The organism is Sphingopyxis sp. (genome assembly GCF_016793825.1).
Classification (GTDB): Bacteria; Pseudomonadota; Alphaproteobacteria; order Sphingomonadales; family Sphingomonadaceae; genus Sphingopyxis.
In genome coordinates, this window is sequence record NZ_JAEULM010000019.1 from 165,203 (window position 1) to 278,944 (window position 113,742).

The window sequence follows — 113,742 nt, forward strand, 5'->3', positions numbered from 1 at the left end:
ATTCGTGGTTCTTGATTTCCCTGGGGGTGCCGATGATCATCTTCGCTCTCCATCGAAGCGGCCGCAGCCGGATGGCTGCGTCATATAGCAGAAATCATGCGCGAGGTGCTTGCATATCCTCGCTCCATAGTCGATATTCTTGCATATATCTTGCGCATATCATGTAGATTGCACACAATGTTTGATCGAATTGATACCGAATTGCTTGAGTTGCTGCAACGCCACGGCCCGCGACCAACCGCTGAACTTGGCGAAATCGTCGGCCTGTCGCCTTCGGCCTGTCACCGCCGCATCCGCGCGCTGGAGGCCGAAGGCTTCATCGCCGGCTATACCGCGAGACTGAGCCCCGCAAGGATCGGGCTGGAACTCGACGTCTTCGTCGATATCAGCCTCCACTCGCAGAGCGAGGAAGCGCTCACCGCCTTCGAAAGCGCGGTGAAGAGTTTCGACGAGATTCTGGAATGCCATCTCCTGTCGGGCGCATCGGATTATCGCCTGCGCGTGGCGGCGCGCAATGTTGCCGATTTCGACCGACTGCACCGGCACTGCCTGTCGCGCCTGCCCGGAGTTGCCGCCATGCACAGCGCCTTCGCGCTCCGCACGATCAAGGCATTCGAGGGCTATCCGATTCCACCTCGCGCCGACGTCGACAGGCAGCGCTGAGCACCAAAATTTCGCGGCCTGGTTAACACCGCTTTTACCATCTCCCCCGCATATCCGGCTGACAAGTTTCATGGACGACGGGGAACGGCAGATTCCGTGCGTTTGAGAGTGGGTCAGGGAAGCAGGGTCATGGTAAAGGAAAATCCGATTCATAAGCAGCAGATCGATCCCGTGCTGATGGCGGATCGCTTCCCTTATTACGACCTCGACGGACGCCTCGCCGCCGACGCCGCCGAAATCTATGGCATTGTCGCGGGACGCGAAGACCATATCGCGCGCGCCTATTGGGACGCCTTCAACGCACTGCCGAGTATCGACCGCAGGGTCGAAGGCGAGCTGCTCGAATCCTACGTCAAGGGGAGCGCACGCCACACCGAGACGAAATATCGCGACGCCGCCGGACAGGAGGTCGCGACGATCGCCTGCCAGAACACACACATGGCGCGTCGCGTGAAGTTGCCGCTTGCATCGGTGATGTCGTGCATCGCCGAAAGCCTTCGCCTGACCATCGAGTTCGTCATCGACGCCTGCGCTGGCGACACCGCCCGCCAGGCGCGCCTCACCGGTGCGATCAACCGGCTCGCGCTGCTCGAGTTCGACATCATGCAGCGTTACGCGACCAAGCTCGACCGCGCGCTCATCTCCACCGAGCGCCAGTCGCTTGCGGGTGATTTCGACCGTTCGATCGCCTCGCTGGTACAGGACACCGACTCCGCGCGGCAGCAACTCGCCAAGCAGGCCGCCTCGGCCGACCAGGCCGCAAAGGGCATGATCGCGAAGACGAGCGAAGTCGCCGCCGCGTCCGAACAATCGGCCATCGCGATGCGCGAGGCCGCTTCCACCGCCGCAGGCCTGATCCGCGCGATCGAGGATGCCCGCAGCGAAGTCGAAGCCTCGGCAAGCGTCGCAACCCGTGCCTCGGAACAGGCCGGCGAAGCCGTCGTCATGTCCGAAGCGCTGTCGCGTCACGCCGAATCGATCGAGTCGATATTGGGTCTGATCCGCGAAATCGCGGGCCAGACGAACCTCCTCGCGTTGAATGCGACCATCGAAGCGGCGCGCGCGGGCGAGTCGGGTCGTGGTTTCGCGGTCGTCGCCCAGGAAGTGAAGAGCCTCGCCAACGAAACCGCGCGCGCGACCGACGATATTGCGGGCAAGATTACCGCGATCCAGCAAGCGACGCGCGGCTCGGTCAGTGCCAACCAGTCGATCCAGCAGACGATCGTCGAAGTGCAGAACTCGGCGCAGCGTATCCGCGATGCGATGGACGCACAGGCACAGACCGTCACGTCGATCACCGCCGCCGTCGACGAAACCGCACTGGCTGCGGACTCGATGTCGTCGACCATCGCCAGCATCCGGAACGATTCAGGGATGGTCGCCGGTGAAATCAGCACATTGAGCGAGGAATTCGCCAAGATGGGCGACCGGCTCCAGTCGCTCGAGAAAGCAGCCAGCGAGTTCAGCCGGCGCGTCGCCTGATCTTGGCAAGCGTCACCCGCCTGCCCTAAGGCTGGGGGATGACGACCCATATCCTGATCACCGGCGCCAGCCGCGGTATTGGCGCGGCCATCGCCGATGCGCTGACGAGCGACACAACAAACGTCGTCGCGCTGTCGGGTGCGGACGGCGATCTTGCAGATCCCACCATTCCCGAAACGCTCTGGCGGACGAGCCTCGACCGGCTCGGCGGTCGTATCGACGTGCTGGTCAACAATGCCGGCGTCTTCGAAGCAAACCCGATCGATGCCAGCGATGCCGATTGGCTTGCGGGATGGAACCGCACGATGAAGGTCAACCTGACGGCCAGCGCCCAACTCTGTCGTTCCGCCGTCGGCACTGGCAGGATCGGGGCGAGGGCGGCCGTATCGTCAACATCGCGAGCCGCGCGGCCTATCGGGGCGACAGCCCGACGCACTGGCATTACGCGGCCTCGAAGGCCGGCATGGTCGCGATGACCAAGACCATTGCGCGGGCTTATGCAAAAGACGGGATTCTCGCTTTTGCGATCTGCCCCGGCTTCACCATGACCGGCATGGCGGACGAGTATCTGGCCAGCCGCGACGGGGACAAATTGCTCGCCGATATTCCCCTGGGACGTGTCGCGATGCCCGAGGAGGTAGGTGAAATGGCGCGATGGTGTGCGCTCGATGCGCCTGCGTCGATGACCGGCGCAGTCCTCGACGTCAACGGCGCGAGCTATGTACGCTGAATGAGCTGGCTCGTCTCCCTGCCCTGCACCCGCGACGAGGCCGAAGCGCTGTCGGGCGACGTCCCCGAACTCGACGCACTGGCCGACGCACCCGTCGTCGTGACGCGCGAGATCGACGAAGACAGCGGACGCTGGCAGCTCGACGCCTATATGGACGACAGGCCGGATGCCACGTTGCTGAAACTGCTTCAGTCCCTCATCCCGAGCGCAAAAGGCAAAAGGCCGTCGGTCGAGGAGCTTGCCGAGCAGGACTGGGTCACGGTGTCGCAGCAAGGGCTCGAGCCGGTGCAAGCCGGCCGTTTCTTTGTCCACACCAGCAGCTATGCCGACCGCGTACCTTCAGGCACCATCCCCTTCCTGATCGATGCGAGCCAGGCCTTCGGCACCGGCGGCCACGACACGACGGCGGGCTGCCTCGCGATGCTCGACCAACTCGCACGGCAGGGCATAAGCTCTCGCAATATTGCCGATATCGGTACCGGAACCGGCCTGCTCGCTTTCGCCGCGATGGCGCTCTGGCCTCGCGCCAAGACCATCGCGTCGGACATCGATCCCGCGAGCATTTTGGTCACACGCGACAATGCCGAGATCAACCGGGTACCGCTCGGCCGCGGCGGCGGGCGCCTCGCACTGGCGGTCGCGCCGGGGACCGATCATCCCGCGATCCGCCATCGCGCGCCCTATGATCTGGTCGTTGCCAATATCCTGGCCGGTCCGTTGATCACCCTCGCGCCCGATATCGCAAGCGCCACGGCGTCCGGCGGCCACGCGATCCTTGCCGGCCTGATCGCGCGCCAGATGGACCCTGTGCTCGCCGCATATCGCGCGCAAGGCTTTCGGTTGGCCGCGCGCGGCGGCAGCGCCGAATGGCCCTGCCTGTTACTGGTGAAACGGCGTCGCTATGGATATCGGCGCAAGGAACGCGCCTTCCATCGCGCCAGCCCATCGGACGCCAGTTTCGGAAGCTGGTGATTCCCCAGCGGGAGCAGCAGCCCGCTCAGGCTTTCGCCGTCGCATATTCCTGCGTGCCACATGTGATCACGTCGTCGTCGGACAGGATGTCGGCGATGGCAATCGGCGGCAGCGCATCGTTCGCGGCATAGAGTGGCGCAAAATCGGTGTTTACCGTCGTGTCGAGCAACTGTTCGAGGCTGTCGATCACGAAGTAATTCTGCTGGAAATCGTCGATCCGGTAATCGGTGCGCATGACCCGCGCCAGGTCAAAGCCGATGCGGTTCGGACTGTCGCTGTCCAGCGCGAAGACGCTCTCCGCATAACTGGACACGATCCCCGCGCCATAGATGCGCAGCCCCCCCGCTTCGCGGATCAGCCCGAATTCGACCGTGTACCAGTATAGCCGGGCGAGTTGCTTCAGCGCGTCGAACTTCAGGCTGCGCAGCCCACCCTCGCCATAGGCGACCATATAGTCGGCAAATACCGGGTCGGCGAGCATCGGGACATGGCCGAAGACGTCGTGAAAGACGTCGGGTTCCTGCAGATAGTCGAGCTGTTCCGGCGTACGGATGAAATTGCCGGCGGGAAAGCGCCGGTTCGCGAGATGATCGAAAAAGACATCGTCGGGAACGAGACCCGGCACGGCGACGACCTGCCACCCCGTCGCATCCGTCAACCGCGCATTGAGCTCGCGATAATCGGGAATTCCCGGCTTTTCGAGGCGCAGCACGTCGATTCCGCGCAGGAAGGCGTCCGACGCCCGGCCGGGCAACATCGCCGACTGGCGCGCAAACAGCCGGTCCCACATCGCATGCTCGTCGGCCGTGAAGGCATCCCAATTCTGCGCGATCGTCCAGTCGGCCGCGACGCCCTGCGGCGGAACTTCGTGAACATGAGTAAAGCCGTCTTTCATCGGCGAAGGCCTAACATGAAATAGTTGCAAATGAAACCTTCATGCGCGTGCGACTCCAAGCCAACGCGCCGTACGCGGAAGTCGCGGCAAGATGAGCCGATCGACGACCCACAGCAAGATCAGCGATGCCGCGAGCATCGGCAGCAGTGCGGCAAGCAGCAGGATGATTGCGGCGAGCCCCTTGAGCCGGGCCGGGTCGCGCGGCACCGGCGGCGCACCAAAACTATCGGCAGGCTTGCGGCGCCGCCACATCAGGAATCCCGAGATTGCGAGCGTGAACAACGCGAGGGCGGTGGCCACGCCGATCAACTGGTTCGCGAGCCCGAATAGCTGACCCTCGTGCCAGGCGATCCCATATTCGACGACCTTGTCGACCGGATGCTTGCCGGCGAAGCCGCTGCGCGCGACTTCTGTGCCCGTTTGCGCGTCATAGCTGACCTTGCGCACCAGCGGCCGGTTCTGGGTCTGGGTCGTCAGCGTCCAGACATCGCCGTTCGGCGGACCGAACATGTTGGGCGCGCCCGGTGCCTGAATGATCGCAGGCGCCGGCATATGCTCACCGCGCGCACGGATCAGGATATGTTCGAGGGGCACGCGCGGTCCCGGCTCCATCGGCATGGCGGCCATCATCGCATGGCCATGCGCCGGGCGCTGCTCAGCGCCGCCCTTCCAGTCCTGAACCCCCGCGACCCAACCCATTTCCGAACGCACGGCGCGAAAGCCGCTCGCCCAGACTTCGGTCCAGGGCAGCGCGGTAAAAAGCAGCACCAGCGCGAGACCCGATACCCAAAAGCCCGTCACGGCATGCAGATCGCGCAGCGCGGTCCGTCCGCCAAGCGAAAGACGCGGCCAGACCACACCCGCCAATCCCCGGCCGCGCGGCCACCAGAGATACAGTCCCGACAGGATCATCACGATCGCCCAACTCGCCGCCAGTTCGACGAACAGCTTGCCGCTTTGGCCGATCAGCAAGCTGCCGTGCAGCCGCGCGAGCCACGCCGTCCAGCGGGCTTCGGGGTCGGCCGATCCGATCACCCTGCCTTGGGGTGAAACGGCAACGTCGCGTTCGCCCCCTCCGCGCAGCCCGACGTGGACGACCGCCGCGTCGCCACGCGCGGCCGGTATCCGGTAGAAGTAGAAGCTGGCGCCCGGAAAGGCGGCGAGCGCGGCAACCACTTGCGCATCGGCGTCCACCGCTCCTTCGGTGGGTTGGCCGCGCCAGGCCCGCTCCTCCCATCGGTCGATCTGCGGTTTGAACAGATAGGCCGCCCCAGTCGCCGACAGGATCAGAACAAAGGGGATGACGAACAGCCCCGCATAGAAATGCCAGCGCCACAGCGTGCGATAGAGCGGAGCAGGACCGGTATCCGTCATCCCCCCTCTCCCTAGAAGCGAGCCCGAACGCCGGCCGAAATGGCGCGCCGTTCGACGGGGTAATAGTTCGCCGGGATCGAAGTCGGCGTCACGGCAGCGGTGATGGCCGCGCTGATGTCGCCGATCGCCTTTTTGCCCGTGATGTTGCGGACATCGACGAAGGCGTCGATCCCCTCGGCGATCCGGGCGCCGCCCGTCACGCCGACCAGGGCATATCCCGGTGTGCGTTGCTCGTTGCGATAATCGGCGAAGGGACCTTGCGGTACCCATTCGAGGCTCGGCGCGATATGGAGCGCGTCGGTCCCCAGCCGCAGTTCGGCGCGATAGACATGGCGCGGAACCACCGGCAGGCGTCCGTCCCCGAATTCGGCATCGCCGCGAAAGCGAAAGTTGCTGTAGGCATAGACCTGCCGCAGCCGCAGCCAGTCCGCCGGGCTCCATTCGAGGGCGGCTTCGATGCCCTCATGGCGCGTCCGTCCGGCGTTGAAGGTCGATGCGGGGACGTCAGGTCCGACAGTGAATTGCAGCATCTCGCCCTTGATGTCGGCGCGATAGAGGCTGATGTCCCAGCCGATCTGCCCCGTCCTGCCGCGCGTGCCGATTTCCGCCGTCCACGCCCGCTGCGAGGCGAGCGGGACGAACGTCGCGATCTGGGCCAGCTCGTTGAAGCCGGGGAATTCCACCGAGCGGCTGTAGTTGGCATAGACCTGCACGTCGGCGACCGGTTCGAACAACAGCCCGACCTTGGGCGAGAAGGCGTCGAAATCCCCCCGACCGACCGTGCCGGCCTGCGCCGGCGCCGCACTGTTGAAGGCGATGTTCTGCCGCCGCATCCCATCGGCATAGACTCCGCCCGCAACGAGCGTCAGCGTCTCGGCAGGTTTCAACCGCACCTCGCCGTATAGCGTCGCGGTGCGCGCATCCTGCTTTGCGTCGAACGTCTTGCTGCCGCGCTTGCCCGACACGTTGACGAAACGCTTCGAATTGATGTCGCCGATGCGCAGTTCGCCGCCGAAGGTCGCGGCGACCTTCTCGCCGTCATAATCGAAACGGAAGAACCCGCCCCGATCGACACTCTCCTGATCGACGACCTGAAAGATCGGGTGGTACAGCGTCTTGGCATTGACAAAACCGCCCACGTCCAGCGTCAGCGCCCCCCAGTCGAAACGTGTCCGGTTCTGGAGCCGCAGCGAATCGATGTCGCGTGCCTGATCGCCTGCGAGGCTCGCCGCCGCGGCCTTGCGCGGCGTCGTCAGAGCCTCGGTATAGGTCAGTGCGCCGGGCAATTGCTGATTGATATTGTTGATGCTCGCGTAAAAGCGGCTCGTCACGATATCGCCCAGCTTCAAGCCGACATTGCCCTGGAAGCGTACGCTGCGGCGCCTGGCATGATCGCGGTCGCCGTCCGATCGGTCGACGCTGATCGCACCCCATGCATCGACGCGGTCGCTGGCGACGCCGGCAGACACCAGGCCGCGTACCATGGCAAAGCTGCCTGCGTCGCCGCGGAGATAGATTCCGCCCGCAGTCCGCCCCGTCGGCGTGATGCCATTGACCGCGCCCCCCAGCGTTCCCGATCCGAAGCGCAAGGCATTGGCGCCCCGATACACCTCGAGATGATCAAAGAAGATCGGCTCGAGTTCCTGGAAGTCGCCATTGTCGTCGGCGAGGTTGATCGGCACGCCGTCCTGGAGAAGCGTCAACCCGCGCATGTGGAAACCGCGCGACAACCCCGAACCCCGGATCGAAATGCGAACCTCCTGCCCATAGCGCGGCTGGAGGTAGACGCCGGGCGAAAAAGCCAGGGTGTCGCGCAGGCTGACGACCGATTTGTCGGCATAGTCTGCATACGGCACGACGTCGGCACCCCCTGGCGTAGCGGCCGCTCGGTCTTCTGCGGCGGCGGTTGCGGTCTGGGCGGTCACGATGATCGTGGAATCGGCCTCGTCGGCTTGGACGGGCGCGGCGGCGAAACAGGCGGCGAGCGCCAGCACGGGCGCTGCCCCGTGAATACGGGTTTTCATGGTCTTTCCTTTGCTGAATGCAGTCACGGGCCACTCCGCACCGAAGTGCGGGCGACCGGTCGGTCTGGATCAGGCGAAGGAAGGGGGGCCGGTACTGGGCGGAAGTGGGGACGCGATACCCGGCGCGAAACCGAGCACCCACAAGCCGAGCGGAGCAGCTTCCGTCTCGACGATCCTCTGGAGCAACATGGGCAGGACGGGGACCACGGGTGTCGCAGCAAGCGCGCCCCACGGGCAATGTTGCTGCCCTTCGCCCGCCTCGTGGTCGGCGGCCTTGTCGCCCGACCTTTCGATGGGGATCGTCATGGTGCCGCCCGGATTGGCCGGGTCCGAACAGACGCGAACCGTGATCGTTCCTGCCGCGTCGCTTTCGATCATCCAGCCCGGCGCGACCAGTACCCGCGCGGCGAGCGCGAGAATCAGCGGCAGCAGCAGCAACAGACCGGGACGGCGAAAGGCGGCGAGAATGCCCACGAGCCGCGCCTTATGGCAGGGTCGTACGACTGACAAGCGGACATAATGTCCTATTCGGCTGGAGCTTCGTCGGTCTTCTTCCCCGTGCGGGTCCAGGGATAGAGGAACTGGCCCCAATATTTCTTCGGGACATCTTCGGGGATACCGTAATTCTGGGGCCACCGGTCTTTCGGCAGGTGGAACGTGCCGAAGATCTTGTCGATCCACGGAAAATGGATGGAGAAATTGACATCGAACGCCTCGCGCTCCAGCCCGTGATGCCAGTGGTGAAACCGCGGCGTCGCGACCCAATGACCCAGTCGGTTGAAATTGCCGCCGACATTGGCGTGGAGAAGCGACGACCAGACATAGACGAAGCCGATATAGGCCTGCATCACCGATGGGCTGAAGCCCAAGGTAAAAAGCGGCAGCGACGTGATGGCGCGCAGCAGGATGATCTCGACGAAGTGCATCCGCGACCCCGCCAGCCAGTCCATCGATTTCGCGCTGTGATGCACCGCATGAAAGCCCCAGAGGAACGGATAGCGGTGGAAGGTCCGGTGGAACCAATATTGGACGAGGTCCGACGCGACGAGCACGATCAGGAACTGGACGATCCAGGGCAGCGATGCGACCCCGGCGCGGAACGCATCCCAGCTATTGGTGTGCGCATTGACGAACTGTTGCGGTGCGAGCGCGAGGAAACCCAGCACCTGCACGAACATCGTGCTGACCAGATAGTAGAATAGATCCTCGCGCCATTCGGTCCGAAACAGCCGTTGTGTCCGCCGGTGCGGAAAGGCCCGCTCAAGCGGGGCGAACATGAACCCCGTGACGAGCAGGTTCACGACGAAGAAGTCGAGCCCGAAGAAGATGCCCCAGTCCCGCGTTTCCTGCGGTTGCACGTTCGATCCGCCCACCAGGATCGCGGCCAGCCCGATCATCAGCGCGGTCAGCCCCAGTACCTTTCGCGGCCGCAGCAACAGGCTCAGCAGCGACAGGCCGTAGCTGATCAGCAGCACGACGTGCACCGCGCCCCGAAAGCCGCCCCAGTCTTTCAGGATTTCCAGTTCGGGCGTCGCAAACCAATCGGGAAAGCGCAGCGCGATCACCATGAAAAAGCCAGCGATGGCGAACAGCAGCCCGAAAAAGCCAGACAGCCACCCACTCCCAAACCGCCGCACCTCGGTGTGCGATTCGAGATCGTGCATCAGCGTCTTGAGATAATCACCTCTTGCCATTCGCCCCCCTCACAGCATTTTGTCCGTGCCGCCTGTGACGATACGCACGGCTTGTCCTAGCTCGCCGCGGCAACGATCGCGGCCCATTCGGCCTCGTCGATCACGCGGATATCGAGCGCCGACGCCTGTTTGAGCTTCGACCCCGCACCCGGTCCGGCGACCACCAGGTCGGTTTTTGCGCTCACCGATCCTGCCGCCTTGGCGCCAAGCGCTTCGGCCTGAGCCTTCGCCTCATCGCGACTCATCGTCTCCAACTTGCCGGTAAAGACGACCGTCATTCCCGACACCTCGCTATCGCGCGTCTCCAGCACATATGGTGGCGGGGACACTTCGGACAGCAGGTCGTCCCAGAGGTCGCGATTGTGCGGTTCGTGGAAAAAATCGCCGAGAGCCTCGGCGACGGCGGGACCGATCCCGTCGGCGCGTACTTCGAGGATGGATTTGATCGCATCCATCTTCCGCGCGGTAAACTTTCCGTCGGATTCGCCCTCCGCTTGTGGATTAGTGTCGAGATACGCCTGAATTCCCGTCGCCTTCGCAGGTAGCAGGGCAAGATCGCCAAGCCCTTTCAGCAAATCGCGCGCCGTCACCGCGCCGACATGCCGGATACCCAGCCCGAAGAGCAGCCGCGCCGCGTCGGGCGACCGTTTCGCCTCGATCGCCGCAAGGAGATTGTCGACCGACTTTTCCTTCCACCCCTCGCGCCCGATCAGTTCGTGGCGATGATTTTTCAGCCGGAAGATATCCGCGGGGCCCCGGTCGAGCCAGCCGAGATCGAGAAACTCCTGGATGCTCTTCTCACCCAACCCCTCGATATCGAGCGCACCGCGGCTGACGAAGTGCCGCAGGCGCTCGAACTTCTGGGCGTTGCAGATGAGTCCGCCGGTGCAGCGGACATCGACTTCGCCTTCCTCCGCGACCGCCTCGCTGTTGCAGACGGGGCAATGATCGGGGAAAGCATAAGCGGGCCGAACTTCCTCGCGGGTCAGGTTCTCGACCACCTGCGGGATCACGTCGCCCGCGCGCTGGATCACGACACGGTCGCCGGGGCGGACGCCGAGCCGCCCGATCTCGTCCCGATTGTGAAGCGTCACGTTCGATACGACGACACCGCCGACCGTCACGGGAGTCAGCCGTCCGACCGGCGTCAGCTTGCCAGTGCGGCCGACCTGAATGTCGATGGCTTCGAGTGTCGTCTGCGCCCGTTCGGCTGGAAATTTGTGCGCGATGGCCCAGCGCGGCGCCTTGGCGACGAACCCGAGCCGCTGTTGCCAGTCGAGCCGGTCGACCTTGTAGACGACGCCGTCGATGTCATAAGCCATTTCGGCGCGCCGACGTTCGATCTCCGCATAATGGGCAAGGACTTCGGTGACACTGTCGCAGCGTACCAGCAGCGGCGACACCGGAACGCCCCAGCCCGCAATCGCTTTCATCACGCCGAACTGCGTGTCGGCGGGAAGCCCGCTGACATCGCCCCAGCCATGCGCGAGAAAGCGGAGCGGACGCGACGCGGTGACATTTGCGTCCTTCTGCCGCAGCGACCCTGCCGCGGCATTGCGCGGGTTAGCGAACTGGCGCGCCTTCGCAGGGTCGTCAGCCTCGCTCATCAACCGCTCATTGAGCGCGGTAAAATCGGCCTTTGCCATATAGACTTCGCCGCGAATCTCGAAGACGGCCGGCGCCTCGCCCGCAAGTTGTTGCGGGATATCGGCAATGTGATGGACGTTGGCGGTCACATCTTCGCCGACACGGCCGTCGCCTCGCGTCGCGGCCTGGACGAGCAAGCCGTTTTCGTAGCGGAGCGAACAGGAAAGGCCATCGATCTTGTCCTCGGCGGTCATCGCGATCGCGGCATCGTCCGCAAGGTTCAGAAAGCGCCGCACGCGCGCTGCGAACTCTTCGACATCCTCGCCCGAAAAGGCGTTGTCGAGGCTCATCATCCGCTGCGCGTGAGTGACCTTGGCGAGCGGCGACGCCTCGATGGTGGCACCGACGGATTGATTCGGGCTGTCACTGCGGATCAGATCGGGAAAGGCCGCCTCGATCGCATCGTTGCGGCGAACCAGTGCATCATATTCGGCGTCCGAAATCTCGGGCGAGTCTTCGGCATGATAGCGCTTGCCATGGTATGCGATCTGCTTCGCCAGCCGCATCAACTCATTGGCCGCCTCGGCTTGGGTCAGCGATTCAATCTCGGTCATGTTCCGGCTTTTGCCACCGGCTTGAACTCGGCGCGAGTGCCAAATCCGGCGATCAGCGGACGCCCCTTGCGGATCGCCTCCTGCACCACAGGAAGCTGGAGCGACGCCGCATGAGCTTCCCGGTTTTCCCACAACTCGACGATCCAGATGGCGTCGGCGTTGGCGCTGTCCTCGCCGATCAGATAGGCGAAATTGCCGGGCATCGATCCCGTGCCTTCGGTCAAAATCTCGATCAGTGCATCGCGCTGGCCCGGCTGCGCCAACATCTGACCTATAAGACCGTACTCGGGGACCAATTCTTCCATTCGCGCCTCCAGCGCCTTCAGCTTCGCGGCCGGCAGCAGCGCAGCCGCCACGGCCAACATCGCGGCGAGGTGCTCCCGCCGATTCATCATTTCGCGATTACCAGCACATGAACCTGGCGCCGGATTCGAAAGCCGAGCGATTCATAGAGCGCGATCGCGCCGGCATTATCGGCATAGCTGTGCAGGAACGGCTGCTCGCCACGGGCCGCCATCGAACGCATGACATGCCCGATCAGGGCCCGCGCATAGCCGCGACCGCGACAATCCTCCCAGGTCGCGACACCGCTGACTTCGGCCATGCCCGGCATCAACATGCGTTGTCCGGCCATGGCCAACAAGCGGCCGTCTTCACGGATTCCAAAGAAGGGGCCATAGCGATGCGTTGTCGCTGCCCACGGCCCCGGCTGCGCATGCGCCGCCAGTGCCGCCATTTCGGGAGCATCGGCGTCACCAAGCGCGACCATCGCCGGTTCGCTGACGCGAGCAGGCGGCGGAGCACCCTCAGCCACCATCTGCGCGAGCACCGCGCGCTTTACCTCGCGCGTCCCCGGCGGCAACGGCCAGCATTCACCTTCCACCAACCACAACTCGCCATTCGGGGGAATCAGCGCCGCAAGCTCGGCCTGCGCGGCCGAGCCGCTGTCCGCCGCCGCACCGAAAGGTCCGTAACGCCGGTCGATCCGCACGGCGTGCGCGTCGCCTTCGGCCAGATGCCTCTGCCGTCCAGTCAGCATACTCCAGATCGGTCGGTCGAGCGGATGGGCACGCATCATCGTCACCCTCGTTCCATCGCCAGTGCTTCGGTCGGTGGAATTTTCATGCCTTCGAAAGCCTGATCGGCATAGCGACCATCGATATCGACCCAGTGCAGGAAAAGATGCGCCGACCAGCGGTTGGGATTGGGCATCAAGCGCCCGTGCGCGCGGTGAACACCCTGATAGAGAACTGCATCGCCCGGCAACATCGGTACCGAGCCATATGCCTCGTTGCCGAAATCCTCGTCAGCGCGTTCGCGGGGCGTTTCAATATGCTGCGATCCCACTTCGAGCGGCCATGCCTTGCCGTCGCTCGCGGCGAGCAGCAACGACAGGCTGTGTTCGCAGGCATAACGGTCAGAATGGATGCGGCAGATATCACCCGCGCGATACATGCGAAAATAGCAATAGGTCGGACGCAGTTCGCGCCCGACGAGATTTTTCACGGCCGACGTCATTCCCCACAGGAAGGTGATCATCGGCATATATTGCATACCGTAAACCTCGACCGCCTCGGTCTTCAACAGGTTCGATCCGCGTTTCAGCCGGTCGAACGATACGCCGGCACGCGCGAGATCGGATTTCAGCGTCCCAAGAAATGCGTGTGTGACGTCGGTCGGCAAAAAGCCGGGCAATGCGAGGTAACCATCGTCCCAATAATTGCCGTTGCTCATACGCTCTCCAGCAGTCTTTCCGCCTGCGCGCGGGCTTCTTCGGTGACCTCGCTCCCCGAGAGCATGCGCGCGATTTCTTCCCTGCGACCTCGGCTGTCGAGCGCCCGGACGCCGGTGCGCGTTACCGTTCCCTCGCTCGATTTGGCGATGACGAAATGCGACCCGCCCTTGGCGGCGACCTGCGGGCTGTGAGTGACCGCCAGCAATTGCTTGCCGGCTCCGGCAAGCCTCGCCAGCCGCTCGCCGATCGCGCTCGCCACCGCGCCGCCGACGCCGCGATCGATCTCGTCGAAGATGATCGTGTCGGCGCCGCCCTCTTCGGCGAGCGCAACCTTCAGCGCGAGGATGAAGCGCGACAATTCGCCGCCGCTCGCTATCTTCGCGAGCGGAGCGAACGGCGCGCCGGGATTGGTCGAGATCAGGAATTCGACACGGTCGATCCCGCTTTCACCCCAGCGGTCGGCCGGCAGGCGCTCGACGAGCGTCTGGAACCGGGCGGCGTCAAGCTTGAGCGGCACAAGTTCGCCCGCGACCGCCGCATCGAGCCGCACCGCCGCCTTCGCACGAAGCCCCGAGAGCGCCGTCGCGGCGTGAGTATAAGCGGCGGCGGTTTCCGCGACGGCAGCCTCCAGCTTGACGATGCCCGCGCTACCGCCCTCGATCGCATCGAGCCGCGATGCGAGATCCGCCGCCAGTTCCGCAAGATCATCGGGCTGGACGCCATGCTTGCGTGCCATAGCCCGCAGCTCGAACAGCCGTGTCTCCGCCGCCTCCAGTCGCCCGGGGTCATATTCCATGGCCCGCGCGGCTTCGTGGAGCCGCATCTCGGCTTCGTCGGCTTCGATGATCGCCCGATCGAGGCTTGCCAACGCCTCGGCGAGCAGGGGATGGTCGCCGGCCAGTTGATCGAGCCGCCGCGCCGCACCACGCAACAGCGCCGGGCCGCCCGCGCTGCCATCAAAGGCTTCCATGATCGTGCCGAGATCGCCCGCGATCTTCTCACCCTTCCGCATCGCCGCCCGCGCCGCGGCGAGTTCGGCTTCCTCGCCCGGCGCCGGATCCAGGGCCCGAAGCTCGGCAACGCAATGCTCCAGCCATTCGCGGTCGCGCTCAGCTTCGGCGATCGCGGCCTTCGCGGCCGCCAGCTTCTCGTCCGCTGCGCGCCAGGCCCGATGCGTCGCCGCTACGACGTCCGTGTCGGCGCGGGCATAGGCGTCGAGCAGCGCGCGATGTCCGGCCGGCGCGAGCAGCCCGCGATCGTCATGCTGGCCATGGATTTCGACAAGATGGGTCCCAACCTCACGGAGCAGCGCAGCCGAGCAGGGTTGGTCGTTCAGGAAGGCGCGGCTCCCGCCATCGGCCTTCATGCTGCGACGGATCAGCAACGGCTCACCCGGTTCCAGGCCAATCTCGTTTTCCGTAAGCAGCGCAGCAAGCGGCGTACCGGATGCGGGCGGCGTGAAACTTGCCGTCACCTGCGCCTGGTCGGCGCCCTGCCGGACCAGCCCGCTGTCGGCACGCATGCCCAGCGCGAGCCCCAGCGCGTCGAGCAGGATCGACTTGCCGGCGCCCGTCTCACCCGTCAGCACACCAAGCCCCGCGTCGAAATCGAGGTCGAGCCGTTCGATCAGAACGATATTGGCAATGGACAAGGCGGTCAGCACCGAGCGTCCTTACCGCAGAACAAAATGCGAATCTATTCCTGCGAACAGGGTGCGGACGCTCAGGCGCTCGGCGCGTGTTTCCGCATCAGGTCATACGCGCGGCTGTACCATTTGCTGCCCGGATAGTTGGCACCAAGGACGGCCGCCGACTTCTTCGCTTCTTCCGGGATGCCGAGCGCCAGATAGCATTCGGTCAGGCGATAGAGCGCCTCGGGCGTATGGCTCGTCGTCTGAAACTTCTCGGTGACTTCGCGAAAACGGATCGAAGCCGCCAGCCAGTTCGAGCTGCGCTGGTAAAACCGACCGATTTCCATCTCCTTGCCCGCGAGATGGTCCTGCACCAGATCCACCTTGAGCCGCGCGTCGGCCGCATAGCGCGTGTCGGGATACCGGCGGATCACTTCGCCAAGCGCATTCTGCGCCTGTTCGGTGATCTTCTGGTCCCGGGTCACGTCACTGATCTGCTCATAATAGCTGAGCGCAATCAGATAATAGGCATAGGGCGCATCCTTGTTGCCCGGATGGATCGCGAGAAAGCGCTGCGCGGCTTCGATCGCCGGCGTATATTCGCGGTCCATATAATAGCTGAACGAACTCATCAGCTGGGCGCGGCGTGCCCATGGTGAATAGGGATGTTGGCGTTCGACTTCGTCGAACAGCGCCGCCGCGATCTTGTACTGCTTGCGGTCGAGGCGATCCTGCGCCGCGCGATACAGCGTATTGACGTCGCGAGCGACGTAACGGGTATCCTTCTTGACGCCCGAACCGCCGGCGCAAGCCGCCAGCATCGGCGAAATCACAAGAGCGGCGGCGAGCAAGCGCATCGAGGCGCGAAGGGAGGGGCGCTGAGTCATGCGCGCGGTATAGCCACAGCGCGCATGAACGCAAAATAAATGATAAGGGCTTCGGCGCGTCTTTACGGCGCCTTGACCACACAGCCTTTCGGGACATCGACGGGAGCCGGAACGCGGCGCGCCGACAGGATCGTGAACTGCGGTTCAAGCATCTGACCGACCATGACGCCCTGGCCCGCGGTCGGCGAAACCGGCGCGTCATAGATTTTCTGGACGACGTCGGTGCCGCCGACCAATTCGCCAAAAACGGCAAAGCCCGCATTGTCGCCCTCACGCTTCGGATCGGCGTTGAAGCCGGGGATGTCGGACAACAACAAGAAGAAGTCGCTCGTCGCATCGCCCGGGGCCAGACGCGCCATCAGAACGGCGCCCTTGCAGGCGGTCAGCCCGGTGACGTTCGTCGGTTCGTGCGCGATCGGTGGATAATTCCGGCGCGCGTCGCCGCGATTGCCCCCCTGAACCAGCGCGCTCGCGCCGCCCCAGCTTTTCGTCGAGCGATAGAATTTGAACCCGTCCATGCGCTTTGTATCGACATAATGCAGGAAATTGGCGGCGGTAACCGGCGCACGCTTGTCCTCCAGCCGGACCGTGATCGTGCCGGCGTCGGTGACAAGCGCGACATAAGGTCGCGTGTCGGGCGCGTCCGCCCTTGGCGGAACGGGCAAAGGTGGCGGCGGGGGTGGCGGTGCCATCATTTTGGGCCTCGGTGGCGGGGCCGGTATCGGGTTTGTCGCCGGCGCAACAGCCGCCACGGCAAGCGTCAGGGTCAGGGTCTGTAAAATCATGGACTCGCTCTGCACCGGGGAAAGAAAGGATTCAGGCTATACGCTGGCGTCGGGCGCGCCAAGCCGTCGCGACAATCGCCCCCAAATCGGCCGTCATCCGCTTATCCTCGCGCACAAGGAAAAAGGGGCCGCCTTGCGGCAGCCCCTCTCTGTTCCGTTACCGGAAAGACTTAGTCCTTCAGGAAGTCGGGCACATGGCCCTGATCTTCGGGACCTTCGCTGCGTTCGCGGCGCGGGCCGCGGTCGCCGCGATCCCCGCCGTCACGACGCGGACCACGATCGCGTCCGCCCCGTCCGCGGTCGCCGCCGTCACGGCCACGATCGCCTCTGGGGCCACGATCGCCGCGCGGTTCGCGGGGTTCGCGGGCCGGGCGGGTATCTTCCAGTTCTTCGCCGGTTTCCTGATCGACGACACGCATCGACAGGCGAACCTTGCCGCGCGGATCGATCTCGAGGACCTTGACCTTGACTTCCTGGCCTTCGCTCAGGACGTCGGCGACCTTTTCGACGCGCTCGTTCTTGATTTCGCTGACGTGGACGAGACCGTCCTTGCCGCCCATGAAATTCACGAACGCCCCGAAATCGACGAGATTGACGACCTTGCCGTCATAGATCTTGCCGACTTCGGCTTCCTCGACGATGCCGGCGATCCACTTGCGGGCCGCTTCGATCTGGTTGAGGTCGCTCGACGAGATCTTGATCAGACCTTCGTCGTCGATATCGACCTTGGCGCCGGTGGTCGCGACGATTTCGCGGATCACCTTGCCGCCGGTGCCGATGATGTCGCGGATCTTCGACTTGTCGATCTGCATCGTTTCGATACGCGGGGCATAATCCGACAATTCGCTGCGGGTTTCGCCGAGCGCCTTGTTCATTTCACCGAGGATGTGCGCGCGGCCTTCCTTGGCCTGGGTCAACGCCGCTTCGAAGATCTCGCGCGTGATGCCCGCGATCTTGATGTCCATCTGCATCGTGGTGATGCCTTCGGACGTGCCCGCGACCTTGAAATCCATGTCGCCGAGGTGATCCTCGTCGCCCAGGATGTCCGACAGGATCGCATAGTCCTTGCCTTCGAGGATCAGGCCCATCGCGATGCCCGATACCGGGCGCTTGATCGGCACGCCGGCGTCCATCATCGCAAGGCTGCCGCCGCAGACCGACGCCATCGACGACGAGCCGTTCGACTCGGTGATGTCGCTGGTGAGGCGGATCGTGTAGGGGAACTCGTCCTTCGTCGGCAGCACGGGGTGCAGCGCGCGCCATGCCAGCTTGCCATGACCGACTTCGCGGCGGCCCGGCGCGCCGAAGCGGCCGACTTCGCCGACCGAATAGGGCGGGAAGTTATAGTGGAGCATGAAGTTCTGGTACGACAGGCCATTCAGCCCATCGACCATCTGTTCGCTTTCCTTGGTGCCGAGCGTCGCGGTGGCGATCGTCTGCGTCTCGCCGCGGGTGAACAGTGCCGAGCCATGCGCGCGGGGCAGGAAGTGCGTTTCGGCGACGATCGGACGAATCTGCGTCGTCGTGCGGCCGTCGATACGCTTGCCGTCCTTCAGGATGGCGCCGCGAACGATCTCGGCTTCCAGCTTCTTGACGAGCTTGATGCCGGCCATGACTTCCTGCGGCGACAGGCCGTCGGCAGCGAAGCTTTCCTTCGCCTTCGCGCGCGCTTCGTTCAGCGCGTTCGAGCGGGCCGACTTGTCGGTCAGCTTGTAGGCGGCGGTGATGTCCTTGCCGATCAGCTTCTTCAGCTTGTCCTTGATCGCGGCATTGTCGTCGCCGGCGGCGACTTCCCACGGATCCTTGGCAGCCTGCTCGGCAAGCTTCACGATCGCCTTCACGACTTCCTTGCACGCATCGTGCGCGAACAGGACGGCGCCCAGCATGACTTCTTCCGACAGCTCGTTCGCTTCGGATTCGACCATCATCACCGCGTCGTAGGTGGCGGCAACAACGAGGTCGAGGTCGCCTTCCGCAACCTGCTCGTCGGTCGGGTTGAGGATATATTCGCCGTTCAGGTAACCGACGCGCGCGGCGCCGATCGGGCCCATGAAGGGCACGCCCGAAATGGTGAGCGCGGCCGACGCGGCGACCATCGCGAGGATGTCGGGCTCGTTGTGGCCATCGTAGCTCAAGACCTGAGCGATAGCATTGATTTCGTTATAGAAACCTTCGGGGAACAACGGGCGGATCGGGCGGTCGATCAGGCGGCTGACCAGAGTTTCCTTTTCGGTCGCGCCGCGTTCGCGCTTGAAGAAGCCGCCCGGGATGCGGCCGGCGGCCGAGTATTTTTCCTGATAATGGACGGTGAGCGGGAAGAAGTCCTGCCCGTCCTTCACCGACTTGGCGGCGGTCACGGCACACAGGACGACCGTTTCGCCCAGCGTCGCCATCACGGCGCCGTCGGCCTGGCGGGCAACCTTGCCCGTTTCGAGGGTCAGCGTTTCACCGCCCCACTCGATCGATACTTTTTTCACGTCAAACATGGGATTTCCTTCGCCCGCCGAGCCCTATGCCGGGCGGGGCCTCTGATTCCGGGCAATCCGGCCCGGGGCGGTACGGGGCGTCTGTCTGCCCCAATGGCGGCTCCGCCGGATGCGGGAGCGGCCGATGCGGTTCGCGAATTCGACGCGAACCAAAATGAAAGCGGCCCCGAACCCGGAGCCGCCCTCGCAGTCTTATTTACGAAGACCCAGCTTCGCGATGAGTGCCTGATAGCGGCCCTCGTCCTTCTTGCGAAGATAGTCGAGGAGGCTGCGACGCTTGTTGACCATCATCAGAAGGCCACGGCGGCTGTGGTTGTCCTTGTGGTGCGACTTGAAGTGACCGGTCAGGGTGTTGATACGGTCGGTCAGGATCGCGACCTGGACTTCCGGCGAACCGGTATCACCCTTTTCACGGGCGTTGTCGGCAATGACTTCGGCTTTGCGCTCGGCGGTAATCGACATATTCTTTTTCCTTCGAACATCGCATTACAGATTGAAGCCCCGCACGACCTTCAGCGTTCCCGCCAAAACCTCTATCAACGCAACGGGTCGCATGTCGCTGTCCCGTCCCCAATAGAGCCCGTCGTGCGTGCTTTCCCCGGTCCAGACACGACCCTGTCGGATCGCCCCTGCCGCTTCCGGGGAAAGGTTCAGAGCCGGGATGTCGACCAGCCCTGCCTCGAGCGGCAGAAATATCTCTGATTGGGCGGCCCCTTGGCCGAAAGCGTTCAATTTGTCCAGCGAAATCGCCTGTGACAGGTCGAACGGCCCCGCCCTGGTACGACGAAGCATGGTGACATGCCCGACGCTGCCCACGGCATGCGCGATATCGCGCGCGAGGCTGCGGATATAGGTTCCCTTCGAGACGTGCGCGGTAAGGGTGATTTCTTCCAGTTCCTCCCCGGCACGGGGAGGGGGACCATCCGAAGGATAGTGGAGGACGCGCGCGTCCTGATCCGGTATCGCGTGAGGACGCGAGCCCCCTCCGTCAGCCCTACGGGCTGCCACCTCACCGCAAGCGGGGAGGATTTGAAGAGAGAAGATCGTCACCCCCCGCGCCTTCATCTCGATCTCTTCGCCCTTGCGCGCACGATCATAGGCCCGCTGGCCATCGATCTTGATCGCCGAATAGGCTGGCGGAACCTGCTCGATCGACCCGGTAAACCGCGGCAGCACCGCCTCGACTTCAGCGAGGGTCGGCCGCACGTCGCTCGTCGCGACAACCTCGCCTTCCGCATCAAGGCCGGCGGTCTCGGTCCCGAAGGCGACGGTGAAATCATAGATCTTGCTCGCGTCGAGCATCCGCCCGCACAGCTTTGTCGCTTCGCCGAGCGCGATCGGCAGCACCCCCGACGCCAACGGATCGAGCGTTCCGCCATGACCGACCTTGACCTTGCCGAGCCCCGCCTCGCGGCAGACGCGCTTCACCGCGCCCACCGCCTGCGTCGAGCCGAGCCCCACGGGCTTGTCGAGGATGATCCAGCCGTTCATCCGCGCGCCCTGCTGGCGCGCGGAGCACTTGTCAATTCGACTTAGCGGCCTTTTCGGCTTCTCTCGCGGCTTTCAGCTCCGCCTTGGTCGGCGGCGGCAGCGACGTCACGAAAGATGTGAGCGGACACCGTTGGCGCCGGACAAGAATGGTCGAGAATCGGTCAAGCTGCGACGATCCGCGATTGTCGATGCCGATCCCTTGCGCAAAATTGAGATCGCGGCAGATCGTCGCAAATTTCCCATAGTACCAGCCGCCTTGCCGGCTCTGGATCCAGATGCCGTCTTCGCCGTCGGCCTGCCATGTCTTGATCGTCGTATCATTGGGGAAGCTGATGCTTGCTTCGACGCCCAAGGATGGTGGCCGGGGCTCGTTGGCCGCCGCTGCCGAAAGGGATAGCAGCATGGCGGCCAGGGAGAGTGCGAGTTTCTGTTTCATGTCGAGTCTTTCAGACCAATCGGCCCTGCCCGACTTGTGCGATAGCAGACCGAGTCTGAACCGCCACTGACTTCCCTCGCGCCGTCAGCCGGACGGCACATTCTGCTCACCCGCGAGCAGCGACCAGAGGCCGGTGTCGCGCAGATAGCCCGTCCAGGTGATCCGTTCCGAACGGAGCACACCCTCCTTGGTGCAGCCAAGCTTTGCGACGGCGCCCTGCGACCGCAGGTTCCGCTCATCGATACGGAACTCGATGCGGCGGATGCCGACCGCAAAGGCATGGTCGATCATCAATCGCTTCACCCGCCCGTTGAAGCCCGTGCCCCGCGCGTCGGGGTGAATATAGCTGTTGCCGATCTCGATCGTCTGCGCCGTCCAGTCGGGGCGCAGCCATGCGGTCATGCCGACCAGCCGCTCGCCGTCGACGATCGCATAGGGCATCCGGCTTTCATGGCCGATCAGCGTCGTGAAGCTCGCGTCGAAATGCGAGGGATCAAAGCTCGACGAATAGATGGTCCAGATGTCGGCGTCGGCCGCGCAGGCCGCGCGCAGCGCTTCCCGATGCGCCTCGACCAGCTTGACGAGTTGCAAACCGCCATCGGCGAGCTCGACGTACAGCCGATCACGCATGGGTCAGCGCCGCCGAGGCTTCACGCCGCTTCTCCATGAAATGCCGGCGGCACATCGCAACATAACGGTCGTTGCCGCCAATCTCGGTCTGCGCGCCCGCGACGACTGCGCGGCCGCGCTCGTCGACACGCAGGTTCATTGTCGCCTTGCGCCCGCATTCGCACACCGCCTTCAACTCGACGAGTGCGTCCGCGATCCCGAGCAGCGCCGCCGAACCCGGAAACAGTTCGGCCGAAAAATCGGTACGCAGGCCATAGCAGAGGACCGGAATGCCAGCCTCGTCAGCCAGCCGCGCCAGTTGGAACACCTGCGCCTTCGACAGGAACTGCGCCTCGTCGACAAGTACGCAGGACAAGGGTCGCTCGGCATTCTCCGCGCCGATCGCGGCCCACAGATCGCTGTCGGGATCGAACTTGTGCGCCTCGGCCATCAGCCCGATCCGGCTTGTCACCTGCCCCGCGCCGTACCTGTCGTCGAGCGCCGCGGTCCACAGCATCGTCTCCATCCCGCGTTCGCGATAGTTGAAATCCGCCTGGAGCAGCGTCGTCGATTTGCCGGCGTTCATGCTGGCATAGTAGAAATAGAGCTTGGCCATCTTCGCTGCGATACCGTCCTTGTCGCGCTTCGCAATGGGGAATCGGGTGTCAGGCGGTGCCGAGCAACGCACGGAACCGCGCGGGCTGCGGCAGAAGGTCGGCCAGCGTATAATCGTCGAGATAGCGGACGAAAGCGCCCAGCGCGCCGCTCAGCACGCCCTGCAATCCGCACGCACCGCGTACCGGACAAGTCGAAGTTACGGGGTCCATGCATTCGACGATTGCATCGAGATTCTCGAACTGGCGAACGACGGCTCCGACATTGATGTCGCCAGCCTCTTTCGCAAGCCGCATCCCACCGCCGCGACCGCGCTGCGTGGCGACATAGCCAAGCCCCTGCAATCGCTGCGCGATCTTGGCGAGATGATTGCGCGAAATATCATACCGGCCGGCGATCTCGTCCACCGACATTTTTTCGCCGGTGGCACCGAGCGCCATCAGGATGCGCAGGGCATAATCGCTGTGCAGGCTCAATCGCATAAAATATGCATATCAGATATTGCTTTTGGTCTCAATCCCGAATAAAAGGTATTTCAAATACCAATTATTGAGTCGAGACCATGAAACGGACCGTCCCCGCCCACCCCCATGCGATCGCCGCCCGCGAGGAGCGCCGCGCCGAAGCGCTTGCCATGGGAATCGACGAAGACTTCATCGCGGTGCTGGTCGATCGCTTCTACACCACCATCCGCGCCGACGCCGAACTCGGCCCGATCTTCAACGAACGCGTTCGGGACTGGCCGGCGCATCTCCAACAGATGAACCGCTTCTGGCAGTCGATCCTGCTCGGCGCCGGAAACTTCACGGGCAATCCGATGATGAAGCATCTGGCGATCCCGACGATCGGCCAGGAGCATTTCCAGCGCTGGCTGGGCCTTTTCTACGAAACGCTGCGCGACGTCGCGCCGACGCCGGAGGCGACCGCACAGGTCGGCTCGCGCGCGCGGATGATCGCCGAAAGCCTGCTCACCGGAATATGGGTCCATCGCGACCGGAACCAGGATTTGTCGAAGAAAGTGGAGCTCCCCCATGTTTGACTATCTCACATCGGACCATGACAAGGCCGCCGTCCATCTGTCCAACGACCCGCATGAAGTGAACGGGATGCAGGCGGGTTTCCAGCTACCGCGCGGAATCTGGCACGGCATGTTCGCGTTCTACGCCATCTTCTTCATGGGGATCGCCGCCGCGACCGGGCGCGACGCCGCGACGGTGTTCATGCTTGTCGTCTCGCTGCTCTACATGCTGATGTTCTTCGGCATGGCTGGCATCCTCAATGCCCAGAAGGGCACCGAACATGCCTCGCCGCTCGATCGCAGCGACGGCGTCCTCCAGACGTGGACGGGACCGATGGACCGTCACACGGTGGCCGCGCAAATCCTCACCGTGCCGGCCGGATTCGCGTTCCTCGGCGTGACATTTTTCGTCATTCGCGCGACTGCGGGCTTCTGACGATGGCAACGGCGCCGATCGCTGACCGCGAGCCCGCCCTTCCCGCCGAGGCGCAGCCCTATCGCCACCTCGGCCCGTTCGATGCCGACGCCATTCCCAAGGGGCTGTGGGGTCGGCACGCGCTCAAGGATGGAGTGTGGGGCATGCTTTCGATCGAGGCCGGGTCGATCGGTTTCCAATGGGACGATGCGCAGGGCGGCGGACGCCTTCTGTCGGCCGGCGACGTCCTGCTGATCCCACCGACCGTCCCGCACCATCTCGACCATCGGGGTCCGGTCACCATCACCCTTGCCTTCTGTGCCATTCCGGAAACCGCCGCCGCTTGACTCATTCGGAGCCGCTGCCATGCTGCGCAGCATAAAGTCGCAGCATAACAGTGGGGAGAGCGACCATGCGGCTGATGCCGGTGACCGACGCGATGTTCCTGGTCGCAGAGACGCGCGAAACGCCGATGCATGTCGGGGGCGTCAATCTCTATACCTTGCCCGACAAGGTCGACGAGACCGAATGGCTCAACGAAATGCTCGCGCTCCTGCGTCAGCAGGAGGGGCTGCGGCGACCGTTCAGCGAAGTGCTGAAGCTGACCCCGTTCGGCCAATATGGACCGATCCGCCTTGTCCCCGACAAGGACATCGACATGCACTATCATGTCCGGGCCGCGGCGCTTCCCAAGCCGGGGCGCTATCGCGAGATGTTCGAACTCGCCTCGCGCCTTCACGGCACCCTGCTCGACCGCACCCGACCCATGTGGGAAATCACGCTGATCTCGGGACTGCCCAACCGCCAGATCGCGACCTATTTCAAGATCCATCACGCCTTCATGGACGGCGCCAGTTCGATGCATTTCACCAATGCGATGCTGAGCAACGACAAGAATTACAAGCCCACCGCGTCGCCGATGTCGGTCGAGGTCTATGAGGCCTACAAGCGCAAGTTCCCGACCGCCAGGAAGGCGCCGACCCCCAGCATCACCGACATCAAGGCGATCGGCGCCTTTTTGAAGGAGCAATGGGGCAACAGCGTCGGAGTGACCAAGGCGCTCAACCAATATGCCGCCGCGATGTTCGGTCTCGGCGGCGGCGACCTCACGACGCCCTGGGCTGGGCTGCCGCGCACCAGCTTCAACCGCAACATCACCGGCGCGCGGCGCTTCGTCGCGCAAAGCTGGTCGCTCGAGCGCGTGCGCGCGATGGGCAAGGCATATGACGGCACGATCAACGATGCGGTGCTGGCCATGTGTTCGGGCGCGATGCGCAAATATCTGCAGTCGCTGAACGAACTGCCCGACAAACCGCTGAAAGCGATGGCGCCGGTGTCGATCCGCGCCAAGGACGATATCGATTCGGGCAATTCGGTTGCGGCGGTGACCGCCAATCTCGCGACGCATATCGACGATCCGGCCGAGCGCATGCGGACGATCCAGGCGTCGATGAATGCAGCCAAGGCGCAACTGCGCGAAATGACCGCGCAGCAGATCCAGATCTATACAGCCATCACGCAAATGCCGCAGATGCTGACCGCGCTGACACGGACCGCCGACCGATTCCCGGCGTACAGCGTCACCATCTCGAACGTACCCGGCCCGCGCGAGCAGCTTTACTGGAACGGCGCCCGCCTCGACGGCATGTATCCGGCAAGCATTCCCGTCGACGGCATGGCGATGAACATCACACAGGTGTCGAACAACAAGAATATCGATTTTGGCATCACCGCCTGCCGCCGCAGCGTCCCGCATGTCCAGCGGCTAATCGATTATCTGGAGGACGCGCTGGTCGAGCTGGAGGAAGCGGCGGGGATCAAAGGGAAATAGTCCTATCAGCGTCGTCATTGCGAGGAACCTAGCGACGAAGCAATTCCCAGCTGTCGGAAATGCGGGACCATAGCTGGCGGTTGCTTCGCTTCGCTCGCAATGACGTAGGAAATGAACGACGCTATTCGCCCGCGCCACCCTCCAAATCCCGCGCCACCTTGGGGTCGCGCAGCAGCTTTTCAATGTGGCTCGCCTCGTCGAAGCTTTCGTCGGGCAGGAATTTGAGTTTCGCCGCATATTTCATGCGAACGCGGTGCGCGACCTCGCGCTGGAGATAGGCGGTGTTGGTGCGCAGCGCCTTGATCACCGCCTCCTCGTCGCGACCGAGCAAGGGTTTCACGAAGACCGTCGCATGGCGCAGGTCGGGCGACATGCGCACTTCGGTGATGCTCACCGGGTGCTTGGCAAGCACATCGTCGTGAACGTCGCCGCGCTGCAGGATTTCGCTCAGCACATGGCGCACCTGTTCGCCCACGCGCAGGACGCGGACCGAAGGGCCTTCGGATTTTTCGTTATGACGCATTTCGATTCAATTCCATGATCCGCGCGCTCGACGTGGCACGCGCCAGAAGCTCGCCGCTTTCGTCGAACAATTCGGCTTCGAGAAAGGCGACCGACCGGCCGCGCCCAACGACGCGCCCCTTGCCGATGACCCGCCCGGGCATGACGGGTTTCAGGAAGCTGACGTTGATGTCGATCGACGCCGGAACCTCCGCGCCGCCGGTCATGCTGACCAGCGCGGGTCCCATCGTGTCGTCGAGCATCGCAGCGACAAACCCGCCCTGCACGGTTCCCCGCGGATTGAGCATCTGTGCGGTCGGATGAAAGGCAATCTCGATCCGGCCCTCGTCAGGATATTCGGCGATCAATTCCCACCCCAGCAGCTGGGCACAGGGCGGGGCCGGAAACCGGCTGAAAAAACTCTCAGCCATATTCCTGCCCTCCCGTTACAGCGTGCGTTCGCGTAGTTCGACCTCGAAGACCTCAAGGTGGTCGCCCGGCTTGATGTCGTTGGTGTCCGCCAGCACGACACCGCATTCCAGGCCCGCGCGCACTTCGGCGACGTCGTCCTTGAAGCGGCGGAGCGAGGCGATGGTCGTCGCCGAGACGATGACGTCCTCGCGCGTAAGGCGCGCATGGAGCCCCTTGCGGATGACGCCTTCGAGCACCAGCAGACCCGCCGCCTTGTCGCGCTTGCCGGCCGGGAACACTTCCTTGACCTCGGCGCGGCCGACGACGTTTTCGATACGCTCCGGCCCCAGTTCGCCCGCCATCTCCTTCGCGACTTCTTCGGTCAGGTGATAGATGACATCATAGTACATGAAGCGCACTTTTTCGCGGTTCGCGATCTCGCGGGCCTTGGCATTCGGGCGGACGTTGAAGCCGATGATCGGCGCGCCCGAAGCGGCCGCCAGCGTCACATCGCTCTCGGTGATCGCGCCGGCGCCCGACTGAAGCACGCGAACGCGGATCTCGTCGGTCGACAGACGGTTGAGCGCATTGACGATCGCTTCGACCGAACCCTGCACATCGCCCTTGATGACCACGGGATATTCGATGACCTTCGCCTTGTCGGCAAGGGCCGAGAACATGCCTTCGAGGCTGACCGGTGCCTGCGCCGTCCGCTTGCGAAGCGCCTGCTCCTGACGATAGGCCGCCACTTCGCGCGCACGCGCTTCATTCTCCACGACGGTCAGCGTGTCGCCGGCCATCGGGACGCCGCCAAGGCCCAGGACCTCGACCGGCATCGATGGCCCCGCCTGCTTGACCTGCCGGCCCTGATCGTCGACCAGCGCGCGAACACGGCCGCTTTCGGCACCGCAAACAAAGATGTCTCCAACCTTGAGCGTACCGCGACGGACGAGGATCGTCGCGACCGGACCGCGCCCCTTGTCGAGCTTCGCTTCGACCACCGTGCCTTCGGCGGCGCGGTCGGGATTGGCCTTGAGCTCCATGATCTCGGCCTGGACCGCGATCGCGTCCAGCAGCTTGTCGAGACCGGTCTTCTTGAGCGCCGACACTTCGACATTCTGAACGTCGCCGCCCATTTCCTCGACCACCAGCTCATGCTCGAGCAGGCGTTCGCGGACGCGCTGCGGGTTCGCGCCTTCCTTGTCGACCTTGTTGATCGCGACGATGATCGGCACGCCGGCCGCCTTCGCGTGGTTGATCGCCTCGATCGATTGCGGCTTCAGCCCATCGTCGGCCGCCACCACCAGAATAACGATGTCGGTGACGTTGGCGCCGCGCTGACGCATTTCGGTAAAGGCTTCGTGACCCGGCGTGTCGAGGAACGTGACCAGCGACCCGTCGGGCGTCTTCACCTGATAGGCGCCGATATGCTGCGTGATGCCACCGGCCTCGCCCGCCTGCACATTCGCGCCGCGGAGGGCGTCGAGAAGGCTGGTCTTGCCGTGATCGACATGGCCCATGATCGTGACAACCGGCGCGCGCGGCTTCAGTGCCTCCGGCGCATCGACATCTTCGTCATGGCGAATGTCGATGTCGGCTTCGCTGACGCGCTTGATCTCGTGCCCGAACTCGGTGACGAGCAGTTCTGCGGTATCCTGATCGATCGTCTGGTTGACGGTGACCGGCATACCCATCTTGAACAGCGCCTTCACCAGATCCGCGCCCTTTTCGGCCATGCGGTTGGCAAGGTCCTGAACCGTGATGCTGTCAGGAACGACGACTTCGCGAACCTGCTTTTCGCGCGGACCCGAAGAGACCTGGTGCGATCTCTTTTCCTTTTCGCGCGCGCGCTTCAGCGCCGCAAGGCTGCGCGCGCGCGCGCCTTCGTCATCATTGAGCGCGCGCGTGACGGTCAGCTTGCCCGACTGGCGGCGATTGTCGGCGCCGCGGGTCGCCTTGGGCTCGGGGCGCTTGGGTTCAGGGCGCTTCGGGGCTTCGACGGGCGTAAAGCGGCGCGGTGCCGGTGCGGCGCTGGTCGTCGACCGCGGCGCAGCTTCGCCCTGCGGCTCGGCAGCAGCGGGGGCCTCGACCGCCGGGGCCGGCGTCGCGACCTCAGGGGCGGGCGCGGATACGGCTTCGGCCGCCTTCACGGCCTTGCCTTCACGCGCTTCGTTGGCGCGCGCCTTTTCCTCTTCGGCGGCGCGCGCACGCGCGGCCTCGTCCCGGCGACGGTTTTCCTCAAGCGAGGCCATCCGCGCTTCTTCGGCTTCACGCAGCAGTTGTGCCTGCCGCTCCTGGCGCGACATCAGGCTGTCGACCTTCGGCGCAGCCGGCGGAGGTGTCGGGGCGGGAGCCGGCGCCGGAGCGGGTGCCGGAGCCGCCTGGACTTCTTCGATCTCGGGCGCGGGCGCCGCCTCTCCCGGGCGGCCGAGCACGCGGCGGCGCTTCACCTCGACCACCACCGTATTGCGGCGGCCGTGGCTGAATTGCTGCTGTACCTGGCCGGCCTCAACCGTCCGCTTCAGCCCCAGTGGCTTGCGGGTAAGGGTCGGCTTGTCCTGTTCGTCGCTCATTTAGACTTCTTGTTCCTTCAATACGCGCCCGAAGCGTCGGAAACCGTACCGGAATCCGTGGACGCCATCCCATTACCCGCTTTGCGGGAATCCTCAGGTGAAACGCGGTTGGCCGCGTCCCTACTCCATCCGGCGAAAAACTGCCAGCGGCTCAAATGCGCCAGCACCCGATCGGCGGCGCGGGCGTCGGTCACGCCCAGATGCACCGCATTCTCGCGCCCCAATGCCATAGATAGGGACTGCCGGTCCACCGGCAAGATCGTCCCTTCACGGCCGGACCCTTCATCCCCTTCGCCGACCCGCCAGGCCTGCGCGAGCTTCTTGCGGCCGTCCTCGCCCGCGTCGCTTGCGTGCAGCAGCAGGCGAACCTGCCCTTTGCGCGCGGCCTGTTCGATCTTTTCGTTGCCCGAAATCAGCGTGCCGGACCGCGACTCAAGCCCCAACCGGTCGAGCGTCGCGCGCCGAAGCTGCGTTTCGATCCGTTCGCCGAGATCGTCCGGGATGGTCAGCCCATTTTCGTGCAGCGCCCGCGCGAGTCCGCCCTTCAGCTTGCCCTTTACCCGCGCCGCCTCCAGCGTGGCGCGATCGACGCCGATCCACGCCCCGCGCCCCGGTGCCTTTCCCAGAACATCGGGCCCGATCACGCCGTCGGGCCCGAGCGCCAGGCGCACGAGCCGTTCGGCCGGCGCGACATCGCCGGTCACCACACAGCGCCGCTCGGGCACGTGTTCTCCGCGCTTGCCCGCGCGGTCGGTTTGGCTCAGTTGATCATTGCGCGGGGTCCGCATCGGCGGCCTCCCCGTTTTGCGGCTCGGCCGCGGGTGCGGCTTGCGGCTCATCGTCGAACCAGTGCGCACGCGCCGCCATGATGATCTCGTTGCCCTGCTCTTCGGACAGGCCATATTCGCCCAGCACGCCGCCCTTGTCCTCGGCGCGCTCGCTCCGCTCGCTGCGCGCGGGACCCCGGCGATTGTCCTGGCGCTTCTTGGCGATCAGTTCGTCGGTGGCGAGGTCGGCCAGGTCGTCGAGCGTCTTGATGCCAGCCTTGCCGAGCACGACCAGCATCGCTTCGGTCAGGTGCGGGATGTCGGCCAGATCGTCTTCGACGCCAAGTTCGCGGCGTTCGACGCGCGATGCTTCCTCGCGGCGCTCGAGCGCTTCGGTCGCGCGGCTCTGCAGTTCCTGCGCCAGTTCGTCGTCGAAACCTTCGATGCTCGCAAGTTCGTCGATGCCGACATAGGCGACCTCTTCAAGCTCGCCGAACCCTTCGGCAACCAGCAACTGGGCGAGCGTCTCGTCGACGTCCAGTTCTTCCTGGAACATCGTCGAACGTTCGACGAATTCGCGCTGACGCTTCTCGCTCGCGTCGGCCTCGGTCATGATGTCGATCTGGCTGCCGGTAAGCTGGCTGGCGAGACGGACGTTCTGACCACGGCGACCGATGGCAAGCGACAGCTGGTCGTCGGGAACGACGACTTCGATGCGGCTGTCATCCTCGTCGATGACAACGCGCTGCACCGTCGCGGGCTGAAGCGCGTTGACGACGAAGGTCGCGGTATCTTCGGACCACGGGATGATGTCGATCTTCTCGCCCTGCATTTCCTGGACGACCGCCTGGACGCGGCTACCCTTCATGCCGACGCAGGCGCCAACGGGGTCGATCGAACCGTCGTAGCTGATCACGCCGATCTTGGCGCGGCTACCCGGATCGCGCGCGGCGGCCTTGATCTCGATGATGCCGTCATAGATTTCGGGCACTTCCTGCGCGAACAGCTTCTTCATGAAATCGGGGTGCGCGCGGCTGAGGAAAATCTGCGGACCGCGGTTCTCGCGGCGCACCGACAGGATCAGCGCGCGGACACGGTCGCCGACGCGCATCAATTCGCGCGGGATCTGCTGGTCGCGGCGGATCACGCCTTCGGCACGGCCGAGGTTGACGACGATGTGACCGAATTCGACCGACTTCACGACGCCGGTGATGATCTCGCTCGCGCGGTCCTTGAACTCTTCATACTGGCGCTCGCGATCGGCTTCGCGCACCTTCTGGAAGATGACCTGCTTCGCCGACTGTGCGTCGATGCGGCCCAGATCGACCGCAGGCAGCGGGTCGACGATGAAGTCGCCGAGCTTCGCATCCTTTTGCAGCTTCTGACCGGCGGCGAGGTCGACCTGCTTGAAATAATCCTCGACCTGCTCGACGACCTCGACGACGCGCCACAGGCGCAGGTCGCCAGTCTGCGCGTCAAGCTTGGCGCGGATGTCGTTCTCCGCGCCGTAGCGCGCGCGCGCGGCACGCTGGATCGCTTCCTCGATGGCCTCGATGACGATGGCCTTGTCGATCATCTTCTCACTGGCGACCGAATTGGCGATCGCGAGCAGTTCGGCCTTGTTCGCGGAAATGGCAGTGGCCATCAGTCCTGTCCTTCTTCTTCCATTTCGTCGGCGCCTTCGACTGAAAGCGGGACGGTTGCGGCAATCAATTTGTCGGTGAGAAACAGCTTCGCCGTCTCGATCGCATCGAACGGCAGCTTGTGCTCCACCTCTTCTTTATCCGAAATCGTAACGACATCGCCGTCGATGCCGACCAGCGTACCGTTGAAACGCTGACGCCCGTTCAGCTTTTCCTTCAGCGCGATCTTCGCCTCATGCCCCGCCCAGTCGGCGAAGTCGGCAGGGCGCGTCAGCGGCCGGTCGATGCCCGGCGACGACACCTCGAGCCGGTAGGCGCCGTCGATCGGATCCTTGCCCGCTTCCTCGAGCGCGTCGAGCTGCTCCGAGATGCGGCGCGACAGATCGGCGCAATCGTCGATGGTGAGCTGGCGCGTGTCGGGCCGCTCAGCCATCACCTGCAACGTCGGATCGCTCTCCCCGCCAAAGAAGGCGACGCGCACGAGTGCAAGGCCCAATGCCTCGGCTTCGGGCGCGATGATCGCGTTGAGGGCGTCGAAATCGACCAAATCAGTTTCCCAAATCGGATGACCGGAAAACCATGCGGAAACAGCCGCCGCGGCCCGCGGCCCCGACGTCCCAACTGGCTAACCATGTCAAGAAGTACGGCGCATATAGGCCGGGATGGCTGAGTCGGCAAGGGGGAATGGCGTCAGGGGTCGAGCAGCCACCCAGCCCCGCCGGCCGCAATCACCAGCAGCGGCGCCAACCATTTCCCCCTGAGCCCCGTCACGGCGGCGACCGCGCTGCCGAAGATCGCGAGACCCGCGGCCGGACTCGACACACGAAGTGCCGTCGCCCAGCCAAGTTGAAGCAATGTCGCACCGATCACGCCGACGACCGCAGCGGCGACTCCGGCCAGCGCGCGGTGCAACGCCGGATTCTCCACCGCCGCCTCCAGCCGCTCGAAGAAGATCATGGAAAAGGCGAAAGCGGGCAGGAACATGCCGGCCGTGATCGCGAGCGCACCCGGCATCCCGGCCACGACATAGCCTGCAAACGTCGCGAATATGACGAGCGGTGCCGGCAACATTCCGGAGATTGCGACGCCGTCGAGAAAGCTCGCATCGGACAGCCAGCCACGGCCGACGGTGTCGGTGCGCACATAGGGAATTGCCGTATAGGCACCGCCGAACGTCAGGAGTCCGCCCTTCAGCCCAGTTGCGAACAGCGCGATGATTCCCACTTCGCTCGCCGCGACCGTCGGCGTCCCGGCAGGGCCGGCGCCCGGCATCAGCATAGCCAACCCGATAGCTGCTGCCAGCACGGCCACAACGGCGGCAGGCCGCGCCGCAAAACCATAGACGAGCCCTGCCGCTGTCAGCGGAATCCAGAACGGCGCGTCAGCCAGCGTAGCCGTCATGGACATCGCAGCGAGAAGCCACAACAACCTGTCTTCGAGGATGTGGGTGCCGATCCGCTGCACCGCACGCAAGATGATTGCAAGCACCGCGATCTGCACGCCCAGGAAAATGGAAATCATCGCCGGATTGCCGACGATCCAGTCCTTGTAGAGCCACGCCGCGCCCAGCATCAGCGCAAAGCCCGGCAGCATGAAGCCCAGCCCGGCAAGCAGCCCACCCATCCGTCCGCGCGCGACCATCCCAAGGTGGACACACAGTTCATGCGCCTCCGGCCCCGGCAATATCTGCATCACCGCGAGCAGCCGGTTGAAGCGCTCGGGCGAAATCCACCGCTCCTCCTCGACAAGCGCCTGCTTCACCATTGCTATCTGCGCGACCGGACCGCCGAATGCGAAAAAGCCAAAGCGCAGAAAACGCCAGGAGAGCTGCAAAAGGGAAAGTCGGGGGGGCGAAGGGTCCGGGATCGACATGGCAAGCGCGCTCCTTTCCGCAAAAGCGGACGATGGAGCGGAACTTGGACAGCGAGCCGTCTCAACGGGCGTCCGCGTGGCCCGTCCCGTCGAGATAGCATATTGCGGACACGGCAAAAGATAGTTTGCCTTCTATCCCGATTGCCCGATCTATTCTTATAGGATAGGGGGGTATCCTATGTCGCACTTACGCTCCGACAAGAACCAGCTTCTGGCACGCACCCGGCGCATAGCGGGACAACTTGCAGCGATCGAACGTGCGATCGAAGGCGACGCCGAATGCGCCGCGATCCTGCATCAGGTCGCAGGAGTGCGCGGGGCGGTGGCTGGACTGATGGACGAGCTTGTCGCCGATCATCTGAAATCGCACGTCGTCGCGCCTGGCCTCTCCGACGCCGAACGAGCAGAGGGCGGCAACGAGCTGCTCGCCGCGATCCGCCGCTATGGGAAATAGGGGGAAAAATGTCGCTCGACAGTGAAATCGATGCGCTGACGCACCGTCATGTCTATCTGGGCGCGCGGCATGACGAGAATGCGCGCCGTACCCTGTGGGTCGTGCTGTTGACGGCCGTCATGATGGTGGGCGAGATCGCCGCCGGCATCGTCTTCAACTCGATGGCGCTGCTCGCCGACGGCTTTCACATGGCGACGCATGCCGGCGCGCTTGGCATCGCGGCGCTCGCCTATCGCTATGCCAAACGCCATGCGGAAAGCGGCCGATACACGTTCGGGACCGGCAAGGTCGGCGATCTGGCGGGCTTCGCTTCGGCGCTGGTGCTCGGAATCGTCGCGCTTGGCATTGCCTGGGAATCGGCGATCCGCCTCGTCAATCCCAGCCCCGTCGCGTTCGGCGAGGCGACGGTGATCGCGGTGATCGGCCTTGGCGTGAATATCGTCAGCGCCCTCCTCCTCGGTCACGGACACGAGCACGGGCATGATCACAGCCATCATCACGACCATGCGGAGGATCATGATCATGATCACGCTCATGACCATGGGCACGAGAAGGACAACAACCTTCGTTCCGCCTATTTCCACGTGATCGCCGACGCGCTGACCTCGGTTCTGGCTATCGCGGCGCTGCTCGGCGGTCGGTATCTGGGCTGGGTGTGGCTCGATCCCGCAATGGGTATCGTCGGCGCGATCGTCATCGCGGTCTGGTCGGCCACGCTGATGCGCGACACCGGTGCGGTACTGCTCGACGCCACGGACACCGCGCTGGAAAGCGAAATCCGTTCACGGGTCGAGGGGCCGGGCGACGCGACGATCACCGACCTTCACGTCTGGCGCGTAGGCCCCGGCGCGCACGCCGCGATCGTCAGCGTGGTTGGCGCGCCACGCAGCACGATCTGCCAGCGGCTGCGACCGATACGCGAAATCGAGCATCTGACCGTGGAGACGCGATAGAACTGGACCCTCTAGGGTCAGGACCCTAGTCGATAACCTCGACCTCGATATGCGGCGCCAGCTTCGCAAGCTTGCCTGCCCAGCGCTCATAAGGCCAGGGGATCACCTCCTGATCGAACCAGAACTGCCGATTCCCGTCGATGTCATACAGATGGACCTCATCGTCGCCTTCGTCCCTGCGGACGATACGAAGCTTGCCGATCCGCGACGGGTGGATCCGCCCTTCATCGCCGCCGGCCCTGCCGATACGCCCCTGCCACCAGACGAGGTCGCCCGTTGCAGGGTCCAGCAAGCTGCCGCGGCGGGGATTGGCCAGCATGTTCAGGCCGGCACCCAGAGCGACCAGCGCGCCGAGCGCCTGCGCCAACGGTACCAGCCATGGCGCGCACTCGCGCCCGTCCTCGCTGCAATTCTCCTCGGGGCGGATCGTCGACCCGGCCCAGAAGAACATCGCACCGACCGCCAGCAACAGCCACATGCGGGCATCACTCCGCGCGCTGCGGCGATAAGTCGGGAGGCCTGTATCGGTCACGGCGGGAAGTTAGCGCAGCAGCCTCAACAGGACGCTAACATGGCAAGGCACCCTTCACGCGAGGAAACGCCGTTCCGCCGGGCAAGGATGTCTCCGGCGGACAGCAACAGAAACGCGCCGCTCCGGTCGCTCGATCGATCCTGCAACCCATTGATTTCGTGGATAGCGGGAAGACGATTTCGACCTTTTCGGCGGTATCCCGGCGATATCGCGGACGGTCGGGGCGGATCATTCCACGCCAAATGAAGCCTACGCTTTGCGAGCAATCGCCCTTCATGCCCGGCGGCGCGCTTGTCCCCCTCCGGTACATCGCGCAGAGAGCGAAACATTTTATTGGCGATTCAGGGCATAAGGCAGGGTGACGGCGGTTCGGGCGAATCGGCCGCGGAGATTTTGACGCGACATATGAAACCCGAACTGACCCTTTCCGCCCGCTCGACGTGGCGCGATCCGGTGCCGCAAAGGCCGGCGGGGCCGGGCCGCGAATATTGGGGATTGCTGGTCGCGGTCGTGGTCGTCGCCTGCCTCGCGCTCACGCTGTCGAGCGGTCAATATCGCCCGCGCGGCTTCGGGCCGTACAGCGTTACCGTACCGCTGAACTTCAAGACCTATGACCCGGCCCGCTGGGCGGTGATGAACGCGGACACCTACGAGGACGCGCTGAAGATCGATCCGACGCTGCCGAACCCCGACAGCGTCGGCTATGCCGATGCAACCGCCAACGCACCGCTGACCGCGGCGCAACTGCAACAGGAAGCCCTAGTCGGGCCGCCCGCCACGCCTTATGTCTTTCGCGGGCTCACCGCGCTTGACCGCGAGCGCGCGCATTATTGCCTGACCTCCGCGATCTACTACGAGGCCGCGTCCGAAAGCGACGACGGAATGCGCGGGGTCGCACAGGTTATCGTCAACCGCGCCCGGCATCCCAGCTTCCCGAACACGATCTGCGGAGTCGTCTTCCAGGGATCGCAGCGCGCAGGCGTCTGTCAGTTCACTTTCTCGTGCGACGGCGCGATGGCGCGCGCGCCCGAACGGCGCAACTGGCTCCGCGCAAGCCGCATCGCCGCCGCCGCGCTCAACGGATATGTGTTTCCGGGCGTCGGCCTCGCGACCCATTATCACACGACTGCAATCTGGCCGCGCTGGGGTAAGAGCCTCGTCATGACGAATATCGTCGGAGCGCACATCTTCCACCGTTGGCGCGGCCGCTGGGGCATGCCCGACGCCTTCCGTGCACCCTATACCGGCCGCGAGCCGGTGCCGGGCCCCTATATGCCCGTGGCGCAGCAGCTTGCGATCCTGAAGGGCCAGGGTATCGCGCCGGGCGCGGGACCGGTCCCCGCACTGGCCGGCACCGCCGCACCGCTGCCCGATGTTGCGCCGGCACCGATGCCGGGCACGATGTCGGCCCCCAGCGCGCCCCTGCCCGCAGCACCCCCCGCGCCGCCTACGCCGACCTACGCCGATCCGCGACTGAACCAGTCCGGGCAGATCAGGGAAGAGTTCAGCAAGAGCGGGGAGTGGATTCGCTGACCGAAGCCGCCTAGTCTCGTGGCATCACCATCAGGGAGGATGTCATGGGACATGTGAAAGGCATCGGCGGCCTCTTCTTCCGTTCGAAGGACCCGGAGAAACTCGGCACCTGGTATCGCGAACGGCTGGGCGTCGGCGGCGGCTGCAGCGCCGACGAGAGCGTGCCGCCCAATCAGTGGGTGTGGAACGTTACCGCCGGCCCACTCGTCTTCGCGCCTTTCAAGGCCGACACCGACTATTTTCCTGCTGACCGGCAACACATGCTGAACCTGCGGGTCGACGACCTCGACGCCGTACTGGTGCCGTTTCACGAAGCGGGCGACGAAGTGATCACCAAACCCGAATGGGACGACCCCAGCGTGGGCCGCTTCGCGCGCGTCCATGACCCCGAAGGCAATCCGATCGAACTTTGGGAGCCGCCGAAGAGCTGAGGCCGAGCGAAACCGGGCGGGTGTCTCTTTACCGGCCCTGGCTACGCCACCGCTTGACGACGCGCTCGAGGATTTCCGCCTCGCCGCCGGTTTCGCGCCACAGCTTGGAAAACAGCGGATCGCTCGACGCCGGCCGCTTGTCCTCTTCGAGCGTGTCGAGATAGACGCGGATCGGGATCGAAACGCCTTCGCCGCAGACAATGCACTCGCGGTTGCGAAGCGCTGGGATCGAATCGATGAAGCCGCGCGCGCCTTCGGGCATCGCCGCCTTCACGAAATGCTGGTCGCGTTCGTTGTTGAGGCGCATCGAGATGATCGTACCGCACTGCGACAGCACGCCTTCGGCGAGATCGGACGGCCGCTGCGTGATCAGACCCAGCGACACGCCGTACTTACGGCCTTCCTTGGCGATACGTTCCAGGATCTTGCGGACCGACTGGCCTTTGCCGATGTCCTTTGACGGAATGTAGCGATGCGCCTCCTCGCAGACGAGCAGGATGGGACGTTGCGGTTCGCCGCGCGACCAGATCGCATAGTCGAAGGTCAGGCGCGACAGCACCGCGACGACGACGCCGGTGATATCCGACGGCACGCCCGACACGTCGATGATCGAGATCGGCCGACCGTCGGACGGCAGGCGGAAGATCTTGCCGAGGAAGTTTGCCATCGTGTCCGCGACGAGCATGCCCGAGAACATGAAATTATACCGCGGGTCGGCGCGCATTTCCTCGATCTTGCCCTTGATGCGCATGAACGGCGCGCTTGACGTCGCCTTGTCGAGCTTGCCCATCTCGTTCTGAAGGATGTTGAGCAGGTCGGAGAGGAGGTAGGGAATCGGGGAGTCGACCGTGATCTTGGTCATCCCTTCGGCAAGCCGGTTCTTCATGCGGGCCTGCAGCAGGCAACGCGCCAGAACGTCGCAGTCGGCCTGGCGATCACGGCCTTCGGCCGTCACGAATACCTCGCAATGCTCCTCGAAGTTCATCAGCCAATAGGGCATGGCCAGATTGTCGACGTCGAACAGAGCGCCGGTGCCTTTGAAGGCCGCCGAATATTCGCCGTGCGGATCGATCATCACGATATGACCCTGCGGCGCGAGCTCGCAGATCTTGTGGAGGATCAGCGCGGCGCTGGTCGATTTACCCGTACCGGTCGATCCCAGCAGCGCGAAATGCTTGCCGAGCATCGCGTCGACATACAGCGAACCGCGGATATCCTTCGTCGGATAGACAGTGCCGATCTCGACATGCGCGCGCTCGTCGGCGGCATAGATCTGCTTCAGGTCGTGGCTGGTCGCCGCATAGACCTGGCTTCCCGGAATCGGATAGCGCGTGACACCGCGGCGGAAATTGTGAATGCGACCGGTGATCTTTTCTTCATCGCCTTCGCCGAGGAAATCGACCGTCGCGACAATCAGCCCTTCGCCGCGTTCGTGCAGTTGCTGGTCGCGGATACTGGCGAGCAGCCAGACATTGCCCACCCGAATCTTGATCTGCGCGCCGACCTGACCCGCCATCGCGACCGCGGCATCGGGCGACGATGTGAGCTGACCGATCGTCGTGGCGTCAAGCAGAATGCGCGAAGCCGAACCCGAAATATCAATGACTTCGCCGATCAACAACTCGTCGCGATGGTGCGTCACGACCGGCGCGACGGCCGCGGCAGTACCGCCGCCCGCCAACCGGACGTGCTGCGCAGCCGTCGAATCTCCGGCGGGAAACCCACCGCTCTGCATATCCATATTCAGCCCCGCCATTGTTGTCCCGATGCCGGTATCGCAGGTGGGGGTAAACAAAGCGCTTACATTAAAGCGCAGCCGGTCAGCGGCGGCGGAAAATGGCCGATGCCCCATAGCCGAGCAGCAGCGACAGCGCGACCGCGCTGAGGCCATAGAGAAAGCCATGGCGCTGCGCCGCCAATGCAACAAAGCGTTCGAACCCCGCCTTGCGGATCTGGACATCGCGCGACGCCACCGCCAGCACACGCCCCTGGCTGATAAGGTAGGTTTCGGCGCGATAGGTTCCCACGGGCACGCGCGCCGGCACCGGAATACGCGCGCGATAGAGCACGCCTTCGGTGATCTCGACCGCCGCGGCATTTTCATAGAACAGGCCGATCCGCCGATACAGGTCGATCAGCCCACCCTCGAAACGCTCCAGCTTTCGCGCTTCCGAAAATCCCGTGGGGGACATCGAGAGGTTCGTCAGGCCAAGTTCGAAGATTGCGGCGGTACGTTCATCGACCAGCTTGTCGATTGGCCGCGACGATCCGATGGCATAGAATCCGGGCGACGAACGGAGGCGAATACTGCTCGCATTGACCCAGATACCGGCTACGCGCCGCTTTTCCCGCAGCACGATCGGGCGCACCGGGCCTTTGAGCACCACCACGATATCGGCGCGATCCTCGGGCAGGCGCTGCCCCGGGTAAAGAATCGCCCCGAACAGCAGCAACTCTTCGCCGGTAAAGCTGTACTGGATGTCGATCGCGCGGCTCGATACATCGGGAACAAGCCGCGGGTCGGCGGCCCGCGCCGTCGAAGCCGAAAACAGCATCGCCAGAATGACGATCAGGGCGCGGGAAACACTCATTGCACGGTATAGATTTCATCGGGACGGATGAAGAGCCCGACCGCCATCCGCGCGGCAACAAGCAACACGATCACGGCGAGCGCCATGCGCAGATATTCGGGCTTTACCTTCTGCGCAAAGCGCGCGCCGAACTGCGCGCCGACGACACTGCCAAGCAACAGCAGCCCCGCAAGAACGATATCCACCGCCCCCGTCGTCATCGCGTGGACCATCGTCGCCGCAATCGTGACAAACAATATCTGGAAGAGCGAGGTACCCACCACGACCTGCGTCCCCATGCCGAGCAGATAGATCATCGCGGGCACCATGATGAACCCGCCGCCGACCCCGAGCAACATCGTCAAGACACCGACGATCGTCCCGAGCAGCAGCGGCGCGAGCGGCGATATATACAGGCCCGAACGATAGAAACGCCAACGCAGGGGCAGGTTGGCGACCATCGGATGATGCCGCCGCTTGCGCGCCGGCGCCGGTAGCCCCGCGCGTACGGCGCGGAGCGTCGTCCACGCCTCACGCGCCATCAACCCGCCGACCGAACCGAGAAGAACGACGTAGAGGATGTTGATCGCGGTATCGATCTGGCCCCAGGCCGTGAGCAACTCGAACAGCCCCGCACCGATCAGCGAACCGAGCAGGCCGCCGCAGATCAGCACCAGCCCCATGCGGACATCGACACCATCGCGTTCGAAATGGGCAAGCGCGCCCGATACGCTGGCGCCGGTCACCTGCGTCGCCGCCGACGCGGCAGCGACCGTCGGGGGTATGCCGTAAAAGATCAGCAACGGTGTCGTCAGAAACCCTCCGCCGACGCCGAACATTCCCGACAGGAAACCGACACCGCCACCGAGCAGGATAATCACCAGCGCGTTGACCGACAGATTGGCGACGGGAAGATAAAGGTCCACAGGATCAGCGCTTCCGGACGATGGATACGAGGTGCCGCAGGCTGATCGGCGGCGTCGCGGCTCGGCCTTCGTTCCTGTGCATTTGCGCCCCCGCTCTCTCGCCTTGAACAACCCGGTTCGAAACCCGCGCGCGCCGCCTGAAACAGCGCCGAGTCCCGAAACCCTAGAGCATTTTTGCGGGCCGGGGAATCGGCGGCGGCAGGTAAATTTGATGCCGTGTCAGAAGTCGGTCGCAAGCGTCAGCGCGGCCCCGCTCTCGGGCCTTGCATCGCCCGCGATCCGCTGACGCCAGTCGATCGCGATCCGGCTGCCATGACCGACGTCGGGAAGCTTGAGCGTCAGCCGGGGACCGATGTCGACCCGTCCGGTGCCGGGCTGGATCGCCGCGGCGGCGAGGGCGCCCAGTCGCAACGGCGCGGTTTCGTGAGCGCCCAGGCGGTGGTCGATCACCACGGCGCCGTCGGCGAAACCGTCGCGTTGCCGGGCCCCGACGACACCGGCCTGCGCATAGGCGTCGAGCTGGAACCCTGCGGGCAGCGCCACATTACTGACTCCCCCCGCGGCGTACGCCGCAAGCGCGGTGCGCCCCTGCCTGCCGGCCGCGACGCGCTGCTCGATCGCGATATCGACCGGAAGGCGCTTGACGGGCGCAAAAGCGAAGCCGGCGGCAAGGTCGCGCTGCGCCGGACGCTCCACCGCAATGGTCGCACGGCCGTACGCGCGAAGACGGCCGCTGCCGCCAAAACCATAAGAGAGGCGCACGCCGGCCTGCGAGCCGCCCAATTGCCCCTCGGCGGCGATGGCGCCTGACGTCCCGCCCGAGCCGTCGCGCAGATAAATCCAACCTCCGATCGACCAACCCGCAAGTTGCCTTTGCATCCAGAAGGGTTGACCGAGCCCCGGCGGCACGGGCGCGATGGCCGGCGCCGAGCCCCAACCTGCTCCGCGCGCTGGAATGGCTGCAATGCCTGCAGACGGCTGGATGAAGCGGGTCATCATCGCGAAACGGAGACGGTGAAGATCGACGTCGAGCCCTCCCGCGCCGCTGCCGCGCGCCGCGGGCTGACCGGGGCTCGCCACGGAGGGTCGGACCGATCGCGACAGATGCGGTGTCCGCGACGCCGGCAACGCCCGGACCGCGGCCGAAACCGAAGAGGCCGCCGGACCTCCGACCACCGCGGCGATCCGAGCCGCGGAAGGTGGCGGCCAGGGCGGGCGAACGACCTCGGGGACAAAGGGCGCCGCCGGATTGGACGTGACGAGAATCCGAATCAGGACCCACCCAATCAGGCAGATCAACAGAAAACGCAGCGCGCGTGCTTCGCCGCTTATCCTTATGCCGGCCACGAGCCCCATCAGGGCGCCGCCACACCGGGCGTCACATGATCGGGGTTGGGGTGGTGTTCGGTCTTGTCCCAAACGACCTTCCCCGACCGCAACATGCGGTAATAGAGTCCGACTGCGCGCCGCGCCGCGAGAATGGCAATGACATTGGCCACAAAGGCGCGCGGCAAGGCCATCAGCGCCTGACGACCGCCATACCATTGCGCCGTGAAATGGCCGCGCATCCCCAGGCGCCAGACGAGTATCGCCGCGTCGATCGCCATGAGGGTCCGTAGCGCCTCACTCGAATGCGGCGGTGCCCATCCCGCAAGAATTTGCCCGGCCTTGCCGAGCGCTGTCACGACAAGCGCGACATAGGCGGTCAACAAGACGAGCGCCGCGAGCGGGGCGCGGCGGTCGCGCCACAGCATCCACCGCGTCAGCCAGATGTCGCGGCGCGGCCTCGCGGCTCCGCGGCGCCCGGGTCCGATCCAGCCGAGCGAATCCCATCCCGCCAGAGCAATGCCGGCAATCCAGCGCGCCTTCTGGCGGACCGCCGTTTCGACGGTGCCGGGAAAGGAACCTCGCGACACGATGCGATCACCGGCAGGCCCGAAGATATCGACAAAGCGGGCGCTGAGCCCATAGGCGCCGATCAGCATGCCCAGTTCATAATCTTCGGTCAGGCTTTCGGCCCGGAACGGCAGCCCGCCGCGCTCGAGGGCCAACAGCGTCACGGTGTTGCGCGACAGCGCACAACCCACACCGGCCGAAGGTACCGGCAGGCCGAGCTGCGAACGAAGCGCGACCTCCTTGCCGTGCGCCTCCGCAAATTCGTCACAATAATGACCGCCGATCCAGATCGATCCCCGATCGACGAACGGTACCACCGGGATCTGGATCATGGCGTGATCACGAAGCCCGCGGCGATAAACCGACAATTCTGCCGGATGCACATAATCCTCGGCATCGTGCAGGACGATTCCGGCAAAGCGAAAGCCCTCGGCGCGTTCGTCTTCGCCGAGCGCGGCCCACAGCGCGTTAAGATTGTCGCCCTTCGTCGTCGGACCGTCGCTCTGACCGATAACCAGGCGCAGCCGCTGGTCGCGGGCGACCAACGGCGACACCGCGAGCAGCGTCGCACTGTCATTGGGGTAGCAGCCAATATAAATGCGAAAATCTTCGCCCGCCCACGCCATGAGCGCGCGCTCCAGTGTCGCCGGCAGAACCGCATCTTCGCGCCAGGCCGGTATGAAGATCGCCAGCCTCTCATCGCGCACCTCCGCCGGCGGAAGCGCCGCAGGACGAGCAACGATCTGCGACCGGTCTCGCATCCGAAGCCACAGAAGGTCGAACAACAGGTCGTCGATTCCGATCAACAGAATGCCGACCGACGCAAACAGCATCAGTTCGCCGCCGGTTCTCTGCACCAGCCATTCCAGCCATGCGGACGCCGGTTCCACCGCTTGCCCCGCTCCCCGATCGCGTGATTACGCTGACCCGATATTGGGTAATCGGGACGCAATTTTTGTAAAGGGTGGCGGGATTGCGCATAGACGATAGAAAAGAATGACACCCTCTTCCGAAAACAGGCTGCATCTCACCCTATGTCCAGCATTTCCGCCAATCGCTCAGCTTTGTCTGCCTCTCTGAAAAGTGAAAGTGCGGGCGGAATCTTGCTGATTTTCTCGGCCATAATGGCGATGATTGTTGCGAATTCATCCTTCAGCGAAAGTTACGCCCATCTCGTGCATGCGGTGATCGGTCCGACATTGACCGACAAGCTCGGCCCGATGACGGTTCATCTCTGGATCAACGACGGACTGATGGCGATTTTCTTCCTGCTCGTCGGGCTGGAGATCAAGCGCGAGTTCGTCGATGGCAGGCTCGCGAGCCCGGATCGGCGGCGCCTTCCGTTTATCGCCGCGGCGGCGGGAATGGCGGTTCCCGCAATCCTCTATATGCTGTTTGCCGGCGGCAGCGATGGACTCGCGCGCGGATGGGCGATCCCCGCCGCGACCGACATCGCCTTCGCGATGGGTGTACTCGCGCTGCTCGGCAAACGCGCGCCGACGTCGCTGAAGCTTTTCCTCGTAACCGTCGCGATCGTCGATGACATGGGTGCGGTCGCAATCATCGCGATCTTCTACACTGCGGCGATCAATATTGTGGCACTGGCGGCCGCCGCCGGACTTCTGGGCATCATGGTCGCCTGCAATCGCGGCGGCGTGAAGCATCTCGCGATCTATATGCTGCTCTTTGCGCTGCTGTGGTACGCGATGCTGCTTTCGGGGGTGCATGCGACGATCGCGGGCGTTTTGGCGGCGACCACCATTCCGCTCGAGCGCACGCCGGGCGCTCCCGACAGCAAGACCTCGCCCCTTCACCGGCTTGAACATGCGCTGCATCCCTGGGTCGCCTTCGCGATCGTGCCGGTCTTCGGCTTTGCCAACGCGGGCGTCGATGTCCGCGGCCTGGGTGTCGACCAGATTCTGGCCCCGCTGCCTCTCGGGATTGCCGCGGGCCTGTTCTTCGGCAAGCAAATCGGCATTTTCGGCAGCGTCTGGCTGTCGGTCCGGTTCGGGATCGCGGGCAAGCTGCGTGGTGCCACCTGGCTGCAAATCTACGCGGTTGCGATGTTGTGCGGGATCGGCTTTACGATGAGCCTGTTCATCGGCGGCCTTGCCTTTCCTGACAGGCCGGCACTGATCGACGAAGCGAAGATAGGGGTTTTGATGGGATCGCTGGCCGCAGCGCTGACCGGCTACGTCGTTTTGCGGCTGGCCCCGCTGCATCCGGATCACGCCGCGATCGAAGCCGAAACCGACGACGAAATCGTCGCGGATGGCGATGTACGCGATATGTCCGAGGCACAGGAATGAAGGCCGCCACCTTCGCCTTTTCTGCTGCGGTCGGCCTGGCGCTGACAGGGTGCGCCACCACCGAAACCCCGCAGGCTGACCCTGCCGCAAGGGTCGCGTCGATCGACGTGCGCCGCGCTCCGGTTTCATCACAGGCCATGAACGATATCGCCACCGCTTATGTCCGGCTCAGCCTCGAGATCGGAACGCACGAGGACGGCTATATCGATGCCTATTATGGCCCGTCCGAAATCAAGGCGGCGGCCGAGGCGGCACCGCGCGACAAGACCGCGTTGCTGACCGCGACGCGGGCGCTGAGCCTGCAGCTCGAGACCGCAGCGCGGCGCCTGTCCGACGCGGCGGATCGCCGCCGCGCCACCTTCCTTCATGCCCAGCTTCGCGCCGCCGAAACCCGGTTGCTGATGATGCAAGGAACGCGCTTCACGTTCGCCGACGAGGCCGAGCGGTTGTTCGGCATTCGTCCGCGACTGAAGCCGCTCGCAAGCTATGACGCCGATCTCGCGCGGGTCGACGCACTAGCCCCCGGCGACGGGCCGCTCTGGCAGCGTGTCGAGGCCTATCTCGACCGCTTCACTATCCCGAAGCACCGGCTGCAGAAGGTATTCGACGCGGCGATCGCGCGCTGCCGGGGCCGCAGCGCCGCGCAGATCGCGATGCCCGAAGGCGAAAGCTTTCGCCTGGAGTTCGTCACCGGCAAGAGCTGGAGCGGCTATAATTACTATCAGGGCGGCTACCACAGCCTGATCCAGGTCAACACCGACCTGCCGATCCGCCTGTCGCGCGCGCTCGATCTGGGGTGCCACGAAGGCTATCCCGGACATCACCTCCTCAACATGAAGCTCGAAGAACAGTTGAGCAGGGGACGCGGCTGGTCGGAGTTCAACGTCTATCCGCTCTACAGTCCGCAAAGCCTGATCGCGGAAGGCAGCGCCAATTACGGCATCGACCTTGCTTTCCCTGGCGAGAGCCGCGCCGACACCGAACGCGACGTGCTGATGCCGATCGCCGAGATCGCTATCCCGACGGACGACCGCTATTGGCAGCTTCTGAAAGCGATCAAGCGCGTATCGGGTGCCCGGCTGACGATCGCCCAGCAATATCTCGACGGTGAGATCGATCGCGCCGAAGCCGTACGGCTGACCCAGAAATATATGCTGGTCTCGCCCGATCGGGCCGACCAGTCGGTGCGCTTCACCGAACAATATCGCAGTTACGTGATCAATTACGGGCTCGGCGAGCAGCTTGTTCAGGCCTATGTCGAGCGTGGGAAGCCGAGCCGTGAGGTCATGTGGCGCCGGATGGCGAAGATAATCAGCGAACCGACGCTGCCGAAGGATCTGCTGGGCCGATGACAGCGGACAGCGCCCTCCTGTGGCTCGGCCAGGCGGGATCGCCGCGGCGCCCGCCCGCAGGCGTGATGCCGCGCGGTTGACGTCCGGGGCGCCTCGGCGCTCTCCGTCACCTGTGCCACACCTGTCCAAAGGAGCAGACCATGCTCGACAAAACCGACCTTCACCGCCGCATCGAAACGCCCGACATGAAAGACTATGGCGTCTATCTGGCGGTCGATCGCCTGCTCGACTGCCAAAAGCCGCTTTCCGACCTCTGCACGCCCGACGAACTCCAGTTCCAGATCGTCCATCAGGTCGAGGAATTATGGATGAAGCTGATCGCCTTCACCCTCGGCGAAATCGGCGATCATATGGCGGCGCGCGAAACGATGCGCATTCTCACTCTCTTCGACCGCGTGAACCGTATCATGCGCTTGATGACCAGCCAGCTTGCGCTGCTCGAGACGATGAGCCCGTTCGACTATCAGTCGATCCGCCTCCAGCTCGGCAACGGGTCGGGACAGGAAAGCCCCGGCTTCCAGACGTTGCTGACGATTCCGCAGCCGCTGTGGGTCCAGTATAAGGCGGCCTATCTGGAACCCGCCGGCCGCACCGTCGCCGACGTCTATGACATCGGGTACAAGCATGACGACGCCTATATGGTCGCCGAGGCCCTCGTCGAATTCGACGAACAGTTCCAGATATTCCGAGCGGTTCACATCTATCTGATCCACCGTTCGATCGGGATGGGATCAAAGTCGCTGAAGGGGCGACCGGTCGAACTGCTCAATGCGGGCACGCGGCACCGCTTCTTCCCCGAGCTTTGGGATATCCGATGGGAGATGACCGACCGCTGGGGCGCCGAATATGGCGTGAAGCGCGACAGCATCAGTAGCCCGTCGGCCGCCGGACACGGCAGCGGGCTGTGAACGCTACGCTGCTGCCGGAAGCGGTCGCCGACCGCTTCCACCTGCCGCCCGGCGCCATTTACCTCAAAAGCCACAGCGTCGGTTGCCAACCGCGTGCGGCCGAGGCGGCGCTCCGCGACAGGCTGTTGGCGCCGTGGCGCGAAGCCGGCGAGGCGTGGCCCCACTGGCTCAGCGCGATCGACGAATGGCGCGCGGCGCTCGGCCGGCTGATCGAGGTCGAGGCACGCGACATCTGTCCCGCGACCAACGTCAGCGCGGCGCTTTCACGCTACATCTCGGCGCTGGGACAGGCGACCGAACGCCGCACGATCCTGCTCGCGCCGAGTGCGTTTCCGACGATCGGCTATGTCGCGAGCGGGCTCGCCGCGGCGGGCTGGACGACACGCTATCTGCCGGACGACGCCGACGTTCGCGACGCCGCGAGCTGGCGCGCGGCGCTGGCGGAAGACGTCGCGCTTGTCGTCGCGATGCATGTCAGTTCGAACAGCGGCGCGCTGGCCGACCTTGCCGCGGTTTCCGCCGTGGCGAGGGCAGCGGGCGCACGCTGTATTGCCGACTGCGCGCAATCGGTCGGAGTGGTGCCCGTGACGCCCGCCGAATGGGGCGTCGATGCCGTGCTTGGTACCAGCGTCAAATGGCTGTGCGGCGGTCCGGGCGCGGCGTGGATATGGGTCGCGCCGCATGACCGCGTTGCCCTGGCCCCGATGGAGCGCGGCTGGTGGAGCCACGAATATCCCTTCGAAATGAACATCCGAGACTTCCGCTATGCCCCCGACGCCCGGCGCTGGTGGGGTGGCACCCCCGACGTCGCGCCGTTCATCCTGTCCGCGGCCGGGATTGGCGAAATAGCCGCGATCGGGATCGACCGAATTCAGGCCCACAACCGGACGTTGCAGGCGATGCTGCGCGATGCGCTCGAACCCCTGACGCCGCAATGGCGCTGGCCGCAGGGTGCGATCGGCGGAACATTATGCATCGACACCGGTACCGACCAGCCGCGCGTTGCTGCCGCGTTCGCGGCGCGCGACATCGGTGTCGATTTCCGCGGACCCATCGTTCGCCTCTCGTTCCACGCTTACAACGGCGTGGCCGATGTCGAGGCGGCGGTGGCCGCCTTCGCCTAGGGTCAGGACCCTAAAGCATCGGCCGCCGGTCGAACCATGGCTGCGCGATTTCGAGCTGCGTCGCGAGCTGAAGCAACAGCGCTTCCTCGCCGAAGCGGCCAACGAACTGCGTCCCCATCGGCAGGCCTTCGGGCGTCCACCACAGCGGCAGGCTGACTGCGGGCTGGCCGGTGGCATTCTGGATCGCCGTGAAAGGGACATAATTGGTCATGGCGCCGAACCCGACCGCGACATCGTCGCTGTCGAGCGGAAAGCTGCCGTTGCGCGGCGGCGGCGCACCCAGCGTCGGCGTGATCCAGACGTCATAATTGGCGTGCCAGGCGGCAACCGCACGCGCCATCTGCTGAAGCTGGAAGATCGCGCCCCAAAGCTGCGGTGCGCTGATCCCCTTCCCCATCATATAGAGACCGCGGGTCAGCCCTTCGAGATTGTCCGGGCCAGGCGTCTGCCCGGTCATCATCGCGATGCCGTCGATCTGCATCGCCGCGCCGCTCGACCAGATGGCCATGAACGCCGGAACCATCGCCGCGTTATCGACCGGCGGCGAGGCCTCCTCGACATGATGGCCTAGGCTTTCGCAAAGCTTCGCGGCATGGTCTACCGCAGCAACCGCCTGCGGATCGAGCGCAGCGCCACCCGGCGCGGTGCGGGCAAAGGCGATCCGCAACGTCGGGCACGCCGCCTCGGCGGCGCGGCGCCAGCTTGGCGGAGCGGGTGGCGCCGCATAAGGATCGCCCGGTTCGGCGCCCGCCGTCACGTCGAGCATCGCCGCCGTGTCGCGCACGGTCCGGCTGACGACATGTTCGGCGGCAAGCCCGCCCATCACGTCGCCGAGCATCGGGCCCAGCGGGTTGCGCCCGCGGGTCGGCTTCAATCCGACCAGCCCGTTGCAACTCGCCGGGATGCGTATCGACCCGCCGCCGTCGTTCGCATGCGCAACCGGGACCATCCCGCCGGCCACCGCCGCACCCGACCCGCCGGACGACCCGCCGGTCGAATGATCGCGGTTCCAGGGATTGCACGCCGGCCCGTAAAGCTTGCTCTCGGTCGTCGCGACGACGCCGAATTCGGGGACATTGGTCTTGCCGAGCGGTATCAGCCCACCGGCGAGAAAACGCTGCACCAGCGTCGCGGTAAAGGGCATCGGCACCGGCGGCGAAATGCGCGACCCGTTCCGCGTCGGCCAGCCGGCCAGATCGCCCAATATGTCCTTGAGCAGAAAGGGCACGCCCTTGAACGGCCCGTCGGGCAGGCCCCCTTTCGCCCGTTCGCGCGCGCCGTCGAAGTCGGTGAAGATCACCGCGTTCAGGCACGGATTGAGCGCCTCGACCCGCTCGATCGCGGTATCGACGAGCTCCAGCGGCGACACGTCACCCTTTGCGACAAGACCCGCCAGACCAAGCGCGTCGTAACGATCATATTCGGCGAAGCTCATGACACTTTCCCTAGATATCGACGACGATCTTGCCGAAATGCGCATTCGCGATCTGGTGCCGGAACGCATCGGTCAGGCGTTCGAGCGGGAAATGGTCGCTGATCACCGGCCGGATGCCGTTCGCCTCGATCCCGGCGATCATCGCCAATTGCTGTTGCCGGCTCCCGACCGTCAGCCCCTGCACGCGCAGATTCTTCGCCATCAACAGCGCGGTCTGTACCGGCCCGGCAAAACCCGCGAGCACGCCGATCAGCGCGACATGGCCGCCGACCCGCGCCGCGACCATCGACTGATCAAGCGTACCGGCGCCACCGATCTCGACCACCGTATCGACCCCGCGTCCATCGGTCAGAGCCATCGCCTTCGCGCCCCACGCCGGCTCTGCCTTGTAATTCACCAGTTCGTCGGCGCCGAGCGCCTTCAGGCGTTCCAGTTTCTCGTCCGACGAACTGGTCGCGATCACCCGGGCGCCGGCGGCCTTGGCGAACTGCAAGGCAAAGACCGAAACGCCGCCGCTGCCCTGCACCAGCACGGTCGACCCCGGTTCGGTCCGGCCGTCGACGAACAGCGCGCGCCATGCCGTCAGCCCGGCACAGGTCAGCGTCGCCGCTTCGGCCGCCGAATAACCCATCGGCACGCGGGTAAACCAATGCTGCGGCGTCACGACCGCCGAGCGTGCATAGCCGTCGATCCCGTCGCCGGGCACCCCGGTGAAGGCGCTCGTCGGCGGGGCGCCATCGTTCCATTCGGGAAAGAATGTCGACACGACCAGATCGCCGGGGATGAATTGGGTGACGCCCTCGCCGACCGCTTCCACTGTTCCGGCACCGTCGGACATCGGGATGCGGCCGTCGGCGCTGGGGATCAGCCCGGCCACGACGGCATAATCGTGAAAGTTGAGCGACGACGCCGCCAGCCGGACCCGAATCTCGCCCGGCCCCGGCGAACCGGGGTCGGCGAGATCGGTCGAGATCAGATTGTCGAGGGAGGCCGGTGCGCGGAGCCTGATCGCCCGCATCATTCGGCCGCCATTGCCATTTCGACCCGCTGCGGACCGCGAATGACGCCGCCCGGCGTCGGGCCCTGCATCGCGCCATCCCGGAAGGTGACGACGCCCGACTTCACCGTCGCGACATAGCCATCCGCCTTTTGAAGCAGCCGCTTGCCGCCCGCCGGCAAGTCGAACGCGAGCCACGGTTTACCGAGCTTCAGCGCTTCCATGTCGATGACGTTCAGGTCGGCGAGATAGCCGGGCGCAAGGACGCCGCGATCTTCGAGTCCATAAAGGATCGCCGTATCGCGGCACTGGCGCTTGATCGCATGTTCCAGCGCGACGCGGGCACCCGCGCGGTCGCGGACCCAGTGCTGGAGCATGAAGGTGGGCGACGCCGCGTCACAAATCGTCCCGCAATGCGCGCCACCATCCGACAGGCTGTTTACCGTGTCGTCCGCCGCCTGCAGGTCCTCAAGGAAATTGAGGTTCCCGTCGCGGTAGTTGAGGATCGGGAAATAGATGAAGCCCTTGCCATCGTCTTTCATCAGCAGGTCATAGGCATATTCGGCAGGCGAAACGCCCGCCGCCGCGGCGCGTGCCATGATGCTTTCATCCATGCGCGGTTCGTAATTGAAGTCCGGATCCATCTCGAAGTGAACCGGCCAGCCTTCGGCGACGACTTTCAGGAAGTCGAGAATGTCGCTTTCCGGCCAGACATTGCCCTCCTCGACCATCCGCTTCTTGAAGGCCGGATCCTTGAGCTTCGCGAGTTGCGTTTCCCAAGGCAGGTCGATGATCTCGTTCCATGCGGGCTTGAACCGGAAGGGGTGGACGGTGCCCTGCCACGCCATGATGATACCATTGCCGCGCAGCGCGATCTGCGCGACGATGTTGGCGCCGGTCGCATTCTGGCTCCGCATTTCCTCTATCTGCTCCTCAAGCGGCAGCTCCTTGGCGATCGATTGCAGCGCGGCAAAGGTTACCGGCAGGCCAGTTTCGCGGCTGAGGTCGCCCATCCACTGAAACTCGTTCCATTCGCGTTTCAGGTCGCTCGCCATTTCGAACACGCCATAGCCGACGCGGCCCATCGCGCGGCCGATCGCGATCAGTTCCTCGGCCGTCGCGGTGGTGCCGGGGACGAGCTCGCCATCGATCGATTTGTGCAGGACGGTGCGGCTGGTCGAAAAGCCGAGCGCGCCGGCGCGCACGCCTTCCTCGACGATCCGCGACATCTCGGCGATGTCGGCGTCGGTCGGGATCGCGCCGGGCTTTTCGCGGTCGCCCAGCACATAGGCACGCACGGCGCCGTGCGGCACATGACAGGCGACATCGACGGTGCGCGGCAACTTTTCGAGCGCGTCCATATATTCGGGAAAGGTTTCCCAATCCCACGACATGCCTTCGGCAAGCGCGGTGCCGGGGATATCCTCCACCCCTTCCATCAACGAGATCAACCATTCGTGGCGATCGGGCTTGGCGGGAGCGAAACCGACGCCGCAATTGCCCATGACGACGGTGGTTACGCCGTGCCAGCTTGACGGCGCCATTTCGGCATCCCACGTCGCCTGCCCGTCATAATGGGTGTGAACATCGACGAACCCCGGCGTGACGATCTTGCCGCCCGCATCGATCTCCTCGCGCCCGGCGCCAAGATTCTGGCCCACCGCGACGATGCGATCGCCAGCGACCGCGACGTCCGCGACAAAGGGCGTTCCGCCCGAACCGTCGACGACCGTGCCGCCGCGAATCACCAGATCATGCATGTCCGCTCTCCCAATTTTTGGTTTCAGGAGAAAACCTATCACGGATTGGCGAGATGCCAAGCGCTTTGGCCAGGTGCTTAAAGCGACAAAAGACACGCATCGGCGCATCGTTTCTGTCTCCTTTGTCGCTTTAGCGGCGGACAGCCCATGGCCGGCGCCTCCTCGTTGAGTCGCGAAAGCGTCTGCACGGAGCGGTACGGAACATCGACCGGATGCTCGCATGGCGGAACGATGTAGGAAAGCGCCAGTACGCGACCCGCGCAAGAATAGGCGCGCGAAGCGGACCGCAAGCCGCTATCGTGCCGCAACGAACGAAAGGGAGTCGCTACCATGATCCGTCCGCTTACCCTCGCCCTCCTGCTTGCGGTCGCCGCGCCGCCAGTCGTCGCGAAGCAGGCACCCGCCCCGGACTATAAGGCGGCGCTCGCCGATCCCGCGCGCCCCGCCGCCGACCGCGACCGCGATGCGGCACGCAAGCCGGCGGAGCTGCTGGCCTTTGCCGGGGTCAAACCGGGACAGAGCGTCGGCGATTTCGTGATGGGCGGCGGCTATGTAACCCGTCTCCTCGCCGCCGCGGTGGGGTCCTCGGGCAAGGTCTATGCCTTCCAGCCCGCCGAGTTCATCGCGTTCAAGAAACAATATGGTGACGATCAGGCCGCAGTCGATGCCGCCTATGCCAATGTCGACGCCGTCGGCGGCCCCTTTGCGGCCCCCGCTTTCCCCGCGCCCCTAGACGTCATCATTACCGTCCAGAATTTCCACGACCTCTATCTGAAGCCCTTTCCCGAAGGCACCGGCGACAAGGCGAGCGCGGCGCTGTTCGCAGCGCTGAAACCCGGCGGCGCGCTGATCGTCGTTGACCACAGCGCCGCCGACGGCAGCGGCACCACATTGTCGGACAGCCTTCACCGCATCGACAAGGCGGCGGTCGTCGCCGCGCTGACCAAGGCGGGTTTCAAGCTGGAGGCGGAGAGCGATCTTTATGCGCGCGCCGATGATCCGCGCACCGCGAACGTCTTTGATCCCGCCATTCGCGGCAAGACCGACCAGTTCACGCTGCGCTTTCGCAAACCGGGATGATGGTATGACCAGCGACGACGAAGACTATGTCTATGACGAGGCGAGCGGCGAATGGCTGTCTGCGAGCGATGCGCGCGAACGGGCGGCCGCCGCCAATGCGTTACCCGAAGCCAAGGACGCGGTCGGCAATGTGCTGAACGATGGCGACTCGGTCGTCCTGATCAAGGATCTGCCGGTGAAGGGCGCGGGGCAGACGCTGAAGGTCGGCACCGTGATCAAGTCGATCCGGCTGACCGCCGATCCCGAAGAGGTCGACTGTCGCTACGAGGGGATCAAGGGGCTGGTGCTGCGAACGGAATTCGTGCGCAAGCGTTAGGCGATCGCGCATTTGATCGGGATCGTCCCCGACCGTTCGTGTGGAGCAGGAATATAGTCCGGGCTTAACGCGCATCGGTTTGGAACGTGATCATAATTGATGGAATCGTCATCCCGGCCTTCGCCGGGATGACGAGATGAAAACCGCGTTTCAGTCCGCCCCAATCAAGCCCTAAGCCCGCGCCGAAGGCGGCCGTTCCTTGTCCCAGCGGGGCCGCGCGGCGTCCATTCCCGCGACGACCTTGTCCCAATAGGCCTCGGTTCGTCCCTGGAACTTCATGTCGAAATGCTCGACGGTGCGGAATTCCAGCACTTCGACGCCATCGGGTCCGGGCTTGTACGTATAGGGCACGTCGCTGCCGACGAAGAAGCCATCACCAGGTCCCAGCTCCTCGGTGCCAAGCTTCAGCGATCCCGCGATGATGTAATAGAGGCAGTCGGCGTCGTGACTGTGCAGCGGCAGGGCGAATCCGCTTTTGAACCAGGCATAGGTCAGGCTCATGTGCGGCAGTGCGAACAGCACCTTGGTCACATTCCCCTCGCCCACGCCCGCTCCGACCCAGCGGGCGATGCCAGCTTCGACGATCGGCGTCAGCCCGGCGAGCGTCATCTTGTCGGTTTCGTCGAGGCCGGGCGCTTCGGCGCCCCGGAAAACCCGGAACGACGGCTGCGCTCCGGCCTTGTGGGCGGCTTCGGTCATGATCCTCTCCCTTCCGTCAAATCTTTCCGATCGTCTCCCTGCGCGGGCCAAGATAACCGAACAGATAGGCCCCGACCTTGCGCATCTGGATTTCTTCCGCCCCCTCGGTGATCCGGTAGCGGCGGTGGTGGCGATAGATATGCTCGAACGGCTTGTGCCGCGAATAGCCGATGCCGCCATGGACCTGCATCGCACGGTCGGCCGCTTCGCAGCATAGGCGGTTCGCCCAGTAATTGCACATGCTGACCTTGTCGGACAGCGTCCGCTCGATCTCCTTGTGCGGGGTGTTGTCCATGTCCCACGCGGTCTTGCGGATCAACAGGCGCAGCATTTCGGCCTGCGTCGCGAGCTCGACCAGCGGGAACTGGATCGCCTGATTCCTGGCCAGCGCCTCGCCGAACGGCTTGCGTGTCCGGGCATATCGGACGCTTTCCTCGATGCAGAAAACGGCCGCGCCGAGCGACGATGCGGCCTGGCGGATACGGTTCTGGTGAACGAAGCTCTGCGCGATCGACAGCCCGCCGCCCTCCGGGCCCAGCCGCGCGTTGTCGGGCACCCACACGTCGGTGAACGTCATGCGCGGATGATCGGTCGGCATGTTGAAGGTCCACATATATTCATCGACCGTCATACCCGGCGTCCCCGTCGGCACGAGCAGGCAGGTGATGCCCTTCGCATCGCCGTCCTCGCCGGCGGTGCGGCAGAAGGTTGCGCAATGCGTCGCGACATGCATGCCGGTGATCCACATCTTGCGGCCATTGATGAGCCAGCCGTCGACGCCGTCGCGCGTCTCGCGCACCGCGCGCGTTTCCATGTGCGTGGCGTCCGATCCGTGATCGGGTTCGGTCAAGCCAAAGGCGGTCCGGCGCTTGCCCTCGAACCCGCCGAGGATGAATTCCTGCTTCTGCTCCTCGCTCGTCGCGAATTGCTCGAACATCTCGACGAAGGGGAAATTGCCGACGATGCTGTGTTCGTTCTGCAGGTCGTTGTGGAGGCCAAGTCCCTTGGCGGCGAAATGTTCGCGGATCACCGCCATCCACAGGTTCGATCCGTCCTTGCCGCCATATTTCTTCGGCGCAGAGAAACGCCAATGGCCCGCCGCATCGGCCTTGCGCGTCGCCTGCCGCAGCAATTGTTCCCACTCGTGGCGCGGCAGGCCCTGATTGTCCCAGTCGGTGCGCGCATGTTCGCGGCGATGGTCAAAGAAGCGGATGTTGTCGTCGGCCAGCTCCAGCGGCTTGATCTCGGCTTCGATGAAAGCATCGAGTTCCTCCAGATAGGCCTGCAAGTCGGCCGGCATCGCAAAATCCATCGTCTCTCTCCCGTTATTCTCTATCCGTTCCAGGCCGCACGCGCCGCGGCGAGCGCGGCATATTTGGGGCTGTCGATCGCGCATTTGTCGAGCGCGGCGCGGCGCAGCCTCGCCAGCAGGCCGGGTTCGGCCAACGTCGTCTCGCCCGCCAGCAACGCGGTCGCCAATGCCTTGTCCTCGGCGCACACACCGGCATCCAGGTCGCGCAGCACGATGCCCAGCGCGTTCATCGCGACCACCGCCTCGAACTTCGCATGTCCTTCGGCGGTCTGCTTGATCGCGCCTTCGATCCAGTCGCGCACCGCCTGCACCATCTCGCGGTTGGTCGGCTCGCCAACCGGAGCGGAGGGCAAGGCGGGAGGCGCCGACAGTGCCCTCGCCTGCTCTTCCGCCGGCGCTTCTTCACCCAGGAGCCCGATCAGGTCGAGTTCCTGCTCGGCGGTTCGCCGCCCGACAACGACGCGCTCGACCGTCGCATCCGCGCCGCTGCGCCACGCCTGCCCCATCTGCAAGCAGCCAAGCGCCCACCAGAGGGTGCGATAGACGAGCCAGAACCGGAAGCGGGTGCGATCGACCTTGCCGCCGCCTGCCGCCTCATAGGCCGCAAAATAATCCTCGAGACTGCCGACCCCGAATGCAGGCCGGTCGAGCTGGCCAAAGCGCCACACCGTCATGCAGCCAAAGGCGATATCCTCGTGCGCGTCGCCGAGATGCGCCAGTTCCCAGTCAAGCACCGCGGCGAGTCCATCTGCACCCACCATCACATTGCCCATCCGGTAATCGCCATGGACCAGCACGGGTTCGGCGGCCGCGGGCAGATGATCCTCGCACCAGCGGATCGCCAGCGCGATGGCCGGACGGTCGCCGCCATAAGACAGAAAACGTGCCTTGAGCTCGGCGAGTGCGTCGGCCGTGTCCATCACCGGGATCGCATCGGGAATCGTCGCGCGCGGGATCGCATGGATGCGCGCCAGTTCGCGTCCGAGATCGGCCAGCAGCGACGGCGGAGGTGCGGCCAATATCCTCGCAGGGTTCACCTCGGCGACGACGCGCCGCATCACATAGCCGGTGCCGAGCCCATCGCCATCGGTCAGGACGCCGACGACCTCGGGCGCCTTCACCCCCGCCTCATGCGCCGCGGCGACCAGCGCCGCTTCGTCCGCATGGCTATAGGGCCGGCCCTCCATATATTCTGCCGAGGGGGCGCGGCGCAGCACATAGCCGTTCGAGCCATCGGGGCCCGCCCAGTCGAACGCCCAGCTTTCCATGTTCGCGCCGCCCGACAGGCGACCAAGACCGGCAAGCGCGCCCGGGCCGGCGATGCGGGTCATGACGGCGGACAGGGGCAGGCTAAGCTCGGTCATGGGGGCATAGTGCTTGCAGTTTACGTAAGCGGCAAGTGGCCAATTGCACCTTGTCGTGTGTCGGCACGGCGGGACGTCACTGATGCGGCGCAATTCGCGCGGCTTTTGAAGGGGAAGGCCGACCGGTCGGAGATCGGCAAGTCAGGAAAGTGACAATCTTGCCGCAACCGGCGGCAAGCGCCTCAGCGACGCAAATTCCGCATATGGCCGTCGTACCATTTGCCGGCGAAATGCAGCCCCCAGGCCAGCGGCACGATCAGCACCATCCAGCCCCACCAGTCGATTCGCTCGATCAGCCGATCATCGGCGTGCGAAAAGAAAGCCATAAGGATGACCGGTGCGACCAGCGCGACCGATCCGATCTGGAACCAATTCCGCCCGCTGCCCAGACGAACCGGATCGATCGGCAGCGGCGCGCGCGTCCGCACGGCATTTTCGATGGCGTCGCGGCGGCGACGCCACCCTCCCAGATAGTCCCACGCCTCGATCCCCAGCAGCCCGACCTCGACCACGAAGACGCCGATTCCGATCGCCGGTCCGTGAAACCGCTGCGGAATCGCCGTAAGGTCGAGCAACCAGCCGCCGCCAAAGACGAGGACCAGCAACGCCCCGACACCCCACGCCGCCTGCACCGGGATCGACGCGATCATCGCGTCGACATGGGCCTCGACGTCGGCGCGCCATCGCGCGACCTCGTCCGCGCGGACCCCGCGCGCGCGGCCGTCGCGCGCGCGATAGGCCGGTCCCATCGCGGTGTCGACGAACCAGCGATCATATCGCCGTAGCTCGGTCTCCCGGATCTGCCGTTTCTGATAGTCGCTGACGAAGGCCATGCTACTCCCCTCCCGCGGCCCTCTCCCGCAGCCCACGGCAGCCTATGTCTGCAAGATTACCATCCGAATAATCCAGCGGACTTGACGCTCCCACTCTCCCGTGCAGAACGTATCGCAATGGCTCGCACATATTCCATGTCCTTCGTCGTACTTTTCCTGGCCGCTACGTCACTCGCCGCAACCTCTCTCAGAGCTTCCGAAGCTCCTGTGCTGACGCCATCGACGCCGTGGAAGGTCGATTATGCGGACGAAGAGTGCCGGCTACTGCGCACCTTCGGAACCGGCGACGACGCGGTCACGATGCGCCTCGCGCGTGGATCGGGCCTACAAAGCTTTGACATGGTAATCGCCGGAGCACATGTCCCGCGCCTCGGCAGAGACGTGAAGGTCAGGATGCAGTTGGACCCACAGCAAGCGTCCGCCGAATTTGACGGCTATTCAATGGGAGTACCCAAGCGTCCGGAACGATTCATTCGCTGGTACGACGGGGACCCGCAAATTCTGGCAGGAATCACCAACAACCAGAAGATACGTCTTACCGCCGACAACAAGCTCGACATCACGATGCTTTGGTCGGACGGAAAGGCGGCGCTTGCAGCCCTGCAGACCTGCCACGACGACCTGCTGAAAGGATGGGGTGTGGATATCGACGCGGTTCACGCGTTGAAGGAACAACCCATGCCGGATGGATCGCCGGCGCGATGGGTGGCCACCGACGACTACCCGCTCGAAGAGCTGCGCCGCGATATCCAAGGGACAGTGGCATTCCAGCTCAAGATCGACAGCAAGGGCGCAGTGGAGAATTGCCTGATTCTGCACAGCAGCAAGTCGGCGGTTCTCGACCAGCTTGCATGCAAGCTGCTGCGCGAACGGGCGAAGTTCAAGCCAGCGCGCGATGCGAACGACCAGCCCGTGGCCAGTTTTTATGTCAACCGCGTGCGCTGGCAGATTCCTCAATAATCGGGCCGGCCGGGATCAACCCGCGCGCTCACGACCGCGCTGCATGACCGCGACGCGCCTTGCCTCGACATCAGCGGCGCTGACCTGGCGGTTGGCCGCCGACGTCGTTCGATGCTCGAACGCCAGCGCCTCGCCCAAGGACAGGCCGTAGCCATCGTCGATCAGCCGCTTGTACGGCCGTATCATCGCCGGATCGATGCCCGCGATGTCGCGCGCAATCGCATGCGCCGCGGGCAACAGCGCTTCGGGCGCGACCACGCGGTTGACCAGACCCCAGTCGCAAGCCGCCTGCGCATCGAGGAAATTCCCGGTCAGCGACAGTTCCTTGGCGCGGCCGATGCCGATGATGCGCGACAGTTTCTGCGACAGGCCCCATCCGGGGAGGATGCCCACGCGCGCATGCGTATCGGCGAAGCGCGCGTTGGTCGAGGCGATCAATATGTCGCACGCCAGCGCCACCTCGAATCCGCCCGTGATCGCGACGCCGTTGATCGCGCCGATGACCGGTTGCGGGCACAGCTCGATCGCCTTGACCGGGTTTTCGTCGGCCCCATCGGCATTGGCTGCGCCAAGATTGGTCGTATCGGCGCCGAGTTCCTTGAGGTCGAGCCCGGCGGTAAACGCCCGCTCGCCGGCGCCGGTCAGCACGATCGCACGCACCGCCTCGTCACCGGCCAGTTCGCGCATCGCCGCCGCGAGATCGGCACGCAGCGCCCGCGACAAAGCATTCATCGCCTCGGGTCGGTTGAGCGTGACGGTCGCGATGCCTTCGTCGCGGGTGACAAGAACCAAAGCCATCGTGCGCGTCGCCCCTATATATGGAATGTAACCGAATTCAGCCAATAGGATGGCATTGGTCGTCCGTCGGCGTCGAGCGCGGGCTCGAACTTCGCGCGGCGCATGATCGCCGCGCACACGGCGTCGTCGAATTGCTTGGGTCGGGTCGATTGCTGAATATGGCATGCTGTCGGCGCACCCGCGGCATCGACATTCAGACGAAACTGTACGATCGCGCGTTTTCCCATCGCCAACATCGAGGATGGATAATCCCCCGGCGTCACCCAATTGCGCGGGTCGCTCTTCGGCGTGACCGGCCGGGTCGATCCCGCATGCCGGGCAACGTCGATACCCCAGTGGGTCAGCAATTCGTTCGTGCATGTGCGAAGCGCCGCGAGCGGACCGCCGAGCGGCCCGGTCTCGAGAATGAAAGGTTCGCGGATCGAGCGCCTGACCGAGATGAAGGTAATTGCCTCTTCCTGCTCGGGTGTGACCTCCGACCAGCGGAACTGGAACTCGCCGGCTTTCAGTGCCGCTTCATAGGCGGCCATCTCCTGCGGTGACCGCGCCACGACGCGAACATTGCCGCGCAGGATCAGGGCCGGCTGCTTGTCGGCGGCGGTCGCGGGGTAGAATTCGACCTCCTGCTCGGTCTCGGACGGACCGAACAGGATGCGCACGACACCCTGATTGAGGCTGGTTCCCGCCGGTTTTCCAATGAAGCTGATGCGCAGCGCATCGCCCGGCCGATAGCGTTCGGCGATGAAAGCGACCTGTTGATCGCCCTCACCGAAGACCCGGCTCATGCGGCAACTGTCGTCGGCATAATGGACATTCCATTTGGAGACTGGTTGCAAACGCAGCGGCTCTTTCGGCGCGCTCGCGGCCCCGACCGGCAACAGCAAGGCAGCGGCACCGGCAGCGCAGGACAATCGATAAGCTCTTTTCGTCATGCGACAAACTTGCCGCCCGATGCACCGAAGTGCAAGCGCGGGACAAAGAAAAGGGGCAGTCCCGCCGGGACCGCCCCTCTTTTCGAACCATGGTGCGATCGCTTAGATCTTGCCGGTCAGCTCCGGAACGGCGTTGAACAGATCGGCGACGAGGCCGAAGTCGGCGACCTGGAAGATCGGGGCGTCCTCGTCCTTGTTGATCGCGACGATCGTCTTCGAATCCTTCATGCCGGCGAGGTGCTGGATCGCGCCCGAGATGCCGATCGCGAAATACACTTCCGGCGCGACGATCTTGCCGGTCTGGCCGACCTGATAGTCGTTGGGAACATAGCCCGCGTCGACCGCGGCGCGGCTGGCGCCGAGCGCGGCGCCGAGCTTGTCGGCGAGCGGGACGATCACTTCCTGATATTTCTCGCTCGACCCCAGCGCGCGGCCACCCGACACGATGATCTTGGCCGAGGTCAGCTCGGGACGGTCCTGCTTGGCGATTTCGGCACCAACGAAGCTCGAGATGCCGGCGTCGCCGCCAGCCGAAACGGCTTCAACAGTGCCCGAACCGCCGGTGCTGGCAGCCTTTTCGAAGGCGGTGCCGCGAATGGTCAGGACCAGCTTCGCATCCGAGCTTTCGACGGTCGCAATCGCGTTGCCGGCGTAGATCGGGCGGGTGAAGGTCTTCGGACCCTCGACCGACAGGATTTCGCTGATCTGCATCACGTCGAGCAGGGCAGCGACGCGCGGCGCGATATTCTTGCCGGTGGTGGTCGCAGGCGCAACGAACGCATCGTGGCTCGCCATCAGCTCGGCGACGAGCGGCGCGATATTCTCGGGCAGGTTGTGACCGAAGGCGGCGTTGTCGGCGACATGCACCTTCTGCACACCGGCGATCCCGGCGGCAGCCTTCGCAACGCCATCGACGCCGGAACCGGCAACGAGCAGATGGACTTCGCCGAGCTTCGAGGCGGCGGTCACCGCGGCGAGCGTGGCATCCTTGACGGCGCTGCCGTCATGTTCGACCCAAACGAGCGTTTTCATGAATGCACTCCCATCGCCTTCAGCTTGGCAACCAGTTCATCGACATCGGCGACCTTGACGCCGGCCGAGCGGACGGGCGGTTCCGAGACCTTGACCGTCTTGACGCGCGGGGCCGTGTCGACGCCGTAGTCGGCGGGCGACTTGGTATCGAGCGGCTTCGACTTCGCCTTCATGATGTTCGGCAGCGAGGCATAGCGCGGCTCGTTCAGGCGAAGGTCGGTGGTGACGATCGCGGGAAGCTTCAGCTTCACCGTTTCGAGACCGCCGTCGACTTCGCGGGTCACGCTGACATGGTCGCCCTCCACGTTCACCGCGCTGGCAAAAGTGCCCTGCGGCCAGCCGGTCAGCGCAGCGAGCATCTGGCCGGTCTGGTTGTTGTCGCCGTCGATCGCCTGCTTGCCGAGGATCACGAGACCCGGCGCTTCGGCGTCGGCAATCGCCTTGAAGATCTTGGCGAGCGCCAGCGGCTCGACCTCATCGTCGGTCTGCACCAGGATCGCACGGTCGGCGCCCATCGCGAGCGCGGTGCGCAGCGCTTCCTGCGCCTTCGCCGGGCCGACGGACACGGCAACGATCTCGGTCGCGACGCCCTTTTCCTTCAGGCGGATCGCTTCTTCGATACCGATCTCGTCGAACGGGTTCATCGACATCTTCACATTGGCCAGGTCAACGCCCGTGCCGTCGGACTTCACCCGAGGCTTCACGTTGTAATCGAGCACCCGCTTCACGGGGACGAGGATTTTCATGGCTTTAAAAGCTCCTCTCAACAAATTGTGCACTGCGTCATAGTTGCGGTTTACGTAAACGTCAACTAGCAGTCCCTCCCCTCCCTCACGGGGAGGGGATGTGGATTATCAGGCCGCCTTGGCAACCTCGGCGACGATCTTCCTTGCCGCGTCACCCAGGTCGTTGGCCGCCACGATCGGCAGGCCCGAATTGGCGAGAATGTCCTTGCCCTGCTGGACGTTCGTGCCCTCCAGACGGACGACGAGCGGGACCGACAGGTTCACTTCCTTCGCCGCGGCAACGATGCCCTCGGCGATGATGTCGCACTTCATGATGCCGCCGAAGATATTGACGAGGATGCCCTCGACCGCCGGGTCCTTCAGGATGATCTTGAACGCCGCCGTCACCTTTTCCTTCGAGGCGCCGCCGCCGACGTCAAGGAAGTTGGCCGGGAAGGCTCCGTTCAATTTGATGATATCCATCGTCGCCATCGCGAGGCCGGCGCCGTTGACCATGCAGCCGATATTGCCGTCGAGCTTGATGTAGGCGAGGTCATATTCCGATGCCTCGACCTCGGCCGGGTCTTCCTCGGTCAGGTCGCGCAGCTCGGCGATATCCTTGTGGCGGAACATCGCATTGCCGTCGAAGCCCAATTTGGCGTCGAGGACGAGCAGTTCGTCGCCGTTCGCGCCTTCGCAGACCGCGAGCGGGTTGATCTCGATCTGTTCGGCATCGGTCGCGAGGAAGGCGTTGTAGAGGCCGGCGAGAACCTTGGCCGCCTGCTTGGCGAGGTCGCCGTCGAGTTCGAGCGCCGCGGCAACGCTGCGGCCGTGGTGCGGCTGCAGGCCCGTCGCGGGGTCGATGGTGATCGTGTGGATCTTGTCGGGCGTGTTGTGCGCGACGGTTTCGATGTCCATCCCGCCTTCGGTCGAGGCGACCACCGCGATGCGGCTGGTGGCGCGGTCGACGAGGAGCGCGAGATAATATTCCTTTTTGATGTCGGCGCCGTCGGTGATGTAAAGGCGGTTCACCTGCTTGCCGGCTTCGCCGGTCTGGATCGTCACCAGCGTGTTGCCCAGCATGTCCTTCGCGTGCGCTTCGACTTCCTCGAGCGTCTTGGCGAGGCGAACGCCGCCCTTTGCGTCGGGGCCGAGTTCCTTGAACTTGCCCTTCCCGCGGCCGCCGGCGTGGATCTGCGACTTCACGACATAGAGCGGCCCGGGGAGCTGCTTCGCCGCCGCGACGGCTTCTTCTACGCTCATCGCCGCAATGCCCTTGGGGATGGCGACGCCAAATTTCGCGAGCAGTTCTTTCGCCTGATATTCGTGGATGTTCATCGGATCTGCCGGACCTTTCGACTCTGTAAAGGGGGAGAGGATTGGCGCCGCATAAGCACAAGTTGCACGGCAAGGCTACCCCTGCGGCAACAAGAGATTCTATCGATCCTCATTCCTCCGTCATCCCGGCGAAAGCCGGAATCTCGCCAGTGCACTGAAACGCAAGGGTGAGATCCCGGCCTTCGCCGGGATGACAATGGCAGGCTATATGGGTCGGTGGGTCAGCGCAGGGCGCAGAGCGCTGCCGAGCTCGTCGTCACCGTCAAAATCTCCGGATCCTTGAGCGCGCGTACCTTGCGCAGAAACTGATCGAGCGACAGGTCGGTGAGTTGTTTGTCCTTGAGACTGCCCAGCGCCGAGAGGCGGCGAAGCTGCACCAGCGACAGCCGGTCGACCATGCGTTCGGCCATGCATGCCGACATCGCCTTCGACAGGCCGGCGTTGTTGAGCCCGGTGCGCAGCCGCGTTTCGGGCGTCGCACAGCCGCCGAGCATCAGCGAGGCGGCGAGCAAGGGAAATATTGCCAGTTTCATCCGCCCTATCTTCCGTGAAATTCGGCAACGGCGCCCGACACCGCCTGCATCAGCGCCATGCGCGCCGGGATCGACGAGGTCGTGCTGCCCATCATCACGACGATCGCATAGCGTGTGCCGTCGGGCGCCGTCGCAATACCGATGTCATTATACCCTGCCGTCATCCCGTTCAGGTCCTGTCCGGTGCCGGTCTTGTGCACAAAGGTCCAGCCCGGCGGCAAGCCCGCCTTGAGCCGCTTCGGGCCGCTCTTGGTCCGGCTCATCACGCCGAGCAGATAGTCGGTCGACTCCGGCGACAGAAGCGTCCCCCGGGCAAGCCGCGTCAGCGCGCCCGCAATCGCCGAAGGACTTGCGCCGTCGACGGGATTCGCAAGATAATTGTCCATCGCCGACTTGCGCGTCGCGGGCGGCAACGCAGCGCGGGCGGTCTGGAAATTGCGGCCGATCGAATAGCTTTGCTGCCAGGTCAGCCCCGCCGTCCCGGCCTGTAGCAGGCGTTCGCCCGGACCAAAGCGGATCGAACCCAGATCCTTTTTCGAGATGAAGCCGCGCACGGCATTCGGACCGCCGACTGTGCGCAGCAGGCTGTCGTTCGCAAGATTGTCGCTCTGCGTGATCGCCGTTTCGATCAGATCGCGGACGGTCATGCTGATCGCCCCCTCGGCCTGGACGCGGCTCGCGAGCGGTTGGTGAAACACCACCAGATCTTCGGGTCCGATGCGGACTTTCTGATCCAGCCGGACCCGGCCATTGTCGACTGCGTCGAGGATCGACATCGTGACCCACAGCTTCGACACGCTCTGTTGCGGGAACAGGTCGCCGCCGCGTTGAGCGATCGCCCATTCCCCATCGATACGCTGCACCGCGATGCCGGTCTTGCCCGGGAAAGCACGCCACAAACCGGCTATGCGCTCACTGAGGCCGGCGGCGGGACGGCGAAAGCCGGGATCGAGCGTGCCGCGCGGCGGCGGCGTCGCGGCCGAAGCCCGGACGGGGGCACCGATCGCCACCGTCACCGGTCCGCCGAGCGCCGCCTGCGGCTTCTGCGGCGCCGGAACGAACGCCGCGCTGCTCACACAGCCGGCGAGAAAAACGGCACCAATGGCAATACCGAGCAGCGGCCTGCCCGAAAACCTGAACGTCATTTCCACCCCGCGGCTGCGCCCGTCTTTTGTTGCGACCCCATGGTCGAAACCCTCGTCCCGCAGGTGCGCGGGTCGGGCCAGCAAATTGCGACGAATGATTCAAATGCCGCGATAAGCGGCGGAACCCCTCAACCTAAGGAGCGGGCCTCGCACGCACGAGTTCGGGAAACAGCCGCTTGAAGGCCGCCAGCTTGGGTGCGTCCCAGGAGGCGATATATCCGTTCTTCGGATTGCGCTGCATGAAGTTCTGGTGATTGGCCTCGGCGGGATAAAAGGTCTTGTAAGCCTCGACCGGCACAACGATCGGCTTGGGGAAATAGCGTCCCTTCGCGATCTGCGCCAGATAGGCGGTCGCGACCTGCCGCTGCACGGCGTCGAGCGGAACGATCGCGGCACGATATTGCGGACCGCTGTCGGGGCCCTGACGATTCTTGAGCGTCGGGTCGGCAATCACCGAAAAAAGGACGCGCAGCAGCGTCCCGTAACTGACCTGCGACGGATCATAGACAATGCGAACCGCCTCGGCATGGCCGGAAGTGCCATCATGGGTCAGTTCGTATCTCGCCGTTGCCTTGCTGCCGCCGTGATAGCCCGATTCGACCGAGATGACCCCCTTCACATTCGAAAACACGCCCTCGACGCCCCAGAAACAGCCCCCGGCGAGCACCGCGGTTGCGCGCTTTGCCTGCACGGACGGATCGACGGCGGCGGCGGGAAGCTTGACGACGCTTTCCGCTTGCGCGGGCAGCACATGGGTAAAGATCGCAACGCCTGCGAGCGCCACGATCCCGTGCCGCGCGAAGGTCATCCTGAACTTTGTCATGCGGAAAGCCTTATAGCGGCATCGCCAGCGCGGGTTGCTGCATGGCGACGATCACGGCGCCAATGGCAAAGCCGGCGAGCATGGTCAGAAACCAGTCGGAGCGGAGCATGGACAGCATATAAGCCTCTTCTCATATCATGTCGATTCGCGGACAGAGCCGCGTTGATCACACCGACGATATGGAGCGCCCCGACCAGACGTGCAGTGATGGCGGTCACGTTTAAACCAGAGTGCTTACCATCCGGTGAACCGGATCGTTGCGTACCGTTCAGCTTCGCGGATGGGACGCCGCGCTGCGATACGGGATCAGGACAGCGCCGCGCACGCCTGCTGGATGCGCACGCACGCCTCCTTCAGCACGGCCTCCGACGTCGCATAGGAGACGCGGAATGCCGGCGACAGGCCAAAGGCACCGCCATGCACCGCCGCAACGCGCGCGCTGTCGAGGAAATAGTCGATCAGCGCCTCGTCGCTGTCGATCAGCTTGCCGTCGGGCGTCTTCTTGCCGATGCAGCCGCTCGCGTCGGGGTAGACATAGAAGGCGCCATCGGGCGTTGGGCAATTGAGACCGGGAGCGTCGTTGAGCATCGCGACGACCATGTCGCGGCGCTTCCTGAACGCGGCGTTACGATCGTCGAGGAACTGCTGCGGCCCGCCGAGCGCCGCCGCCGCCGCCGCCTGCGCGATCGAGCAGGGGTTCGACGTCGACTGTGACTGCAGCTTGGCCATCGCCTTGACGATCCACGCCGGCCCGCCCGCGTACCCGATGCGCCAGCCGGTCATCGCATAGGCTTTCGAACAGCCGTTCACCGTCAGGATGCGGTCGATCAGGTCGGGGCAACGCTGCGCGATGGTCGTGAACTCGAAATCGGCGTACCAGACATGCTCGTACATGTCGTCGGTCATCACCATCACATGCGGATGACGACGAATGACGTCGCCGATCGCATCGAGTTCCTGCGGCGAATAGGCCGCGCCCGACGGGTTCGACGGCGAGTTGAACATCACCCAGCGGGTCTTCGCCGTGATCGCGGCATCGAGCTGTGCCGGCGTGATCTTGTAATTCTGCGCCGCGGTCCCTTCGATAACCACAGGAGTTCCGCCGGCAAAAGCGACGATGTCGGGATAGCTCACCCAATAGGGTGCCGGGATGATCACCTCGTCGCCCGCATCGACCGTCGCGACCAGGGCATTGAACAGCGTATGCTTGCCGCCGACATTCACGCTGATCTGATCGAGCCCATAATCGAGCCCGTTGTCACGGCGAAACTTGCCGCGGATCGCCTCCTTGAGGGCGATCGTGCCATCGACCAGCGTGTACTTGGTCTGGCCGTTCCGGATCGCCTCGATCGCGGCTTCCTTGACGAAATCGGGCGTATCGAAATCGGGTTCGCCCGCCGACAGGCCGATCACATCGACACCGTCCGCTTTCAGCTTCGCCACGCGCGCGGTCATCGCGAGTGTCGCCGAAGGCTGGATGCGGTTCAACGCGGCGGAGGTATGCGGCTTCAGCGACATGAGAGGCGTCCCCTGTTCGATAAGGAAATTGCGCGCGCCGCGCATAGCCGCGACCTTGGATTGCCGCAACCGCCCCTCTGGAAAAAACAGAATTACGCACCCTCCGAATACGTAGGCGCCTGTCTCTGCGGCGCGGCGGCACGGCAAGGTGCGTTTCCGCGGCTGCCGCCGCCCTATTCCTGCCCCAGCCGCGCCGGGATCAGCCCGCGCAGCGAATTGCCGATGAAAAACCCGTCTTTCAAGTCGGCGAGGCGCAGGTGCGATTCGACCGCGCGCCCCTTTTCGATCAGTTCGGCGCGCAAGACCCCAGGAAGCAGGCCGAGCGACAGCGGCGGCGTCAACAACAGCCCGTCGCGCTCGACAAAAATATTGCTCCAGCTTCCCTCGGTCACGAAGCCCGGCTCGTCGACGAACACGACCTCGGGCAGTCCGCTCGCCTTGCGGACCTCGTCATATGTGGCCCGCAGGCTGGTCTTGTGCGCAAGGCGAAAATCGTCCGCGGCCATCGGCGCCGGATGCACTGCGACGCTGACGGGCAATTCGGCAAGGCGCGGCAACGGCGAAACCTCGACCGCGAGCGCGCCGGATGCCGCGAGCCGCATCCGTACCCGCGCCGCATGGCGAAGGCGGAACGTCGCCGATTGCAGGCTGTTGCGCGCGCCGTGCCGATCGAACGCAAAGCCAAGCGTTCCCGCGCTCGCCTTCATCCGCGCCAGATGGCCCTCCAGTCGCTGAACACCCTCGACCGGATCGAAAAACATCGTTTCTATAAGGTCGAAGCTTTCGCCCGCTGCGCCCACAAATTCCCCCTTGGCCAGACATTCGCGCCATTCCTCGGCCGGCTGGCTGTCGGCGACGATTCCCGAACCGAGCCCCAGCGTGGCGCAAGCCCTGCCTTCCTGCAAGAGGGCCGCCGGTGGAAAGACCAGCGTGCGGATCGCTACATTGAACGCTGCGTCCCCGCCGGACTCGATAAACCCGATCGATCCCGTGTAAAGACCGCGCCCGTCGGCTTCCAGCGCATCGATGATCTCCATCGCCCGCACCTTGGGGGCCCCCGTGATCGATCCGCAGGGAAAGGCCGCCCGCAGGACATCGACCGCGCCCGCCGAATCGGGAAGCGTTGCCGACACGTCGGAGACGAGCTGATGGATCGTCGGGAAGCTTTCGACCCGGAACAGATCGGGCACCGCGACCGTACCGGGCGTCGCCACGCGCGACAGGTCGTTGCGGATAAGATCGACGATCATCAGATTTTCGGCGCGTTGCTTGGGATCGTCCGCAAGCGCTAAGGCCACGGTAGCATCGGCGCCAGCGTCGGTGAGCCGGGCAGCGGTTCCCTTCATCGGGCGGGCCATCACCCGCCGGCCGCGCAATGCGAAGAAAAGCTCGGGCGACAGCGACGCGACCGCCTGCGCGCCGGTCCAGATAAAGCCGCCATAGCCCGCGCGCGCGGTCTGGCGGAGGCGCGCATAGACCGCCAGCGGATTGCCCGCGACGGGCACATCGGCGCGGAAGGTATAATTGGCCTGATAGATATCGCCGTCCCGGATCAGACCGAGAACCGCCTCGACCGCAGCCAGATAGTCGGCGCGCGAAACGCGGGGGCGCACGGCCCCCACCCATCCGCTCGCGGGGTCGGGAAGCCTATCCGGCACGGCGTCGACCGCGATCCGTTCGACCTGCTCGAACAGTCCGAACCAGCCGAGCGGCGATGCCACAACCGACTTCGCGCCTCCCGAATCCACGGTACCGCGCCACGCCGGCGGCAATCCTTTTCCGGCTTCATAGGCAAGGTAGCCCGCCACATGCAGCCCGCGACGAGGCGCCGCTTCAAGCGTTGCAAGCAAGGCGGGAAGCTCGGACGCCGAATGCGCCGTCGCAATCTCGACGGGGTTCCGGAAAAGCCGGGCGGGCGCGGCGCCATCGACGCGCGCATCGTCCAGCAGCACGAACGGCGGGCAGTCCGGGCCCGGAACCGGCAGCGCCGCAGCACTTGTCATAATCCCTCCCGCAGCCGGCCGGCCGCGGTCAGCGGTCGCGCTTCAGACGGATCGCGCGGCCACCCTCGATCGTCGCGAAATAACTGCCCATCGTCGCGGTCTTGATATGGATCTTTTGCCCCGGCTTGGGCTGGCGCGGCAGCTTGGTGGTGTCGATCTGCATCCACACCGCATCATCTTCCATCACCAGCGTATATTTGCCCGACCTGTCGATGCTCACCGACCGGATGACGGTGTCGATCTCCCTGATTTCGTCTTCGTCACCGCCAAAAATTCCACCGAGCTTGGGGAAGGAAAAGCCGAACAGGCCGCGCCGCGTCTTTTTCGCGGTTTCCTTGTCGGTAAAGACGATCTCGCGCGCCTGATCGGCGTTCGCCAGTTCGCCGACCTCGCGATCGAAGCAGGCAAGCCGTCCTGCCGGATCGGCGATGTCGCGGCAGGCATAAAGTTCCTGAATCTGGGCCGGTCGCGGCGGCGGCGCCTTGTCCTTCGCAACCGCAGGCGTCGTCACGGCCAGAGCAAGAAGAACGAGCGGCGCGGCAAAACGCGAAAATGGCTGCAGCATGGAAAACCCCTGTCGAGAAAGACGGCCCCTGACTAGCGGGCGCATTCCCCCGCCGCAAGATTGCGGTCGCGTCCCGGCTTGCTTAGAGTGATGTCAATAACCAGCACAAAGGGTCCCCGCCTTGATGAACAGCCTCCATGACTGGTCGCACGACTACCGCCATCCGACGCCGTGGGATCATCCGTTCGAGCCGCTGTCGCTTCCCGAAATGCTCGCCGCGAGCGTCCGGAAAAATGACACAGCGCCCATGCTCGACTTCATGGGGCGGCGCTTTTCCTATGCCGAAGTATCCGACGCGGTCGCCCGCGTGGCGCGGGGCCTTCAATTGCGGGGGATCGGCAAGGGAAGTCGGGTCGGGTTGTTCCTGCCGAATGTCCCGCATTATGTCGCTGCCTATTATGGAGCACTCGCCGCGGGGGCGACGGTCGTCAATTTCTCCCCGCTCTATACCATCGCCGAGCTGGAGGCGCAGGTCGAGGATTCGGGGACCGATACGCTGGTGACGATCAGCGCGTCGGCGCTGCTGCCGACCGCGCTCGCGGTACTCGAGGGTTCGAGCCTCCGGCAATTGATCGTCGGCTCGATCGCGGGCGGCCTGCCGGCCGCCAAATCGGTGCTCTATCGCCTGTTCAAGAAGGCGGAGGTCGCCGCGCTTCCAGACGATCCCCGCGTCATCCGCTTCTCGGCGCTTGTCGAAAACGACGGCCGGCCCGAACCGGTGGCGATCTCCCCCCAGACCGACGTCGCGCTGATCCAGTACACGGGCGGCACCACCGGCACGCCCAAGGGCGCGGAGCTGACGCACCAGAATCTGACCGCCAACGCCCGTCAGGTGAACGCGATCGACCCCGACCATGACGCGGGCGACCGCATCCTGGGCGTGCTGCCCTTCTTCCATGTCTTTGCGAACACCTGCGTTCTCAACCGCACGATACTCAACGGCGGAATGATCGCGATGCTGCCGCGCTTCGATGCGAAAGCGGCGCTTCAGACGATCACCCGGACCAGGGCGACGGCTCTTCCCGGCGTACCGACGATGTATCAGGCCTTGCTCGACCATCCCGATCTGGCGAAGACCGATTTCTCCAGCCTGCGCGTCTGCATTTCGGGAGGCGCGCCGATGCCTGCCGAGCTTCGCGAGAAATTCATCGCGGCAACCGGTGCGTCGCTCGTCGAAGGCTATGGCCTCACCGAAAGCTCGGGCGTCGTCGCGACCAATCCCTACGACGGACCGGTCAAGCCCGGTACGATCGGGCAGCCGCTTCCCGCAACGCGCATTCGCCTGCTGGACAAGGAAGACCCGGCAAAGGACGCACCCGAGGACGAGCCGGGCGAACTCGCAGTCAAGGGACCGCAGATCATGCGGGGCTATTGGAACCGGCCCGACGCCGACGCCGACAGCTTCACCAGCGACGGCTGGCTGCGCACCGGCGACGTCGCGACGATCGATGACGACGGCTATATCCGCATCGTCGACCGGCTGAAGGACATGATCGCTGTCGGCGGTTTCAAGGTCTATCCCAGCGTGATCGAGGCGCATCTCTACGAGCATCCCGCGGTCAAGGAAGCGATCGTCCTCGGTGTCCCCGACGCCTATCGTGGCGAGGTCCCCAAGGCCTTCGTGACGCTGGAGGAGGGTTTCGACGTCTCGGGCGACGCCCTGGCCGCCTGGCTCAATTCCCGGCTCGGCAAGCATGAGCGGGTCAGCGCGATCGAGGTGCGCGCAAGCCTGCCCAAGACGATGATCGGCAAGCTCGACCGAAAGGCCTTGCGGGCGGAAGCCGACGCCTGAATCGCCCGCCGCCTTCCCGACGCCCGAGGCCAGGCAAAATATTGCAATGAGATGTTGTAACCTTTGGCATGTTATGCCATATCAACGCTCGCAGTTGGACCAACGGAGAATCGGGTGACCCATGTCGCCAATCACAGCCATTACTGGCCGCGCTTCGGCGCGCTGGTTCGGGCTGCGCGCGATTCGCGGCCGCTGACCTCCCTCACCGGCGACCAGCTTGCGATGGGGCTGTCGGGCCTTTGCCTCGTCCATTGCCTCGCCAGCACGATCTTTTTCGCGTCACTGGCCTCGGTCGGCGGAGCGCTGCTCAATCCCGCATTTCACGAAATCGGGTTGGTCATCGCAATCGGATTCGCGCTGGTGACGCTGGTTTCGGGTGTGCTCAGCCATGGCTATATGATGCCCTTTGCGGTTGGCTGTTTCGGGCTCGGCATGATGGCGGGCGCCCTGTCGCGGCCGCACGACGGCAGCGAAATCCTCGCGACGATGATCGGCGTGGCCGTCGTCGCGCTTGGCCACGACCTCAACCGTCGGGCGCGGAGTTAACGCGCCGCTAGGTAGCGCCCCCAGCTTGCGGGCGCCCTCCAAACAACATACATTGTCTGCGTCAGAGGCAGAACGCGCGCAGTTTCGCGCATAAGGAAGCGCCAATGGGCAAGCATGAACATCCGCATGTCGAGGCGACCGGCGCCTCGCTCGCCAAGGCGGCGCAGGACGCGCTCGAAAAGGGCGGCGAAGCGTGGACCGACATGCGCGCGCAGATTTTCGACGCTGTCGCCGAAATCGGCAAGCCCGCCAGCGCTTATGAAATCGCGGATATCGTTTCGCAAAAGCGCGGCAAGCGTGTGGCGCCCAACAGCGTTTATCGCATCCTCGACCTGTTCGTTGCGAACAACCTCGTCCGCCGCGTCGAGAGCGCCAACGCCTTCGTTGCGAACAGTCACCCGGGTTGCCTGCACGACTGCATCTTCCTGATCTGCGACACCTGCGGCACGGCGGTGCACGTCGACAACGACAAGCTGTCCGACGGCGTCCGCGCCGCGGCCGAGGCAACCGGCTTCGCCGCCGAACGCCCGGTTATCGAGGTGCGCGGCAAATGCGCCGAGTGCCAATAAGTTGACCGCACACGCGCTGCCGGCGGCGCGCTGGTGGTTCGCGACCTTCCTGTTCGGCGTCGCCGTCCTGCTGTTCGGCGCTTCGCTCAGCGGCATCTTTCCTGCCTCGGGCCATGCGGTCGAGCCCGGCTATGGTTCGCCCGTCCTCGCCTTTGAGTTCGCACGCAGCCAGGACGACCTCGTCGCGATCTTCGGTGCCGACACCGATCCGTTGCAGGTCTCACGTCTTGCAACCATGCGCAGCGGCAACGAACGCGACTATACCTATATGCTGCTTTATGCCGGCTTCCTCGCGTGCGGGCTGGTGGCGCTCTCTCGCGAACTGGGGCAGCGCCGGCTTCTTGCCGTCGTGGGCCTGCCGATCCTCGCCGCGCTTTGCGACGCTCATGAAAACTGGTTGCTCTTCGACATCCAGACAGCCTTCACGGCCGGAGATTATTCGCCGTCGATGGCCAGCCTGCCGTATCCCGTGGCGGCGAAATTCCTGTTGCTCGCGCTCACCAACGTCGCGATCGGCGCCGCGATGGCGCGCATCGGCCGTTGGTCGATGCTGGCGGGAACACTGGTCGTCGTCGCCACCGTGCCGACGGTCATGGCCGTCACCGCGCCCGAAAGCTTCGGCTGGACGCTGCTCGCCGCCATCGGCAGCGGCTGGATCGTTCTGCTCGGAACCGCCATGATCGGAACGTGGCGGGCACTGGTCCGAAAACGGCCGCTGGCCGATGCCGGCACCACGGCGCGGCAACCGCCCGCGCCGCCGATCACGGCCGCACCGCCGCGAAGGATGTTCGGTCGCCGCAAAGGCTAAACCCCTTTTCGTCGGGGGCCCCGAGGTCTAGGGAGGCGCGAATCCTGAAACAGGGCAAAAGGGGGCTGCACCCATGAACACCGTGATCATCCGCGAGGACGACCTCGTCGAAACCATCGCCGACGCGCTCCAGTACATCAGCTATTTCCATCCGATGGATTATATCCGCGCGCTGGCCGCCGCCTATGAGCGCGAGGTGTCGCCCGCCGCGAAGGACGCTATGGCGCAGATCCTGTCGAACAGCCGCATGTGCGCCGAGGGGCACCGCCCGATCTGCCAGGACACGGGCATCGTCACCGTCTTCATCAAATGGGGCATGGACTGCCGCCTCGACAGCGTCCGCAGCTTGCAGCAGGTCGTCGACGAGGGGGTGCGCAAGGCGTATCTCCACCCCGACAACAAGCTGCGCGCCTCGATCCTCGCCGACCCGGCGTTCAGCCGCGTGAACACGAAGGACAACACACCCTCGGTCCTCAACGTCGAAATGGTGCCCGGCAACAAGGTCGTGATCGACGTTGCGGCAAAAGGCGGCGGCAGCGAAAACAAGTCGAAGTTCAAGATGATGAATCCGTCGGATTCGATCGTCGACTGGGTGCTGGAAATGGTCCCGCAGATGGGTGCCGGCTGGTGTCCGCCGGGGATGCTCGGCATCGGCATCGGCGGGACCGCCGAAAAGGCGATGCTGCTGGCGAAGCAGTCGTTGATGGACCCGATCGACATGACCGAACTGCTCGCGCGCGGTCCGTCGTCGCCGATCGAAGAGCTGCGGATCGAGCTGTATGAAAAGGTCAATGCGCTCGGCATCGGGGCGCAGGGCCTCGGCGGTCTCGCCACCGTGCTCGACATCAAGATCGCCGACTGGCCGACCCATGCCGCGTCGAAACCCGTTGCGATGATCCCGAACTGCGCCGCGACGCGCCACGCCCACGTCACGCTCGACGGCAGCGGCCCGGCCTTCCTCGAACCGCCGGTGCTCGCCGACTATCCGCAGATCGACTGGAAGCCCGACCAGGCCGCCATCCGCGTCGATCTCGACAGCCTGACCCCCGACATGGTCGCGAGCTGGAAACAGGGCGACCGCATCCTCTTGAACGGCAAGATGCTCACCGGCCGCGACGCCGCGCACAAGCGTATTGCCGACATGCTGGCGAAGGGCGAGGAACTGCCTGTCGAATTCAAGGGCCGCGTTATCTATTATGTCGGCCCGGTCGATCCGGTCGGCGAGGAAATCGTCGGCCCCGCCGGCCCGACGACCGCCACGCGCATGGACAAGTTCATGGACATGATGCTGGACCAGGGCCTGCTCGCCTGCGTCGGCAAGGCCGAGCGCGGCCCCGCCGCGACGCAGGCAATCGCGAAGCACAAGAGCGCCTATCTGATGGCGGTCGGCGGCGCCGCGTACCTCGTCGCGCGGGCGATCAAGGGCAGCAAGGTCGTCGGTTTCGCCGACCTTGGCATGGAGGCGATCTACGAATTCGAGGTCAAGGACTTCCCCGTCACCGTCGCCGTCGACAGCGAAGGCCAGAACGTCCACGTCAACGCGCCAAAGCTGTGGCAAAAACGGATCGCCGACGAGGGGTTGCTGGAAAAGGCGTGAACCCCGCGGGCCGTGCCCAACTCGATCGCACACTTCGCTTCCAACTAAACCCGTCACCCCGGCGAAGGCCGGGGCCCCGCCCTCTCGACCAGGTGCATCCGGAACGGCGAGATCCCGGCCTCCGCCGGGATGACGATGCGGGATAGGGTTACGCCATGCGCCAACCCTGCACCTATATTCTTACGAATCGCAGCAATCAGCTCTTCTACATCGGTGTCACCAGCGACATCGCGGCGCGCATAACGCAGCATCGCGCTGGCGAAGGCTCTTCACATTGCCGCCGCTATAATATCTACAAGCTCGTCCATGCCGAGTTTCACGCGACCATGCACGAAGCCATCGCCCGCGAAAAGGCGCTGAAGGAATGGCATCGCGAGTGGAAGAGACGACTAATCACCGAGAGCAATCCGGAGTGGGAGGATTTGTTCGACAAGCTGTTGGGTTGATGCATAACTGGCGAGATCCCGGCGTTCGCCGGGATGACGGTGGAGGGGGCCGGGCAATGGCGAAGATCGGAAAAATCGACCTCTACTCCCCCCTCCCGCCCGAAGAGATCGCGCGCAAGCTGAAGGCGATCATGGACGATCCGATGACGGGCGCAAAGGCGCGCGTCTATGGCAATGGCAGCCAGTATGACATGACGCTGCGCTATGCGCGGCGGAACGTGCAGAATGTGATGGCGCCGCAGCTCGATGCGACGATGGAGCCCCGTGGCGGGGGCACCCGGATCAGCGGTACGATCGGGCGGACGACCGCCGGGCGGTTGTTTCCGGTCTTCTGGTTCGGATTTCTGTCGCTGTTCGTGATCGTCGGCGTGGTGGTCGCCTGGTTCGTTCCCGACGCTATTCTGTTCGGCGCCATCTTTGCCGGCATTCCGATCCTGATGATGATATTGGGCGGCGTCGCCTTTCGGGCCGGCGGCGAGGGAGAGGATGACAAGGCCGAAATCCTCGCCTTCCTCCGCCGCGAACTCGGCGCGACACCGGCCGTCTAGCCCCCGGCGCGCATCCGTTCGACGAACAGCGCGACGTCCATCGCATCGTCACCCGGTTCGCGCGGCGCAAAGCGGGCATAGGCCGCATAGGCCTCGGCCCAGCGCTCCTCCATCCGCACGACATTATAGGGGTGGCTGACGAGGTAGAACTGCCCCGCTTCCATCTGCGGCACGATACGGTCCGCGAAAGCGTCGGCTTCCATCGCGGGGGCGGCATGCCGCGTCATCTCGGATTTGACCCAGCCGGGGATGATCACACCGACCTCCACGTTCGGCGACGCCTCGTTGCGCAGCGTGTCCATCAGGCCGACGACGGCGTGCTTGCTGGCGACATAGATGCCGCCGTTCCGGCGCACCGCGTTGAACAAGCCGTTCTCCGACGCGGTGGCATAGATCGCCGACGGCAGGCCGTCGTCGCGGAAGCGCCGGCCGAAGGTGCGAACGCTGTTCCACACGCCCCAGAAATTGACCTCCATCAGCGCGCGAGCAGCGGCAGCGTCGGTATCGAGTATCTCCGTCCGCACCCCGCCGACCCCGGCGTTGGCGATGATCGCATCGGCGCGGCCATGTTCAGCCCAGGCGAAGTCGGCGAGCGCCTCGATCGCCGCTGCGTCGGTGACATCGCCCGCGAACGCGCGTGCATCGACTCCGCACGCGCCAAGCGCGTCGACGGCCTCGGCCAGCTTGTCCTCACGCGGTTCGAACAGGATGATCCGCGCCCCCGCGCCGCCGATCCGTTTCGCCAGCGCAAAACCGATACCCGTCGCACCCCCTGTGATCACGACGCTTTTGCCCGTAAAGTCCATGGCGCCTCTCCTTCCTTGCAAGGCTAGGCGCGCTGCGCCATCACCGTCAATCGCAGCAGCAGGGAGCGGCCGTTGACCTATACCCTTGTCCCCATCGGTCACGTCCGTGGCGGCCGAGCCGAAGCGATCGACGACGACTGGGGCGCCAGCCGCGCCCGGATCGAACTGGATTCCGATCGCTTTGCGCCTGACGCGCTGGCCGGGCTTGGCGACTTCAGCCACGCCGAAGTCATCTTTCTCTTCGACAAGGTGCCCGACGAAAAGATCGAAAGCGGCGCGCGCCATCCGCGCAGTCGCACCGACTGGCCGCTCGTCGGGATCTTCGCGCAGCGCGGCAAGAATCGCCCCAATCGCATCGGCCTCACGACCTGCCGGATTGTCGCGGTAGACGGGCGGAGCGTTGACGTCGAAGGTCTCGATGCAATCGACGGCACGCCGGTACTCGACATCAAGCCGGTGATGGTGGAGTTTCTTCCGCGTGGGGATGTGCGACAGCCCGACTGGTCGCATGAATTGATGCAGGGATATTGGGTCAAACCGTAACGACAGCGAAAAGGGGTTCATCATGCGCGACGACGATCAGGCTTTCCAGACGATGTTCGAACGGCGCGGCCTGTTGCGCGGGGCGGCGATGCTCGGCGCCGGCGCCGCCGTGATGAGCCCGCTTCCCGCACTCGCCGCAAGCAGCCAGACCGCGGCCATCCGCAAGGCGGCCGAGGCCGGCAAGGAGGCTTCGGTCAAGCGGCTGCGCGACTGGATCGCCTTCCCCTCGATCGCGGCCGAAAACCGCAACATGCCCGAAGGCGCCGCCTATATGGCCGAGCTGGCGAAGGATGCGGGCTTCACCAATGTCGAAATCGTCCCGACCGACGGCCATCCCGGCGTGTTCGGAACGATCGACGTCGGCGCGAAGCGAACGCTCGGCATCTATTTCATGTATGATGTGAAGCAGTTCGACCCGGCCGAATGGTCGTCGCCCCCGCTGGAAGGAAAGATGGTCGACAAACCGGGTTTCGGCATGTCGATCGTCGGTCGCGGCGCGGTGAACCAGAAGGGGCCGGAGGCGACCTTCCTTGCCGCGCTTCACGCGATCCGCGCGGCCAAGGCGAAGCTGCCCGTGAACATCGTGCTCGTGTGCGAAGGCGAAGAGGAGATCGGCTCGCCGCACTTCCGCCAGGTCGCGACCAAGCCCAACGTCCTCGCCGCGCTGAAGAAATGCGACGGCATCTTCATCCCCTTCGCCTCGCAGGACAAGACCGGCGCGGTCGATGTCAATCTGGGGTCGAAGGGCATCATCGAGCTCGAACTGATCGCAAGCGGAGAAAAATGGGGTCGCGGGCCGAAGGGTGATGTCCACTCCAGCCTCAAGGCGATGATCGACTCGCCCGCCTGGCGGCTGGTGCAGGCGCTCCAGACGCTCGTCACCCCCGACGGCAACACGCCGGCGATCGAAGGCTGGTTCGAAAATGTCCGCCCGCTCACCGACCGTGAGAAGGCGCTGATCCGCGAAGCCGCGAAAGGCGCCGACGAAGCGGCCGACAAGGCGGCGCTCGGCGTCAACGTCTGGATCGACAATCTCCAATACGACGACGCGCTGATCCGCCTCGCACAGGAGCCGACCGTCAATATCGAGGGTCTGGTCGCGGGCTATACCGGTCCCGGCGGCAAGACCGTCCTCCCCGGCCGCGCGGTGGCGAAACTCGACCTTCGCCTCGTCCCCAACCAGACGCGCGCCGAGGCCGAGAGAAAGCTCCGCGCGCATCTCGACAAACATGGGTTCACCGATGTCGAGATGAATGTGTCGGGCGGATACGACCCGACCGAAGTGGCCGAGGACAGCCGGCTCGTCCGCACCGAGCTCGCGACGTACAAGACGCTGGGCGTGAAGGCGAACCTCAACGCGCGGCTGGCGGGCAGTTGGCCCGGCGCGACCTTCACCGCGCCGCCGGTTTCGATCCCCGCGGCGCATTTCGGAATCGGGCACGGATCGGGGGCGCATGCGCCGAACGAATATTATCTGATCGATTCGACCAATCCGAAGGTCGCGGGAATGGTCGATGCCACGATGGGCTTTGTCGAGTTTCTCTATACGCTCGCCGCGATCAAGTGAGCGACGAAGAGAGGTATGCCATGATGAAGAAATTTCGAGGCATCGCCTTGGTCGCAGCCTTCGGCCTGCTCGCAGCCGCGCCATCGGGAGCATTCGCCGGCGATTCGTTGTCGGATATGCTCAGCGGAAAATCGGCGATGAAGGGGAAGAAGCTGCAGAAGGCGATCGAGGAGGCCGACGCACATCCACTCGGCAGCGAACAGAATCCGGTACGCGTCGAAATGCCGCCGGGCCAGATCGCCTATCTGAGATCGCTTCGTTGCAGCGACGGCAAGCCACCCCGGTTCGGCCGCGTCGGCAATTTCGGCATCGGCATCTTCGGCAGTATCGTCGATGGCTATGATGTGCGCTGCGAGGGCAGCGAGCCCGCGCAGACTATGGTCTATATGGACATGTATCACGCCGGCCATATCGAGAGCCGACCGGTGCCCGGTTTTACGATCGGCACCGACTGATGACGAGCGGGCTGAACGGCGTCGCGCATGTGATCCTGACGGCGGGCGACTTTGCTCGCTCGACGGCCTTCTGGCGCGATGTCATCGGCTATCTCGGGCTCAAGACGGTCCTGGACAGCGAACATATGCTCTATGGCGTCGGCGGCCGCACCGCCATTGGCATCCGCACGCCCAGCCCCGAACATGCCGGCAAGCGCTTCGATCAGGGCGCGCCCGGATTGCATCATGCGTGCTTTCGGATGCGCGACCGCGCGGCAGTCGACGCGATCCATGACTTCCTGAAGGACCGGGGCGACATCCATATCATCCACGGCCCGCAGGAAGAACCCTGGGCGCCCGGTTATTATTCGATCCTGTTCGAGGATCCCGACGGCATCCGCATGGAATTAAACCATGTCCCCGGTGCGGGCCTGCTCGTCGACGGCGAAGAGATCGGCGGTGCCGACGCCTTCGACGGCAGCTAGAATCCATACACGAGCGTGAAGCGCGTCAGCGTGTCGACCTTCTCGATCCCCGGTGGCGGGTTGCTGTCGATCTCGGCCGAATAGGCGATGCGCGCCGACAGCGCGCCGGTCAGCTTGGCATTGAGCGCGGTGAGCGAACTCGCTGTCGTGTTGCGTTCGCCGACGATCGTCGAGGCGACCTGCGTCAGCCGGATCGTCGGCGACAATTGCCAGCCGAAGTCGAGCCCCGCGAGCGCGTTTATCTCGCTCTCGTTCCGCCCGCTCGTGAAATCGGTCTGGCGCCACGTCGGGCCACCCTTCAGGCTGAGCGACAGGGTCTCGCTGTCGATCATCTTGTAGCCAAGGCCGGCGGAGAGATTCCAGCGCGCATCATAGCCGAGAATACGGTCCTGTTCCCAGCGGCCGAGTCCGTAGGCGAAACCGCGGTCGCTGAACTTGTACTGCGGTTCGGCCTCGACCACGAAACGCTCGACCGAGGTCCGGCCGTTGGTGCGCTGATAATCGGCCTGCGCGCGAACCTTGTAATCCCATTCGAGGCCCTTGCGCGCCAGCGCAAGTCCGGCGCTGAGGCCCTTTGAGCGTGTATTGCCCGTGGCGAGCGATGCACCGATCTGCCCCTCGCCCTTCCAGTTCTGCCAGATCTTCGCCGCCGCCAGCTTCGCCCGCGCCGCAGCCGCCGCCTCGTCCCGGATCCGTTGCCGTTCGGCGCGATAGGCGACCACCCGCGCCTCGATCTCGGCCGCCTGATCGGGATTCGTTTCCTTGGCCAGCTTGGCCACCGCCTCGACATCGCCATCCTTGCCGCTGGCGATGGCGGCGGCGAGCATCTCGCCCACCGGGTCGGGCGGTGCGGCCAGGGGGCTCGCGCTCCGGTGATAGGCTATCAGCGCGTCAAGCTCGCCAAGGCTCGCCGGATTGGCCATCCGCGCATATTTGACCACCGCTTCGACATCGGCATCCTCGCCGCTCGCGAAGGCGGCGTCGATCATCGCGCGCACCGCGTCGGGCAAGGGCGGATCGGCCGGCACGAGCATTGTCGGAATCGGACCCATCAGCACCGGATCGACAAGCGCCGGGTTCGGCTGGGTCGGATTGATCGGCTCCTGCGCCGCATGAACCGGCCCGGCGGCGAGCACAAACAGGCCGAGAGCGGCGAGGCGTGGGACAAAGGTCATCGAAGGTTCCTTCTTCGGGGGACCGGATTCGTTCGATCGGGGTCGGCGCGCCCCACGCCACATCCCCGCCGCCCATAGCCCGAAAGACGCTGGCATTTCCACCCCGACTGCCCCATCTGCAGACCCATGCTGATCGCGATCATCGCCATTTTCTGCGCCGGTGTCGGCAATTTTGCGATGCACCGTGCGTTCATGGAGAGCGATGATCCGCTGGTGCAGCAGATGGTCAGGCCGCTCGCCGACAAGGTTGGGCCGCACATTACCTATATCTTCGAATTCCTGTTGCTCGTCGGGGCAATGGCGATTGCGACGCGCAACTGGTTCACCGCGCTGTTGCTCTATGGCCTTTATACCGTCTTCAACGCGATGGCGTTCAGCTGGGTCATGCACCGGCCGCGCTGACGTCGCCGCAGCGCTGCTACCACGCGGGCCCCGTGATCGACAGGCCTTGCCCCGCAAGCTGATCAAGCACCCCGTCGCGTTCGGCAAGGACGCGCAGCGGCACCACTGCAAGCGTGACGCCCGGCTTTGCCGTCGCCTCCCGAATCGCGGTCACCCATTGTCGGCGCAGCTCGGGGCCGAACGCATCGTTCGTCCATGGCCAGCATCGCCCAAGCGCTTCCTCCAGCGGGTTGGCCATCACCGCAGGGACGTCGAATTCGGTCCAGGCTTTCCCCCGCGCGGCGACGATATCCGGTCCGGCCTCGGTCGCGGCCATCGCGGCATCGAGGCACGCGATGTGCGTTTCCGGCGCCGCGGCGAAGAGGTTGTCGAGCATGTCTTCGCCGCGAACCTCGCCCACCGGCTGCATCGGAATCTTCGCGCCGCGCGCGGCCCTGCGCACGACGTCCGACGCATCGTCGGCGGTATCGCGATTGAACGACAGCCGTTTCGAGAGAAGGTCGAACGCCGTCATCAGAAAATTCTGGCGCGAATAATCCTGGTCGAAACGGCTTTCGAGCGCTTGCAACCGCGCCATCCGGCCGGAATCCAGATAGTCGGCGGCAATCCGGCCTTTCGGTAGCCGGGTGAGCCCCCCGCCCTTGAAGATCAGGCGCAGGATGTCCCCCGGCGACACTTTCGCCTTCGTGCCCAGAATGATGCGCTGCGCCCGTTCGGTCGCGCCTTCGAGGCGCTCCGGGCGCCAGGGCGTCGCCTTGGGGACGGCGGCGATTTCACCGACGAGGATGACGGTGCCGGCACCCGTCCGGATCGTCCACATCGGAGCCCCCGACCGACGCGCGACCACGACGATGTCTTCGCTCTCCGCGGACGCCGCCTCCGGCGATTCCATTGCGGCAAAGCATGCGGGGGCCGCGAGGGCGGCCAGCAAAAATGCGATCGGCAGCGTCTTCACGCGACCCCGTGATACCACCAGACGCCGTCGCGATCCTCGCGCTGCACGCGACCTTCGACTTCCAGCCGCTTCAGATGGGCGAACGCCTCGCCCGTCGCGAGGTTCTGGTTGTGGCCGCCGATCGGCCGGTTGAAGAGCAGCGGAAAGCTGTCGACCGCGCGCATCGGCTTTTCCGCGATCGCCTCGGCCAGCTTGTAGAGCCGCATCCGATGCTCGTCGCGAAGCGCCATCAGGCGGACGTGCAGGCCCCTGAAAGGTTCGCCGTGCGCCGGACAGGTCACCACGTCGCCCGGCACCGTCGCAATCAGCTTGTCGATCGAGGCGAGCCATTCGCCGAGCGGATCGGCGTCGGGTTCGGTGATGTTGACCGAGACGTTGGAACTGATCCGCGGCAATACCTGGTCACCCGAGACGAGGACGCCCTCGCGCTCGTTCCAAAGGCAGGCATGTTCGGGGCTGTGACCCGACCCGGTGACGACGCGCCACCGATGTTTGCCGAAGTCGAGCCGTTCGCCGTCGGTGATCCGCACATAACTGCGCGGCAGGGTGAAGATCATCCGCTGGAACATGTTCCAGCCCCGCGCCCGCTGCTCCGCGATCGTATCTTCGTCCCAACCGGCGGCGCGCGACTGCGCGACCACCTCGTCCGGGGCAGTATCGCTCGAATCGGCGACGATCGCGCGCGCGGTCAGCATTTCGCCGCGGGTCATCCACAGCTTGACGTCGTGCTTCTTCGCGATCCAGCCGGCAAGGCCGATATGGTCGGGATGCAGATGCGTCCCGATCACGCGCGTGATGCGCCGATCCTTCAGCGCGCCGGCGTAGAGCGCTTTCCAAGCATCCGAGCAGATGGTCAGGCAGATGCCGGTATCGACCACCGCGACCCCGTCATGATCGTCGAGCAGCCAACTGTTGATATGGCCGAGCGAGCCCGGCATCGGGATGCGCGCCCAGTTGATTCCGTCGGCGATCCGGATCGTTTCGCCGGCGCCCGGCACGGCGTCGCCCCAGGGGTAGGTCAGCCCGGCATGACTGGTCGCCGTGAAACTGTCGTCCTGGGTCAGCGAGGCATCCGGCGAGCCGCTGGCCGCCGGGATATTGTCGTCGTCGCCCGCGTCCGGCGATTTCGGCACGCCTCAGGCCTGCTCTTCGCTGGCTTCCTCGGCGGCACGCGCCTCGTTCGCGGCCGTACGCTCGGCGCGCAGTTCCTCGAGCAGCGCTTCGCGGTCGCCTTCGAGGCGATTGTCCTCGGGTGCCTTGATGCCCGCCTTTTTCGCGGCCTTGGCGACAAGGGCATCGAGTTCGCGCTGCGAACAGAGGCCCAGCGTGACGGGGTCCTTGGGAACGATGTTCGCGCTGTTCCAGTGGCTGCGATCGCGGATCGCACCGATGGTATTGCGCGTCGTGCCGATCAGCTTGCCGATCGCGCCGTCCGACACTTCGGGATGATTCTTCAGGATCCAGGCGATGCCGTCGGGCTTGTCCTGCCGCTTGCTGACCGGCGTATAGCGCGGACCGCGGGTGCGGCGGATCGTGTCCTGCGCCTGCTTGGTCATCTTGAGCTTGTAATTGGGGTCTTCCTGACCCTTTTCGATTTCTTCCATCGACAGCTCGTGCGCGCGAACCGGATCACGGCCGGTATATTTCGTCGCTGCGGTCTCGTCGGCGATCGCCTGCACTTCCAGAATGTGGATGCCGCAATATTCGGCGATCTGGGCGAAAGTGAGCCCGGTGTTGTCGACCAGCCAGGCGGCGGTCGCGTGCGGCATCAGCGGGGTTGCATCGGCATTGGCCATGGCTGGTTCTCCAAGCGGAAATAATAAGGGCCGCCCCTCGCGGGGCGGCCGGACATTGGCGGCGGCTATATGCCGGTTTGACGAAAGGAGCAAGGCCCGCAGTCCGGCACCCCCGACCGCGCGACATTATTTCCGATCTTCCGCTATGCCGACATCGCGGCAAATCCCGGCTCAGCCTCGATCCGCGCGATCCAGCGCTCCACCGCGGGCGTTTCGGAAAGGACAAACAGCCCGCTGTCCTCGGCGACGTGCGTATAGGCATAGAGCGCGACGTCGGCGAGCGACAGGGCGTGCCCCGCAAGCCAGTCCTGTTTGGCCAGATGCTCGTCCATCAACGCGAGCGCCGCCCTGCCCGCTTCCTGTTTCGCCGGGATCTGCGCGCGCTGGAGGTCGGTGAGATTCCTCTCGCCCACCCAGCCCATCCAGAAACGCAGGGTCGCGATATTGGGTTCGTGATTATATTGTTCGAAGAACATCCAGCGCAGCATGTCGGCCCGGTCGAACCGATCGTGCGGGACAAGGTGCGTGCCTTCGGCCAGCCAGAAGCAGGCGGCATTGCTTTCGGGCAAAAAGCGTTCGCCGACCTGCAGCACCGGGATTCGTCCGTTCGCGTTGACATGCGCCAGAAAGTCGGCGGTCCGCGTCTCGCCTTTCATGATGTCATATTCGCGCCGTTCGATCGGCAGGTCGAGGAAGGCCGCAGTCAGTCGGATCTTGTAGCAGTTTCCGCTCGCCGCATATTCGTGAAGGATCGGCCAGTCGGTCACGGAGCATCCGTTCGCGAAGCAAGCAGCGTCCTGACGACGCTGAGGACGCATGTCGCCGCGACGACCAGCGCGATGCCGGTGAACAGACCGATTGCGCCCCACGGATAAAAGGCGAACGGGTCGGTGGCGGGCCGAGTCAACCAGCCGACGGAAAGCAGCGCCAGCGGCGCGCCGCACAACAGCGCCCACAGAAGATGGCGCCGGGTGAGTACAGCAGCGACACAACAAGTGGCCCAGGCGACGAATACCAGCATCGCGCCATGCTATGCTGCGGCGGCTGTTCTGGCAATCGCAACGCCCGCGCGTCAGTCGGCGATCGTCAGCACGATCTTTCCGACATGCGCGCCGGCCTGCATGCGTGCATGGGCAGCGCTCGCTTCGGCAAGCGGAAAGCTCCGGTCCATCGCCGGCTTCCATCCGCCATTGGACAGGCGCGGCCACAGGGTGCGGTGGATCTCGTCGGCCAGCAGCGCCTTGAATTCGGCGCTTCGCGCGCGCAGCGTCGATCCGGTCAGCGTCAGGCGGCGGCGCATCACCTGCGAAATATCGATCTCGACCTTCGCGCCGCGCTGGAACGCGATCGTCACATGCCGCCCGTCGTCGGCAAGGCATTCAAGGTTGCGCGGTACATAGTCGCCGCCGACCATGTCCAGTACGACGTTCACGCCCTTGCCGCCGGTGAACGCCTTGACCGCTTCGACATAGTCCTGGCCGGAATAATCGACGGCAAGGTCGGCGCCCAGCGCGGTCGCCGCGGCGCATTTGTCGCCGCTGCCGCAGGTGACGATCGTCCTGATCCCGAACAGCTTGCAGAGGCCGATCGCGGTGGTCCCGATGCCGCTGGTGCCGCCATGGATCAGCACCGTCTCGCCCTCGCGGACATAGGCGCGCTCGAACAGATTATGCCAGACGGTGAATACCGTCTCGGGCAGCGCCGCCGCTTCGGCCATCGAAAAGCCGGCAGGTACCGGAAGACAGCTTCCGACCGGCGCGAGGCAATATTCGGCATAGCCGCCACCCGCGACCAGCGCGCAGACCGCCTGCCCCGAAAGCTCGGGATCGCCACCCGGACCGACCGCGACCACGGTGCCCGCGACCTCGAGTCCCGGCAGGTCGGACGCGCCCGGCGGCGGCGGATAAAAGCCCATGCGCTGCAGCACGTCGGGGCGGTTGACCCCGGCCGCGGCGACACGGATCAGCACCTCGCCCGGCCCCGGCTGCGGCACCGGCCGCGCCTCGGGCACCAGCACATCGGGGCCGCCTGGTTCGCGGATCGCGATGGCAGTCATGCTCGCAGGCAGGCTAGTCACTGATATTCCCCCACTTTGGCCGACCGTCCCCACAACGCGGCTGCGCCGCCTTATTGACAGAGGTGCGACACGGGTCAACAGTCGCGCGCCGTAATTCCCGAGCCGCGAGAGAGGAAACGCCATGGACGATGACGACCTTCCCCGCCGCCGCGACGATGTCCTCGCCGCGCTGACGAAGCAATCGCTGGACCCGTTGTCGATCGAGGAACTCGACGATCGCGTCGCCGTTCTGGAAGCCGAGATTGCTCGCACGAAGAACCACAAGGCGGCCGCGGGCGGTTTCAAGGCGAACGCGGAAGCATTGTTCCGGAAGGGCTGAAAGCGGGGGACCCACCTCGATACTGCCAATCTGGTTCCAAATCGATTTTATTCCTAAGATTTTCTTGACCAGATTTTGCTCTCATGCCTTCGGAGGGGAGAGCGCAGGGGTGCGATGTCCGGATAGATCAAGCGACGAGCCTGGACGGCTTCAGGCGCTCGCCGAATATCGTATCGACGAAGAGGCGGGCCTGCCGAGCCTCGATCCTATCGTCGATATGGCGGTGCGCATTTTCGACTGCCCTGCCGCCGCGGTAAACATGATCGGCGACGATCATGTCTTTCTGGCCGCCAACTATGGTATCGACGACTATGAAGCCGGCCGCGACGTCAGCTTCTGCGCCCACGCGATCAACCAGAACGATGTCATGGTTGTCGAGGACACGGCGCTCGATCCCCGCTTTCACGATAACCCCGCCGTATTATCGGGAGCGATACGCTTTTATGCCGGCATCGCCTTGAAGGCGCCGTCGGGACACGCCTTGGGGGCCTTGTGCCTCCTCGACCATCAGCCGCACGCAACCTTCCCCGAAGAAGACCGCGCCCGGCTGAAACAGCTTGCCGGGATGGTCTCGGACAAACTCGAACTCCGGCGGCTGGAAGCCATCGCCGAAGCGCATCCGAGCCGCTTCGAAGCCAGCGCGGAGACATCCCCGAACGCCATCATCTGTTTCGATGGCAACGCCCGAATCAGCGCGTGGAACGGGGCCGCGACGCAAATGTTCGATCGCACGGCCGATGAAATGATCGGCCAGTCAGTGGACGTGCTGATCGCCGAAGAGGATCGCGGCCTCGTCCATGGCGCGATCGCCGACGTGCTGGATGGAGCCGCGCCATGCGCCGCCGCGACCCCGCTGACTGGACTGCGCCGGTCTGGCGAGAGGTTCGCAGGCGAACTGCACTGGTCGCGCTGGCACGAAGGCGACGCCATGCATTTCGGCGCGATCATCCGGGACATGACCGAAAAGCTGCGCGAACATGACGCGCTCTATCGCCTCGCCAATTACGACAGCCTGACCGGCCTGCCCAACCGCAACCTCCTGCACAGGCGATTGTCGGAAGCCCTGGTCGAAGGCGCGCCCACGGTAATCGTGACCGACCTCGGCGGCTTTGCGGACATCAACAACACGCTTGGCCACGATGCGGGCGACAATGTCCTCTGCACCGTCGCAGAGCGCATCCGTGCGGCGGTCGCTGAGCCGGGGCTGGTAGCCCGGATCGGGGGGACGGTATTTGCGATCCTCCTCGACGAGCGGAATCCGGTCGGGCTTCATCGGCTGACCGACGCCGTCCTGGCCGCGATCGCGCAGCCAATCGTCGTCGACGGACAAGAGGTTCGCCTGGCCGGCAATTGCGGCGTTGCCATCGCTCCCGGGCACGGGGAAAGCCACGACGAACTGATCACCAGCGCTCAGCTCGCTTTGTTTCAGGCTCGCAGCAGCGGCCGGGGCAGCAGCAGCCTCTTCACCTCGCACCTTCGCGCCGAAGCGGTTGCCCGCCGCATGTACGACGCAGAGTTGCATCGTGCACTGGAACGCCATCAGTTCACGCTTTTCTATCAGCCGCAAGTCCGGCTTGCCGACGGCGCGCTTGTCGGGGCGGAAGCGCTCATCCGCTGGCACCACCCCGAACGCGGGCTGCTCTTGCCCGCGGCATTTCTGCCGGCACTCGACGGCGGCGTCCTCGCCGAGCCGGTCGGACGATGGGTTCTCGACGCCGCCTGCGCGCAGGCCGCCGCCTGGCAAGCCTTCGATCCCGAATTCCGGATGAGCATCAACCTGTCGGCCGCGCAGTTTCGGTCGGGAGACCTCGAAAGACAGGTTCGGGACGCACTCGACCGCCATGGTCTTCGCCCGCAGACGCTCGAGCTCGAAATCACCGAAAACATCCTTCTCCACGGACAAGCCAATATCCTCGAACAGCTCGGGGCCATCCGCGATCGCGGCATTCGCCTGTCATTCGATGATTTTGGAACGGGCTTCGCCTCGCTCAACCTGCTGCGCGACTATCCGGTCAGCCACATCAAGATCGACAAGAGCTTTACGCGGCTGGCGCGCGGTTCCGGGCGCGACCGGGTGATCGTCACGAGCCTGATCGACATGGCTCGTCAACTGGGAATCGGAGTCATTGCCGAAGGGATCGAGCTGATCGAGGATGCCGAATTCCTGCGCGAAAACGGTTGCGACGAGGGACAAGGCCACTATTTCGGCAAGGCAGTCCCGCCCGCGGTCTTTGCCGAGCAACAGCTTCGCGCGACGCCGCGCCGCGCTAACGGCTGAGCGCTCCGGTCGCCCGCTTTTCGCAACCTCCCGTTAACCATGAATCAATCCGGTCATCGTAATTTCACGCTGGCCTCCGCTTTTCCCTTGCGGTGGGGCGGCGGCATCGCCACGTTATGTTTCCAAGGGGGCCGCCATCTCCCCGGCCTGGTCCCCGCAAGGAGATGAATGACCATGCCGTCCTTTTCGGAAAGCCTCGAAAAGACCCTCCACAACGCTCTGAAGGCCGCTTCGGAACGTCACCATGAATATGCGACGCTCGAACATCTGCTCTACGCACTGATCGACGACGATCATGCCGCAGAAGTGATGCGCGCCTGCGGCGTCGCGCTCGACGACCTGCAATCGGCGGTCGTCCATTATCTCGACACCGAACTCGACAGCCTGAAGGTCGAGGGGCATAGCGATCCGTCGCCGACGTCGGGCTTCCAGCGCGTCGTCCAGCGCGCGATCCTGCACGTCCAGTCGTCGGGCAAGGATGAGGTGACGGGCGCCAACGTCCTCGTCGCGCTCTTCTCCGAACGCGAAAGCTATGCCGTCTATTTCCTGCAACAGCAGGATTTGACCCGCCTCGACGCGGTCTCCTACCTCAGCCACGGCGTCGGCAAGGGCGGCAAGCCCTCGCCCACCGCCGAACCCGAGGAAAAGGAAGAGGCGAAGGACAAGAACGAAGGCAAGTCCAAGAAGGAAACCGCGCTCGACCAGTTCACCGTCAATCTCAACGAAAAGGCGAAGGGCGGCAAGGTCGACCCGCTGATCGGCCGCAGCGCCGAGGTCGATCGCACGATCCAGATCCTCTGCCGCCGCAGCAAGAACAACCCGCTCTATGTCGGCGATCCCGGCGTCGGCAAGACCGCGATCGCCGAGGGCCTCGCGCGCAAGATCGTCGAGGGCGACGTGCCCGAGGTGCTGCTGCCCGCCGTCATCTATTCGCTCGACATGGGCGCGCTGCTTGCCGGCACGCGCTATCGCGGCGATTTCGAGGAACGGCTGAAACAGGTCGTCTCCGAACTCGAAGGCCTGCCGCACGCGATCCTGTTCATCGACGAGATCCACACGGTGATCGGTGCCGGCGCCACCAGCGGCGGCGCGATGGATGCGTCGAACCTGCTGAAACCTGCGCTGTCGGGCGGTGTCATCCGCTGCATCGGATCGACGACCTACAAGGAATTCCGCAATCATTTCGAAAAGGATCGGGCACTGCTGCGCCGGTTCCAGAAGATCGACGTGATCGAGCCGACGCTGGAAGACACGAAAAAGATCCTCGCCGGGCTGCGCGAAGCGTTCGAGAGCCATCACAATGTGAAATACACCAGCGACGCGATCAACGCGGCGGTGGAACTGTCGGCGCGGTACATCAACGACCGCAAGCTGCCCGACAAGGCGATCGACGTGATCGACGAGGTCGGCGCGATGCAGATGCTGGTGCCGCCGTCGAAGCGCCGCAAGACGATCACCGCGAAAGAGATCGAGGCGGTCATCGCGACGATGGCGCGGATCCCGCCCAAATCGGTGTCGAGCGACGACAAGAAGGTGCTGGAAGGGCTGGAGACCGACCTGAAGCGCGTCGTCTTTGGCCAGAACACCGCCATCGAGGTGCTGTCGTCGGCGATCAAGCTGTCGCGCGCGGGCCTGCGCGATCCCGAAAAGCCGATCGGCAACTATCTCTTCTCGGGTCCGACCGGCGTCGGCAAGACCGAGGTTGCGAAGCAGCTCGCGTCGATCATGGGCATCCCGCTCCAGCGGTTCGACATGTCCGAATATATGGAACGCCATTCGGTCAGCCGCCTGATTGGCGCCCCGCCGGGCTATGTCGGTTACGATCAGGGCGGTCTGCTGACCGATGCGATCGACCAGAATCCGCATTGCGTGCTGTTGCTCGACGAGATCGAAAAGGCGCATCCCGACCTGTTCAACATCCTGCTTCAGGTGATGGACAACGGCCGCCTGACCGACCACCACGGCAAGACGGTCGACTTCCGCAACGTCATCCTGATCATGACGACCAATGCGGGCGCCAGCGACATGGCGCGCGAGTCGATCGGCTTTGGCAAATCGACGCGCGAGGATGTGCAGGAAGAGGCGGTGAAACGCATGTTCACCCCCGAATTCCGCAACCGCCTCGATGCGATCGTTCCCTTCGGCTATCTGCCGCCCGAGGTGGTGACCCGCGTCGTCGACAAGTTCATCCTGCAACTGGAATTGCAGCTTGCCGACCGCAACGTCCACATCCAGCTCGACGACGGTGCCCGCGAATGGCTCACGTCGAAGGGCTATGACAAGCTGTATGGCGCGCGTCCGATGGGCCGCCTGATCCAGGAAAAGATCAAGCAGCCACTCGCCGAGGAACTGCTCTTCGGCAAGCTGGTCCACGGCGGCGAGGTCAAGGTGAAGCTGAAGGAAGGCGAAGATGCCAAGGTGGGCAACCCGCTGACTTTTGAAATCACGCCGGCGGCGCCGAAGGCGGGCAAGGGCAAGGCGAAGGCCAAGCCGGAGAAAGCGGCGGAGTAAGCGACCTGATAATCACGTCATCCCGGCGAAGGCCGGGATCTCGACACCGCGTTTCGACGCCTGCTTGAGATCCCGGCCTTCGCCGGGATGACGAGTTACGCTTACGGCCCTCGCATTTCGGCGCCATATCGCCTATATCCTTCGCCATGTACGATTATGTCTCTGTAACCGCCGACGATGCGGCCGCCCCTGCCCGCGTCCGCGACGGCACGATCAAGCTGCATGACGAGGCGGGCTTTGCCGGGATGCGCAAGGCGGGCCGGCTGTCGGCGGAAATCCTCGACGCACTTGTGCCCTTCGTCCAGCCCGGGGTGACGACGGCGGCGATCGACGACCTCGTCCGGCAGATGATGCTCGACGGCGGCGGCATTCCGGCGACGCTCGGCTATCGCGGTTTCACGCATAGCTGCTGTACCAGCATCAACCATGTCGTCTGCCACGGCATCCCCGACGACCGGCCCGTGCGTGAAGGCGATATCGTCAACATCGACGTCACGACGATCATCGACGGCTGGCACGGCGACACCAGCCGGATGTACCTGGTCGGCGACGTGCCGATCAAGGCGAAGCGGCTGGTCGAGGTTACGTACGAATGCCTGATGCTCGGTATCGAGCAGGCGAAGCCGGGCAATCGCATGGGCGACGTCGCGCACGCGATCCAGAACCACGCAGAGCGTCACCGCTATTCGGTCGTTCGCGATTTCTGCGGCCACGGCCTTGGCCAGATGTTCCACGACGCGCCGGAAGTCGTCCATGCCGGCCGCCCCGGCACCGGGCCCGAACTGCGGCCCGGCATGTTCTTCACGATCGAACCGATGATCAACACCGGCAAATATGCGGTGAAAATGCTTGCCGACGGCTGGACCGCGGTGACCCGCGACCGCAGCCTCTCGGCGCAGTTTGAACATAGCATCGGCATCACCGAGACGGGATGCGAGATTTTCACCGCCAGCCCCAAGGGCCTGAACGCGCCGCCTTGGAACTGATCCCCGCCAATTCGTCATCCCGGCGAAGGCCGGGTGACTATTGCGCGATGCAAGCGATCTAACCTCTCGCCGCTCCCCCCATTTTCCCGCTTGCACCGCGCTCTCTTCGGGCGCAGTCTTGACGTTAACGTCAAGCATAGGCGTGGGAGAGAATGGGATGGCGAAACGGGTCTTTTCGGTCGCGCTCTTGGGCTGCGCGGCACTGGCACTGGCGGCGTGCAACGCATCGAAGAATGACAGCATCTCGGGGGGCGGATCGCTCGACGAGGCGGAAAAGGCCAGCGAGGCCCTGCTCAAGACCGGCGGCAACGGCGATAACTGGGCCGGCATCGGCTACAGCTATGACGAACAGCGCTTCAGCCCGCTCACCGATATCAACGACAAGAATGTGGGCCAGCTTGGCCTCGCCTGGTTCGCCGATCTCGAGGATGCGCGAGGGCAGGAGGCGACGCCCGTCGTCGTCGACGGCACGCTCTATGTCAGCCACGCCTGGTCGAAGGTCGACGCATGGGACGCCGCGACCGGCAAGAAGCTCTGGAGCTTCGATCCCAAGGTGCCCGGCGAGCGTGCGGTCAGCGCCTGCTGCGACGTCGTCAACCGCGGCGTTGCGGTGTGGGGCGACAAGGTCTTCGTCGGCGCGCTCGACGGCCGGCTGATCGCCCTCGACCGCAAGACCGGCAAGGAATTGTGGTCAACGCAGACCTTCGACACCTCGAAACCCTACACGATCACCGGCGCCCCGCGCGTGGTGAAGGACATGGTGCTGATCGGCAATGGCGGCGCCGAGTTCGGCGTGCGCGGCTATGTCACCGCGTACGACGCCGACACCGGCAAGGAGCGCTGGCGCTTCTACACCGCCCCGAACCCGGAAAAGCGGAAGGACGGTGCGGCCAGCGACGATATCTTCGCGTCGAAGGGCAACGCGACATGGTCCGACAAGGGCGAATGGAAGGTATCGGGCGGCGGCGGCACCGTGTGGGACGCCATCGTCTACGACAAGGATCTCGACCAGATCTACCTTGGCGTCGGCAACGGCAATCCATGGAACCATGGCGAACGCTCGAACGGCGAAGGCGACAACTGGTTCCTCTCCTCGGTGGTCGCGCTCGATGCGACGACCGGAAAATACAAGTGGCACTATCAGGAAACCCCTGGCGAGACGTGGGATTATACCGCGACCCAGCCGATCATCCTCGCCGAGCAGGCGGTGAACGGCAAACCGACCAAGGTGCTGTACCATGCGCCGAAGAACGGCTTCTTCTTCACCCTCGATCGCACCAACGGCAAGCTGATCGACGCGAAGCCGTTCGTCGACGGGATCAACTGGGCGACCGGCTACGACATGGCGACGGGCCGCCCGATCGAAAATCCCGAATCGCGCTTCTACAAGACCGGCAAGCCGTTCATTGCGATCCCCGGCGCGCTCGGCGCGCATAACTGGCATCCGATGAGCTACAATCCCGCGACGGGCCTCCTCTATATTCCCGCGCAGCAGATACCGCAGGGCTATCTTCAGGACATGAGCGAGCTCGACAAGCGCAAGGTGCTGGGCTTCAACGTCGGCACGTCGCTCGACAAGACGATGCTCCCCGACGACAAGGCGGCGTTCAAGGCCGCGATCGCCGCGACCACGGGCCGCCTCGTCGCCTTCGATCCGCGCACGGGCAAGGTCGCGTGGGGCATCGACTATCCCGCCGCGTGGAACGGCGGCACGATGACGACGGCGGGCAATCTCGTCTTTCAGGGAACGAGCACCGGCCGCTTCCGCGCCTATGCCGCCGACACCGGCAAGCAATTGCTCGACCTCGACATGCAGTCGGGGATCGTCAGCGCACCCTCGACCTTCCGCGTCGGCGGGGTCCAGTATGTCGCCTTCCAGACGGGCAAGGGCGGTGCCTTCCCGCTGGTCGCCGGGGTCGCGGGCGGGGTGACGCGCAAGCTGCCCAACCTGCCGCGCCTCGTTGTGCTCAAGGTCGGCGGAACGGCGAAGCTTCCTGCCCCCCCGGCGACGACCACGCTGGCGTGGAACCCGCCGCCGCAGTTCGGCACGCCGCAACAGATTGCCGCCGGCAAGGCGCATTTCGGACGCTATTGCATCGTCTGTCATGGCGACAGCGCGATCGGCAACGGCTTCACCCCCGACCTTCGCGTCTCCGGCGCGCTCACCAGCGCCGACGCATGGAAGGCGGTGATCCTGGACGGCGCGCTCAAGGATCGCGGTATGGTGAGCTTCGCGCGCGTCCTCACCCCCGCCGATGTCGAGGCCGTCCGCGCCTATGTCATCGACCGGTCGAACTGGACCAAGGCCAACCTCGCCGACACCGCGCCGCCGGTTGGGCGGTAGGACCAGTCCCGCCCCTCTCCGCAACCGATGAAAATTGCGGAGGGGATTGGACAGGATTTTGTCACGCAAAGGCACGAACAAGATCGCGCCTTCGCGCCCTTGCCCACCGCAAGATGGAATGACCCTCGCCGTTCATGCCCATAATTTAGGCAGAGAAACCACCTCGTTGCCTACCCCTTGAGCAAGCCCGTCCTGCCCCGCCTCGAATCTTCGCGAAAGCACGCGATTCGCCAATTGGCACGGGTCTTGATTGGTGCAAGATGACGACGCCTCGCAGCGACTCATGAGGAGCGAACCGGACCAGGCTGGCCTGATCCGGCTTTCCCTGCGAGCACAGAGACAGACCCAGTGGGGGACAAGGCGCGTGAAGAAGATTGAGGCGATCATCAAGCCGTTCAAACTCGACGAAGTGAAGGAAGCCCTGCACGAAGTCGGCGTCAGCGGCATCACCGTGACTGAGGCCAAGGGCTTCGGTCGGCAAAAAGGCCACACCGAACTGTATCGTGGCGCCGAATATGTCGTCGATTTCCTGCCCAAGGTGAAGCTGGAAGTCATCGTCGAGGATTCGATGGCCGAACGTGTGGTCGAGGCGATCGCGGCGGCGGCCCAGACCGGCCGAATCGGCGACGGCAAGATTTTCGTGATCCCGGTCGAAACGGCCCTCCGCATCCGCACCGGCGAACGCAACGAGGACGCCCTGTAAGCGCGTCCGCTCTCCATCCTGTTCAACCAGACCCCGGCGCGAGCCGGTCATCATCGCAAGAAGGAAGTCTCTGCCATGGCTACGAAGCCCAAGGATATCATCGCGCGGATCAAGGAAAACGACATCGAGTGGGTCGATCTGCGTTTCACCGACCCCAAGGGCAAGTGGCAGCACCTGACCATGGTGGCCTCGATCCTCGGTGAGGACGAACTCGAGGACGGTCTGATGTTCGACGGCTCGTCGATCGAAGGCTGGAAGGCGATCAACGAGTCGGACATGATCCTGAAGCCCGACCTCGACGCCGTCTATGACGATCCTTTCTCGGCGACCCCGATGCTCGTGATCTTCTGCGACATCGTCGAACCGTCGACCGGCGAAGGCTACGCCCGCGACCCGCGCACGACAGCCAAGCGCGCCGAGGCCTATGTCGCCTCGACCGGCATCGGCGACACCGTCTATGTCGGCCCCGAAGCCGAATTCTTCATGTTCGACGACGCGCGGTTCGAAACCGGCTACAACAAGTCGGGCTTCGAGATCGACGACATCGAGCTGCCGACCAACACCGGCCGCGCCTATGAAGGCGGCAACCTCGCCCACCGTCCGCGCGCCAAGGGCGGCTACTTCCCCGTCGCCCCGGTCGACAGCGCCGTCGACATCCGCGCCGAGATGGTTTCGACCATGCTCGAAATGGGCCTGCCCTGCGACAAGCATCACCATGAGGTCGCCGCCGCGCAGCACGAACTCGGCCTGACCTTCGGCACGCTGACCGAAACCGCAGACCGCATGCAGATCTACAAATATGTCGTGCACCAGGTCGCGCATGCCTATGGCAAGACCGCGACCTTCATGCCGAAACCGATCAAGGACGACAACGGCAGCGGTATGCACACCCACATCTCGATATGGGAAAAGGGCAAGCCGCTGTTCGCCGGCAACGGCTATGCCGGCCTTTCGGACATGTGCCTCTATTTCATCGGCGGCGTCGTCAAGCATGCCAAGGCGCTGAACGCCTTCACCAACCCGACGACGAACAGCTACAAGCGTCTTGTCCCCGGCTTCGAAGCGCCGGTGCTCCTCGCTTACTCAAGCCGCAACCGTTCGGCCTCGTGCCGCATCCCTTATGGCGCGGGCGCCAAGGCAAAGCGTGTCGAGTTCCGTTTCCCCGACGCGATGGCAAACCCCTATCTCTGCTATTCGGCGCTGCTGATGGCGGGCCTCGACGGCATCCAGAACAAGATCCACCCCGGCGACGCGATGGACAAGAATCTGTACGATCTGCCGCCCGAGGAACTGGCCGAAGTCCCGACCGTTTGCGGCAGCTTGCGCGAAGCGCTCGACTCGCTGCTCGCGGACCATGACTTCCTGCTCAAGGGCGACGTTTTCTCGAAAGACCAGATCGAAGCCTATGTCGAACTGAAGTGGGACGAAGTCTATCGCTTTGAACAGACGCCGAGCCCGGTCGAATTCGATATGTACTACAGCGCCTGACCACTGGAAGGCGCTACAAGGGGGGCGTCCGGTCTGGGGGGATCGGACGCCTTTTCACGTTCAACGCTGAAGCATCCCCCGCCGCCCGATCGCCAGGAAGGACCCGGCAAGCATCAGCGCGGAGAGCGCGGTGACAACGTCGATCGGCGTCAGCACCAGCCCGAAACCGAGGAAATCGGCCGCCGCCCAGATCGTCAGCCCGACCCAGCTCAGGGTGAAGGACCACAGACATCCTTCCAGCGCCAGTTGCCAGTTCAGTTCGTCGAACCGGCCGCGCCAGCGCCAGCTCGCGATCACGCCCCCTGCGATCACCAGCACCAACACCGCCATCGCGCCGGCCGCGGGTATGAGGCCCGCTGCGAAATCCGGCGTACGCGCCAGCGCGAGAAGGATCAGCACGATCCCGATCCCGCCCATGGTCACGACCGACAGCAGCATGCCCGACCGTTCCTCGCGCAACTCATCGGCGTCGGCGACGTTGAGCAACTGCGCGCCGGCGCGTGGCGCCGCCAACCCGAACCCGACCAGCGCCGCCATCAGGCAATAGATGAGCCCAACCGCCGCAAGCGCGACCCGCGATGGCCCCATCGCGTCGATCAATCCGCCGCCCATCAGGCCCAGCATCGCGGCGGCGGCGGCCATTCCGACCACGCCGCCCGCGATCATGCGGATCAAGGATTGTTTCCATTTCGTGGTGTTGTCCTGCGTCATCACGGTCATCCTTCGCCCTCCGGCAGCCAATGGTCGATAAACAGCTCACGCACCTCCAGCCCGAACAATTGCGCCATGCGGAGCGCGAGCGGGAGGCTGGGGTCATATTTGTCGGTTTCGACGGCGTTGATCGTCTGGCGCGAAACACCGAGCCGGCGCGCCAGTTCGCCCTGGCTCCAGCCCGCCCGCTCGCGGTGATCGCGCACCCGATTTTCCAACGACCGCTCTCCATCCTGTAAAACATTCTTTACAGGCATGACGCTGCCCTGTCAAATACTCTTTACAGGTCGGCAGGCGCGATGCAGGCGCAACATTGACGCTTTGGTAAACCGCCTGCCCTAGAATGGCGCGACCATTGCGGGGGATTGTCATGCTGCGGAACCTGTTTGTGATCGTTGCCGCCTTCTTCTTCGGCGGCTGCGGCGACATGGTCGAACTGGTGAGCCAGACAAAGACCGTCGCGGCGCCGCGCGAGGAGGTGTTCAAGAAAATGTTCGGGACCGACGGCGCGATGTTCCGTGACATCCCGCTCGTCACGAACGGCGGCTCGAACCGGCTGTACGAACTGGTCCTCGAACGAAACGATCCGCGCTGGAACCTGCTGGCCCCGAAGGAGCGCCCCGAAGCGCAGAAGATCAAGCTTGCGGTGACGATGGAAATCCCCCGCGAAACGCACATCGTCTACAGCGTCGACGACGGCGCCTTGCAAACCGGGCTGAAATTCACCTTCGAGGAACTGGAACCGGACAAGACGCGCGTCGCCTTCACGATCGACGATCTGACCGGCCACGATGCCGAAGGGATGGCCGTGAACACCGTCAAACTGCACGCGCTGGCCCGCGACGCCCTGAACAAGCTCGACGACTTCAAGGAGGTTAAGGAATCCACCTAGGGTCAGAACCCTAGGGACATAGGCGGTTCCGGGTTACAGGCTCCTGCCGAGGCTATATTCGCTGACTTCGTTTCGGACCTATCGGGCGGCGCCCTCCTCCCGCTTCGCACGGCGCAACGAGGATTTCGCGCCCGATGTCGGAACGCTGAGCTCGATCGCGTCCTTTGGCGAGGACAGCGCCGGCAATCTTTTTCTTGTCAGCATCAATGGCGATATCTTCATGGTGCGGGCCGGCTGACCGCTTGCCCCCGCGCGTCCCACGCGCCACAAGGGAGCGTCCAGAGGAGTTCCCCCATGAAATCGTTGCCGTTTGCCGCCCTGATCGCCTTTCAGCTCGCGCTTGCGCCCGCCGCGGCCGCGAAGCTCAGTCCCGCCGAGGCGAAAATGGCGAAAACGGTCGATGCCGAGCAGGGCCGCAGCCTCGCCCTCCTCGAACGGCTGGTCAACCAGAACAGCGGCTCGCTCAACCTCGCGGGCGTGGAAAAGGTCGGCCAGATGATGCGTGCCGAACTTGAACCGCTGGGTTTCAAGGTCGAATGGAAGCCGATGACCGATACCGGCCGCGCCGGTCATCTGATCGCGACCCACAGCGGAAAACCCGGCGCCAAGCGCCTGCTCCTGATCGCCCATCTCGATACGGTGTTCGAACCCGACTCGCCGTTCCAGACGTTCACGCGAAAAGGCGACATGGGCGAAGGGCCCGGTGCCGGGGACGACAAGGGCGGAATGGTCGTGATCGTTGCCGCCCTGCGCGCGATGCAGGCTGCGGGAACGCTCAAGGGGGCAAACATCGAAATCCACATGACCGGCGACGAGGAAGATTCGGGTACGCCGATTGAAAAGGCGCGTGCCGACCTGATCGCCGCTGGCAGGCGCAGCGACGTCGCGCTCGATTTCGAGGGACTGGTGCGCGATGCGGGGGCTGACATGGGGTCAATCGCGCGGCGTTCGTCGGATAGCTGGACCGTCACCGCGACAGGCAAGGCCAGCCACAGCTCGGGCATCTTCAGCGCGGCTGCGGGCGAAGGCGCGATCTATGAACTGACGCGCATCATCCACCAGTTCCGAACCGAGCTTCCCGAACCCAATCTCACCTTCAACGTTGGCCTGATCGCTGGCGGCCAGCAGGCCGAACTCGACGCGGGCGGCATTCGCGCCACCGCGAACGGCAAGACGAATATCATCCCCGCGATCGCCATCGCGCGCGGCGACCTGCGCGCGCTTTCACCCGAGCAGATTGTGCGCGTGAAGGCAAAGATGACCGCGATCGTTGCAAACCACGCGCCGGGGACCGACGCCAGGATCAGCTTCGACCCCGGCGGCTATCCGCCGATGGCGCCGACCGACGGCAACCGCGCGCTGCTGGCCAAGCTCAACGGAGTGAATCGCGATCTCGGGCTGGCCGAAATGGCGGCGCTCGACCCGCTGAAGCGCGGCGCGGGCGACATCAGTTTCGTTGCCGCGGATGTCGCCGGCCTCGTCGGACTCGGGCCCTACAGCACCGGCGACCATGCACCGGGCGAAGCGGTCGATATCCCCAGCATCGCACGGCAGGCCACCCGCGCTGCCATCCTGATGTCACGCCTTTCTGCTGAAAAGCGCTGAGCTGCCTGAATTGGCAGTTGGCCTTTCCTTGATTCATACGCCACAGTGATTAGGTAGCAATCCGAGACGGATTCACCGCGATTGGGAGAATGACGATGAGCGACACCGAAACCCACCTGAAGCAGAACTACATCGGCGGCCAATGGGTCGATTCGAAGGGCGGCAGGCTTCACGACGTCATCAATCCCGCGACCGAAGAGGCTGCCTCGACCGTCGTGCTCGGCACCGCGGCCGATGTCGATGCTGCCGTCGCCGCGGCAAAGGAAGCCTTCAAGACCTTTTCGCAGACCACCCGTGAGGAGCGCCTCGACCTTCTGAACCGCATCGTCGAGGAATATAAGAAGCGCGGCGCCGACCTTGCCAAATCGATGGCGAGCGAAATGGGCGCGCCGGTCAGCTTTGCGGGCACCGCGCAGGTCGGTGCCGGCATCGGCGGGTTCCTCGGGACGATCGCCGCGCTCAAGGATTTCAGTTTCACCGAAAAATATGCCGCGGGCATGATCGCCTATGAACCGATCGGCGTCGTCGGCATGATCACGCCGTGGAACTGGCCGCTCAACCAGATCGCGCTGAAGGTCGCGCCGGCGCTGGCCGCCGGTAACACGATGGTGCTGAAACCGTCGGAAGAATGCCCCGGCAATGCCGTGATCTTCGCCGAAATTCTCGACGCTGCCGGCGTACCTCCCGGCGTCTTCAATCTCGTGCAGGGCGACGGCCCGACCGTCGGCAATGCGATCAGCGCGCATCCGGGCATCGAAATGGTAAGCTTCACCGGATCGACCCGCGCCGGCATCCTTGTCGCCAAGGCGGCCGCTGACACCGTGAAGCGCGTCCATCAGGAACTCGGCGGCAAGTCGCCGAACATCGTCCTGCCCGACGCCGATTTCGCCGCGGTGCTGCCACCGACGGTGCAGGGCGTGCTGGTCAACACCGGCCAGAGCTGCATCGCGCCGACGCGCATTCTTGTCCACAAGGACCGCGAAGCCGAGGCCGTCGGCGTCATCAAGGCGATGTTCGATGGCACCTCGGTGGGTGATCCGCAGGCCGAGGGTGGCCATATCGGCCCCGTCGTCAACAAGGCGCAGTTCGACAAGATCCAGGGCCTGATCCAATCGGCGATCGACGAGGGCGCGACGCTGGAAACCGGCGGCACCGGCCTGCCCTCGAACGTCAATCGCGGCTATTATATCAAGCCGACGGTCTTCTCGGGCGTCACCCCCGACATGCGCATCGCCAAGGAAGAGGTGTTCGGCCCGGTCGCGACGATCATGGCCTATGACACGCTCGAACAGGCGGTCGATATCGCCAACGACACCGAATATGGTCTGTCGGCCGTCGTTTCGGGCGACCCCGCAAAGGCGGCCGAAGTCGCACCCAGGCTGCGCGCCGGCATGGTCGCGGTCAACGCATGGGGCCCCGGCCCCGGTGCGGCATTCGGCGGTTACAAGGCGTCGGGCAATGGCCGCGAAGGCGGCGTGTTCGGCCTCAAGGACTTCATGGAAGTGAAGTCGATCAGCGGGATTCCGGCCTGACACCCAAATCCTCCCTGTGACCGAAGGTCATGGGGAGGGGGACCACCCGCGTAGCGGGTAGTGGAGGGGCTGCGTTATTCGCCCCTCCGTCAGTCGCTACGCGACTGCCACCTCCCCATCGCTTCGCGACAGGGAGGATCATTCCCCTCCCGCAAGCGGGAGGGGTTTTGCTTTGGACCGATAGCGATTATGCGCCCTCGCATGACCACCCGCTCGCCGCTCGCCCCCGACTCATTTCCGGCCCTCCCCGACATAGCCGGGGTGACGCTCCGCGTGGCGCGCGCGCGGTACAAGGATTGGGACCGCTGCGACCTCACCTATGTCGAGCTGGCGCCCGGCACGACAGTTGCGGGCGTCTTCACGCGCAACATCTGCTGTTCATCCGAAGTCGAACTGGGCCGCGCACAGATCAAGCAGGGCGTCGGTCGCGCGCTGATCGTCAACGCCGGCAACAGCAACGCCTTCACCGGCTATCGCGGTCGCGAAGCAGTCGAACAGATCATGGAACAGGTCGCCGGCCATCTCGGCTGCGATGCAAGCGAGGTTTTCGTCAGCTCGACGGGCGTGATCGGCGTACCGCTGCCCAAGGACAAGGCCCGCGCGGGAGTCGAAGCCGCGCTGACTGCCGAACCCTGTTCGTGGGAAGCCGCAGCCGAAACCATCTGCACCACCGACACCTTCGCCAAGGGATCGACCGCGCGCGCGATCGTCGGCGGCACGACCGTCCAGGTCGCGGGGATCGTCAAGGGATCGGGCATGATCGCCCCCGACATGGCGACGATGCTCGGCTATATCTTCACCGACGCCACGGTCACGCCCGCGCTGCTGCAGGAACTGCTGAGCGAGGCGACGAGCGGCAGCTTCAACAGCATCACCGTCGACAGCGACACATCGACCAGCGACACGGTGCTGCTCTTCGCCACCGGCAAGGCCGGCAACCCGCCGCTCGTCACGCGCGACGATCCGGGTGCCGACGCGCTCTACGCCGCAATCCGCGAAGTCGCGCTCGACCTTGCGCATCAGGTCGTGCGCGACGGCGAGGGCGCGTCGAAATTCATCGAGGTGCAGGTTGCCGGCGCGACCAGCGACAACAGTGCCAGGCGCGTTGCGCTGTCCATCGCCAACTCGCCGTTGGTCAAGACCGCGATCGCGGGCGAGGACGCCAATTGGGGCCGCGTCGTCATGGCGGTGGGCAAGGCCGGTGAACCCGCCGACCGCGACCGGCTCGCGATCCGCTTCGGCGATCATTGGGTCGCGAAGGACGGCCTGCCGGTCGACGGCTACGACGAAGCGCCGGTCGCCGCGCATCTCAAGGGACAGGACATCCGCGTCGGCGCCGACCTCGGCCTTGGCGACGGCCGCGCGACGGTGTGGACCTGCGACCTGACGCACGGCTACATCAGCATCAACGCCGATTATCGGAGCTGAAAACCCACACGCAAATCATCTCCCCGGCGACGGCCGGGGAGACCGCAGGCCGGATGTCAGAGAGCGCCTTCGAGCCAGCCCTTGAGCGCGCTTTTCGGCGCCGCGCCAACCTTGGTTTCGGCAATCTCGCCGTTTTTGAACAGGATCATCGTGGGGATGCCACGCACGCCATATTTGCTCGGCGCATCGGGATTTTCGTCGATATTGATCTTGGCGATGACGACCTTGCCGGCAAGTTCATCCGAGATTTCTTCGAGCGACGGGCCGATCATCTTGCACGGACCGCACCATTCGGCCCAGAAATCAACGAGGACGGGGGTGTCGCTGTCGATGACATCGGCCTGAAAGCTGGCGTCGGTAATGGCCTTGGTACCCATGATCTGAACTCCTGAAACTCGCTTGACCCCAAGCTAAGATGTTGAAGCCTTCGGCTCAAGGGCAGAACCCGGCAAATTCGCCTTCGTTGCCAGCAAGCCGGGCTTGTGGACATCGAGCAACGCATCATCGAGGCGGATCAGCCGCGGCGCGGCGGTATAGAGCAGCACCGCCTCGATGCGCTTGCCAGGGAAAATCGCCGCCAGCGCATCGCGATAGGCCGCCATCTGCCGCAGGTACGCCGGCTGGACCGTCTCGGCGCTTTCCGGGACATGCCGACCGGTCTTGTAATCGATCACCGTCACCGCATCCGCCGCGACCAGCAGCCGGTCGACGATCCCCGCGACGACCATGCCATCGACCACCGCCGACAGCGGCACCTCTGCAAGCGAACCGGGGCCGAACAGCGCCGCATGCGCGGGGTCGTCCAGCACGCCCAGCACCTCGTCGATCATCGCTGCGCGCCCCGCTTCGCTGAGCGTCGGAGCCTGCGCCGCGAGCCAGCGCGACCCCGCTTCGCGCCGCTTTCCGGCCGCAACCGGGGGCAATCGTTCGAACAGGGCGTGGAGCAACAGTCCGCGCTCGACCGCCTGCACATGCGCCGCACCCTGCGGTGCCGCCGCGACATCATCCTCGCCCAGCGCCGACGGCGCGAGCGGGCGCGGCGGGCGCGCTTCCTCGGGCGCCGCTTTCAAGGCCCATTCCGGCGGCACGAACACGGGCGCGGCGACCTTCGCCGCCTTGTCCTTTCTGGCCCATTTACCGGCATTGGCGCGATGGATGCGGCGCTGCCCCCACATCGGCCCCGCCGTCTCCCATTCACTGCCCATATCCGACAGCACGCTCTCAACCGCCGCGTGCCAACTTCCCTCGGGGATCGAGCGATCGGCTTTCTTCGTCACCCCAGCAACGACGAGGATTTCCTCGGCGCGCGTCATCGCGACGTAAAAGAGACGCCAATGTTCCTGCGCCGCCGCCAATGCAGCAGCGGCATGCGCGTCGGCCAGCGCCCCGTGCCGTTCGTCGGCGGGCACGGCGAAGACCGGCAGCTTCTCCCACGCGGCGACATCGACGCTGAACGGCCGATGACCGATCGAGGCATCGTCGGTGGCGTCGGCGAGGATCACGATCGGCGCCTGCAGACCCTTCGATCCGTGCACCGTCATCACACGGACGACGTCGCTGCGCGCCTCGGTCTGCCGCTTGATGTCCGCCGCGCTCGCCGAAACCTGCGTCAGGAAGCCAAGCAGCGACACCGTTTCACGCTGTTCAAAGGCCAGCGCCTGATGGAGCAGTTCGTCGATCGGGTCGCGCGCCTCGCGCCCCAGCCGCGCATAAAGCTTGCGCCGACCGTCGATCGGTCCCGACAGCACCGTCTCCAGAAAGCGGAAGGGCGTCGTAAAGTCGGCCATGCCGAGCAGGTGGCGCAGCGCCGCCATCGTCGCGGCCGGACCATCGTCCCCGGTCGCCCGCAGATGCTCCCACAAGGGCGCACGGCCCCGCGTATGCGTGCGATCGTACAACTCGCCCTGCGTCCAGCCGATCAAGGGCGAGACGAGCAGCGCGGCAAGATTGAGGTCGTCGAGCGGCTGGACGGCGAAGCGCATCGCCGCGATCAGATCCTGCACCGCCAGCGGCTGCGTCAGTGCAAAGCGATCGACCCCCGCGACGGGGACATGCAGCGCCTGCAATCGCGCAACGATCCGCGCCGCCAGGTCGCGGCGCCGCCGCACCAGGATCATGATGTCGCCCGGCGCAACGGGCCGACCGTCCTTGCCATGGGCGATCCACTCCTGCACCTCGCCCGCGATGGCCTTCGCCAGCCGCATCGAGGCAGGGTCGGAAGCGGGGGCGCTGCCATCGCCCTCCCCTTCATCGCCCTCGTCGGCCTCGGCATCGAGCGCCTTGCCGACGGGCAGCGGCTGCCAAAGCTCGACCTGTCCTGCATGGTTCGAGCGGAAGGGGCGATGCGGCGGCTCCCCGCCCTCAAGGCCCATCGCCTCCGCCCCGCCCGCCGCCAGCCAGGCGTCGACGACCGACAGCACCGCCGGCGTCGAGCGGTAGTTGGACACAAGATCGACCTGCCGAAACGGTTGCCCGCCAATCTCTCCCATCGCATGGAACATGTCGCGCGCCGTCGCAAAAGCCTTGGGCTCGGTCCCCTGGAAGCCGAAAATCGCCTGCTTGCGGTCGCCGACGGTAAAGAGCGTCCGGACGCGATCGTCCTTCGCGCCAATGCCGGCGAAGAATTCTTCTGCCATCGACAGCACGATGCCCCACTGGCGCATGTTCGTGTCCTGCGCCTCATCGACCAGAATATGGTCGGTGCGCTGGTCGAGCTTGAATCGCACCCATTCGCCGAAGCTGCTGACCCGCAGCAGCGACCCGGCGAGCGAAATCAGGTCGTCGAAATCGGCCAGCCCCCGCTCGCGCTTCGCTAGCGAATAACCTTCGGCGAAGCGGCTCCCGAGCTTCCATCCCGCCGCCAGATCGTCGGCGACGCGCATCGCAGCCCCGATGCCCAGCAGTCGCTCTGCCGCCGCGACGATCCGTACCGCGCTGTCGACGCTGTCGGTCATCCTGCCCTTGTCGCCCCCGAAGTCGGCGCGCAGATCGCCCTTTCCGGTCAGGAAGCAGCCCAGCAGTTCGTCCAGCATCGCCCCGCGCGCGGCCGCGTCGGCGATCAGCCAGCCGACCATGACATCCGAACAGGCAAGCCCGGTCTTCGTTCCCCAGTTCGCGCCGCTCGTCGCGACGGCGCGGATATCGTCGTCGGCAACTGCCCCGGCCGCGAGTTCGGCCGCTATCCAGGCATCGGGATCGCCCGTCGGCAGGTCGAACGCGACGCGCAAATCATGCGCGGTCGGCGGCAGCGCGGCACGCGCTCCGCCGAACACCGCCGTGCAGCTCGACAGGAACGCCAGCGCCGCCTCTTGCCCCAGCCGACGCGACAGCATCGATGCCGTTTCCCGCAGCGCAGCCCGATCGTCTCCGCGTTCGAGCAGGTCGCCGAGCACCTGCCGCTGCAACGTCGTCGCCTCATCCTCCTCAATCGCGCGAAAACCGGGGAGCAGCTTCGCTTCGAGCGGGAAACTTGCGAGCAACGTCTGGCAAAAGCTGTGGATCGTCTGCACCCGAATCGCACCACCGGGACTGTCGATCACGGTCGCGAACAGCGACCGCGCACGCACGATCAGCCCCGGCCGCTCCCAATCGAGTCCAAGCGCGCGGAGGTCGAGCCGCAAATCGCCGTCATCCATCCGCACCCACGCGGCGAGCCGCTCGTGGATGCGGTGCGCCATCTCGGCCGCGCCCGCCTTGGTGAAGGTGATGCAGAGAATCGCCTCGGGCGGCACGCCGTCAAGCATCAGCCGCAACACGCGCGCGGACAGCACCTGCGTCTTGCCGGTTCCCGCCGACGCGCCAAGCCAGACGTGACTGTCGGGATCGGCGGCGGCGCCCTGTCGTGGGTCGAGTGTCGCGAGGCCGTTGGGCTTTACCATCACTCGCCCTCCCCGCGCCCGAACCATTCGTCGCGGCGCATCAACTGATCATAGTCGCCATAGCCCGCGCCCTCGCCGGGCGCGAAGGGCGCATCGCCGAACAGGTAGAGCGCCGCCAGTTCCGACAGGGCCTCAGCGGCATGGTCGATCGCCGCTTCGGCACTCTTGAGATCGCTGCGCGACCCATAGGTGTTCGAAATCCTACCCGCCCCGTCCGCGCGGCGATCGGGGCGCAGGCTCCAATATTCGAGCGCCTCGACCGGCGCCGCCGCAATCCCGTTCATCCCGCCTTCACGCGCGATCAGCCCGAGCAGGCCAAGCTGGTTGTCGAGCTTGTCGAACGCCGCCTTCGCGCTCGGCGCGCCGCCCGACTTGTAATCGACGATCGCCAGCCGTCCCTCGCCGTCGCGGTCGATGCGATCGGCCTTGCCGTGCAGCGTCAGGCCGCCAGCGACATATTCGCCCTTCACCTCGACATCGACCGGCTTGCGGTCCTCGCGGTCCCACACCTGCGCCGCCGCCCAGCGCAGCGCGGGTTCGATCCGGGGCAACCAGAACGCCCGCGCGATCGCATCGAGCGCGGCGTCGTCGCGGAGCGCGGAAAGCGCGACCTCGAACCCGTCGCGCGTCGCGCCGGCGCGCACCCAATCTTCGAACAATCGGTGCACGCGCGTGCCGCGCCAGCGCGGATCGGGCGCGGCGCTCGGCGGGTCGAGCGCCGACAGGCCCAGCATCCGATCGGCATAAAAGGCAAAGGGATCGCGCGCGAGCCGGTCAACCCCGGTGACGCTGATCTTGCGTGGACGGTCGCCCGTGGGCGGCCTTGGTGCAGGCTTGGCGGCCGGCTGCGCGCGACCGGGCGGCACGTCGAGCTCCGCCGCGAGCCGCGTCAGCGCCACGCCGTCCGGTTCCGGCTCGGGAAGATCGCCAGCCAGCGCCGCAAGCCGGAGCCAGAAACGCGACGCCACGGCGGGGTCGCCGCCGCTCCGCAAGGCGCGCGTCACGACGATCTCGCGCGCCGCGAGCGCGCTGGCGAAATCATGCGCGGCCATCCCCTGCTGCCGTTCGGGCGCGGGCAGGCCAAGCAACCGCCGGATGCCCGGCGCAAGCCAGGGATCGGGTTGCGTCGCGGCGGGCCAGCGCCCTTCGTCCAGACCGCCCAGAATCATCAGGTCGGCCCGCTGCAGCCGCGCTTCGAGCAGCCCCCAGATGAACAGCCGTGGGTGGCCGCCATAGGGCGGGCGCACGCTCGCTTGCGCGAGCAATTGTCCCAGCATGTCCGGAAAGTCGGCGGGATCGACAAGCGCCGGGCCATCGCTGCCGGCCAGCGCCCACTGGTCGAACAGTTCGGAGAGCATCCGTCCCGCGGGGCCCGCCCATACCGCCTCGCCCGTCAGCCACTCGACACCGGCTTGCAACGCCGACAACAAGGCCGCGGGCGGGGCGGGGCCGGCGAACGGGGCAAGCGCTACGCCAAGCGCACCCGCAACCTCTTCCCACCATGGCTGCAGTTCCAGCGCACGAGCATGGCCGCGCGCCTTCGGATCGGCGGCACGCTGTGAAAGGCGCGCGGTCACGCCGTCCCATCCCGGCGTCAACCCCGGCTCGCGCAGGGCCAGGTCAAGCTGCCGCAGTTGGTCGAGCCAGGCCGTTCGCCCTTCGCCGCTCCGGACCAGCGGATGCCCGAGCAGTGACACCAGCGCGACCGCATCGAAACCCGCCGCCAATCGGGCGAGCAATAGCAGCAGCGCGCCCGGCGGCGTCCGCGACAGCGGCTGTCCCGCACTGTCGTCGACCGAAATCCCCCACCGCGCGAGCGCCGCAGCGACGCGCTCGGCCAGGCCACGGTCGGGTGTGACGAGGGCGGCGGTACAACCCGGCGTCTCGACGGCATGGCGCATCAGAAGCGCGATCCCCTGCGCCTCCTGCCCGTCGTCGGCAAAGACCGCGCCGGACAGGCCTGCGGTCGCGGCCGACAGATCGCCGGCCGCCTGCCACTGTGCGGTATAGTCGGCGGGCGCGAACAACAGCGAGACGAAAGGCGTCCGCGCTGCAGGCCCATCGAACGGCGACGCCGCATCCCATTCGACCACTTCGTCACGGCTCGTATCCATCCGGTCGATGAGCAGCTTCAGATGATATTGTGGATGCGTCTCCAGCGGCCGCCCGGAATGTTCCGGATCGGGCCGGGTTGGGCCGAGCGCATCCCATTCCGCAGTCGTCATCACCCGATCGAGCCCGGGCAGCACGACCATCCCCCGCTCCATGTCGGCGACGCAGCGCAGCAGCCGCGCGATGGCGGGCGCCGCGGTGGTGATGCCCGCCGCGACGACAAACCGCGCCGGTGGGGCCGTACGCCACCCCGCGGTCACACGGTCCAGCAACCGGTTACGCCGGTCCGCACGGTCGATACGGCCGATCCGCGCCAGCATCGCGGGCCAATGGTCGACCAGCAGTCGCAGTCGCCCCAGCGACGCCTGCCAATGCCCGGCAAAGGCGCCAAGATCGAGGTCGACAAGGGCCGCCACCCGCACCTCCTCATAGTGGAGCTGGTCGATCACCCGTGCCAGCCCGTCGGCAAGCTGGAACGCCGCCGCGCCGGCAATGACCGCCTCGCCCTCCGGCGTATACCGCTCGATCAGTTCGGCGAGCAGAAGGCGCCGCCGCAACGGTTCGATCGCCGGCGGAATCGGATCGTCGTCAATGGCATCGAGCGCGATCGCGACACTCTCGTCCAGGTCGGCGTCGCCGATCACCGCCAACCGCGGCATCAGCAGCCCTGCCCCCCCCGCCCGCACGAACGCGGCCTGCATCGCACTCCGCGCGCGATTGCTCGGCAACAGGATCAGGCCCTCGGCGAGCCCCAGCGCGCCGTCGGCATAGCGATCGATCAGTCCGGCGACGAGGGCATCGGCGAACGCCCGGTGGACCGGGATGGAATAAAGGGTGGGGCGGCCAGCCGCGGTCATTGCGCTCCCCTTGTCATCCCCGGAAGGCCGGAATGACGATCTGTGTCAAACCTCGCCGAGCGCCGCTTCGGTTGGCGCGATGCTCGCGGGCGTGCCGACGTCGAACCATTGTCCCATATGCGACAACCCATAAAGCCGGCCCGCCGCGATCGCCCGATCCCAGAAGATATTGGTCGAAAAGGCGCCTTCGGGGGCGTCGACCAGCAACCGCCGCGAGACAAGCTGGATTCCGGTATAGACGAAGGGTGCAATCCGCCCCGGCCTGCGACGCGACAATCGACCGTTCGGGTCCATGTGAAAATCGCCCTTGCCGCCGTGCCCCGCCGCACTGGCCTGCCGGATGACGAGCAGCAGCGCATCCATCTTCGCGTCGTCCCAGTGGCGGGCTAGATGGGCAATGCTGTCCTGCGGGCCGTCGGTCCAGATATTGTCGCTGTTGACGATCAGGATTGGATCGCCCGTCAGCAACGGCAGCGCCTTGACCATCCCGCCGCCGGTTTCGAGCAACTGCTTCCGCTCGTCGGACACCGCGATGGTAAAAGGGCGCGTCTGTGCCGCGAGATGCGCTTCGAGGGCATCAGCGAGATAATGGACGTTAACGACGACATGCTCGATCCCCGCGGCCTCGATCCGGTCGAGGCTGTGGTCGATCAGCGCCTTGCCCGCGACGCGAACCAGCGGTTTCGGCCGCGTCGCAGTGAGCGGGCGCATACGCTTGCCGATGCCCGCCGCCATCACCATCGCGCTTTCGATCTTCGCCGTCACTGCCATGCCTCCGCGCGTTTCGCAGCGGGGATGTTGGCGTCGAACCATTGCCGAACCGGGACAAGCGACGGATGTTGCAGGTCGCGTTCGAGCAATCCCCACATACGCGGCTGAAACCGGCGGTACCCGGCCTTGCCATCGCGCTTCCACAACCGGACGAAAACGCCCAGGATCCGGGTGTTCCGCTGCGCTGCGAGCGCCCAATAGGCCTTGCGGAATGCCTCGCCCTGCCCCGAGGCGGCAACATAACGATCGAGCATCGCCGCCTCGACTGCCGGCGTCACGTCGCGCCGCGCATCCTCGAGCACCGAGGCAAGATCATAAGCCGGATGGCCAACGAGGGCGTCCTGAAAGTCGAGCAAGCCATAGTGCGCGATTCCGTCCTTGCCGCCGACCAGCATGATATTTTCGGCATGGAAGTCGCGCAGCACCGTGACGCGCGGCAGACCATCGGCTTCGACCGGCGCCAGCGCGGCTTCCCACGCGGCACGGAACCCTTCGCGATCGACGTCGAGGTCGAGCGCCGGGCAATACCATTCGGTGAAAAGCTCCACCTCGTCCCGCCACTGCGTCAACCCGTGCACGGGCAGTCCGGCCATCGCCGGACGCGCATGCAGGTGGACCAGCAGGTCGGTCACGCCCGCATAATAGTCGGCCTCCGCCTGTGGCCGTTCGTCGAGCGTTTCGCGAAGGCGTACATCGCCGAAATCCTCGATTAGCAGCAACCCCTGCTCCAGGTCGCGCGCCAGGATCGCCGGCGCGGTGAGCCCCTGCCCACACAGATATTCGGCGACCGCGATAAAGGGGCGCGGGTCCTCGTGCGGTGGCGGCGCGTCCATCAGCACGGCCTGCCGCAGGCCATCGACGACCCGGAAATAGCGGCGGAAGGACGCATCGCCGGCAAGCGGCAGAATCTGGGCATCGCCCCAGCCATGCGCGGCCAGGAAAGCCGGCGCATGGGGGGGCGGAATCATCGGAGCGGCCATCGCGCTTCCCAAGCCGCCGGCACTTCGGCTGTCAAGACGCGCGCATCGCCCTGCCCCGAAATACCGAGGCTCAGCGCCTCCGGCCACCCTTGCGCGCCAAGCCGCTCGGGCCACTCGATCAGCAGCGCGCCGTCGTACAGATACTCGTCGAGCCCGAGCTCGATCAGTTCCTCTTCGACCTCGATCCGGTACAGGTCGACATGCGCGATCGGCAGATCGACCTCCGGCGGCGCATAAGGTTGCACGATCGCAAAGGTCGGGCTCGGCGCTTCGCCGGCAAGGCCCCGCGCTTTCAGCATCGCCCGCGCAAGCGTCGTCTTTCCTGCGCCGAGATCACCCGACAACAGCACGACATCCCCGGGCGCCAGCGCGGCGCCGATCGCGGCGCCGATCCGTTCGGCCTCTTCGAGCGTGTACCGGCTGCCGGACGTCATGTGCCGCGCGGCAGGATGATGCGCACCAGCGTGCCCTGACCCTTCTCGCTCATCACCTCCATCGTTCCGCCGTGTGCCGCGACAAGCTGACGCGCGAGGGCGAGACCGATCCCGCCGCTCTGCGTTCCCGCCTGTTGGCCGGCGGTGATCGCGGCAACCGTGTCGGGCATACCGGGGCCATTGTCGGAGACGACGATCTCGACACCCTTTTCATCGCCATCGGCATGAAGCAGCACGCGCCCGCCGCTGCGTCTGGTCGGCGCGGTAAAGCGGATCGCATTATCGAGCAGCCCCCCGATCACGCGCAACAGCCGGGGCGCATCGCCTGCGATGGTGCCAAGGGAGGCCGACAATTGCCCGGCGAGTTCCATCTTCTCGGTTTCGGCAAATGGCTTTGCATCGGTGAGCGCCTTGTCGAGCAACGCGCGTACATCAACCGGTGTACGCTCGACCGCGAGCGTTCCAGCCTCG

General features: G+C 64.9%; 109 protein-coding genes and 1 pseudogene (2 of these 110 only partly in view). 42 read left to right on the plus strand and 68 right to left on the minus strand.

The window, feature by feature from the left end:
- On the minus strand, positions 1-40 hold the 5' end (the start) of the coding sequence (gene ald / locus JNM03_RS05150; protein WP_294034957.1) for an alanine dehydrogenase. It extends 1,076 nt beyond the left edge of the window; only the first 40 of its 1,116 coding nucleotides appear in the window; the start codon lies at positions 38-40; the stop codon falls past the left edge of the window.
- 137 nt (positions 41-177) lie between these two features.
- On the opposite strand from ald, the gene JNM03_RS05155 reads away from it, so the two are divergent.
- From JNM03_RS05155 to JNM03_RS05170, 4 genes and pseudogenes are all read left to right on the plus strand, one after another.
- A complete protein-coding gene (locus JNM03_RS05155) occupies positions 178-663 on the plus strand; it encodes an Lrp/AsnC family transcriptional regulator (RefSeq protein ID WP_294034958.1) in 486 nt (161 codons plus the stop codon).
- A gap of 129 nt (positions 664-792) precedes the next feature.
- On the plus strand, positions 793-2,145 hold the full coding sequence (locus JNM03_RS05160) for a methyl-accepting chemotaxis protein (RefSeq protein ID WP_294034960.1): 1,353 nt from the start codon (positions 793-795) through the stop codon (positions 2,143-2,145).
- 38 nt (positions 2,146-2,183) lie between these two features.
- Positions 2,184-2,875 (plus strand): annotated as a pseudogene (locus JNM03_RS05165) (SDR family NAD(P)-dependent oxidoreductase).
- Complete coding sequence (locus JNM03_RS05170; RefSeq protein ID WP_294034962.1) at positions 2,876-3,847, plus strand: 50S ribosomal protein L11 methyltransferase; 972 nt, start codon at positions 2,876-2,878, stop codon at positions 3,845-3,847.
- 25 nt (positions 3,848-3,872) lie between these two features.
- On the opposite strand, the gene phhA is transcribed toward JNM03_RS05170, so the two are convergent.
- The 19 genes from phhA to JNM03_RS05265 all read right to left on the minus strand — a co-directional run bounded on the left by phhA (position 3,873) and on the right by JNM03_RS05265 (position 23,191).
- Positions 3,873-4,742 (minus strand): phenylalanine 4-monooxygenase, encoded by an 870-nt coding sequence (gene phhA / locus JNM03_RS05175; protein WP_294034964.1) that lies wholly within the window; start codon positions 4,740-4,742, stop codon positions 3,873-3,875.
- 39 nt (positions 4,743-4,781) lie between these two features.
- Positions 4,782-6,116, minus strand: a complete 1,335-nt coding sequence (locus JNM03_RS05180) for a PepSY domain-containing protein (RefSeq protein ID WP_294034966.1) — start codon at positions 6,114-6,116, stop codon at positions 4,782-4,784.
- 11 nt (positions 6,117-6,127) lie between these two features.
- Positions 6,128-8,140 (minus strand): TonB-dependent receptor, encoded by a 2,013-nt coding sequence (locus JNM03_RS05185; RefSeq protein WP_294034968.1) that lies wholly within the window; start codon positions 8,138-8,140, stop codon positions 6,128-6,130.
- A gap of 69 nt (positions 8,141-8,209) precedes the next feature.
- A complete protein-coding gene (locus JNM03_RS05190; protein ID WP_294034970.1) occupies positions 8,210-8,614 on the minus strand; it encodes a DUF2946 family protein in 405 nt (134 codons plus the stop codon).
- A 50-nt stretch (positions 8,615-8,664) separates the two neighbouring features.
- On the minus strand, positions 8,665-9,834 hold the full coding sequence (locus JNM03_RS05195) for a sterol desaturase family protein (protein WP_294034972.1): 1,170 nt from the start codon (positions 9,832-9,834) through the stop codon (positions 8,665-8,667).
- Between the two features lie 56 nt (positions 9,835-9,890).
- Complete coding sequence (ligA, locus tag JNM03_RS05200) at positions 9,891-12,035, minus strand: NAD-dependent DNA ligase LigA (RefSeq protein ID WP_294034974.1); 2,145 nt, start codon at positions 12,033-12,035, stop codon at positions 9,891-9,893.
- On the minus strand, positions 12,032-12,427 hold the full coding sequence (locus tag JNM03_RS05205; RefSeq protein WP_294035338.1) for an antibiotic biosynthesis monooxygenase: 396 nt from the start codon (positions 12,425-12,427) through the stop codon (positions 12,032-12,034). Before JNM03_RS05205 ends, ligA begins: the two co-directional genes overlap by 4 nt.
- Complete coding sequence (locus JNM03_RS05210; RefSeq protein ID WP_294034975.1) at positions 12,427-13,113, minus strand: GNAT family N-acetyltransferase; 687 nt, start codon at positions 13,111-13,113, stop codon at positions 12,427-12,429. Before JNM03_RS05210 ends, JNM03_RS05205 begins: the two co-directional genes overlap by 1 nt.
- Before the next feature lie 2 nt (positions 13,114-13,115).
- Positions 13,116-13,769 (minus strand): hypothetical protein, encoded by a 654-nt coding sequence (locus JNM03_RS05215; protein WP_294034977.1) that lies wholly within the window; start codon positions 13,767-13,769, stop codon positions 13,116-13,118.
- Positions 13,766-15,433 carry a DNA repair protein RecN gene (gene recN / locus JNM03_RS05220; RefSeq protein WP_294034979.1) on the minus strand — a complete coding sequence of 556 codons (1,668 nt, stop codon included), beginning with the start codon at positions 15,431-15,433 and terminating at the stop codon, positions 13,766-13,768. The genes JNM03_RS05215 and recN overlap by 4 nt, the downstream gene beginning before the upstream one ends.
- Positions 15,434-15,492: 59 nt before the next feature.
- Entirely contained in the window at positions 15,493-16,287 is a 795-nt protein-coding gene (locus tag JNM03_RS05225) for an outer membrane protein assembly factor BamD (protein WP_294034981.1), read from the minus strand.
- Between the two features lie 62 nt (positions 16,288-16,349).
- A complete protein-coding gene (locus JNM03_RS05230; RefSeq protein ID WP_294034983.1) occupies positions 16,350-16,982 on the minus strand; it encodes a peptidylprolyl isomerase in 633 nt (210 codons plus the stop codon).
- A gap of 260 nt (positions 16,983-17,242) precedes the next feature.
- Entirely contained in the window at positions 17,243-19,558 is a 2,316-nt protein-coding gene (gene pnp / locus JNM03_RS05235) for a polyribonucleotide nucleotidyltransferase (RefSeq protein WP_294034985.1), read from the minus strand.
- Positions 19,559-19,750: 192 nt separating this feature from the next.
- Positions 19,751-20,020, minus strand: coding sequence for a 30S ribosomal protein S15 (gene rpsO / locus JNM03_RS05240; RefSeq protein WP_294034987.1), 270 nt, complete (start codon positions 20,018-20,020; stop codon positions 19,751-19,753).
- Positions 20,021-20,044: 24 nt separating this feature from the next.
- The gene (gene truB / locus JNM03_RS05245; protein WP_294034989.1) at positions 20,045-21,049 is read right to left on the minus strand and encodes a tRNA pseudouridine(55) synthase TruB; all 1,005 of its coding nucleotides are present in this window, start codon (positions 21,047-21,049) and stop codon (positions 20,045-20,047) included.
- A gap of 31 nt (positions 21,050-21,080) precedes the next feature.
- Entirely contained in the window at positions 21,081-21,485 is a 405-nt protein-coding gene (locus tag JNM03_RS05250) for a DUF6491 family protein (RefSeq protein ID WP_294034991.1), read from the minus strand.
- An 84-nt stretch (positions 21,486-21,569) separates the two neighbouring features.
- Complete coding sequence (locus JNM03_RS05255) at positions 21,570-22,115, minus strand: GNAT family protein (RefSeq protein ID WP_294034993.1); 546 nt, start codon at positions 22,113-22,115, stop codon at positions 21,570-21,572.
- Positions 22,108-22,710: a thymidine kinase gene (locus tag JNM03_RS05260; protein WP_294034995.1), complete on the minus strand. Its 603-nt coding sequence runs from the start codon at positions 22,708-22,710 to the stop codon at positions 22,108-22,110. Before JNM03_RS05260 ends, JNM03_RS05255 begins: the two co-directional genes overlap by 8 nt.
- A 49-nt stretch (positions 22,711-22,759) precedes the next feature.
- Entirely contained in the window at positions 22,760-23,191 is a 432-nt protein-coding gene (locus tag JNM03_RS05265) for an Rrf2 family transcriptional regulator (RefSeq protein ID WP_294034997.1), read from the minus strand.
- A gap of 80 nt (positions 23,192-23,271) precedes the next feature.
- Here JNM03_RS05265 and JNM03_RS05270 point away from each other — a divergent pair, with 80 nt between their 5' ends.
- The 4 genes from JNM03_RS05270 (at position 23,272) to JNM03_RS05285 (ending at position 25,973) form a co-directional block, all read left to right on the plus strand.
- A complete protein-coding gene (locus JNM03_RS05270) occupies positions 23,272-23,748 on the plus strand; it encodes a group III truncated hemoglobin (RefSeq protein WP_294034999.1) in 477 nt (158 codons plus the stop codon).
- On the plus strand, positions 23,741-24,163 hold the full coding sequence (locus JNM03_RS05275) for a hypothetical protein (RefSeq protein ID WP_294035001.1): 423 nt from the start codon (positions 23,741-23,743) through the stop codon (positions 24,161-24,163). The genes JNM03_RS05270 and JNM03_RS05275 overlap by 8 nt, the downstream gene beginning before the upstream one ends.
- A 2-nt stretch (positions 24,164-24,165) precedes the next feature.
- Positions 24,166-24,489, plus strand: coding sequence for a DUF1971 domain-containing protein (locus JNM03_RS05280; protein WP_294035003.1), 324 nt, complete (start codon positions 24,166-24,168; stop codon positions 24,487-24,489).
- A 65-nt stretch (positions 24,490-24,554) separates the two neighbouring features.
- A complete protein-coding gene (locus tag JNM03_RS05285; protein WP_294035005.1) occupies positions 24,555-25,973 on the plus strand; it encodes a wax ester/triacylglycerol synthase family O-acyltransferase in 1,419 nt (472 codons plus the stop codon).
- 121 nt (positions 25,974-26,094) lie between these two features.
- Here the strand turns inward: JNM03_RS05285 and rbfA are convergent, their stop codons facing one another.
- The 7 genes from rbfA to chrA form a co-directional block, all read right to left on the minus strand.
- The gene (rbfA, locus tag JNM03_RS05290) at positions 26,095-26,496 is read right to left on the minus strand and encodes a 30S ribosome-binding factor RbfA (RefSeq protein ID WP_294035007.1); all 402 of its coding nucleotides are present in this window, start codon (positions 26,494-26,496) and stop codon (positions 26,095-26,097) included.
- Complete coding sequence (locus JNM03_RS05295; protein ID WP_294035009.1) at positions 26,486-26,905, minus strand: PaaI family thioesterase; 420 nt, start codon at positions 26,903-26,905, stop codon at positions 26,486-26,488. Before JNM03_RS05295 ends, rbfA begins: the two co-directional genes overlap by 11 nt.
- Before the next feature lie 15 nt (positions 26,906-26,920).
- Positions 26,921-29,458: a translation initiation factor IF-2 gene (gene infB / locus JNM03_RS05300; RefSeq protein WP_294035011.1), complete on the minus strand. Its 2,538-nt coding sequence runs from the start codon at positions 29,456-29,458 to the stop codon at positions 26,921-26,923.
- A gap of 17 nt (positions 29,459-29,475) precedes the next feature.
- Positions 29,476-30,246 carry a DUF448 domain-containing protein gene (locus JNM03_RS05305; RefSeq protein ID WP_294035013.1) on the minus strand — a complete coding sequence of 257 codons (771 nt, stop codon included), beginning with the start codon at positions 30,244-30,246 and terminating at the stop codon, positions 29,476-29,478.
- Positions 30,227-31,870, minus strand: a complete 1,644-nt coding sequence (gene nusA, locus JNM03_RS05310) for a transcription termination factor NusA (protein ID WP_294035015.1) — start codon at positions 31,868-31,870, stop codon at positions 30,227-30,229. Before nusA ends, JNM03_RS05305 begins: the two co-directional genes overlap by 20 nt.
- Positions 31,870-32,415, minus strand: coding sequence for a ribosome maturation protein RimP (gene rimP, locus JNM03_RS05315; protein WP_294035017.1), 546 nt, complete (start codon positions 32,413-32,415; stop codon positions 31,870-31,872). Before rimP ends, nusA begins: the two co-directional genes overlap by 1 nt.
- A gap of 143 nt (positions 32,416-32,558) precedes the next feature.
- Complete coding sequence (chrA, locus tag JNM03_RS05320; protein WP_294035019.1) at positions 32,559-33,740, minus strand: chromate efflux transporter; 1,182 nt, start codon at positions 33,738-33,740, stop codon at positions 32,559-32,561.
- A 178-nt stretch (positions 33,741-33,918) separates the two neighbouring features.
- Between chrA and JNM03_RS05325 the strand changes: the two genes are divergently transcribed.
- Complete coding sequence (locus tag JNM03_RS05325) at positions 33,919-34,194, plus strand: metal/formaldehyde-sensitive transcriptional repressor (protein WP_294035021.1); 276 nt, start codon at positions 33,919-33,921, stop codon at positions 34,192-34,194.
- An 8-nt stretch (positions 34,195-34,202) separates the two neighbouring features.
- Positions 34,203-35,147, plus strand: coding sequence for a CDF family Co(II)/Ni(II) efflux transporter DmeF (dmeF, locus tag JNM03_RS05330; protein WP_294035022.1), 945 nt, complete (start codon positions 34,203-34,205; stop codon positions 35,145-35,147).
- Between the two features lie 25 nt (positions 35,148-35,172).
- Here the strand turns inward: dmeF and JNM03_RS05335 are convergent, their stop codons facing one another.
- Positions 35,173-35,679 (minus strand): hypothetical protein, encoded by a 507-nt coding sequence (locus JNM03_RS05335; protein WP_294035024.1) that lies wholly within the window; start codon positions 35,677-35,679, stop codon positions 35,173-35,175.
- 405 nt (positions 35,680-36,084) lie between these two features.
- On the opposite strand from JNM03_RS05335, the gene JNM03_RS05340 reads away from it, so the two are divergent.
- On the plus strand, positions 36,085-37,212 hold the full coding sequence (locus tag JNM03_RS05340) for a cell wall hydrolase (RefSeq protein WP_294035026.1): 1,128 nt from the start codon (positions 36,085-36,087) through the stop codon (positions 37,210-37,212).
- 44 nt (positions 37,213-37,256) lie between these two features.
- Positions 37,257-37,643 (plus strand): VOC family protein, encoded by a 387-nt coding sequence (locus tag JNM03_RS05345; protein WP_294035028.1) that lies wholly within the window; start codon positions 37,257-37,259, stop codon positions 37,641-37,643.
- 28 nt (positions 37,644-37,671) lie between these two features.
- Here the strand turns inward: JNM03_RS05345 and JNM03_RS05350 are convergent, their stop codons facing one another.
- The 5 genes from JNM03_RS05350 to JNM03_RS05370 form a co-directional block, all read right to left on the minus strand.
- Positions 37,672-39,384: a DUF87 domain-containing protein gene (locus JNM03_RS05350; RefSeq protein ID WP_294035340.1), complete on the minus strand. Its 1,713-nt coding sequence runs from the start codon at positions 39,382-39,384 to the stop codon at positions 37,672-37,674.
- A gap of 79 nt (positions 39,385-39,463) precedes the next feature.
- Positions 39,464-40,234, minus strand: a complete 771-nt coding sequence (locus tag JNM03_RS05355; RefSeq protein WP_294035030.1) for a TIGR02186 family protein — start codon at positions 40,232-40,234, stop codon at positions 39,464-39,466.
- Positions 40,231-41,139: a sulfite exporter TauE/SafE family protein gene (locus tag JNM03_RS05360; RefSeq protein WP_294035032.1), complete on the minus strand. Its 909-nt coding sequence runs from the start codon at positions 41,137-41,139 to the stop codon at positions 40,231-40,233. Before JNM03_RS05360 ends, JNM03_RS05355 begins: the two co-directional genes overlap by 4 nt.
- A 219-nt stretch (positions 41,140-41,358) precedes the next feature.
- Positions 41,359-42,219: a hypothetical protein gene (locus tag JNM03_RS05365; protein WP_294035034.1), complete on the minus strand. Its 861-nt coding sequence runs from the start codon at positions 42,217-42,219 to the stop codon at positions 41,359-41,361.
- Between the two features lie 275 nt (positions 42,220-42,494).
- Positions 42,495-43,925: a glycosyl transferase family protein gene (locus tag JNM03_RS05370; RefSeq protein ID WP_294035035.1), complete on the minus strand. Its 1,431-nt coding sequence runs from the start codon at positions 43,923-43,925 to the stop codon at positions 42,495-42,497.
- Between the two features lie 144 nt (positions 43,926-44,069).
- On the opposite strand from JNM03_RS05370, the gene nhaA reads away from it, so the two are divergent.
- The 4 genes from nhaA to JNM03_RS05390 all read left to right on the plus strand — a co-directional run bounded on the left by nhaA (position 44,070) and on the right by JNM03_RS05390 (position 48,728).
- Entirely contained in the window at positions 44,070-45,344 is a 1,275-nt protein-coding gene (gene nhaA, locus JNM03_RS05375) for a Na+/H+ antiporter NhaA (RefSeq protein WP_294035037.1), read from the plus strand.
- Complete coding sequence (locus JNM03_RS05380; protein WP_294035039.1) at positions 45,341-46,696, plus strand: hypothetical protein; 1,356 nt, start codon at positions 45,341-45,343, stop codon at positions 46,694-46,696. The genes nhaA and JNM03_RS05380 overlap by 4 nt, the downstream gene beginning before the upstream one ends.
- Before the next feature lie 140 nt (positions 46,697-46,836).
- Complete coding sequence (locus JNM03_RS05385; RefSeq protein WP_294035041.1) at positions 46,837-47,604, plus strand: tryptophan 2,3-dioxygenase family protein; 768 nt, start codon at positions 46,837-46,839, stop codon at positions 47,602-47,604.
- On the plus strand, positions 47,601-48,728 hold the full coding sequence (locus JNM03_RS05390) for an aminotransferase class V-fold PLP-dependent enzyme (RefSeq protein WP_294035043.1): 1,128 nt from the start codon (positions 47,601-47,603) through the stop codon (positions 48,726-48,728). The genes JNM03_RS05385 and JNM03_RS05390 overlap by 4 nt, the downstream gene beginning before the upstream one ends.
- A 10-nt stretch (positions 48,729-48,738) precedes the next feature.
- Here JNM03_RS05390 and JNM03_RS05395 read toward each other — a convergent pair whose 3' ends face one another.
- From JNM03_RS05395 to JNM03_RS05405, 3 genes are read right to left on the minus strand one after another with little or no spacing between them, the layout of a single operon-like run.
- On the minus strand, positions 48,739-50,163 hold the full coding sequence (locus JNM03_RS05395) for an amidase (RefSeq protein ID WP_294035045.1): 1,425 nt from the start codon (positions 50,161-50,163) through the stop codon (positions 48,739-48,741).
- Between the two features lie 10 nt (positions 50,164-50,173).
- On the minus strand, positions 50,174-51,181 hold the full coding sequence (locus JNM03_RS05400) for an NAD(P)-dependent alcohol dehydrogenase (protein WP_294035342.1): 1,008 nt from the start codon (positions 51,179-51,181) through the stop codon (positions 50,174-50,176).
- Positions 51,181-52,920, minus strand: a complete 1,740-nt coding sequence (locus tag JNM03_RS05405; protein ID WP_294035046.1) for an amidohydrolase family protein — start codon at positions 52,918-52,920, stop codon at positions 51,181-51,183. Before JNM03_RS05405 ends, JNM03_RS05400 begins: the two co-directional genes overlap by 1 nt.
- 330 nt (positions 52,921-53,250) lie before the next feature.
- On the opposite strand from JNM03_RS05405, the gene JNM03_RS05410 reads away from it, so the two are divergent.
- Both JNM03_RS05410 and JNM03_RS05415 read left to right on the plus strand, forming a co-directional pair.
- Positions 53,251-54,000, plus strand: coding sequence for a methyltransferase (locus JNM03_RS05410; RefSeq protein ID WP_294035048.1), 750 nt, complete (start codon positions 53,251-53,253; stop codon positions 53,998-54,000).
- A 4-nt stretch (positions 54,001-54,004) separates the two neighbouring features.
- Positions 54,005-54,316 carry an alkylphosphonate utilization protein gene (locus JNM03_RS05415; RefSeq protein WP_294035050.1) on the plus strand — a complete coding sequence of 104 codons (312 nt, stop codon included), beginning with the start codon at positions 54,005-54,007 and terminating at the stop codon, positions 54,314-54,316.
- Between the two features lie 171 nt (positions 54,317-54,487).
- Here the strand turns inward: JNM03_RS05415 and JNM03_RS05420 are convergent, their stop codons facing one another.
- The 4 genes from JNM03_RS05420 to JNM03_RS05435 form a co-directional block, all read right to left on the minus strand.
- Positions 54,488-55,015 carry a cupin domain-containing protein gene (locus tag JNM03_RS05420; protein ID WP_294035052.1) on the minus strand — a complete coding sequence of 176 codons (528 nt, stop codon included), beginning with the start codon at positions 55,013-55,015 and terminating at the stop codon, positions 54,488-54,490.
- 16 nt (positions 55,016-55,031) lie between these two features.
- A complete protein-coding gene (locus JNM03_RS05425; protein WP_294035054.1) occupies positions 55,032-56,327 on the minus strand; it encodes an acyl-CoA dehydrogenase family protein in 1,296 nt (431 codons plus the stop codon).
- A gap of 20 nt (positions 56,328-56,347) precedes the next feature.
- Complete coding sequence (locus JNM03_RS05430) at positions 56,348-57,691, minus strand: phosphotransferase (protein WP_294035056.1); 1,344 nt, start codon at positions 57,689-57,691, stop codon at positions 56,348-56,350.
- A gap of 182 nt (positions 57,692-57,873) precedes the next feature.
- The gene (locus tag JNM03_RS05435; RefSeq protein WP_294035058.1) at positions 57,874-58,524 is read right to left on the minus strand and encodes a hypothetical protein; all 651 of its coding nucleotides are present in this window, start codon (positions 58,522-58,524) and stop codon (positions 57,874-57,876) included.
- Between the two features lie 135 nt (positions 58,525-58,659).
- Here JNM03_RS05435 and JNM03_RS05440 point away from each other — a divergent pair, with 135 nt between their 5' ends.
- A complete protein-coding gene (locus tag JNM03_RS05440; RefSeq protein ID WP_294035060.1) occupies positions 58,660-59,484 on the plus strand; it encodes an energy transducer TonB in 825 nt (274 codons plus the stop codon).
- 15 nt (positions 59,485-59,499) lie between these two features.
- Here JNM03_RS05440 and JNM03_RS05445 read toward each other — a convergent pair whose 3' ends face one another.
- From JNM03_RS05445 to JNM03_RS05495, 11 genes are all read right to left on the minus strand, one after another.
- Entirely contained in the window at positions 59,500-60,282 is a 783-nt protein-coding gene (locus tag JNM03_RS05445) for an enoyl-CoA hydratase (RefSeq protein WP_294035062.1), read from the minus strand.
- 14 nt (positions 60,283-60,296) lie between these two features.
- Positions 60,297-61,214, minus strand: a complete 918-nt coding sequence (locus tag JNM03_RS05450; RefSeq protein ID WP_294035064.1) for an energy transducer TonB — start codon at positions 61,212-61,214, stop codon at positions 60,297-60,299.
- A 102-nt stretch (positions 61,215-61,316) separates the two neighbouring features.
- Entirely contained in the window at positions 61,317-62,246 is a 930-nt protein-coding gene (locus JNM03_RS05455; protein ID WP_294035066.1) for an electron transfer flavoprotein subunit alpha/FixB family protein, read from the minus strand.
- Positions 62,243-62,992, minus strand: coding sequence for an electron transfer flavoprotein subunit beta/FixA family protein (locus JNM03_RS05460; protein WP_294035068.1), 750 nt, complete (start codon positions 62,990-62,992; stop codon positions 62,243-62,245). Before JNM03_RS05460 ends, JNM03_RS05455 begins: the two co-directional genes overlap by 4 nt.
- A gap of 108 nt (positions 62,993-63,100) precedes the next feature.
- A complete protein-coding gene (sucC, locus tag JNM03_RS05465) occupies positions 63,101-64,309 on the minus strand; it encodes an ADP-forming succinate--CoA ligase subunit beta (protein ID WP_294035070.1) in 1,209 nt (402 codons plus the stop codon).
- 221 nt (positions 64,310-64,530) lie between these two features.
- Positions 64,531-64,842, minus strand: coding sequence for a hypothetical protein (locus JNM03_RS05470; RefSeq protein WP_294035071.1), 312 nt, complete (start codon positions 64,840-64,842; stop codon positions 64,531-64,533).
- Between the two features lie 5 nt (positions 64,843-64,847).
- On the minus strand, positions 64,848-65,987 hold the full coding sequence (locus JNM03_RS05475) for a serine hydrolase (protein ID WP_294035073.1): 1,140 nt from the start codon (positions 65,985-65,987) through the stop codon (positions 64,848-64,850).
- 133 nt (positions 65,988-66,120) lie between these two features.
- On the minus strand, positions 66,121-66,810 hold the full coding sequence (msrA, locus tag JNM03_RS05480) for a peptide-methionine (S)-S-oxide reductase MsrA (RefSeq protein ID WP_294035075.1): 690 nt from the start codon (positions 66,808-66,810) through the stop codon (positions 66,121-66,123).
- Between the two features lie 306 nt (positions 66,811-67,116).
- Positions 67,117-68,328, minus strand: a complete 1,212-nt coding sequence (locus JNM03_RS05485; RefSeq protein WP_294035077.1) for a pyridoxal phosphate-dependent aminotransferase — start codon at positions 68,326-68,328, stop codon at positions 67,117-67,119.
- A 173-nt stretch (positions 68,329-68,501) separates the two neighbouring features.
- Positions 68,502-70,331: an aminodeoxychorismate synthase component I gene (gene pabB, locus JNM03_RS05490; RefSeq protein WP_294035079.1), complete on the minus strand. Its 1,830-nt coding sequence runs from the start codon at positions 70,329-70,331 to the stop codon at positions 68,502-68,504.
- A gap of 28 nt (positions 70,332-70,359) precedes the next feature.
- Entirely contained in the window at positions 70,360-70,896 is a 537-nt protein-coding gene (locus JNM03_RS05495; protein ID WP_294035081.1) for a hypothetical protein, read from the minus strand.
- Between the two features lie 124 nt (positions 70,897-71,020).
- On the opposite strand from JNM03_RS05495, the gene JNM03_RS05500 reads away from it, so the two are divergent.
- The 7 genes from JNM03_RS05500 to JNM03_RS05530 all read left to right on the plus strand — a co-directional run bounded on the left by JNM03_RS05500 (position 71,021) and on the right by JNM03_RS05530 (position 77,202).
- Positions 71,021-72,688 carry an AMP-binding protein gene (locus JNM03_RS05500; RefSeq protein WP_294035083.1) on the plus strand — a complete coding sequence of 556 codons (1,668 nt, stop codon included), beginning with the start codon at positions 71,021-71,023 and terminating at the stop codon, positions 72,686-72,688.
- A gap of 222 nt (positions 72,689-72,910) precedes the next feature.
- On the plus strand, positions 72,911-73,234 hold the full coding sequence (locus tag JNM03_RS05505; RefSeq protein ID WP_294035344.1) for a MerC domain-containing protein: 324 nt from the start codon (positions 72,911-72,913) through the stop codon (positions 73,232-73,234).
- A gap of 104 nt (positions 73,235-73,338) precedes the next feature.
- Positions 73,339-73,803, plus strand: coding sequence for a Fur family transcriptional regulator (locus tag JNM03_RS05510; RefSeq protein WP_294035085.1), 465 nt, complete (start codon positions 73,339-73,341; stop codon positions 73,801-73,803).
- Between the two features lies 1 nt (position 73,804).
- Positions 73,805-74,611, plus strand: a complete 807-nt coding sequence (locus JNM03_RS05515) for a hypothetical protein (protein ID WP_294035086.1) — start codon at positions 73,805-73,807, stop codon at positions 74,609-74,611.
- A gap of 73 nt (positions 74,612-74,684) precedes the next feature.
- On the plus strand, positions 74,685-76,208 hold the full coding sequence (locus JNM03_RS05520) for a fumarate hydratase (RefSeq protein ID WP_294035088.1): 1,524 nt from the start codon (positions 74,685-74,687) through the stop codon (positions 76,206-76,208).
- A 155-nt stretch (positions 76,209-76,363) separates the two neighbouring features.
- Positions 76,364-76,654 carry a GIY-YIG nuclease family protein gene (locus JNM03_RS05525; protein ID WP_294035090.1) on the plus strand — a complete coding sequence of 97 codons (291 nt, stop codon included), beginning with the start codon at positions 76,364-76,366 and terminating at the stop codon, positions 76,652-76,654.
- Between the two features lie 56 nt (positions 76,655-76,710).
- Positions 76,711-77,202, plus strand: coding sequence for a hypothetical protein (locus JNM03_RS05530; RefSeq protein ID WP_294035092.1), 492 nt, complete (start codon positions 76,711-76,713; stop codon positions 77,200-77,202).
- On the opposite strand, the gene JNM03_RS05535 is transcribed toward JNM03_RS05530, so the two are convergent.
- Positions 77,199-78,008 (minus strand): SDR family oxidoreductase, encoded by an 810-nt coding sequence (locus tag JNM03_RS05535; protein ID WP_294035094.1) that lies wholly within the window; start codon positions 78,006-78,008, stop codon positions 77,199-77,201. The two genes, JNM03_RS05530 and JNM03_RS05535, sit on opposite strands and share 4 nt — an antisense overlap.
- Before the next feature lie 72 nt (positions 78,009-78,080).
- On the opposite strand from JNM03_RS05535, the gene JNM03_RS05540 reads away from it, so the two are divergent.
- From JNM03_RS05540 to JNM03_RS05555, 4 genes are read left to right on the plus strand one after another with little or no spacing between them, the layout of a single operon-like run.
- Complete coding sequence (locus JNM03_RS05540; RefSeq protein ID WP_294035096.1) at positions 78,081-78,551, plus strand: SAM-dependent methyltransferase; 471 nt, start codon at positions 78,081-78,083, stop codon at positions 78,549-78,551.
- A 22-nt stretch (positions 78,552-78,573) separates the two neighbouring features.
- Positions 78,574-80,118 carry a M20/M25/M40 family metallo-hydrolase gene (locus JNM03_RS05545; RefSeq protein ID WP_294035098.1) on the plus strand — a complete coding sequence of 515 codons (1,545 nt, stop codon included), beginning with the start codon at positions 78,574-78,576 and terminating at the stop codon, positions 80,116-80,118.
- A 20-nt stretch (positions 80,119-80,138) separates the two neighbouring features.
- A complete protein-coding gene (locus JNM03_RS05550) occupies positions 80,139-80,573 on the plus strand; it encodes a hypothetical protein (protein WP_294035100.1) in 435 nt (144 codons plus the stop codon).
- Complete coding sequence (locus tag JNM03_RS05555) at positions 80,573-81,037, plus strand: VOC family protein (RefSeq protein WP_294035102.1); 465 nt, start codon at positions 80,573-80,575, stop codon at positions 81,035-81,037. The genes JNM03_RS05550 and JNM03_RS05555 overlap by 1 nt, the downstream gene beginning before the upstream one ends.
- Here the strand turns inward: JNM03_RS05555 and JNM03_RS05560 are convergent.
- Positions 81,034-82,212: a YdiY family protein gene (locus tag JNM03_RS05560; protein WP_294035104.1), complete on the minus strand. Its 1,179-nt coding sequence runs from the start codon at positions 82,210-82,212 to the stop codon at positions 81,034-81,036. The genes JNM03_RS05555 and JNM03_RS05560 overlap by 4 nt on opposite strands.
- A gap of 126 nt (positions 82,213-82,338) precedes the next feature.
- On the opposite strand from JNM03_RS05560, the gene JNM03_RS05565 reads away from it, so the two are divergent.
- On the plus strand, positions 82,339-82,614 hold the full coding sequence (locus tag JNM03_RS05565) for a hypothetical protein (RefSeq protein ID WP_294035106.1): 276 nt from the start codon (positions 82,339-82,341) through the stop codon (positions 82,612-82,614).
- Positions 82,615-82,630: 16 nt separating this feature from the next.
- Here the strand turns inward: JNM03_RS05565 and JNM03_RS05570 are convergent, their stop codons facing one another.
- From JNM03_RS05570 to JNM03_RS05595, 6 genes are all read right to left on the minus strand, one after another.
- On the minus strand, positions 82,631-83,506 hold the full coding sequence (locus JNM03_RS05570) for a TraB/GumN family protein (RefSeq protein ID WP_294035108.1): 876 nt from the start codon (positions 83,504-83,506) through the stop codon (positions 82,631-82,633).
- Between the two features lie 59 nt (positions 83,507-83,565).
- The gene (locus JNM03_RS05575; RefSeq protein WP_294035110.1) at positions 83,566-84,702 is read right to left on the minus strand and encodes an MBL fold metallo-hydrolase; all 1,137 of its coding nucleotides are present in this window, start codon (positions 84,700-84,702) and stop codon (positions 83,566-83,568) included.
- A gap of 3 nt (positions 84,703-84,705) precedes the next feature.
- Positions 84,706-85,338, minus strand: a complete 633-nt coding sequence (locus tag JNM03_RS05580) for a DUF1013 domain-containing protein (RefSeq protein WP_294035346.1) — start codon at positions 85,336-85,338, stop codon at positions 84,706-84,708.
- Between the two features lie 170 nt (positions 85,339-85,508).
- Positions 85,509-86,132 carry a glutathione S-transferase family protein gene (locus tag JNM03_RS05585; RefSeq protein WP_294035111.1) on the minus strand — a complete coding sequence of 208 codons (624 nt, stop codon included), beginning with the start codon at positions 86,130-86,132 and terminating at the stop codon, positions 85,509-85,511.
- The gene (locus JNM03_RS05590; protein ID WP_294035113.1) at positions 86,129-86,386 is read right to left on the minus strand and encodes a hypothetical protein; all 258 of its coding nucleotides are present in this window, start codon (positions 86,384-86,386) and stop codon (positions 86,129-86,131) included. Before JNM03_RS05590 ends, JNM03_RS05585 begins: the two co-directional genes overlap by 4 nt.
- Positions 86,387-86,437: 51 nt before the next feature.
- Entirely contained in the window at positions 86,438-87,442 is a 1,005-nt protein-coding gene (locus JNM03_RS05595; protein WP_294035115.1) for an NAD(P)H-quinone oxidoreductase, read from the minus strand.
- A 121-nt stretch (positions 87,443-87,563) separates the two neighbouring features.
- On the opposite strand from JNM03_RS05595, the gene JNM03_RS05600 reads away from it, so the two are divergent.
- The 7 genes from JNM03_RS05600 (at position 87,564) to glnA (ending at position 98,071) form a co-directional block, all read left to right on the plus strand.
- Positions 87,564-87,761, plus strand: a complete 198-nt coding sequence (locus tag JNM03_RS05600) for a DUF1192 domain-containing protein (protein WP_294035116.1) — start codon at positions 87,564-87,566, stop codon at positions 87,759-87,761.
- 109 nt (positions 87,762-87,870) lie between these two features.
- A complete protein-coding gene (locus tag JNM03_RS05605; protein WP_294035118.1) occupies positions 87,871-90,039 on the plus strand; it encodes an EAL domain-containing protein in 2,169 nt (722 codons plus the stop codon).
- Between the two features lie 174 nt (positions 90,040-90,213).
- Positions 90,214-92,550: an ATP-dependent Clp protease ATP-binding subunit ClpA gene (clpA, locus tag JNM03_RS05610; RefSeq protein WP_294035347.1), complete on the plus strand. Its 2,337-nt coding sequence runs from the start codon at positions 90,214-90,216 to the stop codon at positions 92,548-92,550.
- A 146-nt stretch (positions 92,551-92,696) separates the two neighbouring features.
- The gene (gene map, locus JNM03_RS05615) at positions 92,697-93,536 is read left to right on the plus strand and encodes a type I methionyl aminopeptidase (protein ID WP_294035120.1); all 840 of its coding nucleotides are present in this window, start codon (positions 92,697-92,699) and stop codon (positions 93,534-93,536) included.
- Positions 93,537-93,693: 157 nt separating this feature from the next.
- The gene (locus tag JNM03_RS05620; protein ID WP_294035122.1) at positions 93,694-95,880 is read left to right on the plus strand and encodes a PQQ-dependent dehydrogenase, methanol/ethanol family; all 2,187 of its coding nucleotides are present in this window, start codon (positions 93,694-93,696) and stop codon (positions 95,878-95,880) included.
- 364 nt (positions 95,881-96,244) lie between these two features.
- Entirely contained in the window at positions 96,245-96,583 is a 339-nt protein-coding gene (locus JNM03_RS05625) for a P-II family nitrogen regulator (RefSeq protein WP_037518110.1), read from the plus strand.
- A gap of 75 nt (positions 96,584-96,658) precedes the next feature.
- Positions 96,659-98,071 (plus strand): type I glutamate--ammonia ligase, encoded by a 1,413-nt coding sequence (glnA, locus tag JNM03_RS05630; protein WP_294035124.1) that lies wholly within the window; start codon positions 96,659-96,661, stop codon positions 98,069-98,071.
- Positions 98,072-98,131: 60 nt separating this feature from the next.
- Here the strand turns inward: glnA and JNM03_RS05635 are convergent, their stop codons facing one another.
- Positions 98,132-98,782, minus strand: coding sequence for a hypothetical protein (locus tag JNM03_RS05635; protein WP_294035126.1), 651 nt, complete (start codon positions 98,780-98,782; stop codon positions 98,132-98,134).
- 5 nt (positions 98,783-98,787) lie between these two features.
- Positions 98,788-99,000: a helix-turn-helix transcriptional regulator gene (locus JNM03_RS05640; RefSeq protein ID WP_294035128.1), complete on the minus strand. Its 213-nt coding sequence runs from the start codon at positions 98,998-99,000 to the stop codon at positions 98,788-98,790.
- Positions 99,001-99,152: 152 nt separating this feature from the next.
- Between JNM03_RS05640 and JNM03_RS05645 the strand changes: the two genes are divergently transcribed.
- From JNM03_RS05645 to argJ, 4 genes are all read left to right on the plus strand, one after another.
- Entirely contained in the window at positions 99,153-99,674 is a 522-nt protein-coding gene (locus tag JNM03_RS05645; RefSeq protein WP_294035130.1) for a hypothetical protein, read from the plus strand.
- Positions 99,675-99,968: 294 nt separating this feature from the next.
- Positions 99,969-101,279, plus strand: coding sequence for a M20/M25/M40 family metallo-hydrolase (locus JNM03_RS05650; RefSeq protein WP_294035132.1), 1,311 nt, complete (start codon positions 99,969-99,971; stop codon positions 101,277-101,279).
- Positions 101,280-101,374: 95 nt separating this feature from the next.
- Positions 101,375-102,811: an aldehyde dehydrogenase family protein gene (locus JNM03_RS05655; protein ID WP_294035134.1), complete on the plus strand. Its 1,437-nt coding sequence runs from the start codon at positions 101,375-101,377 to the stop codon at positions 102,809-102,811.
- A 201-nt stretch (positions 102,812-103,012) separates the two neighbouring features.
- Complete coding sequence (gene argJ / locus JNM03_RS05660; protein ID WP_294035136.1) at positions 103,013-104,239, plus strand: bifunctional glutamate N-acetyltransferase/amino-acid acetyltransferase ArgJ; 1,227 nt, start codon at positions 103,013-103,015, stop codon at positions 104,237-104,239.
- Positions 104,240-104,295: 56 nt separating this feature from the next.
- Here argJ and trxA read toward each other — a convergent pair whose 3' ends face one another.
- The 7 genes in view from trxA to JNM03_RS05695 are tightly spaced (at most 45 nt apart) and all read right to left on the minus strand, a layout consistent with a single transcriptional unit that may run on beyond the window.
- Entirely contained in the window at positions 104,296-104,616 is a 321-nt protein-coding gene (gene trxA / locus JNM03_RS05665; protein WP_294035137.1) for a thioredoxin TrxA, read from the minus strand.
- A 33-nt stretch (positions 104,617-104,649) separates the two neighbouring features.
- Positions 104,650-108,117, minus strand: a complete 3,468-nt coding sequence (gene addA / locus JNM03_RS05670) for a double-strand break repair helicase AddA (RefSeq protein WP_294035139.1) — start codon at positions 108,115-108,117, stop codon at positions 104,650-104,652.
- Positions 108,117-111,086, minus strand: coding sequence for a double-strand break repair protein AddB (addB, locus tag JNM03_RS05675; protein ID WP_294035141.1), 2,970 nt, complete (start codon positions 111,084-111,086; stop codon positions 108,117-108,119). Before addB ends, addA begins: the two co-directional genes overlap by 1 nt.
- Positions 111,087-111,131: 45 nt before the next feature.
- Positions 111,132-111,851, minus strand: coding sequence for a nucleotidyltransferase family protein (locus tag JNM03_RS05680; RefSeq protein WP_294035143.1), 720 nt, complete (start codon positions 111,849-111,851; stop codon positions 111,132-111,134).
- The gene (locus tag JNM03_RS05685) at positions 111,848-112,837 is read right to left on the minus strand and encodes a phosphotransferase (protein WP_294035145.1); all 990 of its coding nucleotides are present in this window, start codon (positions 112,835-112,837) and stop codon (positions 111,848-111,850) included. Before JNM03_RS05685 ends, JNM03_RS05680 begins: the two co-directional genes overlap by 4 nt.
- Positions 112,822-113,271 carry a tRNA (adenosine(37)-N6)-threonylcarbamoyltransferase complex ATPase subunit type 1 TsaE gene (tsaE, locus tag JNM03_RS05690; RefSeq protein ID WP_294035147.1) on the minus strand — a complete coding sequence of 150 codons (450 nt, stop codon included), beginning with the start codon at positions 113,269-113,271 and terminating at the stop codon, positions 112,822-112,824. The genes JNM03_RS05685 and tsaE overlap by 16 nt, the downstream gene beginning before the upstream one ends.
- Positions 113,268-113,742 carry the 3' end of a PAS domain-containing sensor histidine kinase gene (locus tag JNM03_RS05695; protein ID WP_294035149.1) on the minus strand. It continues 1,889 nt past the right edge of the window, so 475 of the gene's 2,364 nt are visible here — the last part of the coding sequence; its start codon lies beyond the right edge, outside the window; the stop codon is at positions 113,268-113,270. The genes tsaE and JNM03_RS05695 overlap by 4 nt, the downstream gene beginning before the upstream one ends.

What these genes read in the sequence shown, in the direction of transcription:
- JNM03_RS05155 (WP_294034958.1), top strand. Translation starts at nt 178, where the DNA reads ATGTTTGATCGAATTGATACCGAATTGCTTGAGTTGCTGCAACGCCAC.
- JNM03_RS05160 (WP_294034960.1), top strand. Translation starts at nt 793, where the DNA reads ATGGTAAAGGAAAATCCGATTCATAAGCAGCAGATCGATCCCGTGCTG.
- JNM03_RS05170 (WP_294034962.1), top strand. Translation starts at nt 2,876, where the DNA reads ATGAGCTGGCTCGTCTCCCTGCCCTGCACCCGCGACGAGGCCGAAGCG.
- phhA (WP_294034964.1), bottom strand. Translation starts at nt 4,742, where the DNA reads ATGAAAGACGGCTTTACTCATGTTCACGAAGTTCCGCCGCAGGGCGTC.
- JNM03_RS05180 (WP_294034966.1), bottom strand. Translation starts at nt 6,116, where the DNA reads ATGACGGATACCGGTCCTGCTCCGCTCTATCGCACGCTGTGGCGCTGG.
- JNM03_RS05185 (WP_294034968.1), bottom strand. Translation starts at nt 8,140, where the DNA reads ATGAAAACCCGTATTCACGGGGCAGCGCCCGTGCTGGCGCTCGCCGCC.
- JNM03_RS05195 (WP_294034972.1), bottom strand. Translation starts at nt 9,834, where the DNA reads ATGGCAAGAGGTGATTATCTCAAGACGCTGATGCACGATCTCGAATCG.
- ligA (WP_294034974.1), bottom strand. Translation starts at nt 12,035, where the DNA reads ATGACCGAGATTGAATCGCTGACCCAAGCCGAGGCGGCCAATGAGTTG.
- JNM03_RS05205 (WP_294035338.1), bottom strand. Translation starts at nt 12,427, where the DNA reads ATGAATCGGCGGGAGCACCTCGCCGCGATGTTGGCCGTGGCGGCTGCG.
- JNM03_RS05210 (WP_294034975.1), bottom strand. Translation starts at nt 13,113, where the DNA reads ATGATGCGTGCCCATCCGCTCGACCGACCGATCTGGAGTATGCTGACT.
- JNM03_RS05215 (WP_294034977.1), bottom strand. Translation starts at nt 13,769, where the DNA reads ATGAGCAACGGCAATTATTGGGACGATGGTTACCTCGCATTGCCCGGC.
- JNM03_RS05225 (WP_294034981.1), bottom strand. Translation starts at nt 16,287, where the DNA reads ATGACTCAGCGCCCCTCCCTTCGCGCCTCGATGCGCTTGCTCGCCGCC.
- JNM03_RS05230 (WP_294034983.1), bottom strand. Translation starts at nt 16,982, where the DNA reads ATGATGGCACCGCCACCCCCGCCGCCACCTTTGCCCGTTCCGCCAAGG.
- pnp (WP_294034985.1), bottom strand. Translation starts at nt 19,558, where the DNA reads ATGTTTGACGTGAAAAAAGTATCGATCGAGTGGGGCGGTGAAACGCTG.
- rpsO (WP_294034987.1), bottom strand. Translation starts at nt 20,020, where the DNA reads ATGTCGATTACCGCCGAGCGCAAAGCCGAAGTCATTGCCGACAACGCC.
- truB (WP_294034989.1), bottom strand. Translation starts at nt 21,049, where the DNA reads ATGAACGGCTGGATCATCCTCGACAAGCCCGTGGGGCTCGGCTCGACG.
- JNM03_RS05250 (WP_294034991.1), bottom strand. Translation starts at nt 21,485, where the DNA reads ATGAAACAGAAACTCGCACTCTCCCTGGCCGCCATGCTGCTATCCCTT.
- JNM03_RS05255 (WP_294034993.1), bottom strand. Translation starts at nt 22,115, where the DNA reads ATGCGTGATCGGCTGTACGTCGAGCTCGCCGATGGCGGTTTGCAACTC.
- JNM03_RS05260 (WP_294034995.1), bottom strand. Translation starts at nt 22,710, where the DNA reads ATGGCCAAGCTCTATTTCTACTATGCCAGCATGAACGCCGGCAAATCG.
- JNM03_RS05265 (WP_294034997.1), bottom strand. Translation starts at nt 23,191, where the DNA reads ATGCGATTGAGCCTGCACAGCGATTATGCCCTGCGCATCCTGATGGCG.
- JNM03_RS05270 (WP_294034999.1), top strand. Translation starts at nt 23,272, where the DNA reads ATGAAACGGACCGTCCCCGCCCACCCCCATGCGATCGCCGCCCGCGAG.
- JNM03_RS05275 (WP_294035001.1), top strand. Translation starts at nt 23,741, where the DNA reads ATGTTTGACTATCTCACATCGGACCATGACAAGGCCGCCGTCCATCTG.
- JNM03_RS05280 (WP_294035003.1), top strand. Translation starts at nt 24,166, where the DNA reads ATGGCAACGGCGCCGATCGCTGACCGCGAGCCCGCCCTTCCCGCCGAG.
- JNM03_RS05285 (WP_294035005.1), top strand. Translation starts at nt 24,555, where the DNA reads ATGCGGCTGATGCCGGTGACCGACGCGATGTTCCTGGTCGCAGAGACG.
- rbfA (WP_294035007.1), bottom strand. Translation starts at nt 26,496, where the DNA reads ATGCGTCATAACGAAAAATCCGAAGGCCCTTCGGTCCGCGTCCTGCGC.
- JNM03_RS05295 (WP_294035009.1), bottom strand. Translation starts at nt 26,905, where the DNA reads ATGGCTGAGAGTTTTTTCAGCCGGTTTCCGGCCCCGCCCTGTGCCCAG.
- infB (WP_294035011.1), bottom strand. Translation starts at nt 29,458, where the DNA reads ATGAGCGACGAACAGGACAAGCCGACCCTTACCCGCAAGCCACTGGGG.
- JNM03_RS05305 (WP_294035013.1), bottom strand. Translation starts at nt 30,246, where the DNA reads ATGCGGACCCCGCGCAATGATCAACTGAGCCAAACCGACCGCGCGGGC.
- nusA (WP_294035015.1), bottom strand. Translation starts at nt 31,870, where the DNA reads ATGGCCACTGCCATTTCCGCGAACAAGGCCGAACTGCTCGCGATCGCC.
- chrA (WP_294035019.1), bottom strand. Translation starts at nt 33,740, where the DNA reads ATGTCGATCCCGGACCCTTCGCCCCCCCGACTTTCCCTTTTGCAGCTC.
- JNM03_RS05325 (WP_294035021.1), top strand. Translation starts at nt 33,919, where the DNA reads ATGTCGCACTTACGCTCCGACAAGAACCAGCTTCTGGCACGCACCCGG.
- dmeF (WP_294035022.1), top strand. Translation starts at nt 34,203, where the DNA reads ATGTCGCTCGACAGTGAAATCGATGCGCTGACGCACCGTCATGTCTAT.
- JNM03_RS05340 (WP_294035026.1), top strand. Translation starts at nt 36,085, where the DNA reads ATGAAACCCGAACTGACCCTTTCCGCCCGCTCGACGTGGCGCGATCCG.
- JNM03_RS05345 (WP_294035028.1), top strand. Translation starts at nt 37,257, where the DNA reads ATGGGACATGTGAAAGGCATCGGCGGCCTCTTCTTCCGTTCGAAGGAC.
- JNM03_RS05350 (WP_294035340.1), bottom strand. Translation starts at nt 39,384, where the DNA reads ATGGATATGCAGAGCGGTGGGTTTCCCGCCGGAGATTCGACGGCTGCG.
- JNM03_RS05355 (WP_294035030.1), bottom strand. Translation starts at nt 40,234, where the DNA reads ATGAGTGTTTCCCGCGCCCTGATCGTCATTCTGGCGATGCTGTTTTCG.
- nhaA (WP_294035037.1), top strand. Translation starts at nt 44,070, where the DNA reads ATGTCCAGCATTTCCGCCAATCGCTCAGCTTTGTCTGCCTCTCTGAAA.
- JNM03_RS05380 (WP_294035039.1), top strand. Translation starts at nt 45,341, where the DNA reads ATGAAGGCCGCCACCTTCGCCTTTTCTGCTGCGGTCGGCCTGGCGCTG.
- JNM03_RS05385 (WP_294035041.1), top strand. Translation starts at nt 46,837, where the DNA reads ATGCTCGACAAAACCGACCTTCACCGCCGCATCGAAACGCCCGACATG.
- JNM03_RS05395 (WP_294035045.1), bottom strand. Translation starts at nt 50,163, where the DNA reads ATGAGCTTCGCCGAATATGATCGTTACGACGCGCTTGGTCTGGCGGGT.
- JNM03_RS05400 (WP_294035342.1), bottom strand. Translation starts at nt 51,181, where the DNA reads ATGCGGGCGATCAGGCTCCGCGCACCGGCCTCCCTCGACAATCTGATC.
- JNM03_RS05405 (WP_294035046.1), bottom strand. Translation starts at nt 52,920, where the DNA reads ATGCATGATCTGGTGATTCGCGGCGGCACGGTCGTCGACGGTTCGGGC.
- JNM03_RS05410 (WP_294035048.1), top strand. Translation starts at nt 53,251, where the DNA reads ATGATCCGTCCGCTTACCCTCGCCCTCCTGCTTGCGGTCGCCGCGCCG.
- JNM03_RS05415 (WP_294035050.1), top strand. Translation starts at nt 54,005, where the DNA reads ATGACCAGCGACGACGAAGACTATGTCTATGACGAGGCGAGCGGCGAA.
- JNM03_RS05420 (WP_294035052.1), bottom strand. Translation starts at nt 55,015, where the DNA reads ATGACCGAAGCCGCCCACAAGGCCGGAGCGCAGCCGTCGTTCCGGGTT.
- JNM03_RS05425 (WP_294035054.1), bottom strand. Translation starts at nt 56,327, where the DNA reads ATGGATTTTGCGATGCCGGCCGACTTGCAGGCCTATCTGGAGGAACTC.
- JNM03_RS05430 (WP_294035056.1), bottom strand. Translation starts at nt 57,691, where the DNA reads ATGACCGAGCTTAGCCTGCCCCTGTCCGCCGTCATGACCCGCATCGCC.
- JNM03_RS05435 (WP_294035058.1), bottom strand. Translation starts at nt 58,524, where the DNA reads ATGGCCTTCGTCAGCGACTATCAGAAACGGCAGATCCGGGAGACCGAG.
- JNM03_RS05440 (WP_294035060.1), top strand. Translation starts at nt 58,660, where the DNA reads ATGTCCTTCGTCGTACTTTTCCTGGCCGCTACGTCACTCGCCGCAACC.
- JNM03_RS05445 (WP_294035062.1), bottom strand. Translation starts at nt 60,282, where the DNA reads ATGGCTTTGGTTCTTGTCACCCGCGACGAAGGCATCGCGACCGTCACG.
- JNM03_RS05450 (WP_294035064.1), bottom strand. Translation starts at nt 61,214, where the DNA reads ATGACGAAAAGAGCTTATCGATTGTCCTGCGCTGCCGGTGCCGCTGCC.
- JNM03_RS05455 (WP_294035066.1), bottom strand. Translation starts at nt 62,246, where the DNA reads ATGAAAACGCTCGTTTGGGTCGAACATGACGGCAGCGCCGTCAAGGAT.
- JNM03_RS05460 (WP_294035068.1), bottom strand. Translation starts at nt 62,992, where the DNA reads ATGAAAATCCTCGTCCCCGTGAAGCGGGTGCTCGATTACAACGTGAAG.
- sucC (WP_294035070.1), bottom strand. Translation starts at nt 64,309, where the DNA reads ATGAACATCCACGAATATCAGGCGAAAGAACTGCTCGCGAAATTTGGC.
- JNM03_RS05470 (WP_294035071.1), bottom strand. Translation starts at nt 64,842, where the DNA reads ATGAAACTGGCAATATTTCCCTTGCTCGCCGCCTCGCTGATGCTCGGC.
- JNM03_RS05475 (WP_294035073.1), bottom strand. Translation starts at nt 65,987, where the DNA reads ATGACGTTCAGGTTTTCGGGCAGGCCGCTGCTCGGTATTGCCATTGGT.
- msrA (WP_294035075.1), bottom strand. Translation starts at nt 66,810, where the DNA reads ATGACAAAGTTCAGGATGACCTTCGCGCGGCACGGGATCGTGGCGCTC.
- JNM03_RS05485 (WP_294035077.1), bottom strand. Translation starts at nt 68,328, where the DNA reads ATGTCGCTGAAGCCGCATACCTCCGCCGCGTTGAACCGCATCCAGCCT.
- pabB (WP_294035079.1), bottom strand. Translation starts at nt 70,331, where the DNA reads ATGACAAGTGCTGCGGCGCTGCCGGTTCCGGGCCCGGACTGCCCGCCG.
- JNM03_RS05495 (WP_294035081.1), bottom strand. Translation starts at nt 70,896, where the DNA reads ATGCTGCAGCCATTTTCGCGTTTTGCCGCGCCGCTCGTTCTTCTTGCT.
- JNM03_RS05500 (WP_294035083.1), top strand. Translation starts at nt 71,021, where the DNA reads ATGAACAGCCTCCATGACTGGTCGCACGACTACCGCCATCCGACGCCG.
- JNM03_RS05505 (WP_294035344.1), top strand. Translation starts at nt 72,911, where the DNA reads ATGGGGCTGTCGGGCCTTTGCCTCGTCCATTGCCTCGCCAGCACGATC.
- JNM03_RS05510 (WP_294035085.1), top strand. Translation starts at nt 73,339, where the DNA reads ATGGGCAAGCATGAACATCCGCATGTCGAGGCGACCGGCGCCTCGCTC.
- JNM03_RS05520 (WP_294035088.1), top strand. Translation starts at nt 74,685, where the DNA reads ATGAACACCGTGATCATCCGCGAGGACGACCTCGTCGAAACCATCGCC.
- JNM03_RS05525 (WP_294035090.1), top strand. Translation starts at nt 76,364, where the DNA reads ATGCGCCAACCCTGCACCTATATTCTTACGAATCGCAGCAATCAGCTC.
- JNM03_RS05530 (WP_294035092.1), top strand. Translation starts at nt 76,711, where the DNA reads ATGGCGAAGATCGGAAAAATCGACCTCTACTCCCCCCTCCCGCCCGAA.
- JNM03_RS05535 (WP_294035094.1), bottom strand. Translation starts at nt 78,008, where the DNA reads ATGGACTTTACGGGCAAAAGCGTCGTGATCACAGGGGGTGCGACGGGT.
- JNM03_RS05545 (WP_294035098.1), top strand. Translation starts at nt 78,574, where the DNA reads ATGCGCGACGACGATCAGGCTTTCCAGACGATGTTCGAACGGCGCGGC.
- JNM03_RS05550 (WP_294035100.1), top strand. Translation starts at nt 80,139, where the DNA reads ATGATGAAGAAATTTCGAGGCATCGCCTTGGTCGCAGCCTTCGGCCTG.
- JNM03_RS05555 (WP_294035102.1), top strand. Translation starts at nt 80,573, where the DNA reads ATGACGAGCGGGCTGAACGGCGTCGCGCATGTGATCCTGACGGCGGGC.
- JNM03_RS05560 (WP_294035104.1), bottom strand. Translation starts at nt 82,212, where the DNA reads ATGACCTTTGTCCCACGCCTCGCCGCTCTCGGCCTGTTTGTGCTCGCC.
- JNM03_RS05565 (WP_294035106.1), top strand. Translation starts at nt 82,339, where the DNA reads ATGCTGATCGCGATCATCGCCATTTTCTGCGCCGGTGTCGGCAATTTT.
- JNM03_RS05570 (WP_294035108.1), bottom strand. Translation starts at nt 83,506, where the DNA reads ATGGAATCGCCGGAGGCGGCGTCCGCGGAGAGCGAAGACATCGTCGTG.
- JNM03_RS05580 (WP_294035346.1), bottom strand. Translation starts at nt 85,338, where the DNA reads ATGCCGCACGCGACCGCCGCCTGGCTGGTCGACAACACCGGGCTCACT.
- JNM03_RS05590 (WP_294035113.1), bottom strand. Translation starts at nt 86,386, where the DNA reads ATGCTGGTATTCGTCGCCTGGGCCACTTGTTGTGTCGCTGCTGTACTC.
- JNM03_RS05600 (WP_294035116.1), top strand. Translation starts at nt 87,564, where the DNA reads ATGGACGATGACGACCTTCCCCGCCGCCGCGACGATGTCCTCGCCGCG.
- clpA (WP_294035347.1), top strand. Translation starts at nt 90,214, where the DNA reads ATGCCGTCCTTTTCGGAAAGCCTCGAAAAGACCCTCCACAACGCTCTG.
- map (WP_294035120.1), top strand. Translation starts at nt 92,697, where the DNA reads ATGTACGATTATGTCTCTGTAACCGCCGACGATGCGGCCGCCCCTGCC.
- JNM03_RS05620 (WP_294035122.1), top strand. Translation starts at nt 93,694, where the DNA reads ATGGCGAAACGGGTCTTTTCGGTCGCGCTCTTGGGCTGCGCGGCACTG.
- glnA (WP_294035124.1), top strand. Translation starts at nt 96,659, where the DNA reads ATGGCTACGAAGCCCAAGGATATCATCGCGCGGATCAAGGAAAACGAC.
- JNM03_RS05635 (WP_294035126.1), bottom strand. Translation starts at nt 98,782, where the DNA reads ATGACGCAGGACAACACCACGAAATGGAAACAATCCTTGATCCGCATG.
- JNM03_RS05645 (WP_294035130.1), top strand. Translation starts at nt 99,153, where the DNA reads ATGCTGCGGAACCTGTTTGTGATCGTTGCCGCCTTCTTCTTCGGCGGC.
- JNM03_RS05650 (WP_294035132.1), top strand. Translation starts at nt 99,969, where the DNA reads ATGAAATCGTTGCCGTTTGCCGCCCTGATCGCCTTTCAGCTCGCGCTT.
- JNM03_RS05655 (WP_294035134.1), top strand. Translation starts at nt 101,375, where the DNA reads ATGAGCGACACCGAAACCCACCTGAAGCAGAACTACATCGGCGGCCAA.
- argJ (WP_294035136.1), top strand. Translation starts at nt 103,013, where the DNA reads ATGACCACCCGCTCGCCGCTCGCCCCCGACTCATTTCCGGCCCTCCCC.
- trxA (WP_294035137.1), bottom strand. Translation starts at nt 104,616, where the DNA reads ATGGGTACCAAGGCCATTACCGACGCCAGCTTTCAGGCCGATGTCATC.
- addA (WP_294035139.1), bottom strand. Translation starts at nt 108,117, where the DNA reads ATGGTAAAGCCCAACGGCCTCGCGACACTCGACCCACGACAGGGCGCC.
- addB (WP_294035141.1), bottom strand. Translation starts at nt 111,086, where the DNA reads ATGACCGCGGCTGGCCGCCCCACCCTTTATTCCATCCCGGTCCACCGG.
- JNM03_RS05685 (WP_294035145.1), bottom strand. Translation starts at nt 112,837, where the DNA reads ATGGCCGCTCCGATGATTCCGCCCCCCCATGCGCCGGCTTTCCTGGCC.
- tsaE (WP_294035147.1), bottom strand. Translation starts at nt 113,271, where the DNA reads ATGACGTCCGGCAGCCGGTACACGCTCGAAGAGGCCGAACGGATCGGC.